The sequence below is a fragment of the Streptomyces sp. NPDC051315 genome (assembly GCF_044455165.1).
GTDB lineage: Bacteria > Actinomycetota > Actinomycetes > Streptomycetales > Streptomycetaceae > Streptomyces.
Window position 1 is genome coordinate 56,902 of sequence record NZ_JBITEN010000015.1, and the last position, 92,236, is coordinate 149,137.

83 protein-coding genes, 1 tRNA gene and 1 riboswitch (1 of these 85 cut by a window edge) are annotated in these 92,236 nt (G+C 73.0%); of the genes, 39 read left to right on the forward strand and 45 right to left on the reverse strand.

The window, feature by feature from the left end:
* On the reverse strand, nt 1-846 hold the 5' portion of the coding sequence (locus ACIBBD_RS26585) for a WD40 repeat domain-containing protein (protein WP_399422071.1). It extends 135 nt beyond the left edge of the window; only the first 846 of its 981 coding nucleotides appear in the window; the start codon lies at nt 844-846; its stop codon lies beyond the left edge, outside the window.
* An 88-nt stretch (nt 847-934) separates the two neighbouring features.
* Between ACIBBD_RS26585 and ACIBBD_RS26590 the strand changes: the two genes are divergently transcribed.
* The 3 genes from ACIBBD_RS26590 (at nt 935) to ACIBBD_RS26600 (ending at nt 3,358) form a co-directional block, all read left to right on the forward strand.
* Entirely contained in the window at nt 935-1,612 is a 678-nt protein-coding gene (locus ACIBBD_RS26590; protein WP_399422072.1) for an SGNH/GDSL hydrolase family protein, read from the forward strand.
* 120 nt (nt 1,613-1,732) lie between these two features.
* Nucleotides 1,733-2,320 (forward strand): Uma2 family endonuclease, encoded by a 588-nt coding sequence (locus tag ACIBBD_RS26595; RefSeq protein ID WP_399422073.1) that lies wholly within the window; start codon nt 1,733-1,735, stop codon nt 2,318-2,320.
* Nucleotides 2,321-2,368: 48 nt separating this feature from the next.
* Nucleotides 2,369-3,358, forward strand: coding sequence for an aldo/keto reductase (locus ACIBBD_RS26600; RefSeq protein WP_399422074.1), 990 nt, complete (start codon nt 2,369-2,371; stop codon nt 3,356-3,358).
* A 300-nt stretch (nt 3,359-3,658) separates the two neighbouring features.
* On the opposite strand, the gene thpR is transcribed toward ACIBBD_RS26600, so the two are convergent.
* The 3 genes from thpR to ACIBBD_RS26615 form a co-directional block, all read right to left on the reverse strand.
* Nucleotides 3,659-4,231 carry an RNA 2',3'-cyclic phosphodiesterase gene (gene thpR / locus ACIBBD_RS26605; protein WP_399422075.1) on the reverse strand — a complete coding sequence of 191 codons (573 nt, stop codon included), beginning with the start codon at nt 4,229-4,231 and terminating at the stop codon, nt 3,659-3,661.
* Between the two features lie 163 nt (nt 4,232-4,394).
* A complete protein-coding gene (locus tag ACIBBD_RS26610; protein WP_399422076.1) occupies nt 4,395-5,759 on the reverse strand; it encodes an MFS transporter in 1,365 nt (454 codons plus the stop codon).
* Nucleotides 5,760-5,784: 25 nt separating this feature from the next.
* Nucleotides 5,785-6,222 carry a MarR family winged helix-turn-helix transcriptional regulator gene (locus ACIBBD_RS26615; RefSeq protein WP_399422077.1) on the reverse strand — a complete coding sequence of 146 codons (438 nt, stop codon included), beginning with the start codon at nt 6,220-6,222 and terminating at the stop codon, nt 5,785-5,787.
* A 166-nt stretch (nt 6,223-6,388) separates the two neighbouring features.
* On the opposite strand from ACIBBD_RS26615, the gene ACIBBD_RS26620 reads away from it, so the two are divergent.
* Nucleotides 6,389-6,571, forward strand: a complete 183-nt coding sequence (locus tag ACIBBD_RS26620; RefSeq protein ID WP_399422078.1) for a ribbon-helix-helix protein, CopG family — start codon at nt 6,389-6,391, stop codon at nt 6,569-6,571.
* Between the two features lie 71 nt (nt 6,572-6,642).
* Here the strand turns inward: ACIBBD_RS26620 and ACIBBD_RS26625 are convergent, their stop codons facing one another.
* A complete protein-coding gene (locus ACIBBD_RS26625; protein WP_399422079.1) occupies nt 6,643-8,094 on the reverse strand; it encodes an NCS2 family permease in 1,452 nt (483 codons plus the stop codon).
* A 113-nt stretch (nt 8,095-8,207) separates the two neighbouring features.
* On the opposite strand from ACIBBD_RS26625, the gene ACIBBD_RS26630 reads away from it, so the two are divergent.
* The gene (locus ACIBBD_RS26630) at nt 8,208-8,477 is read left to right on the forward strand and encodes a DUF2530 domain-containing protein (RefSeq protein ID WP_399422080.1); all 270 of its coding nucleotides are present in this window, start codon (nt 8,208-8,210) and stop codon (nt 8,475-8,477) included.
* Nucleotides 8,478-8,686: 209 nt separating this feature from the next.
* Nucleotides 8,687-11,059, forward strand: coding sequence for an HAD-IC family P-type ATPase (locus ACIBBD_RS26635; protein ID WP_399422081.1), 2,373 nt, complete (start codon nt 8,687-8,689; stop codon nt 11,057-11,059).
* Nucleotides 11,060-11,175: 116 nt separating this feature from the next.
* On the opposite strand, the gene ACIBBD_RS26640 is transcribed toward ACIBBD_RS26635, so the two are convergent.
* From ACIBBD_RS26640 to ACIBBD_RS26650, 3 genes are all read right to left on the reverse strand, one after another.
* Nucleotides 11,176-12,108, reverse strand: coding sequence for a hypothetical protein (locus ACIBBD_RS26640; RefSeq protein ID WP_399422082.1), 933 nt, complete (start codon nt 12,106-12,108; stop codon nt 11,176-11,178).
* Between the two features lie 497 nt (nt 12,109-12,605).
* Nucleotides 12,606-15,728: a sacsin N-terminal ATP-binding-like domain-containing protein gene (locus tag ACIBBD_RS26645; protein ID WP_399422083.1), complete on the reverse strand. Its 3,123-nt coding sequence runs from the start codon at nt 15,726-15,728 to the stop codon at nt 12,606-12,608.
* Nucleotides 15,729-15,910: 182 nt separating this feature from the next.
* A complete protein-coding gene (locus ACIBBD_RS26650; RefSeq protein ID WP_399422085.1) occupies nt 15,911-16,837 on the reverse strand; it encodes a DUF3027 domain-containing protein in 927 nt (308 codons plus the stop codon).
* A 343-nt stretch (nt 16,838-17,180) separates the two neighbouring features.
* On the opposite strand from ACIBBD_RS26650, the gene ACIBBD_RS26655 reads away from it, so the two are divergent.
* From ACIBBD_RS26655 to ACIBBD_RS26670, 4 genes are all read left to right on the forward strand, one after another.
* On the forward strand, nt 17,181-18,614 hold the full coding sequence (locus ACIBBD_RS26655) for an MFS transporter (RefSeq protein WP_399422086.1): 1,434 nt from the start codon (nt 17,181-17,183) through the stop codon (nt 18,612-18,614).
* Between the two features lie 225 nt (nt 18,615-18,839).
* Nucleotides 18,840-19,307, forward strand: coding sequence for a DUF2771 domain-containing protein (locus tag ACIBBD_RS26660; RefSeq protein ID WP_399422239.1), 468 nt, complete (start codon nt 18,840-18,842; stop codon nt 19,305-19,307).
* Nucleotides 19,277-20,059: a futalosine hydrolase gene (locus ACIBBD_RS26665; protein WP_399422088.1), complete on the forward strand. Its 783-nt coding sequence runs from the start codon at nt 19,277-19,279 to the stop codon at nt 20,057-20,059. Before ACIBBD_RS26660 ends, ACIBBD_RS26665 begins: the two co-directional genes overlap by 31 nt.
* A complete protein-coding gene (locus tag ACIBBD_RS26670; RefSeq protein WP_399422089.1) occupies nt 20,046-20,897 on the forward strand; it encodes a 1,4-dihydroxy-6-naphthoate synthase in 852 nt (283 codons plus the stop codon). Before ACIBBD_RS26665 ends, ACIBBD_RS26670 begins: the two co-directional genes overlap by 14 nt.
* Before the next feature lie 86 nt (nt 20,898-20,983).
* Here ACIBBD_RS26670 and ACIBBD_RS26675 read toward each other — a convergent pair whose 3' ends face one another.
* Nucleotides 20,984-21,367, reverse strand: coding sequence for a cold-shock protein (locus tag ACIBBD_RS26675; protein ID WP_392002629.1), 384 nt, complete (start codon nt 21,365-21,367; stop codon nt 20,984-20,986).
* 165 nt (nt 21,368-21,532) lie between these two features.
* Between ACIBBD_RS26675 and ACIBBD_RS26680 the strand changes: the two genes are divergently transcribed.
* Nucleotides 21,533-21,784, forward strand: a complete 252-nt coding sequence (locus ACIBBD_RS26680) for a hypothetical protein (protein ID WP_399422091.1) — start codon at nt 21,533-21,535, stop codon at nt 21,782-21,784.
* Between the two features lie 16 nt (nt 21,785-21,800).
* Here the strand turns inward: ACIBBD_RS26680 and ACIBBD_RS26685 are convergent, their stop codons facing one another.
* Nucleotides 21,801-22,433 carry an HAD family hydrolase gene (locus ACIBBD_RS26685; RefSeq protein ID WP_399422092.1) on the reverse strand — a complete coding sequence of 211 codons (633 nt, stop codon included), beginning with the start codon at nt 22,431-22,433 and terminating at the stop codon, nt 21,801-21,803.
* A 37-nt stretch (nt 22,434-22,470) separates the two neighbouring features.
* Nucleotides 22,471-23,457, reverse strand: coding sequence for a hypothetical protein (locus ACIBBD_RS26690; protein WP_399422094.1), 987 nt, complete (start codon nt 23,455-23,457; stop codon nt 22,471-22,473).
* A gap of 293 nt (nt 23,458-23,750) precedes the next feature.
* Here ACIBBD_RS26690 and ACIBBD_RS26695 point away from each other — a divergent pair, with 293 nt between their 5' ends.
* Nucleotides 23,751-26,309, forward strand: a complete 2,559-nt coding sequence (locus ACIBBD_RS26695) for a helicase C-terminal domain-containing protein (RefSeq protein WP_399422095.1) — start codon at nt 23,751-23,753, stop codon at nt 26,307-26,309.
* Between the two features lie 196 nt (nt 26,310-26,505).
* Here ACIBBD_RS26695 and ACIBBD_RS26700 read toward each other — a convergent pair whose 3' ends face one another.
* A complete protein-coding gene (locus ACIBBD_RS26700; RefSeq protein WP_399422096.1) occupies nt 26,506-27,048 on the reverse strand; it encodes a hypothetical protein in 543 nt (180 codons plus the stop codon).
* 229 nt (nt 27,049-27,277) lie between these two features.
* Here ACIBBD_RS26700 and ACIBBD_RS26705 point away from each other — a divergent pair, with 229 nt between their 5' ends.
* Complete coding sequence (locus ACIBBD_RS26705) at nt 27,278-28,924, forward strand: DNA repair helicase XPB (protein WP_399422097.1); 1,647 nt, start codon at nt 27,278-27,280, stop codon at nt 28,922-28,924.
* A 31-nt stretch (nt 28,925-28,955) separates the two neighbouring features.
* On the opposite strand, the gene ACIBBD_RS26710 is transcribed toward ACIBBD_RS26705, so the two are convergent.
* Nucleotides 28,956-29,135 carry a hypothetical protein gene (locus tag ACIBBD_RS26710; RefSeq protein WP_399422098.1) on the reverse strand — a complete coding sequence of 60 codons (180 nt, stop codon included), beginning with the start codon at nt 29,133-29,135 and terminating at the stop codon, nt 28,956-28,958.
* 323 nt (nt 29,136-29,458) lie between these two features.
* Between ACIBBD_RS26710 and ACIBBD_RS26715 the strand changes: the two genes are divergently transcribed.
* Nucleotides 29,459-31,510 (forward strand): HelD family protein, encoded by a 2,052-nt coding sequence (locus ACIBBD_RS26715; RefSeq protein WP_399422099.1) that lies wholly within the window; start codon nt 29,459-29,461, stop codon nt 31,508-31,510.
* Between the two features lie 129 nt (nt 31,511-31,639).
* Here ACIBBD_RS26715 and ACIBBD_RS26720 read toward each other — a convergent pair whose 3' ends face one another.
* Nucleotides 31,640-32,332, reverse strand: coding sequence for a copper homeostasis protein CutC (locus tag ACIBBD_RS26720; protein ID WP_399422100.1), 693 nt, complete (start codon nt 32,330-32,332; stop codon nt 31,640-31,642).
* A gap of 127 nt (nt 32,333-32,459) precedes the next feature.
* Here ACIBBD_RS26720 and ACIBBD_RS26725 point away from each other — a divergent pair, with 127 nt between their 5' ends.
* The gene (locus ACIBBD_RS26725; protein WP_399422101.1) at nt 32,460-33,116 is read left to right on the forward strand and encodes a hypothetical protein; all 657 of its coding nucleotides are present in this window, start codon (nt 32,460-32,462) and stop codon (nt 33,114-33,116) included.
* A gap of 219 nt (nt 33,117-33,335) precedes the next feature.
* Nucleotides 33,336-34,184 (forward strand): hypothetical protein, encoded by an 849-nt coding sequence (locus ACIBBD_RS26730; protein WP_399422102.1) that lies wholly within the window; start codon nt 33,336-33,338, stop codon nt 34,182-34,184.
* Here the strand turns inward: ACIBBD_RS26730 and ACIBBD_RS26735 are convergent.
* Together ACIBBD_RS26735 and ACIBBD_RS26740 are read right to left on the reverse strand one after the other, a co-directional pair.
* A complete protein-coding gene (locus tag ACIBBD_RS26735) occupies nt 34,174-34,494 on the reverse strand; it encodes a DUF4031 domain-containing protein (RefSeq protein ID WP_399422103.1) in 321 nt (106 codons plus the stop codon). The two genes, ACIBBD_RS26730 and ACIBBD_RS26735, sit on opposite strands and share 11 nt — an antisense overlap.
* A gap of 7 nt (nt 34,495-34,501) precedes the next feature.
* Entirely contained in the window at nt 34,502-34,897 is a 396-nt protein-coding gene (locus ACIBBD_RS26740) for a hypothetical protein (protein ID WP_399422104.1), read from the reverse strand.
* A 55-nt stretch (nt 34,898-34,952) separates the two neighbouring features.
* Between ACIBBD_RS26740 and ACIBBD_RS26745 the strand changes: the two genes are divergently transcribed.
* From ACIBBD_RS26745 to ACIBBD_RS26760, 4 genes are all read left to right on the forward strand, one after another.
* Nucleotides 34,953-35,849, forward strand: coding sequence for a MurR/RpiR family transcriptional regulator (locus tag ACIBBD_RS26745; RefSeq protein ID WP_399422105.1), 897 nt, complete (start codon nt 34,953-34,955; stop codon nt 35,847-35,849).
* A 131-nt stretch (nt 35,850-35,980) separates the two neighbouring features.
* On the forward strand, nt 35,981-36,919 hold the full coding sequence (gene murQ, locus ACIBBD_RS26750; protein WP_399422106.1) for an N-acetylmuramic acid 6-phosphate etherase: 939 nt from the start codon (nt 35,981-35,983) through the stop codon (nt 36,917-36,919).
* Between the two features lie 16 nt (nt 36,920-36,935).
* The gene (locus ACIBBD_RS26755) at nt 36,936-38,369 is read left to right on the forward strand and encodes a PTS transporter subunit EIIC (RefSeq protein WP_399422107.1); all 1,434 of its coding nucleotides are present in this window, start codon (nt 36,936-36,938) and stop codon (nt 38,367-38,369) included.
* 187 nt (nt 38,370-38,556) lie between these two features.
* Nucleotides 38,557-39,123 carry a hypothetical protein gene (locus tag ACIBBD_RS26760; RefSeq protein ID WP_399422108.1) on the forward strand — a complete coding sequence of 189 codons (567 nt, stop codon included), beginning with the start codon at nt 38,557-38,559 and terminating at the stop codon, nt 39,121-39,123.
* On the opposite strand, the gene ACIBBD_RS26765 is transcribed toward ACIBBD_RS26760, so the two are convergent.
* The 5 genes from ACIBBD_RS26765 to ACIBBD_RS26785 form a co-directional block, all read right to left on the reverse strand.
* Complete coding sequence (locus tag ACIBBD_RS26765) at nt 39,120-40,652, reverse strand: carboxylesterase/lipase family protein (RefSeq protein ID WP_399422109.1); 1,533 nt, start codon at nt 40,650-40,652, stop codon at nt 39,120-39,122. The two genes, ACIBBD_RS26760 and ACIBBD_RS26765, sit on opposite strands and share 4 nt — an antisense overlap.
* Nucleotides 40,653-40,759: 107 nt before the next feature.
* Nucleotides 40,760-42,232: an MFS transporter gene (locus ACIBBD_RS26770; protein ID WP_399422110.1), complete on the reverse strand. Its 1,473-nt coding sequence runs from the start codon at nt 42,230-42,232 to the stop codon at nt 40,760-40,762.
* Nucleotides 42,233-42,370: 138 nt separating this feature from the next.
* Complete coding sequence (locus ACIBBD_RS26775) at nt 42,371-43,237, reverse strand: metallophosphoesterase (RefSeq protein WP_399422111.1); 867 nt, start codon at nt 43,235-43,237, stop codon at nt 42,371-42,373.
* A gap of 201 nt (nt 43,238-43,438) precedes the next feature.
* Nucleotides 43,439-44,566, reverse strand: coding sequence for an NADH:flavin oxidoreductase (locus ACIBBD_RS26780; protein WP_399422113.1), 1,128 nt, complete (start codon nt 44,564-44,566; stop codon nt 43,439-43,441).
* A gap of 127 nt (nt 44,567-44,693) precedes the next feature.
* On the reverse strand, nt 44,694-44,855 hold the full coding sequence (locus tag ACIBBD_RS26785) for a hypothetical protein (protein ID WP_399422114.1): 162 nt from the start codon (nt 44,853-44,855) through the stop codon (nt 44,694-44,696).
* A gap of 191 nt (nt 44,856-45,046) precedes the next feature.
* On the opposite strand from ACIBBD_RS26785, the gene ACIBBD_RS26790 reads away from it, so the two are divergent.
* Entirely contained in the window at nt 45,047-47,374 is a 2,328-nt protein-coding gene (locus tag ACIBBD_RS26790; protein WP_399422115.1) for an ATP/GTP-binding protein, read from the forward strand.
* A 103-nt stretch (nt 47,375-47,477) separates the two neighbouring features.
* Here the strand turns inward: ACIBBD_RS26790 and groL are convergent, their stop codons facing one another.
* The 4 genes from groL to thrC all read right to left on the reverse strand — a co-directional run bounded on the left by groL (nt 47,478) and on the right by thrC (nt 51,723).
* Nucleotides 47,478-49,100 carry a chaperonin GroEL gene (gene groL, locus ACIBBD_RS26795; protein WP_399422116.1) on the reverse strand — a complete coding sequence of 541 codons (1,623 nt, stop codon included), beginning with the start codon at nt 49,098-49,100 and terminating at the stop codon, nt 47,478-47,480.
* Nucleotides 49,101-49,493: 393 nt separating this feature from the next.
* Nucleotides 49,494-49,697 carry a cold-shock protein gene (locus tag ACIBBD_RS26800; protein ID WP_004986573.1) on the reverse strand — a complete coding sequence of 68 codons (204 nt, stop codon included), beginning with the start codon at nt 49,695-49,697 and terminating at the stop codon, nt 49,494-49,496.
* 452 nt (nt 49,698-50,149) lie between these two features.
* Entirely contained in the window at nt 50,150-50,425 is a 276-nt protein-coding gene (locus ACIBBD_RS26805) for a MoaD/ThiS family protein (RefSeq protein WP_399422118.1), read from the reverse strand.
* Nucleotides 50,422-51,723 carry a threonine synthase gene (thrC, locus tag ACIBBD_RS26810; protein ID WP_399422119.1) on the reverse strand — a complete coding sequence of 434 codons (1,302 nt, stop codon included), beginning with the start codon at nt 51,721-51,723 and terminating at the stop codon, nt 50,422-50,424. The genes ACIBBD_RS26805 and thrC overlap by 4 nt, the downstream gene beginning before the upstream one ends.
* Nucleotides 51,724-51,741: 18 nt before the next feature.
* Nucleotides 51,742-51,898: riboswitch (SAM riboswitch) on the reverse strand.
* Nucleotides 51,899-52,067: 169 nt separating this feature from the next.
* Here thrC and ACIBBD_RS26815 point away from each other — a divergent pair.
* Complete coding sequence (locus ACIBBD_RS26815; RefSeq protein ID WP_399422120.1) at nt 52,068-53,012, forward strand: glucosyl-3-phosphoglycerate synthase; 945 nt, start codon at nt 52,068-52,070, stop codon at nt 53,010-53,012.
* 94 nt (nt 53,013-53,106) lie between these two features.
* Nucleotides 53,107-54,534: a trehalose-6-phosphate synthase gene (locus ACIBBD_RS26820; protein WP_399422122.1), complete on the forward strand. Its 1,428-nt coding sequence runs from the start codon at nt 53,107-53,109 to the stop codon at nt 54,532-54,534.
* Here the strand turns inward: ACIBBD_RS26820 and otsB are convergent.
* The 3 genes from otsB to ACIBBD_RS26835 all read right to left on the reverse strand — a co-directional run bounded on the left by otsB (nt 54,522) and on the right by ACIBBD_RS26835 (nt 57,110).
* A complete protein-coding gene (otsB, locus tag ACIBBD_RS26825; RefSeq protein ID WP_399422124.1) occupies nt 54,522-55,382 on the reverse strand; it encodes a trehalose-phosphatase in 861 nt (286 codons plus the stop codon). The genes ACIBBD_RS26820 and otsB overlap by 13 nt on opposite strands.
* Nucleotides 55,383-55,587: 205 nt before the next feature.
* Complete coding sequence (locus ACIBBD_RS26830; RefSeq protein ID WP_399422125.1) at nt 55,588-55,827, reverse strand: DUF3263 domain-containing protein; 240 nt, start codon at nt 55,825-55,827, stop codon at nt 55,588-55,590.
* A gap of 59 nt (nt 55,828-55,886) precedes the next feature.
* Nucleotides 55,887-57,110: an extracellular solute-binding protein gene (locus tag ACIBBD_RS26835; protein ID WP_399422240.1), complete on the reverse strand. Its 1,224-nt coding sequence runs from the start codon at nt 57,108-57,110 to the stop codon at nt 55,887-55,889.
* Between the two features lie 218 nt (nt 57,111-57,328).
* Here ACIBBD_RS26835 and ACIBBD_RS26840 point away from each other — a divergent pair, with 218 nt between their 5' ends.
* From ACIBBD_RS26840 to ACIBBD_RS26850, 3 genes are all read left to right on the forward strand, one after another.
* Nucleotides 57,329-58,273, forward strand: coding sequence for an ROK family protein (locus tag ACIBBD_RS26840; protein WP_399422126.1), 945 nt, complete (start codon nt 57,329-57,331; stop codon nt 58,271-58,273).
* Nucleotides 58,274-58,395: 122 nt separating this feature from the next.
* Entirely contained in the window at nt 58,396-59,505 is a 1,110-nt protein-coding gene (gene nagA / locus ACIBBD_RS26845; protein ID WP_399422241.1) for an N-acetylglucosamine-6-phosphate deacetylase, read from the forward strand.
* A gap of 176 nt (nt 59,506-59,681) precedes the next feature.
* Nucleotides 59,682-60,602 (forward strand): 1-phosphofructokinase family hexose kinase, encoded by a 921-nt coding sequence (locus ACIBBD_RS26850; protein WP_399422127.1) that lies wholly within the window; start codon nt 59,682-59,684, stop codon nt 60,600-60,602.
* A 12-nt stretch (nt 60,603-60,614) separates the two neighbouring features.
* Here the strand turns inward: ACIBBD_RS26850 and ACIBBD_RS26855 are convergent, their stop codons facing one another.
* A complete protein-coding gene (locus tag ACIBBD_RS26855; protein ID WP_399422128.1) occupies nt 60,615-61,565 on the reverse strand; it encodes a carbohydrate-binding protein in 951 nt (316 codons plus the stop codon).
* A gap of 143 nt (nt 61,566-61,708) precedes the next feature.
* Nucleotides 61,709-63,376: a diguanylate cyclase CdgB gene (cdgB, locus tag ACIBBD_RS26860; protein ID WP_399422129.1), complete on the reverse strand. Its 1,668-nt coding sequence runs from the start codon at nt 63,374-63,376 to the stop codon at nt 61,709-61,711.
* Between the two features lie 381 nt (nt 63,377-63,757).
* Here cdgB and ACIBBD_RS26865 point away from each other — a divergent pair, with 381 nt between their 5' ends.
* Together ACIBBD_RS26865 and ACIBBD_RS26870 are read left to right on the forward strand one after the other, a co-directional pair.
* Nucleotides 63,758-64,345 carry a flavin reductase family protein gene (locus tag ACIBBD_RS26865; protein WP_399422130.1) on the forward strand — a complete coding sequence of 196 codons (588 nt, stop codon included), beginning with the start codon at nt 63,758-63,760 and terminating at the stop codon, nt 64,343-64,345.
* Nucleotides 64,346-64,425: 80 nt separating this feature from the next.
* Nucleotides 64,426-64,905 carry a GNAT family N-acetyltransferase gene (locus ACIBBD_RS26870; protein ID WP_399422131.1) on the forward strand — a complete coding sequence of 160 codons (480 nt, stop codon included), beginning with the start codon at nt 64,426-64,428 and terminating at the stop codon, nt 64,903-64,905.
* A 166-nt stretch (nt 64,906-65,071) separates the two neighbouring features.
* Here the strand turns inward: ACIBBD_RS26870 and ACIBBD_RS26875 are convergent, their stop codons facing one another.
* Nucleotides 65,072-65,440: a hypothetical protein gene (locus ACIBBD_RS26875; RefSeq protein WP_399422132.1), complete on the reverse strand. Its 369-nt coding sequence runs from the start codon at nt 65,438-65,440 to the stop codon at nt 65,072-65,074.
* A gap of 236 nt (nt 65,441-65,676) precedes the next feature.
* The gene (arfB, locus tag ACIBBD_RS26880) at nt 65,677-66,114 is read right to left on the reverse strand and encodes an alternative ribosome rescue aminoacyl-tRNA hydrolase ArfB (RefSeq protein WP_399422133.1); all 438 of its coding nucleotides are present in this window, start codon (nt 66,112-66,114) and stop codon (nt 65,677-65,679) included.
* Nucleotides 66,115-66,283: 169 nt separating this feature from the next.
* On the opposite strand from arfB, the gene ACIBBD_RS26885 reads away from it, so the two are divergent.
* Nucleotides 66,284-66,859, forward strand: a complete 576-nt coding sequence (locus tag ACIBBD_RS26885) for a TerD family protein (RefSeq protein ID WP_399422134.1) — start codon at nt 66,284-66,286, stop codon at nt 66,857-66,859.
* A gap of 239 nt (nt 66,860-67,098) precedes the next feature.
* Nucleotides 67,099-67,674, forward strand: a complete 576-nt coding sequence (locus tag ACIBBD_RS26890) for a GNAT family N-acetyltransferase (RefSeq protein WP_399422135.1) — start codon at nt 67,099-67,101, stop codon at nt 67,672-67,674.
* Between the two features lie 192 nt (nt 67,675-67,866).
* Here the strand turns inward: ACIBBD_RS26890 and ACIBBD_RS26895 are convergent, their stop codons facing one another.
* Nucleotides 67,867-69,273 (reverse strand): M1 family metallopeptidase, encoded by a 1,407-nt coding sequence (locus ACIBBD_RS26895; RefSeq protein WP_399422136.1) that lies wholly within the window; start codon nt 69,271-69,273, stop codon nt 67,867-67,869.
* A 221-nt stretch (nt 69,274-69,494) separates the two neighbouring features.
* Here ACIBBD_RS26895 and ACIBBD_RS26900 point away from each other — a divergent pair, with 221 nt between their 5' ends.
* A complete protein-coding gene (locus tag ACIBBD_RS26900) occupies nt 69,495-69,995 on the forward strand; it encodes a hypothetical protein (protein WP_399422242.1) in 501 nt (166 codons plus the stop codon).
* Between the two features lie 196 nt (nt 69,996-70,191).
* On the opposite strand, the gene ACIBBD_RS26905 is transcribed toward ACIBBD_RS26900, so the two are convergent.
* Nucleotides 70,192-70,869 (reverse strand): pentapeptide repeat-containing protein, encoded by a 678-nt coding sequence (locus tag ACIBBD_RS26905; protein ID WP_399422137.1) that lies wholly within the window; start codon nt 70,867-70,869, stop codon nt 70,192-70,194.
* Nucleotides 70,870-70,991: 122 nt separating this feature from the next.
* On the opposite strand from ACIBBD_RS26905, the gene ACIBBD_RS26910 reads away from it, so the two are divergent.
* The 3 genes from ACIBBD_RS26910 (at nt 70,992) to ACIBBD_RS26920 (ending at nt 74,901) form a co-directional block, all read left to right on the forward strand.
* Nucleotides 70,992-72,152 (forward strand): FAD-dependent oxidoreductase, encoded by a 1,161-nt coding sequence (locus ACIBBD_RS26910; RefSeq protein WP_399422138.1) that lies wholly within the window; start codon nt 70,992-70,994, stop codon nt 72,150-72,152.
* A 207-nt stretch (nt 72,153-72,359) separates the two neighbouring features.
* The gene (locus ACIBBD_RS26915; protein ID WP_399422139.1) at nt 72,360-73,340 is read left to right on the forward strand and encodes a zinc-binding dehydrogenase; all 981 of its coding nucleotides are present in this window, start codon (nt 72,360-72,362) and stop codon (nt 73,338-73,340) included.
* Between the two features lie 151 nt (nt 73,341-73,491).
* Nucleotides 73,492-74,901 (forward strand): MFS transporter, encoded by a 1,410-nt coding sequence (locus ACIBBD_RS26920; RefSeq protein WP_399422243.1) that lies wholly within the window; start codon nt 73,492-73,494, stop codon nt 74,899-74,901.
* Between the two features lies 1 nt (nt 74,902).
* On the opposite strand, the gene ACIBBD_RS26925 is transcribed toward ACIBBD_RS26920, so the two are convergent.
* Nucleotides 74,903-76,309 (reverse strand): NAD(P)/FAD-dependent oxidoreductase, encoded by a 1,407-nt coding sequence (locus ACIBBD_RS26925; RefSeq protein ID WP_399422140.1) that lies wholly within the window; start codon nt 76,307-76,309, stop codon nt 74,903-74,905.
* A gap of 84 nt (nt 76,310-76,393) precedes the next feature.
* Between ACIBBD_RS26925 and ACIBBD_RS26930 the strand changes: the two genes are divergently transcribed.
* A complete protein-coding gene (locus ACIBBD_RS26930; protein ID WP_399422141.1) occupies nt 76,394-77,317 on the forward strand; it encodes an aminoglycoside phosphotransferase family protein in 924 nt (307 codons plus the stop codon).
* A gap of 9 nt (nt 77,318-77,326) precedes the next feature.
* On the opposite strand, the gene ACIBBD_RS26935 is transcribed toward ACIBBD_RS26930, so the two are convergent.
* The 4 genes from ACIBBD_RS26935 to ACIBBD_RS26950 form a co-directional block, all read right to left on the reverse strand.
* Nucleotides 77,327-78,370, reverse strand: coding sequence for a ferritin-like domain-containing protein (locus ACIBBD_RS26935; protein WP_399422142.1), 1,044 nt, complete (start codon nt 78,368-78,370; stop codon nt 77,327-77,329).
* Nucleotides 78,367-80,358: a GMC oxidoreductase gene (locus ACIBBD_RS26940; RefSeq protein WP_399422143.1), complete on the reverse strand. Its 1,992-nt coding sequence runs from the start codon at nt 80,356-80,358 to the stop codon at nt 78,367-78,369. Before ACIBBD_RS26940 ends, ACIBBD_RS26935 begins: the two co-directional genes overlap by 4 nt.
* A 14-nt stretch (nt 80,359-80,372) precedes the next feature.
* Complete coding sequence (locus tag ACIBBD_RS26945; protein WP_399422144.1) at nt 80,373-80,870, reverse strand: hypothetical protein; 498 nt, start codon at nt 80,868-80,870, stop codon at nt 80,373-80,375.
* 454 nt (nt 80,871-81,324) lie between these two features.
* Nucleotides 81,325-81,397, reverse strand: a tRNA-Thr gene (locus ACIBBD_RS26950).
* A 206-nt stretch (nt 81,398-81,603) separates the two neighbouring features.
* Between ACIBBD_RS26950 and ACIBBD_RS26955 the strand changes: the two genes are divergently transcribed.
* From ACIBBD_RS26955 to ACIBBD_RS26965, 3 genes are all read left to right on the forward strand, one after another.
* Nucleotides 81,604-82,692 carry an ABC transporter ATP-binding protein gene (locus tag ACIBBD_RS26955; protein ID WP_399422145.1) on the forward strand — a complete coding sequence of 363 codons (1,089 nt, stop codon included), beginning with the start codon at nt 81,604-81,606 and terminating at the stop codon, nt 82,690-82,692.
* 219 nt (nt 82,693-82,911) lie between these two features.
* Nucleotides 82,912-83,370, forward strand: coding sequence for a hypothetical protein (locus tag ACIBBD_RS26960; RefSeq protein WP_399422244.1), 459 nt, complete (start codon nt 82,912-82,914; stop codon nt 83,368-83,370).
* A 65-nt stretch (nt 83,371-83,435) separates the two neighbouring features.
* Nucleotides 83,436-84,167, forward strand: coding sequence for an NDP-sugar synthase (locus ACIBBD_RS26965; protein WP_399422146.1), 732 nt, complete (start codon nt 83,436-83,438; stop codon nt 84,165-84,167).
* A gap of 106 nt (nt 84,168-84,273) precedes the next feature.
* Here ACIBBD_RS26965 and ACIBBD_RS26970 read toward each other — a convergent pair whose 3' ends face one another.
* The 6 genes from ACIBBD_RS26970 to ACIBBD_RS26995 form a co-directional block, all read right to left on the reverse strand.
* A complete protein-coding gene (locus tag ACIBBD_RS26970; protein WP_399422147.1) occupies nt 84,274-85,980 on the reverse strand; it encodes a DoxX family membrane protein in 1,707 nt (568 codons plus the stop codon).
* A 118-nt stretch (nt 85,981-86,098) separates the two neighbouring features.
* On the reverse strand, nt 86,099-87,040 hold the full coding sequence (gene rlmB / locus ACIBBD_RS26975) for a 23S rRNA (guanosine(2251)-2'-O)-methyltransferase RlmB (RefSeq protein ID WP_399422148.1): 942 nt from the start codon (nt 87,038-87,040) through the stop codon (nt 86,099-86,101).
* A 99-nt stretch (nt 87,041-87,139) separates the two neighbouring features.
* A complete protein-coding gene (cysS, locus tag ACIBBD_RS26980; protein ID WP_399422149.1) occupies nt 87,140-88,540 on the reverse strand; it encodes a cysteine--tRNA ligase in 1,401 nt (466 codons plus the stop codon).
* 188 nt (nt 88,541-88,728) lie between these two features.
* A complete protein-coding gene (gene ispF, locus ACIBBD_RS26985; protein ID WP_399422150.1) occupies nt 88,729-89,229 on the reverse strand; it encodes a 2-C-methyl-D-erythritol 2,4-cyclodiphosphate synthase in 501 nt (166 codons plus the stop codon).
* On the reverse strand, nt 89,219-89,971 hold the full coding sequence (gene ispD / locus ACIBBD_RS26990) for a 2-C-methyl-D-erythritol 4-phosphate cytidylyltransferase (RefSeq protein ID WP_399422151.1): 753 nt from the start codon (nt 89,969-89,971) through the stop codon (nt 89,219-89,221). Before ispD ends, ispF begins: the two co-directional genes overlap by 11 nt.
* A gap of 325 nt (nt 89,972-90,296) precedes the next feature.
* The gene (locus tag ACIBBD_RS26995; RefSeq protein WP_003953493.1) at nt 90,297-90,779 is read right to left on the reverse strand and encodes a CarD family transcriptional regulator; all 483 of its coding nucleotides are present in this window, start codon (nt 90,777-90,779) and stop codon (nt 90,297-90,299) included.
* 662 nt (nt 90,780-91,441) lie between these two features.
* Between ACIBBD_RS26995 and ACIBBD_RS27000 the strand changes: the two genes are divergently transcribed.
* Complete coding sequence (locus ACIBBD_RS27000) at nt 91,442-92,116, forward strand: DUF461 domain-containing protein (RefSeq protein ID WP_399422152.1); 675 nt, start codon at nt 91,442-91,444, stop codon at nt 92,114-92,116.
* Nucleotides 92,117-92,236: the final 120 nt, after the last annotated feature.

Below are 92,236 nucleotides of genomic sequence, written 5' to 3' on the forward strand. Positions count from 1 at the left end.
CCCCGCAGGCGAATCGGCGGAGTCCGAGGCCCCGGGCGCGTCCTCCGCCCGCACCCCGCTGCCGGTGCCCTCGGTGCCGTACATCAGCTTCGTGCCGTCGGCCGAGTACGTCACGGACTCGCCCTGCTGCTGCAGCGGCACGTCGAGCCGCTCCAGCCGCTCGGGCCTGCCGTCGTTCCAGTCGTAGAGGATGCCGCCGAAGTAACCCCGGACGGCGAGCCGCCGGCCGTCGGGGGAGAACGCGGCGTCGGTGGCCCACAGGTCGATGGGGGCGACGGGCCGGAAGACGTTCGTGCCGGAGGAGGAGAGTGTGGCCGGGCCCTCGTACAGGTGGCCGCCGTCCTCCTGCTTGTCGATGAGGTAGACGCGCCCGGTCGTGGGGTGCACGACGAGCGACTCGGCGTCGCGGGAACCGTCCGAGTACGTCACCACGTACTGGGTGGCCCGGACCGCCTGGTCCTTGAGCGTCTTGGGCTCGGGCAGCCGGTAGACCCACACGTGGGGCCACTGGACGCCGTCGTTGTCGCCGATGTCGCCGACGTAGAGCTGGTTGTCCGGGCCGATGGCGATCGCCTCGACGTCGCGCGGGGTGCCCACGCCGGTCAGGGTGATCGTGGCGACCGTCCTGCCGGTGGCGCTGTCGACGGCGTAGAGGTAGGCGCCGGTGTCCTGGTCGTTGTGGGTCCAGTAGACGCCGGGGTGCTGGCGGGAGGCGGCCAGGCCGCTGGACTCGGTGATGCGGGAGTCCTCGATCGTGAAGCTCTTGTCCCCGTCGGCGGCGGAGGCGGGCGCCGCGAGGGCGGCCACGAGCAGGGCCCCGGCAAGGAGGGCGAACGGTCGGCGCATGCCCCAAGCCTGCCACCCCGGCCGCGTTTTCCGGCGTGGTGGCAGGCCTCACACCCCACGCGTCACCGTGATCCCTCATGATGAGCGGATGCTCAGGTTCATGCCCGTCGGTGACTCCATGACGATCGGCAGTGCCGGTGAACACACCTGGCGTTACCGGATGTGGCAGCACCTGTGCGCGACGTACGCGGGCCCGTTCACGCTGGTCGGCCCCCGCGAGACGCTGTACGACAAGGCGACGGACGCCCCCACGTCGTACGCGTACGCCGAGCCCCGTTTCCCCCGTCACCACCTGGCCGGCTGGGGCGAGGGCTGGCAGCACATGGCCCCGCTGATCGGCGAGGCGGTGCGCGGGTGCCGGGCGGACGTCCTGCTGGTCTCCCTCGGCCTGATCGACCTGGGCTTCTACACGAACGCCGAGCAGACGGCGGAGAACGTCCGCGCCTTCATCGCCGAAGCCCGGGCGGCCAACCCGCGGCTGGGCATCGTCCTCCTCCCCGTCATCCCCAACATCCGCGCCACCGCCGACGCGCCCTTCGCCGCCCAGGTCGCCCGCTTCAACGAGCTCCTGGCGAAGACGGCCGCCGACCTCGACGAACCGGCCTCCCCGCTCCTGACGGCCTCGGTCCCGGAGTCGTACGACATCCACACCGACACCTACGACGGCACCCACCCGAACGCGAGCGGCGAGCACAAGCTGGCGGCCGCCTTCGCGGAGGCGATGCACCAGGCGTGGGGAGTGGGCGGGCCGTACGGGCCGGCCTGAGCGGCCCTGGGCGCACAACGGGGGCGCGCGCGGGAGTGCGCCGTGTGACCTCGTCACCGTGCGTATCGTTGCACCGCGCGGCTGCGCTCGTCCGTGAGGCAGCCGAGGAGGAGCGCCACGATGACCGTCCTTGAAGACAGGATCGCGATGGCCGAGAGCGCCAGCACGAGCACGCTCGACGAGATGTTCGAGCGGCTCGAGAAGATGCCCGTCCCCGAGGGGTACAAGGTCGAGATCGTCGAGGGGACCGTCTACATGGCGCCGCAGCTGGACACCCACTGGGAGATCATCCTGGACTTCGTCGAGCAGCTGCGGACCAAGTACCCGCGCACGCGCGTGAGGTCCGACGTGCGCGTCGACTACCCGGGGCACCTCAACGGGTTCGCGACCGATGTGACCGTGATGACCGAGGGCGCCGCCAAGACGGAGGACGGACGCTGGCGCCACCAGGACGTCGAGTGCGTCGCCGAGGTGATCTCCAAGGGGGCCGCCGCCAACGACTACGGGCCGAAGAAGACCGCGTACGCCACCGCCGAGGTCCCCGTGTACGTCATCGCCGACCCCTACCAGGGACGGTGCCACGTCTACACCGACCCCAAGAAAGGCGACTACCAGATCGAGACCACGGTCACCTTCGGCAGGGATCTGGACCTCACCGGCACCGTCGTCGGCCTGCCCCTCACCACCGGCGAGTTCCCCCGCGGCTGACCGGAACCGCTTGCGTGGAGCGCACTCCAAGCCGTTGGCTTGGCAGTCATGAAGTACACGCAGCTCGGACGCACCGGCCTCAAGGTCAGCCGACTGGTCCTCGGGACCATGAACTTCGGACCGCAGACGGACGAAGCGGACAGTCACGCGATCATGGACGCGGCGCTGGACGCCGGCATCAACTTCTTCGACACCGCGAACGTGTACGGCTGGGGCGAGAACAAGGGCCGTACCGAGAAGATCATCGGCAACTGGTTCGCGAAGGGCGGCGAGCGCCGCGACAAGGTGGTCCTCGCCACCAAGGTGTACGCGAACATGGCGGCGGACGGCGACGCCTGGCCCAACCACGACAAGCTGTCCGCCCTCAACATCCGGCGGGCGGTCGACGCGTCGCTCAAGCGGCTGCGGACCGACTACATCGACCTCTACCAGTTCCACCACATCGACCGCAGCACCCCGTTCGACGAGATCTGGCAGGCCATCGACGTCCTCGTCCAGCAGGGCAAGATCCTCTACGCCGGCTCCTCCAACTTCCCCGGCTACAAGATCGCCCAGGCCAACGAGGTCGCCGCCCGGCGCGGATCGTACGGCCTGGTCAGCGAGCAGTGCCTGTACAACCTGGCCGAGCGGCGCGCCGAGATGGAGGTCATCCCGGCCGCACAGGACTACGGCCTCGGGGTGATCCCCTGGTCGCCGCTGCACGGCGGGCTGCTCGGCGGCGTGCTCAAGAAGGAGACCGAGGGCGGGCGCCGCGCCTCCGGACGGGCCGCCGACTCCCTCGCCGACCCCGCCGTCCGCGCCCAGGTGCAGGCCTACGAGGACCTCCTCGACAAGCACGGGCTGGAGCCCGGTGAGGCCGCGCTGGCCTGGCTGCTCACCCGGCCCGGCGTGACCGGCCCCATCGTCGGCCCGCGCACCGCCGAACAGCTCGCGTCCGCCCTGCGCGCCGTCGAGCTGGAGCTGAGCGGGGACCTGCTGGCCGGCCTCGACGAGATCTTCCCGGGTCCGGGCCCCTCCCCGGAGGCCTTCGCCTGGTAGCACCGGCGACCTGAGGGCAGCGCTCCCGAGGCGCGCGGGGCCGTGCCCGAGGTGCGGCCCCGCCGCGCACCCGGCCCTGCCGGGCGGCCGCCGACCCCGTGGGCCGGCCGCCCGTGCCGTCGGGGTGGGGCGTGGTCCGCCGCCGTCGGCCCGCGGCCGGGAACCCGCCGCGGTTCCCGGCTCTCCCGCGGCGCGCTTCCCCTACTTTCCGAGCGCGGACGCCACCGCCACGACGACGAACATCAGCACGAGCACGACGGCCATGATCAGGTTCCGGGTTTTCGGGTCCACGCCCCGAGCCTAACCGGCCCCGCCGAGCGCCCACCGGGCGACCGCTTCGTAACGGGGCTGCTCCCCCGGCACCCCGGACCGCGGCAGGTTGCTGCGCACCAGCACCAGCTCGCCCACCGTCCACGTCCGGCCGGCGAAGGCGTCCAGCGCCTCGACGTACGGCCGCGCGTCCACCGCGTCCCGGCTGCGCGCCAGGGTCAGGTGGGCCTTGTAGCGGCGGTGCTCCCCCATGTCCAGGCCCGCCTTGCGCGCCGCCGCCTCGGCCCGGTCGGCCAGCAGCCGCAGCGCCGCCACCTCCCCGGCCGCCCCGGCCCACAGCGCCCGCCCGTGCCCGAACTGCCCTCCGCCGCGCAGCGCCAGCTCGAAGGGCGCGCTGCGGCGCGCGGCCCGCTCCAGCCGCGCCGACAGCTCCGGTACGAGGTCCTCGTCGACCTCCCCGTAGAAGGCGAGCGTGAAGTGCCAGCCGGGGCGGCCGGTCCAGCGCAGCGCGTCCGCGCCGGGCAGCTTCTTCAACTGGGCCACCTCTGCGCCGAGTTCGTCGGTGACGTCCTCCGGGGGCAGGACGGCTGCGAAGAGTCTCATGACGCCGATTCTCCCGTGCCCGGGGGCGGGCGCGCCGGGCATGACGGCCGGCATGGAGATCACGGTCAGAGCGCCCCGGCTTCACGCCCACGCAGACGTGCACCGTCGGGGAGCACGCGTGGCCGGGCCAGCTGCCGGCCCGGCGGGTGTGAGACCCCGCCGGTCAGGCCGCCGCGGCCAGCTCCTCCCGCCGCTCCCGCGGTACGAACCGCACCGTCGGATGCCCGTGCCGCCAGCCCACCGACAGCCGCAGGCCGCCGACGCGGGCCAGGAGCAGGCCGATCGTGGCGGCCGCGACGGCGGCGACGGCGCCGCCCACCGCGAGTCCGGCCCGGACGCCGTACGCGTCCGTGATCCAGCCCGCGATCGGCGCGCCCACCGGGGAGCCGCCCAGGAAGACCATCATGTACAGGGCCATGACACGGCCGCGCATGGCCGGGTCGGTGCCCATCTGGATGCTGGTGTTGGCGGTGACGTTGACCGTCATGCCGAACATCCCGATCGGGGCCATCAGCAGGGCGAACAGCCACAGCGAGGGCGCCGCCGCAGCCACCAGCTCCACCACGCCGAACGCCACCGCCGCCGCGATCAGCACCCGCATCCGGGCGGTGCCGCGCCGGGCCGCCAGCAGCGCGCCGACCAGTGAGCCCACCGCCATCAGCGTGTTGAAGAGGCTGTAGGAGCCCGCGCCCGCGTGGAAGACGTCGTCGGCGAAGGCGGAGAGGTAGACGGGGAAGTTGAAGCCGAAGGTGCCGACGAACCCGACCAGGACGATCGGCCAGATCAGGTCGGGACGCCCGGCCACGTACCGCAGTCCTTCCCGCAGCTGGCCCTTGCCGCGCGGGGCGCGCTCGACGACGTGCAGCTCACGCGCCCGCATCAGCAGCAGGCCGGCGATGGGCGCGACGAAGGACAGGCCGTTGAAGAGGAACGCCCATCCGGTGCCCACGCCGGTGATCATGAGACCGGCGACGGCGGGGCCGACCAGGCGGGCGGACTGGAAGTTCGCGGAGTTCAGGCTGACCGCGTTCTGCAGCTGGTCGGGGCCGACCATCTCGGAGACGAAGGACTGACGGGCCGGGTTGTCGACGACGGTCGCCAGGCCGACGGCGAAGGCGGCGACGTAGACGTGCCAGACCTCGACGTGTCCGGAGAGGGTGAGCAGCGCGAGCACGATGCCGGTGACGGCCATCGACGTCTGGGTGACGAGCAGCGCGCGGCGCTTGGACAGCCGGTCGACGAGGACGCCGCCGTACAGGCCGAACAGCAGCATGGGCAGGAACTGCAGGGCCGTCGTGACGCCGACGGCGGTGGCGGAGCCGGTGAGGCTGAGCACCAGCCAGTCCTGGGCGATGCGCTGCATCCAGGTGCCGATGTTGGAGACGACCTGGCCGGCGAAGAACAGGCGGTAGTTCCTGACCTTCAGCGAGCTGAACATCGAGGACCTGCGGGTGTCCCCGGAGGGGCCGGGGGAAGAGTCGTGGGTGGTCGGTGCGGGGGCGGAGTCTGCTCCGGGTCCCGTACTCAAAAGGGTTCGCCTCCTCGTGAACTGCCTACAGGTGTGCGAGCTTCTCCAGCACGGGGGCGGCGGCGCGCAGGGTGGCCCACTCGTCCTCGTCGAGACCGTCGACCAGGGAGGCCAGGAACGCGTTCCGCTTGCGGCGGCTCTCCTCGAGCATGGTCTCGGCCTGCTCGGTCTTGGTGACGACCTTCTGGCGCCGGTCCTCCGGGTGCGGCTCCAGCCGGACCAGGCCCTTGCCCTCCAGCAGCGCGACGATGCGGGTCATCGAGGGCGGCTGCACGTGCTCCTTGCGGGCGAGCTCACCCGGGGTGGCACTGCCGCAGAGGGAGAGGGTGCCGAGCACCGACATCTCGGTCGGGCTCAGCGACTCGTCGACCCGCTGGTGCTTGAGCCGACGGGACAACCGCATCACAGCGGATCGCAGCGAGTTCACGGCGGCAGCGTCGTCGCCATGGGTAAGGTCCGGCATGTTCTTTAGCGTAACTCATTACCCTCGCTAAGGACCACCGCTGGGCGCCCTTGGGGCCCGTGACGATCGCCACTGCACCGCGACGGCCGCCCAATATCACTCATACGGGTGATACGCCCGGGGAACGCCACCCACCACCCCGAACCGTGCCGCGACCCTCGTACCCATGGGGACCAGCGTGCTCAGCCTGCGCATAGACCACGAGCTGCTCGAACGGCTCCGGGACCATGCCGCCAGAAGAGGAATGAGCGTCCAGGACTATGTCGTCCGGACGCTCATGCGCGATGACTTCGACGAGCGGTTCCAGACCGCCGTCGAGGAGACGGAGAAGTTCTACGGGCTCACCTGAGGCGCCCGCGGGGAGCCTCGGACGAGGCGGGCCCGCGGGGCTCGGGCGCGTCCCCCCCCCCCCCCCCCGGATCAGGTGAGGCCCAGGGCAGGCATCAGGTAGTAGAAGGCGAACACGGCGGAGACCACGTACATCGGCACCGGGACCTCCCGGCCGCGCCCGGCCGCCAGGCGCAGCACCGCGAAGGTGATGAAGCCCATGCCGATGCCGTTGGTGATCGAGTAGGTGAACGGCATCATCACCATCGTGACGAAGGCCGGGATGGCGATGGTGTAGTCGGCCCAGTCGATGTCCTTGACCGAGTTCGCCAGGATCAGGAAGCCGACCGCGAGCAGGGCCGGGGTGGCCGCCTGGGACGGCACCATCGTGGCGACGGGGGTCAGGAAGAGGGCGACGGTGAAGAGGCCGCCGGTGACGAGGTTCGCGAAGCCGGTGCGGGCGCCCTCGCCGACACCGGCCGTGGACTCCACGAAGGCGGTGGTGGCGGAGGAGGAGCTGGCGCCACCCGCGGCGACGGCGATGCCGTCGACGAAGAGGACCTTGTTGATGCCGGGCATCTGCCCCTGCGCGTCGGTCAGCTTGGCCTCGTCGCTGACGCCCATGATCGTGCCCATCGCGTCGAAGAAGCACGACAGCAGGACCGTGAAGACGAAGAGGACGCCGGTCAGCACGCCCACCTTGCCGAAGCCGCCGAACAGGCTGACCTCGCCGATCAGCCCGAAGTCGGGGGTGGCGAGGGGGTTGCCGGGCCACTTCGGGGTGGTGAGTCCCCAGGACGGAACCTGGGCGACGGCGTTGATGAGCAGCGCGAGCACGGTCATCGCGACGATCGAGATCAGGATCGCGCCGGGGACCTTGCGCACGATCAGCGCCAGCGTCAGCAGCGCGCCCAGGATGAAGACGAGCACCGGCCAGCCGTTGAGGTGACCGTCACCGCCGAGCTGGAGCGGGACGGTGGTCTGGGCGGCGTCCGGCATCCGGGTGACGAACCCGGAGTCCACCAGCCCGATCAGCATGATGAACAGGCCGATACCGATGGAGATGGCCTTGCGCAGCCCGAACGGCACCGCGTTCATGACGCGCTCCCGCAGGCCGGTGGCGACCAGCAGCATGACCACGAAGCCGGCCAGCACCACCATGCCCATCGCGTCCGCCCAGGACATGCGGGGCGCGAGCTGGAGCGCGACGACGGAGTTCACCCCGAGACCGGCGGCCAGCGCGATCGGCACGTTGCCGATGACGCCCATCAGCAGCGTCGTGAAGGCCGCGGTCACACAGGTCGCGGTGACCAGCTGGCCGTTGTCGAGCTGGTGGCCGTACATGTCCTTCGCGCTGCCCAGGATGATCGGGTTCAGCACGATGATGTACGCCATCGCGAAGAAGGTGGCGAAACCGCCGCGGACCTCACGGGCCAGGGTGCTACCCCGCTCGGAGATGCGGAAGTAGCGGTCGAGAGCGCCGTACGCGGGCGCGTCGCCCGGCCCTTCGGGCGCGGGAACCTTGGCGGGGGCCGAGGTGGACATTGGCGATTCCTACGAACAGAAATGGTCAAAGACAAACGGTTTCAGTATGAACACATAAATGGACGAGGCACCATCTCCGCGCGTAGACCCGTTCGCCTCGTAGGCTGTCCTCCATGGCGAAGTGGACCCCAACGCACGAGGCGCCGGAGCCCCTGGAGGGCCCCGTGGTCGCCACCATCACCGGCGGCACGATCCTGTGGTTCGTCCTCTTCCTGGTACAGCTCCCCTTCTACGGCTGGTTCGACGACCACGGCCACCTGTGGTGGCTGTGGACCTGCCTGGCGGGCGGCGGCCTCGGACTGATCGGCGTCTGGTACGTCCGCCGGAGGGACGCGGCACTCAAGCGGGCCGCGGCCGCCGAGGAGGCGGGCGCGCCTCAGTAGGGGGCACGGCCCGGTCCCCCGAGCCCTCGGGGGGGGGGCGGTGCGCGGCAACGCCGGGCGGCACGCAGTACCGGCGGGAGGCGCGTAGCACCGGCGGGAGGCGCGCGTAGTACCACCGCACGACGTCCGTCCCGGCTCCGTCCTCCCCAGGTCGGATCTTCCGGGCATCCGGCGGGTGAACCCCCCAATCCGCACGTACCGTCGATTCCATGACCCACACCGACGCCGCCGCCCCCGCCCCGGCCACCACGGCGACCGGGCTCACCACCGCCGAGGTCGCGGAGCGTGTCGCGCGCGGTCAGGTCAACGACGTACCCGTACGCAGCAGTCGCAGCGTCGGCGAGATCGTCCGGGCCAACGTCTTCACCCGGTTCAACGCGATCATCGGCGTGCTCTGGCTGATCATGCTGGTGGTGGCGCCGATCCAGGACAGCCTCTTCGGGTTCGTCATCCTCGCCAACACCGGCATCGGCATCATCCAGGAGTGGCGGGCGAAGAAGACCCTGGACTCCCTGGCCGTGATCGGCGAGGCCCGGCCCACCGTCCGCCGGGACGGGATCGCCGTCGAGGTCAGCACCTCCGCCCTCGTCCTGGACGACCTGATGGAGATCGGGCCCGGCGACAAGATCGTGGTGGACGGCGTCTGCGTCGAGGCCGACAGCCTCGAAATCGACGAGTCACTGCTGACCGGCGAGTCCGACCCCGTCGTCAAACGCCCCGGCGACGAGGTCATGTCCGGCAGCTTCGTCGTCGCCGGCGGCGGCGCCTTCCGGGCCACGAAGGTCGGCCGCGAGGCCTACGCCGCCCAGCTCGCCGAGGAGGCCTCCCGCTTCACCCTCGTCCACTCCGAACTGCGCTCCGGCATCTCCACCATCCTCAAGTACGTGACGTGGATGATGATCCCGGCCGCGATCGGCCTGGTCGTCACCCAGCTCATCGTCAAGGAGAACGACCTCGGGGACTCCGTCGCCCGCACGGTCGGCGGCATCGTCCCGATGGTCCCGGAGGGCCTCGTCCTGCTCACCTCCGTCGCCTTCGCCATCGGCGTCATCCGCCTCGGCCGCAAGCAGTGCCTCGTCCAGGAACTCCCGGCCATCGAGGGCCTCGCCCGCGTCGACACCGTCTGCCTGGACAAGACCGGCACCCTCACCGAGGGCGGCATGAACGTCACCGAGGTGCGCTCCCTCGACAGCGTCGACGACACCTACGTACGGCGGGTCCTCGGCGCGCTCGGCGAGTCCGACCCGCGCCCCAACGCCTCCCTCCAGGCGATCATCGACGCCTTTGCCGACGCCCTGGACTGGCGCTGCACCGAGTCGCTGCCCTTCTCCTCCGCCCGCAAGTACAGCGGCGCCACCTTCAGCGAGGGCGACGGCGAGACCAGCACCTGGCTGCTCGGCGCCCCCGACGTCCTGCTGGCCGCCGACGACCCCGCCCTCGCCGAGACCGAGCGGCTCAACGAGCAGGGCCTGCGGGTGCTGCTGCTCGCCCGTGCCGCCCGTGACCTCGACGACCCCGAGGTCGCCCGCGGCGCCCGCGCCACCGCCCTCGTCGTCCTGGAGCAGCGGCTGCGCCCGGACGCCGCCGACACCCTGCGCTACTTCGCCGAGCAGAACGTCCAGGCCAAGGTCATCTCCGGCGACAACGCGGTGTCGGTCGGCGCCGTGGCCGCCCAGCTCGGCCTGGACGCCCGTACGGTCGACGCGCGCCGGCTGCCCGCCGAACGGGACGACATGGGCCGGGCCCTCGACGAGGCCACCGTGTTCGGCCGGGTCACCCCGCAGCAGAAGCGGGACATGGTCGGCGCCCTCCAGACCCGCGGACACACGGTGGCGATGACCGGGGACGGCGTCAACGACGTGCTCGCGCTGAAGGACGCGGACATCGGTGTGGCGATGGGGTCGGGCTCCGAGGCGACCCGGGCGGTCGCCCAGATCGTGCTGCTGAACAACAGCTTCGCCACCCTGCCCTCGGTGGTCGCGGAGGGCCGGCGGGTCATCGGCAACATCACGCGCGTGGCGACCCTCTTCCTGGTGAAGACGGTCTACTCGGTGCTGCTGGCGCTGCTCGTGGTGTGCTGGCAGGTGGAGTACCCCTTCCTGCCCCGCCACCTGACCCTGCTGTCCACCCTCACCATCGGCGTCCCCGCCTTCTTCCTCGCCCTCGCCCCCAACAGGGAGCGGGCCCGGCCCCACTTCGTATGCCGTGTGATGCGGTACTCGATACCCGGCGGGGTGCTGGCGGGCGTGGCGACCTTCGCGACGTATCTGGCCGCCCGCCACCACTACACGGGCGCGGGCGCGCTGGACGCCGAGACGAGCGCCGCGACCCTCACCCTGTTCCTGATCTCGATGTGGGTGCTGGCGATCATCGCCCGCCCGTACACCTGGTGGCGGATCTCGCTGGTGGCGTCGATGGGTGCGGGCTTCCTGCTCGTGCTGGTGGTGCCGTGGCTGCAGGACTTCTTCGCGCTGAGGCTGGTCGGGATGACGATGCCGTGGATCGCGGTGGGCATCGCGGTGGTGGCGGCCGCCGCCCTGGAGTTGCTGTGGAAGTGGGTCGACCGCCGCTTCCCCGTCTGACGGCACCGGGCCGTCCGCGGCGGTCCAGGGGAAAAGGCCCGCTCCCCGCTGGCTGCGGGGCCGGGCCTCTTTCATGGGAGTCCTTCCGGACTCCGTCACCTCAGGACGCGGTCGCGTCAGCGCACGTCGACGAAGTCACCCGCGGCCTTGACCGCCGGGCTGGTCGTGGTGCCGACGAAGCTGTAGCGGTAGTAGCCGTCCGCGCTCGCCTTGACGGTGGTGCTCAGACCGCCGGTCGAGGTGGTCTTGACGCTCTTCACCGTGGTGTAGGTGGTGGCGCCCTTCTTGCGGAACTGGAGCTGCGCGTACACGCCGGCGTAGCCGGTGTACGTGTTGGTGTCCCAGTTGGCGCGCGTCAGCTTGCCCGTGACGGTGATGGTCTTGCCCTTGGTCACCGGCTCCGGGGAGGCGTTGACGGTGAGCTTCGACAGGCGCTGGAGGCGGGTGGTGGCCAGGGCGTCGCCCTCGGTGTAGCCGACCTTGCTCCAGTCGACGTCGTCGGCCATCGGGTCGACGTCGTTCCAGTCGATGATGTAGCCGAGCGCCTTGAAGGTGGTGGCGTCGGCGTTGGACAGCTCCTCGGTCGGGTAGATGTCGACGGTGCCCTTGCAGTTGGACACGGTCGCCGAGGCGGAGGTGCAGGCCGGCCAGTCGTCGCCGAGCAGGAAGTTGGCCGGGGCGTCGTACGAGCCGCGGTAGATGACGACGTCCAGCTCGGTGTCGTCCGCGTTGAGGTCGACGTCCGCGGCGTGCGTGACGGTGAAGGTGACCGGGACGGTGACCTTGCCGGTGGTGCCGACGACGATCGGCTTGCCGTTGTTGATCTTCACGCCGGAGAACGTGGCGTCCAGCGCGTAGGGGGTGCCGGTGTCGGCGGCGTCCTCACCGGTGAACGCGGTCTTGCCGGAGGCCGCCTGGTGCGCGGCCTGGGCGGCCTTGAAGGAGTCCGCCTTGCCCGGGGTGGTGTCGACGGCCTGGGCGGCCGGCACGGCGAGGGCGGAGAGGGCCAGGGCGCCGGTGACGGCGGCCACAGTGGCTCGTATGCGCATGAATGTCCCAAGTGAAGAAAGGGGCTCTCCGGGCGGGTGCCTCCAGTGAGCCCGAGTGGGCGCGAGCCTGTCGGCTCACAGGGTCAGATTCCCGACGAGGGGGAATGGTTGTACGGTGCCGGGCCCCGCCGCACGTCACGTCCCGTCGACGACGTCGCTCGCGGCCGTGACCGCCGCCGTGCCGGACAACGCGGCCCGCGGGCAAGGGCGTTCATCCCGGGGTGCCGGGCGCCTCGGGCCCGGTGGCCTGCGCGGGGGGAACGGCCGGGCCGGGCGGGGCCGGGACGCCGCGGGAGACGGCGGCGGTGGCGCGGACGCGCATAGGCTTTCCCCCATCGGCCCCGCGAGACGCGCTGTCCCGGCGAGGCCCGAGTGTTCGACGAGTCGGGCGAGCCCGCAGCGGCTGCTGCGCTTGCGGACTCGCCCAGTGAGACTCGTACTCCCGCCCGACGGTTGCACGTTGGACGAAGAAATCGTGGGGACGGTGTGAACGGCCGTCAGTCGAACCAGCGGTCGCGCGCCAACTCCTGGGTCCGCGAGGGGTCCTCCAGCAGCGCCGCCACCTCGAAGCGCCGCGGCCACTGCCCGGCCGCCCAGGCCAGTCCGGCGGCGACGCCCTCCAGGGTGGAGGCGTGCAGGACACCGTCGTGGGTGAGCCGCCAGTCGATCTCCACGCCGTCGACGACGAGTTCCTCGTGCTCCAGGTACGTGTCCGGGGTCCGCGCCCCGAGCAGCACCCGCACCGGCTCCGGTACGTCGTGCTCGGTGCCCTCGGAGTCCACCTCGCCCGTCACGGACTCGCTCAGCCGCCGCACCTGGAACAGCTCGGCCAACTCGGCGGCCCGCGACGGCCGTACGGGCAGCAGCGGGACGCCCTCGGTGAACGGCAGCAGGTCGGGCGAGTCGACGACGACCGCGTCGGCCGCGTCCACGACCTCCACCCGCCCGTCGACGACGGCCCGCACCTCGTCCGGCAGGGTCACCTGCTCCGGATCCAGCTCGGCCAGCGCGCCGTAGAGACCGTGCAGTTGGGCCGCGGTGACGGGCCGGTCCGGGTCGGCGAGCCGGTCCAGCAGCTCGGCCGCCCCGCCCGGCTCGTCGAGGAGCGCGGCCACGGACGTCCGTACGCCCAGCGCCCGCAGCACCTGCTCGTCGTCGAAGCCGGTGGCGTCCGCCTCGTCGTACAGCCCGCGCAGCAGCGGGTCCCCGCCGGCGGCGAGCAGCCCGGCCGGGCGCCGCCCGTCGAGCACCGGGTGCCCGCGCAGCCACCAGGCCGTGTAGGGCCGTACGACCTCGTGCGTGCCGTCGGGGAGCAGGATGCGCACCGGCTGGGTGAGGGCGTCGCGCAGCGGCGGCCGGGCGAGCAGGGCGAGGGCCTGCGGCCAGTGGTCGTCGTCGACGAGCTCGAGGTCCCGCACGGCGACCAGCTCGGTGGCGACCGGCGGCACCGGGCTGTCGGGGAAGCGGTCGAGGATGTCCTCGCACCACACGTCCACCGCGTCGAGCAGACCGGCGTCGTCGGGCTCGGCGAAGTCGCCCTCGCGCGGCTCCAGTTCGTCCGGGTCGAGGACGACGTCGGTGGCGCGGACGAGCGCGAAGTCGGCGAGGACCCCGCAGGCGGCGAGGGGCTGCTCGCCCCACTTCTCGGCCAGCTCGGCGTCCACGGCGGCCAATTCACCGTCCCGGATGACCTGCGCGAACGGGCTGCCGGGGAGGACGAGTTCACCGGCCGGGGCCGGCTCGCCCTCCTCGTCCGGCAGGGCGAGGGCCCCCAGCCAGGGCTCGTCGCCCGGCTCCAGACCGGCTTCGCGGACCAGCGCGAGAACGGTGTCGGCGAGCTCCTCGGCGTCCGGGGTGTCCTCGTCCCAGGCACCGCCGTCGTCGTCCAGGGAGGCGGCGACGGCGGCCCGCACCTGCGGGGTGGTCAGCACGGCACGCGGGGTCGCGGGCAGCGCACCGAGCTTCTCCAGGAGCGGATGCGCGGCATCGGTGTGGGCGACCTTGAGCCCGAGCCGGCCGAGGACGTCGGCGTCGACGCCCGCCGTGTCCGGCAGGGGGAGCAGCACCTGGCGGGGCCCGATCGTCGTGCGGCCGTCGGCGAGCGGCACGGGCAGCCCGGACAGCCGGTCCGGGTCGACGCCGGCCAGGCTGTCGTAGAGCCGGTACCACCACTCGGGGTCCTTCTCCAGCCCCGCCAGCCGGTCGACGGCGTCGGCGAGCGGGATGCGGGCCACCCCGAGCGTCCGCAGCTCCACGCGCCGCTCCAGCCCCGCGGGCAGCAGGGTCGGCAGCACCTCCGCGAGCACCCGTACGGTCTCGGCGCCGGCCCCCTCGACGACCTCGGCGTCGCGCGGCCGCAGGGCCTCCGGCAGCTCGCTGTCGCCCTCGGCGGGCGGCACGGCGGGCGGCAGGAAGGAGGTGCGCGGCAACCGCTCGAGGATGGCCTGCCGCAGGGCCCCGTCCAGCTCGCCCTTGCCCAGCGGACCCGGCACCAGGTCGATGATCCCGGCGGTCACCGGCCGCCAGTCGGCGAGCAGATCGGCGTACCCGTCCGCCGCCCGCTGCACGAGGAAGTCGGTGAGCGGCCCGGGCGCGGCGTGCCGCCGGGTGGTGTCGAGGGGGAAGGAGGCGATGAGCAGGGCGGGCACGCCGAGGGGCTCGTCGCTGGGCGTCGGCGCGTGGACGACGGCGGTGGTGCGGGGCCGGGCGGGCGCGCCGTCGGAGTCGACGGGCACGGCCCACGTCACCGACCAGTGGGGCCGCAGCCGCTCCTCCACCGGCCGGCCGGCCAGCAGGTCGGCGGTGAGGGGCCCGTGCGCGGCGGCGATCCGCCACCGGGTCGTCCCGTCCCGCGAGTCCTCCACGACGGTGAGGGCGCCTTCGGTGGACCGGCGCAGGGTGCGGGGAGCGGCGTCGCCGACCTCCACCACGACCTCTTCCAGTCCCGGCAGGGCGAGCAGCAGGGCGTCGTCGACGGCGGTGAGGAGCCGTTCGGCGAGATCGGCGGCGGCGGCGTCGCGCAACGGCAGGATGACCGCCGTGTCGTACGGCTCCGGAGCGGTGCCCTCGGCCGCGAAGGGCAGCCGCAGCAGGGGCACGTGCCCGTCCCGGCGGCGGATCTCGTCGCCCAGCCCGGGGCTGTGCCGGGCGGTCTCGGAGGCCAGCACGCGGGCCTCCGCGAGGGACCAGCGGACCCCTCCGTGCCGGCCGACGACGGCGGGCTCGTCGGTGACGGCGAGTACGGCGGCGAACCCGACGCCGAACCGGCCGACCGACACCTGCTGCGCGTCCCGCTTGGCGGAGGCCCGCAGGGTGGCGAGCGACTCGACACCGGCGGCGTCCAACGGCGCCCCGGTGTTCGCGGCGACGAGCACCTGCTCCCGCAGGGTCAGCCGCAGCCGGCCCGGCACCCCGGCCCTGGCCGCCGCGTCGGCGGCGTTCTGAGCGAGCTCGACGACGAGCCGGTCCCGGTAACCGCCGAGCGCGAGGTCCTCCTCGGCGTTGGCGTCCTCACGGAATCGAGCGGGGCTGGTGGCCCAGGCGTCCAGCACTCCACGACGCAGACGCGCCGTACCGAAAGGGTCCGCGCCCTCAGCTGCCGGCCGCACGAACTTGCTCACGTCGGTTCACTCTCCTCATCGGCGTGAGCTCGAAGGTACCGCGCTCCGGCCACCCCGAACGGCCGGGCCACCCGCGCACCCGGATCGGCCGGCGGAAAGACGGCGGGAGGAATCCCGGCTCTCCGCCCCGCACACCCGGCCGCCGCGTACGGGCGGCCGCGCACCCCGTGGGCGCCTGCCGCCTACGAGTGCCCCAGCTCCGCCGACTCCTCGTCCGCGACCGCCGGAACCGACCCCGAATCCGGCGACGGCCGCAGCGGGAACGGATCCACGCGCGTCTCGTCGATCACCGGCGCGGCCGGCCGCGGCGGCTTCGGCATGACCGCGGCCTCGGAGTGGCCGCCGCAGCCGTACGCCAGCGACACCACCCGGCCGTCGGCGGGGGAGAACTCGTTGGCGCAGACCCCGAAGGCCTGCCCGAGGGAGCCCCCGATGGGGGTCAGGAAGCCGCAGGTGACACAGGAGGCGGGCGCGGCCTGGGCCATGGGGGTCTTGGGCCCGTAGGCCTCCTCCCAGCGGTCGGCGGCGGTGTGCAGCCCGTACCGCGACAGGACCCGGGCCCGGCGCATGCCGAGCTCCTCGGCGACCGCCGCGATCGACCCCCTCGAGGGCACCGTCGGAAGCTTCGCCGGCGGCCCCGCCGTCACGTCCGCGTCCTCGGCCTCCGCCAGCTCGGCCATCTCCTCCGAGACGGCGGAGTTCGGCGGGGTCACGTCCTCACCGGTGTACCCGGGCTCCAGACGCAGATCCTCCGCGTCCGTCGGCAGCAGGTCCCCGGGCCCCATGTCCCCCGGGCGCAGCCGCTCGCTCCACGGCACCCACTCGGGAGCCAGCACCGCGTCCGGCCCCGGCAGCAGCACCACCTCGTCGAGCGTCACGACCTTCGCGCGCGACGCCCGCGCCACCGTCACCGCCCAGCGCCAGCCCCGGTAGCCGAGCTCCCGGCACTCGAAGAAGTGCGTCACCACGCGGTCGCCCTCGGACAGGACGCCGGCGTGCTCCCCGACCACGCCGGGCGCGGCGGCCTCCTCTGCCGCGGTGCGGGCGAGGTCGACGGCCTCGGCGCACAGGCGGTCGGGGGTGCGGCTTCGCGTGGTCGCTGCGCTCACAGGTATCGCTTCTCTCCTACGCCGTCTCTCGGGTGCGGTTGCCACCGGCGGCGGCGCGGACGGAGCGGACCTGGGGGCCGCGTCGACGTCCGCGTCCGATCGCGCTCGGGCGCACCTGTGCCATCCATTGTGGGGGATGGCTGAGATACGCACGCTACCTGTTCGCGAGCTCTCAGCCCACACCGACGGTGCTTCTGCGGAACTCCGCGCCGTGTTTCCCCACCGCGCCCCCACACGTTCCCCCGCCCACGGCGGCCGCCCGTCCCCGCCGCCGACCGTGCCGTACGCGGCCATACGCGCGGTAACCGCACTACACACGGCCTTCTCGGGGCACTATGACGGGGTGGCAACCGCGAAGACACCCCAGGGCGCCACCGGGACCGGTGGGGCGAAGGGGCACAAGGGGAGGAACAGGGTGAGCGGTTCGGGCCGGACGCGCGGGCCCGTCCGCGCGGTCGGCCGTGCCCTGCACCTGCCGTTCACGGGCACCGCCCGCGGTATCCGCAAGGCCACGCACGCGCACGGCGCCGGCGAGTCCGGTCTCGGCAAGCTGATCGAGCTGCACGGGGTGAACGGCGCCGGCGACGTGATGATCACCGTGGCCCTCGCCTCCACCGTCTTCTTCTCCGTCCCGACGGACGAGGCCCGCGGCCGCGTGGCGCTCTACCTGGCGATCACGATGGCGCCGTTCACGATCCTGGCCCCGGTGATCGGCCCGCTCCTCGACAAAGTGCCGCACGGCCGCCGGGCGGCCATGGCGGGCGCGATGCTCGCCCGCGCCCTGCTCGCCCTGGTCCTGTCCGGCGCGGTCGTCACCGGCAGCATCGAGATGTACCCGGCGGCCCTCGGCGTCCTGGTCGCGTCGAAGGCGTACGGCGTGGTCAGAAGCGCCGTCGTACCGCGTCTCCTGCCACCCCGCTTCTCCCTGGTGAAGGCGAACTCCCGGGTCACGCTCGGCGGCCTGCTGGCCACCGGTGTCGCCGCGCCCGCGGCGGCGGGCCTGCAGGTCCTCGGCCCGCGCTATCCGCTCTACGGCGCCTTCGTGATCTTCGTCGCGGGTACGTTCCTGTCCTTCTCGCTGCCCGGGAAGGTCGACTCGGCGAAGGGCGAGGACACCGCGCTGCTCGCGGCGGACGAGCAGCACCTGCACGGCCCGCACCGGCAGCCGGTGAAGCGGCCGGGCCTGCGGACGGTCGGCATCGCCGTGACGCACGCCCTGGGGGCGAACGCCTCCCTGCGCTGGCTGTCCGGATTCCTGACCTTCTTCCTGGCGTTCCTGCTGCGCGAGCACCCGCTGACCGGCCAGAGCGCGGCGGTGTCGCTGGGCATGGTGGCCGTGGCGGCGGGCACGGGCAACGCGCTCGGCACGGCGGTGGGGGCGTGGCTGCGCTCCAGGGCGCCGGAGCTGATCATCGTGACGGTGGTGGCGGTGGTCCTGGGCGCGGTGGTCACGACGGCCGTGTTCTTCGGGGCGTTCCTGGTGGCCTGCCTGGCGGCGGTCGCCGGCTTCTCGCAGGCGCTGTCCAAGCTGTCCCTGGACGCGCTGATCCAGCGGGACGTGCCGGAGCTGGTGCGGACGTCGGCGTTCGCGCGCTCGGAGACGCTGCTGCAGATGTCCTGGGTGTTCGGCGGAGCGGTCGGTATCGCGATGCCGCTGAACGGTGCTCTGGGCCTGTCGGTGGCCGCGGTGGTCGTGGCGGCCGGCTGGGTCACCACCGCCCGCGGCCTGCTCGGCACGGCCCGGCACAGCGGCCACCCACGGACGGACCTGGCGTGACGGGAGGGGGCACGACCGGACCGGCGTGACGGGACCGGCGTGACTGACCGCGCGACCTGACCGGGGCGTGACCGAGCGGGCGTGACCGGACGGGACCAGCCGGCCGTGCTCCCGGGTCCGCGCGGGCGTCCCGCGTGGCGTAACCCACAGCGACGCCGCCCCCCGCGTAGGGAGGCCGCTGGACGTGCCCGATAGCCTTCGGCCATGACCACGCTGCAATCCGCTGTGCGACGCCGCCGCGCCGTCGCCGCCGCCGGCGCCGTTTCCGCCGGACTGCTCGTCCTGTCGGCCTGCGACAAGCCGACGCCCCTGTCCACGATCACCGTCGGCAGCTCCTCGGTCAGCGCCGAGGCCACCTGCGGCGGCGAGGGCGGCGCCCTCAAGCCCGCGGACATCACGAAGTGCCTGAAGGACGAGGACATCAAGTCGATCAGCGTCGACCCGGACGAGACCGTCCGCTTCGGCGTCGACCCCGAGGTCGCCGACGAGCGCTGGACGATCCTCATGAACGGCCAGCCGCTGACCGAGGACAGCAACAAGACGTACCGCACGATCCCGGGCAGCGTGTTCTTCAACGCCCAGTACGGCGCCCAGGGCGACTCCACCCTGGTCTCCATCAAGGCGGGCGACGGCAAGAAGGACAGCCAGGCGGTCACCGGCCTGTGGTCCTTCAAGCTCAAGAAGGACGACTGACCACGTCCCCCGCAGAGTCCACCCCACGCGTCCTCGTGACCACCGCGGTCCCCGTCGAACGGGACGCGGTGGCACGAGCCTTCCCGGGGCCGGCCCACGAGGTGCGCCTCCCCGGCGTGACCCTGCACCGCACCACAGCCGCCACACCCGCCGCACGGCCGTACGACCTGCTGGCCGCGGGCGTGGGCCCCGCCCTCGCCGCCGCCTCCGTCGCCACCGCCCTCACCGCGGCCGCCCTCGCCGACGCCCCCTACGACCTGGTCGTCTCGACCGGCATCGCCGGCGGTTTCGCCCCCGGGGCGCCCCTCGGCTCACTGGTCGTCGCCGACGAGATCACCGCCGCCGACCTGGGCGCGGAGACCGCCGACGGCTTCCTGCCGGTCACCGAGCTGGGCTTCGGCACGGTCACCCACCGCCCGCCCGCGTTCCTCGTCCGGCAGGCCGCGACCGCCACCGGAGCACGCCCCGGCACGGTCCTCACCGTCTCCACCGTCACCGGCACCGCGGCCCGCGCGGCCGCCCTGCGCGCACGCCACCCGCGGGCCCTCGCCGAGGCCATGGAGGGCTTCGGGGTCGCCGAGGCGGCCGCCGCGCACGGCACGTCCGTGCTGGAGATCCGCGCGGTCTCCAACCCCGTGGGCCCGCGCGACCGGGCCGCCTGGCGCGTCGCGGACGCCCTGGCCGCCCTGACCGAGGCCTTCGGGAAGCTCGCCCCCGTCCTGGAGAGTTGGACCCCACATGACGACCAGTGACCCGCTGCGCATCGCGTACTCGCCCTGCCCGAACGACACCTTCGTCTTCGACGCCCTCGCCCACGGCCGCGTCCCCGGGGCGCCGGCGCTCGACGTGACGTTCGCGGACATCGACGTCACCAACGCCATGGCGGAGCGCGGGGAGTACGACGTGCTGAAGGTGTCGTACGCCGTGCTGCCGTACGTCCTCGACACGTACGCGCTGCTGCCGTGCGGGGGCGCGCTGGGGCGGGGCTGCGGCCCGCTGGTGCTGACGCGGGAGGCGGGCACGGACCTCACCGGCCGTACGGTCGCCGTGCCGAGCGAGAGGTCGACGGCGTATCTCCTGTTCCGCCTCTGGGCGGCGGACACCGTCCCCGGCGGGGTGGGCGAGATCGTCGTGATGCCGTTCCACGAGATCATGCCGGCCGTGCGGGACGGGAAGGTCGACGCGGGGCTGGTCATCCACGAGGCGCGCTTCACGTACCGGAACTACGGCCTGCACCGGCTCGCGGACATGGGCGAGCACTGGGAGTCCACGACCGGCCTGCCGATCCCGCTGGGCGCGATCATCGCGAAGCGGTCGCTGGGACCGGAGCGGCTGGGCCGGCTCGCCGCGTCGATCCGCGCCTCCGTCCGCGCGGCCTGGGACGCCCCCGAAGTCTCCCGCCCGTACGTCATGGAACACGCCCAGGAGATGGACCCGTCGGTCGCCGACCAGCACATCGGCCTGTACGTCAACGAGTTCACCGCCGACCTGGGCGAGGACGGCTACGCGGCCGTGCGCGGCCTGCTGACCCGCGCGGCGGCCGAGGGGCTGCTGCCGGCGCTGAGGCCCGAAGCGCTCTCGTTCCCCTGAATTCCGGCAGAAGAAGGCGCCCGGGCCGAGGGGCTGGTGCCACCCCCCGGCCCGGGCGCGCTCGGCTTTCCGTGACCGGGCGGGTCCTAGACGTCCAACTGGTCGGCGACCGCGCGCAGCAGGCCCGCGATCTTCTTGCCGGAGGTCTTGTCGGGGTAGCGGCCCTTCTCGAGCATCGGGGTGATGTTCTCGAGGAGGGTCGTCAGGTCCTGGACGATGGAGGCCAGTTCGTCCGGCTTCTTGCGCTGGGCCGCCGCGACCGAGGGGGTCGGGTCGAGGATGACGACGGACAGGGCCTGGTCGCCGCGCTGTCCGGCCACGACGCCGAACTCCACGCGCTGTCCCGGCTTCAGTGTCTCGACTCCGGCGGGGAGGACCGAGGAATGGACGAAGACGTCACCGCCGTCGTCGCGGGAGAGAAAGCCGAAGCCCTTCTCGCTGTTGAACCACTTGACCTTGCCGGTAGGCACGTCTGTCCTCGTCCTCGTACTCGTCGGAAAACTGCTTCGGAAAACGGCTCTTGATAGCACTACAGCGGGTCGACCATGACCCGCCGGTACCAAGGCTAATGCTCTTCGGGCGGGTGACAAGACGTCGCCCGGTTGTTCCTTCGCGCAGGGAACTACCCTGGTCCGGTGCGTGACAAAACCCAAACGAATTCCGCCGCGCCCGGTGACCGACTGATCCGTGCCGGTGCCATCGTGTTCTTCATCGGTGCCGTGGCCACTCTCGTCACCGTCGCCCCGCTGTTCCTCGGGACGACGCCTTTCCCGACGTACATGTTCGGATTGAGCATGCTCATGGGCGTCGGGTTCCTCATCGCGGGGGCGGGCGTCCTGCGGTCGGTCGCGGCAGGACGCCGGCAGGCGCGAACGGCCGGAAGGTGACGGTCGCCGCGGGCGCCTAGGCGGCCACCGCGAGATGCCCGGCGAGCCACCCGGGGAACTCCGTGAGGTCGCCGAGCACGACGTCCGCCCCGGCACCGGTCAGCTCCTCGGCGCTGCACGGGCCGGTCGCCACGGACACCGCCAGCGTGCCCGCGGTGCGGGCGCCGCGTATGTCGCCGACGTGGTCGCCGACGTAGACGCTCGCGCCGTGCTCGCGCAGCGCCGCCGCCTTCTGCTCCGCCCACAGGTTGCCGATGACCGCGTCGGCGTCGATGCCGAGGTGCTTCAGGTGGAGCTTGGCGTTGGGCTCCCACTTGGCGGTCACCACGACCGCCCGTCCCCCGGCGGCCCGTACGGCCTCGACCGCCTCACGGGCGCCGGACATCGCGAGCGTGCGGGTGATCGCGTAGGAGGGGTACAGCTCACGGTAGAAGTCCGCCATGGCCGCGACCCGCTCCGCCGGGAACCAGTTCGCGATCTCCTCCTCCAGCGGCGGCCCCAGCCGCGTGACCACCAGGTCGGCGTCGATGTACGCCCCCGTGCGCTCCGCCAGCTCCGTGTACACCGCGTGGATGCCCGGGCGGGAGTCGATCAGGGTCATGTCGAGGTCGAAGCCGACGGTCAGCGCGGGGGAACTCGTGGAGGCCATGGGGGTCATTGTGCCGGGGCGGCAGGGACGCAAGGTCCTACCTCGGCCGTTGCGACCGCCACACCAGGAACAGCGCCGACGCCACGGCCGCGCCCCGCACCACCCACGGCAGGGTCTCGCCGACGGCGGCGTTCATCTGCCCCTCGGCGATGGGGGCGCCCCAGCGGCCGTCGGTCCGCCCCCACAGCCACAGGAAGCCGGCCGCCACCGAGAGCCCCGGCAGGACCATGACCGCCCACTTCGTCTCCCGCTCGGTGAGCCGGCGGGACAGGTAGGCGATGAGCCAGCCCACGATCATCACCGGCCACTTCCACATCACCGCGCCGGCGACGAGGCAGCCCGCGGCGATCAGCAGGAGGGGGTTGCTCCAGCGGCCTGCGCGCAGGGAGGGCACGAGACGCCGGCGCCGGGCCGGTGCCGCCTCCGCGTCCGCGTCCGCCGCGCTCGCCGCCTGCGCCGGCTCCGCCGCCCGCTCCGCCTCGTCCGGGTCGTCGGGGCGCGGCGGCTTCAGCATGGCCGGGATCTCGATGCCGCCGACGAACCCCGGCACCTCGTCACCGAACCCGGCCGGACCGGGCTCGCGCCGCCACCAGTCGGGGGTCTCCACGGCGTCGCCGAGTTCGTGCGCGCCGGCCAGGTGCGGCGGCGACGGGACGTCCGAGGGAGCGGGCGGGGGCGCGTCAGACCGGCGGGGGCGCGGCACGACCCGCCGTATGCCCCTCGGTCGTTCCCTCTCCCCCGTGCCGTCCCGCTGCGTGGGCACGGAGGGCGCCGGCGTCTCGGGCACGCCCGGGCCCTCACCGGCCGCGGCGGCGACGATCTCGTCCGGGGTGCCGAGGCGGGCGAGGATACGGCGGACGGCCGCGGGACTGTCGACGGGCGCCCTGGCCCGGCGCCGGTCGATCTCGTTCCGCAGCTCCGAGACGAGCCGCATGCGCGTGGCCGACGACAACTGCCGCTGCTGCGCCACGTCTCCGACACGGCTCAGAAACTCGTACACGACCTGGTCGCTTTCGATCCCCACGGGGAGACGCTATCGCGCGCTCCCCGGCGAACCGGCCCGTCCGGCACGTCGCGGTCGGGGGGTGAGTGCCACCAGCCCGTCCGGCACCGTGAGGCGGGAGCCGGGGTCGTCAGCCCGTCCGGCACCGTGACGGCTCGGCGGCGGGGGCCGGGGTCGTCAGCCCGTCCGGCGTTCGAGGACGAGGCCCGTGCAGGGCCGAAGCGGCGGGCGGGGGCGGCAACCCCCGGGGGACGGCCACCCCCACCCGCCCACGTCGGCGAAACCGCCGGAGGTGACCCGCTACCGTGGGTCAGATGAGCACCGAGGACCTCCCGGCCCCCCGGTCCCTCGCGGAAGCGCTCCGCGCCAGGGACGACGCCTCCCTGGCCGCCCTCCTGCGCCGTCGCCCCGATCTCATCACCCCGGTCCCCACCGACCTCACCCAGCTCGCCACCCGCGCCGGCACCCGTGCCTCCGTCGTACGGGCGCTGGAGCGGCTGGACCGGTTCGCGTTGCAGACGGCGGAGGCGCTGGCCGTGGCCGGGGACCCGGCGACGTACGACGAGCTGCTGGGGCTGATGGCGGGGGACACGGCCGACGAGGCCGTCGTTCACGCGCTGCCCGGCGCCGTGGCCGCCCTCCGTGAACAGGCCCTCGTCTGGGGCGCCGACGACCGGCTGCGGCTGGTCCGCACCGCCCGTGAGCTGCTGGCGCCGTCCCCGCAGCACCCCTCCCCGACGGGTCTGGGCCCGTCCGTGCAGGAGGCCACCGCGGGTATGTCACCGGGCCGGATCCAGGAGATCGTGTCGACGGCCGGGCTGCCGTCGACCCACGACTCGGTGTCCGCGGTCGCCGCGCTGACCGCCCTCTTCACCGACCGCAGGAAGATGAGGGCCCTGCTGGCCAAGGCCCCCGCCGACTCCCTCGAGGTGCTCGACCGGCTCGTCTGGGGGCCGCCGTACGGGCAGGTCACCGCCGATCCCGCGGCCCGGCTGCGCTGGCTGCTCGACCGGGGTCTGCTGCTGCCGACCGCGCCCGGCACCGTGGTGCTGCCCCGCGAGGTCGCCCTCCACCTGCGGGCCGGCCGCGCGCACCGGACGCCCGAGCCCGTCCCGCCCCCCGTCGAGCCGGCCGCCACCCACCGTCCCCAGGTGGTGGACGCCACCGCGGCCGGCCAGGCGTACACGGCGCTGGCGACCGTCGAGGAGCTGCTGAAGGACTGGGACGAGGGCGGCCCCGCGGTGCTGCGGGCGGGCGGACTCAGCGTGCGCGACCTCAAGCGGACCGCCGTCGCCCTGGACGTGTCGGAGCCGGCCGCCGCCTTCTGGGTCGAGCTGGCGTACGCGGCCGGACTGCTCGCCTCCGACGGGGAGGCCGACGAGCGGTACGCGGCGACCCCGGCGTACGACGAGTGGCGGGAGCGTCCGGCCGCCGAGCGGTGGGCGCGGCTCGCCGAGGCGTGGCTGGCGGCGACACGGACGTCGGGGCTGGTCGGCGGCCGGGACGGCAAGGACCGGACGCTGTCGGCGCTGGGACCGGGGCTGGACCGTTCGGCGGCGCCGGAGGTGCGCCACCGGGTGCTGACGCTGCTGGCCGCGCTGCCGGAGGGCGGCGCGCCGGACGCGGAGGCGGTGCTCGGCCGGCTGCGCTGGGAGCGTCCGTTGCGGGGACCGCAAGGGACTCAGGGCGAGGACGACCTGCGCTCCCGGCTCGCCCGCTGGACACTCACCGAGGCCGAGCTGCTGGGCGTGACCGGCCGGGGCGCGCTGTCGGCGCACGGCCGTGCCCTGCTGGGCGCACCGACCGCCCACCGGCCGGCCCCGTCCGGGGCCCCGGACGCCCCGGAGGGCCCGGCCGGGGCGGGTGACAAGCTGCCCGTCCACCACCGCCCGGCCGCCGCCCCGGCCCCGCTCTCCCCGCCCGAGCAGGCCGTGGCCACCGCGGCCGCCGCCCGCCTGCTCGCCCCGCTCCTGCCGGAACCCTTGGACCACGTCCTCCTCCAGGCCGACCTGACGGCGGTGGCCCCCGGCCCGCTGCGACGCCCGCTCGCCGACGTGCTGGGCGTCCTCGCGGACGTCGAGTCGAAGGGCGGCGCGACGGTCTACCGCTTCACCCCCGCCTCCGTACGGCGCTCCCTGGACGCCGGCCGCACCGCCTCCGACCTGCACGCCTTCCTCGCCGAGCACTCCCGCACGCCGGTGCCGCAGCCGCTGACGTACCTGATCGACGACGTGGCGCGCCGACACGGCCATCTCCGGGTGGGCGCGGCCTCCGCGTACGTCCGCTGCGACGACGACGCCCTCCTGAACGAGATCCTCGCCGACAAGCGCGCCGCCGCCCTGCGGCTGCGCCGCCTCGCGCCGACCGTGCTGGCGGCGCAGACCGACCCGGCGACCCTCCTCGACGGCCTGCGCGCCATGGGTTACGCGCCCGCCGCCGAGTCCGCCGAGGGCGACGTGCTGATCGCCCGCGCCCACGCCCACCGCACCCCGCCCCGCACGGCCCCCGAACCGGTCCCCGACGGCCCTCCCGTCCCCGACGCCACCCTCCTCGCGGCGGCGATCCGCGCGATCCGGGCGGGCGACCTCGCCTCCACGACCCCCCGCAAGCCCACCGACACCGCCCCGCTCGCCCCCGGCGAACTCCCCCGCACCAGCTCCGCCGAGACCCTCGCCACCATGCAGGCCGCCGTCCTCACCGGCGAGAGCCTGTGGATCGGTTACGTCAACGCCGAGGGCAGCGCCAGCCAGCGCGTCATCGCCCCGGTCCGGGTCGAGGGCGGCTTCGTGACGGCGTACGACCACACGGCGGACGAGGTGCGGACGTATCCGCTGCACCGGATCACGGGAGTGGCGGAGCTGGCGGACGACTGACTCGGCGGCCGGTCCGGGGCGCGGCCGGGCGGGGTGGCGGCCGGTCCGGGCGGGCAGCCCGAGTGATCAGCCGGAGCGGCGCGATCAGCCCGGGCACCATGACCAGCCCGGACGATGTGACCGACCCGGGCGGCACGACCGTCCCCGGCGAGGTGACCGGCCCCCGTGAGTGACCGGCCCTCGTGAGGTGTCCGGCTCAGCAGTCCCCGACCGGTGTCCCGGCGGGGATCCGGAAGTGCTCGCGGGCGGCGCTCTCCAGGGCGCCGGGCGACTCGGGCTCGCCGAGACGGGACTCGGCGAAGTAGCTGAAGTGGGTCTCCTCCCACTCCGCGTTCCCCGCGCCGTCCGGCGCCTGCTCCCGCGCCACGACGCGGTAGCCGTCGCCGTCCGTGTCCCGCTCCAGCCGCACCACCTGCGGGACGTGGGCGCCGCTGCACTCCACCAGGGCGCCGTCGCGCACCCCGTACTCCATGCAGAGCGTGTCGACGCCCGCCCGCACCCGGCCCGCGCGCTCCTCCAGGTCCAGCGCCTCCGCCCGGCAGAACCACCTCGCCCGCAGGGCGGGCGTGCTCTCCCCGAGCCCGCTGCCCCGGGACTCCGCCACCAGCCGGGCCTCGATCACCGGCCGCACCTCGGCCCACAGCCGTGCGTCGACGGGCGCGGGCCGCAGCACCCACGCCCCCGTCCCGACCAGGACCACGACGGCTCCCACGCCGGTGCCCCACCTGCCTGCCGACATACCGCGAGCTCCTCACCGCGCCGCGCGCACCGCGCCGCTCCCGCCGGTCAAGACTCCCCGACGGGGTGCGGGGTTGCACGGCCCCCCACACCGGCCCCGCACACCGGTCCTGGCACACCGCCGCCCGGCCCCCCGGCGCCCCCCGTGAACGGTGTGAGCCACGCCCCGACCGGATCGGCCGTCCGTGCGGCACACTGGACGTTTGGCCCGCGCGGAAGGATGCACGTACGTGAACGGTCCTCTCATCGTCCAGTCCGACAAGACCCTGCTCCTGGAGGTCGACCACGAGCAGGCCGACGACTGCCGTCGGGTCATCGCGCCGTTCGCCGAGCTGGAGCGGGCGCCGGAGCACATCCACACCTACCGGGTGACCCCGCTGGGCCTGTGGAACGCGCGGGCGGCCGGGCACGACGCCGAGCAGGTCGTGGACGCGCTGGTGCAGTACAGCCGCTACCCGGTGCCGCACGCGCTGCTGGTCGACATCGCGGAGACGATGGACCGCTACGGCCGGCTGACCCTGAGCAAGCACCCGGCCCACGGCCTGGTCCTGACGACCACCGACCGGCCGGTCCTGGAGGAGATCCTCCGGTCCAAGCGGATCACCCCGCTCGTCGGTGCCCGCATCGACCCGGACACGGTCGCCGTGCACCCCTCCGAGCGCGGGCAGATCAAGCAGGTGCTGCTGAAGCTGGGCTGGCCGGCCGAGGACCTCGCCGGGTACGTCGACGGCGAGGCGCACCCGATCGAGCTGGCCGAGGACGGATGGGCGCTGCGGCCGTACCAGAAGCAGGCCGTGGAGAACTTCTGGCACGGCGGGTCCGGGGTCGTCGTCCTGCCCTGCGGCGCGGGCAAGACGCTGGTCGGCGCCGGGTCGATGGCGCAGGCGAAGGCGACGACGCTCATCCTCGTCACGAACACCGTCTCCGCCCGGCAGTGGAAGCACGAGCTGGTGAAGCGGACGTCGCTGACGGAGGAGGAGATCGGCGAGTACAGCGGGACGCGCAAGGAGATCCGGCCCGTCACGATCGCCACGTACCAGGTGCTGACGACGAAGCGGAAGGGTGTCTACCCGCACCTGGAGCTGTTCGACTCCCGGGACTGGGGCCTGATCGTCTACGACGAGGTGCATCTGCTGCCGGCGCCGGTCTTCAAGTTCACGGCGGACCTCCAGGCGCGCCGCCGTCTCGGCCTGACCGCGACGCTCGTCCGCGAGGACGGGCGGGAGTCGGACGTGTTCTCCCTCATCGGGCCCAAACGGTTCGACGCGCCCTGGAAGGAGATCGAGGCGCAGGGCTACATCGCGCCGGCCGACTGTGTCGAGGTCCGGGTCAACCTCACCGACTCCGAGCGGCTGGCGTACGCCACCGCCGAGACGGAGGAGAAGTACCGCTTCTGCGCGACGACGGCTACGAAGCGGAAGGTGACGGAGGCGATCGTCCGCCGCTTCGCGGGCCAGCAGATCCTCGTCATCGGCCAGTACATCGACCAGCTCGACGAGCTGGGCGAGCACCTGAACGCGCCGGTCATCAAGGGCGAGACCTCCAACGCCCAGCGCGAGAAGCTCTTCGACGCCTTCCGGGAGGGCGAGATCAGCGTGCTGGTGGTCTCGAAGGTCGCGAACTTCTCGATCGACCTGCCGGAGGCCACGGTCGCCATCCAGGTGTCGGGGACCTTCGGATCACGCCAGGAGGAGGCACAGCGCCTGGGCCGGGTGCTGCGGCCCAAGGCCGACGGCCACCAGGCGCACTTCTACTCGGTGGTCGCCCGCGACACCATCGACCAGGACTTCGCCGCGCACCGCCAGCGGTTCCTGGCGGAACAGGGGTACGCCTACCGGATCATGGACGCCGACGAGCTGCTGGCGGAGGGGACCTGAGGCAGGGACCGCGCGCGGGGCCGACGGGGCGTCACCTGCGGCGGACGCCCGCCTCCTCCGCGTACTCACCGAGGACGATCACCTCGAAGGCGGCGCCGGCGAAGACCCTGACGGCGCGCAGGGCGCCGCCGAGACGGTGGCGGTGGATGCCGGAGACGGAGGTCGCGCGGGACGGGCGACCGGGGGCGGGGTGGATGGTCGCTGCACTCATGTCTCCATGATGGATTCCGGTGCACCAGGCCCACATCGGTCTGCGGTGCGAGCCGAGTGCCCCGTCCGTACGCCCCCGGAGGGAGCGCCTACCCCGGGGGTGGGGGCGGGGATCCCCTAGGGGGCGCCTCGTGGATCTTGCCGTAGGTCGCGGACGGCCGTGGAAGCGACTGCCGGTCCCCGGGAAATCCGTTGGCCTGTGCCGTTGGCCCTCCCCTAGAATCTCCGCTCTTGCCCGCCTCCCTCTCGGAGAGCCGCCGTCCGGACGGAAACCGGACGGTATCCCGCAGCGCCCTTCCCGCAGGTCCCTCCGGAGGCACCCCCTTGTCCACGCCCGCCCACGACTCCCCCGCCGACCCCCTCGCCCGCGAGCGCGCCCACCTGAGCGCCTCCCGCTCCGCGTTGCGCGCCATGCGTGAGGACGTCGAGGCCCTCGACATCAGCGACGTCACCGCGAACTGGGTCAACGCCCAGATCCTGGAGCGGCAAATCGCGGACCGCATCAAGGCGCTCGCCGACCTCAGCGACACCCCGCTGTTCTTCGGCCGGCTCGACTACCTGCGCGCTCCCGGCGCCGAGCGGGCGGAGGGCGCCGACGGGGAACGCTTCTACATCGGGCGCCGGCACGTGCACGACGCCGACGGCGACCCGATGGTCATCGACTGGCGTGCGCCGGTGTCGCAGCCGTTCTACCGGGCGTCCAAGAAGGACCCGATGGACATCGCGCTGCGCCGCCGCTTCGGGTACACGGGCGGCGACCTCACCGCGTACGAGGACGAGCACCTCTCCGACCCGGGCGAGGCGGCGACCACCAGCAAGCTGCTCCAGCAGGAGATCGAGCGCCCGCGTGTCGGCCCGATGCGCGACATCGTGGCGACCATCCAGCCCGAGCAGGACGAGATCGTACGGTCGGGTCTGTCGGGCAGCGTGTGTGTGCAGGGAGGCCCGGGGACCGGGAAGACGGCCGTCGGCCTGCACCGGGTCGCGTACCTGCTCTACGCCCACCGCGAGCGGCTGGCCCGCACCGGGACCCTGGTCATCGGGCCGAACCGGTCCTTCCTGCACTACATCGAGCAGGTGCTGCCGGCGCTCGGCGAACTGACGGTGCGCCAGGCCACCGTCGACGATCTGGTCGCGCACGTGGAGGTGCGGGGCACGGACGACGCGGCGGCCGCCGTCGTCAAGGGTGACGCCCGGATGGCGCAGGTGCTGCGCCGGGCCGTGTACTCCCACGTCACGCCGCCCACCGAGCCGGTCGTGGTCGTGCGCGGCTCCCGCCGCTGGCGTGTCCCGGTGTACGAACTGGAGGAGATCGTCCGGGAGTTGCTCGACCGGGGCATCCGCTACGGCGCCGCCCGCGAGGCCCTGCCGCAGCGCATCGCGCACGCCGTGCTGGTGCAGATGGAGCGGGCCGGGGAGGCGCCGGACGACCGGGTGCAGGACGCCGTCGCCCGCAACAGCGCGGTGAAGGCGGCGGTCAAGGCGGTCTGGCCGCCCGTCGACCCGGCGAAGCTGGTGCTGCGCCTGCTCACCGACGCGGACTTCCTCGCCCTGCACGCGGAGGGGATCCTCACCGAGGACGAGCAGAAGACGGTCCTGTGGGCGAGGCAGGTGCGGTCGGTGAAATCCGCCAGGTGGTCGGCCGCGGACGCGGTGCTGATCGACGAGGCGGCGGACCTGGTGGAGCGCACGCACTCGCTGGGCCATGTGGTGCTGGACGAGGCGCAGGACCTGTCCCCCATGCAGTACCGGGCCGTCGGCCGCCGCTGCTCCACCGGCAGCGCGACCGTCCTCGGCGACCTGGCGCAGGGCACGACGCCGTGGGCGACCCGGAGTTGGGAGGAGGCCCTGGCCCACCTCGGCAAGCCCGACGCGGCGGTCGAGGAGCTGACGGCCGGTTTCCGCGTCCCCACGGACGTCATCACCTACGCCTCCCGTCTGCTCCCGCACATCGCCCCGGGGCTGACCCCGGTCGCGTCGGTCCGTGAGAACCCGGGCTTCTTCGACCTGCGCCCGGTCGGGAGCACCGAAGAAGTCGTCGCCGCCTGCGCGGAGTTGCTGCGCCACGAGGGCTCGACGGGTCTGATCGCGGCCGACGCCCGCGTCCCGGCACTGGCCGAGGCCCTGACGGCGGCCGGACTCCCCCATCTCGCCCCCGGCGAGGAGACGACCCGGGAAACCCGCCTGACCCTGGTCCCGGCGTCGCTGGCCAAGGGTCTGGAGTACGACTACGTGGTCCTCGACGAACCCCGGGCCGTGGTCGACGGCGAACCGGACGAGCGAACGGGACTGCGCCGGCTGTACGTCGCCCTGACCCGAGCCGTCTCGGGCCTGATCGTCACCCACGCGGCACCCCTGCCGGCGCAGCTCACCTAGGGTCTGCCCGTCTCCGCCGGTCCCCCTCGGCGGGGAGCCGGGAGGACCGGCGAGTCCCCCCGGGGCCGGCGCCCCTGCCCGGCGCCGGTCAGTCGCCGTCCACTGCCCGCCCCCACTCCCCGGCGCCCGTCAGTCGCCGTCCACTGCCCGCCGCCACTCCCCGACGGCCTCCGCCGAGACCGGGCCCGCCCAGCCGCCGGGCCGGGCCGCCCCACCGATGTGGAAGGCGTCGATGCCGCCCGCCCTCAGGGCCGGCACGTGGTCCAGCCGCAGCCCGCCGCCCACCAGGATCCGCGGCTCGTACCCCGGCTCCCCGCCCCGCCCGGCCTCGGTCAGCAGGGTGGGGAGGCCGTCGTCGACGCCGGTGGGGGAGCCCGCCGTGAGGTAGGCGTCGAGGCCGGGCAGGTCGGCGAGCTGCTTGCGCAGGGCGTCCCGGTCGGCCGCGTGGTCGATGGCCCGGTGGAAGGTCCACCGGCAGCCGTCCAGCGCACCGACCACACGCTCCACGGCGTCCAGGTCGACCCCGCCCTGCGCGTCGAGGAATCCCAGCACGAACTCCTCGGCCCCGGCCTCCCGCAGCTCCCGCGCGACCCGGACCAGCCGCCGCGGGTCCCCCGCGCCGAACCCGTCCGTCAGCCGCAGCATCACGCGCAGGTCGATGTCGACGGCGGCACGGATCCCGGCGAAGGTCGTCACGGGCGGGGTGAGCCCGTCGGCGGCCATGTCGGTGACCAGCTCGAGGCGGTCCGCGCCTCCGGCCCGGGCGGCGAGCGCGTCCTCAACGTCGAGGGCGATCACCTCCAGGACTGCACGCTTGCTCATGGATCCCCATTCGTCCGTCGGTGACGTCTGCCGTTCACACTTCCCAACAGGTCTAGTCCAATCCAGCCTACGCCTGTCGGGCGCGGGACTCACCCACCTCCCCGCCCCGCCGCGCGAAAATGCACCCATGGCCGACACCCCCGACGCCCTCGCCGCCCTCCGCGCCCGCTTCACCCGGGCCCTCGAAGCGGCCCGCGCCCCCGTCACCGCCCCCGACCCCCGCCCCTACGCCGACGACCTCCTCGCCCGCTGGCGGGAACCGCAGCGCCGCTACCACACGCTCACCCACCTCACCGCGGTCCTGGACCACATCGACACCCTCGCCGCGTACGCCGACGACCCGGACGTGGTCCGGCTGGCGGCCTGGTTCCACGACGCGGTCTACCTGCCCGACCGCTCCGAGAACGAGGAGCGCTCGGCCCGCGTCGCCGAACGCGCCCTGCCCGAGGCCGGCCTCCCCGACACCAAGACCGCCGAGGTCGCCCGTCTGGTCCGCCTCACCGTCACCCACGACCCGGCCGACGACGACCGCGACGGCCAGGTCCTGTGCGACGCCGACCTCGCGATCCTGGCCGCGCCGCCGTCGTCGTACGCCGCGTACACGGCCGCGGTCCGCGAGGAGTACCACTTCGTGCCGAACGAGGCCTTCCGCGAGGGCCGCGCGGAGATCCTGCGCCAACTCCTCGCCCTGCCCCGCCTGTTCCGCACCCCGCACGGCGCGCGGGAGTGGGAGGCGACGGCGCGCTACAACCTGCGGGGCGAGCTGGAGCTGCTGACGCAGTGACACCTGCGCGGCGCACGCGGAGCGCGCCAGCCTCGCACCGGCGGCCGGTGCGGGCGAGAGGATCTACGCGTATGAGCTGCGCGGACGGCCACGACCTGGCGTAGGCGGAGCCCGTCCTCGCGCTTTCGCCTCCCGCGGCCCCCTCCCGGTTCCGATAATTCGGTACGGCGGTGCCGGCGCGCGCGGTCCGGGTACGCCGGGGGAAGCGGGGGAGCGTCCATGAGTCACCACGGCCCGTCCACGCCACCGGAGCCACCCGGCCGCCCGCACCCGGACCCCGACCACCACCGGCTGGCCCGGCGGAGCGTGCGCTGGACCATCGTCGGCGTGGTGATCAGCACCGCCCTCGCGCTGATCGGGCTGTACGTCGACGCCGCGCGCTCCGACCACGGCGGTTCCGGCCCGGGCACCACCACGGGCGGCACCACGACGAGCGGGGGCCCGTCCGCGGACCCGGGCGGCACGGACGGCGGCGGGAGCACGGTCGCAGGCGGCACCGACTCCGCAGGCGCCGACGGCGGGGGCACGTCCCGCTCGGGCGGCACCTCGGACGGCGGCACCGCGTCCGAGGGCGGCACGTCAGGCTCCGGTGCCGCCTCCGGCACCTCCCGCCCGGACGGTCCGACCGCCGCCGAGCACGACCTGCGCGACTCCCTCAACAGCGACCAGTGGTCGCGCGACAGTTGCACGCGTGCCCTGTGGCCCGGCTCGGACGCCGCCCTGTTCTGCACGGTGACCACCACGGACGCGTACGGCACCGCGTACACCGGCAAGGCGAGCGTCGTGACGTACGCGACGAAGAGCGCCCGGGACGCCGTCTTCCAGCGGTACGCCTCCCGCGTGCAGATGGGCGACTGCGAGACGCAGACCGACGTGTACGGCAGCTGGGCCGAGAACGACAGCCCGGACCGGGCCGCCGGCGACGTGGTCTGCTACCTGGCCACCTCCGGGCAGTACGTCTTCCTCTGCAGCTACTACGACCGCCCCGCGCTCGTGCAGATCACCGGCCCCGACCGGGCGGGCCTCACCGCCTGGTGGCACACGATGGAGCCGGTGTTCAGCGACTGACGCCGCCCGCCCGGCCGCCTTCGCCCTCGCGACCGCCCCCGTCCGCCCGGCCGCCGCCCTTGCGCCGGCGCAGCCCCGCCCCGCGCAGCAGCCGCACCACCTCCCGGCTGCTGACCTCCACCGCGCCGGCCGCCACCGCGTCCGCGTACCGGTGCGAGGGAAGGTCGTAGTGGTCGCGCTCGAACGCCCGTCTGGGGACGCCCAACCGCTCCGCGAAGTCGTGCAGTTCGTCGTAGGAGACGTCGCTGACGAGGTGGGACCACATGCGCCCGTGCCCCGGCCAGCTCGGCGGGTCGATGTAGACGGTCACGTGTGCCTCACGAGGACGGCTTCCCGCCGGTCGCCGAGCCGAGCGCCCCCACCGCCGCGACCTTCACCCCCGCCTTGTGGCACACCCAGTGCGGGTCGGGCCCGAGTTCCGGCTCGACGTCGAGGGCGTGCGGATCGCCGGAGCCGCAGACCGGGCACAGCGGCCAGCGCCCGTACCGCTCCAGCAGCGCGTCCTGCACGTCCTGCGCCACCAGCCCGGCGACGAAGTCCATGCCGTCCGGCCACTGCGCGACCCACCACCGCCGCTGCACGACGGACTCCTCGACCATGGACACCACGTCCGCCGCGGCCACCTCGCCCGCGGCGAGGTCGGCGAGGACGAGGGCACGGGCCGCGTGCAACGCCTGTTCCAGGGGGCTGACGGGGTTGCCGGAGGGATCCATGTCCCCATTGTGCGCACTCTTGACCCCCGCGCCGAACCGAAAATACCTTTCCTGGGTGACCCGGGACCTGGAGGAGACCTTCGGCGGCACCGCGGCCTCCGCCCTGGCCTCGAAGGTCCGCACGCTCACCCCGTCCATGACCCGCTCCATGCAGCGCGTCGCCGAGGCCATCGCCGGCGACCCGGCCGGCTGTGCCGCGCTCACGGTCACCGGCCTCGCCGAACGGACCGGCACCAGCGAGGCCACCGTCGTCCGCACCGCCCGCCTCCTCGGCTACCCCGGCTACCGCGACCTGCGGCTCGCCCTCGCCGGCCTCGCGGCGCGCCAGCGGTCCGGCCGCGCGCCCGCCCTCACCACCGACATCGCCGTCGACGACCCCCTGGCCGACGTCGTCGCCAAACTCGCCCACGACGAGCGGCAGACCCTCGCCGACACCGCCGCCGGTCTCGACACCGGCCAACTCGGCGCGGCGGTCGACGCGGTGGCCGCCGCCCGCCGGACCGACGTCTACGGCATCGGCGCGTCCGGGCTGGTCGCCCAGGACCTCGTCCAGAAACTGCTGCGGATCGGGCTCATCGCCCACGCCCACGGCGATCCGCACCTCGCCGTGACCAACGCCGTGCAGCTGCGGGCGGGTGACGTCGCCGTGGCGATCACGCACTCCGGGACGACGGGTGACGTGATCGAGCCGTTGCGGGTGGCGTTCGAGCGGGGCGCGACGACCGTCGCCATCACCGGGCGGCCGGGCGGGGCGGTCACGCAGTACGCGGACCACGTGCTGACGACGTCCACCGCGCGGGAGAGCGAGCTGCGGCCCGCGGCGATGTCGTCCCGTACGGGGCAGTTGCTGGTGGTGGACTGTCTGTTCGTGGGGGTGGCCCAGCGAACCTACGAGACGGCCGCGCCTTCGCTGGCCGCGAGCTACGAGGCGTTGGCCCACCGGCACCGGTGAGCCGTGGACCGTAGGAGTGACCGTCCGGGGCGTCCGCGGGTTCGTCGTGGCCTGTCGCGCGGTTCCCCGCGCCCTTCGAGGCACGCTGCACCACCCCCCTGATCACGATGCACCGGAGAGAACCGCTTCCCATGAACTCCTCCGCCTCCCACCCCCACGGCCTCCTCGCCCAACTCGACTCCCTCACCACCGAGGCCTTCCGGCCCGACCTCGCCGAGATCGACCGGCTGCCCACCCTCGAGATCGCCCGGCTCATGAACGGCGAGGACACGGCCGTGCCCGTCGCCGTGGCGGACCGGTTGCCGGCCGTCGCCGCCGCCATCGACGCCATCGCCGAGCGGATGGCTCGGGGCGGGCGGCTGATCTACGCCGGCGCGGGCACCGCCGGCCGGCTGGGCGTCCTGGACGCCTCCGAGTGCCCGCCCACCTTCAACACGGCCCCGGGACAGGTCGTCGGCCTCGTCGCCGGCGGCCCGCGGGCCCTGGTCACCTCGGTCGAGGGGGCCGAGGACTCCCGGGAGCTGGCGGAGGCCGACCTGGCCGCGCTCGCGCTGACCCCCGAGGACACGGTGGTCGGCGTCTCGGCGTCCGGGCGGACGCCGTACGCGCTCGGGGCGGTGGCGTACGCCCGCGCGCGGGGTGCGCTGACCGTCGGGCTGGCCTGCAACGCGGGCAGTGCGCTGGCGGCGGCCGCCGAGCACGGCATCGAGGTCGTGGTCGGGCCGGAGCTGCTCACCGGGTCGACCCGCCTGAAGGCGGGCACGGCGCAGAAGCTGGTGCTGAACATGCTGTCGACGATCACGATGATCCGGCTGGGCAAGACGTACGGGAACCTGATGGTCGACGTCCGCGCCTCGAACGAGAAGCTGCGGGCCCGTTCGCGGCGGATCGTGTCGCTGGCGACGGGGGCGGGTGACGACGAGGTCGAGAGCGCCCTCGCGGCCACCGACGGCGAGGTGAAGGACGCGATCCTGGTCCTGCTCGCCGGGGTGGACGGGCGGACGGCCGCCCGCCTTCTGGAGGAGTCCGGCGGTCATCTGCGTGCCGCGCTCGCCGCGGCGCGGCCCTGAGCCGCACGCTCGGGGCATGCCCATCGATCCCCTTGTCACGGCCACCGCGATCCTCCCCCTGGTCGGCGGCCCCGCGAACGTCGCCTCCGTCGCCCACTGCATGACCCGGCTGCGGCTGCGCCTGGCCGATCCGTCCCGGGTGGACGTGGAGGCGCTGCGGGCGCTGCCCGGGGTGCTCGGGGTCGTCGTGGCCGACGGCACGTACCAGGTGGTGCTGGGTCCGGGTGCGGTCACGAAGGTGACGGCCGCGTTCGAGGGGCTGGTGGGCGGGCCGACGACCGCCGGGGAACTGGCCGCGCGGGGTGCCGCGTTGCGGGCGGAGCGCAGGCGGCGCAACGCCACCCCCGTCAAGACCGCCCTGCGCCGGGTCGCCGCCGTCTTCGTCCCGCTCATCCCGGCCCTCATCGGCTGCGGGATCCTCGCCGGCGTGAACGGCCTGCTGGTCAACGCCGGCCTGCTGCCGTGGCTGACGCCCGCGCTGGCCGCCGTCGCCTCCGGCTTCATGGCGCTGATCGCCGTCTTCGTCGGGCACAACACGGCGAAGGAGTTCGGCGGCACGCCGGTGCTCGGCGGCGCGGTCGCGGCGATCGTCGTGTATCCGGGGGTCGCGAAGGTCACCGCGTTCGGGGTGACGCTCGCCCCGGGCCAGGGCGGCGTCCTCGGCGCGCTGGCGGCCGCGCTGCTGGCGACGTACGTGGAGAAGGCGTGCCGCGGCCGGATCCCGGACACGCTGGACGTGCTCCTCACCCCGACCCTGACCGTCCTCGTCGCGGGCCTCGCCACCCTGTACGGCCTCATGTACGCGGCCGGCGCGGTGTCCACGGCCATCGGCACGGCCGCGAACTGGCTGCTCGTGACGACGGGGGCCTTCGCCGGTCTGGTCCTGGGCGGTCTGTTCCTGCCGCTGGTGATGCTGGGCCTGCACCAGGCCCTGATCCCCATCCACACCACCCTCATCGAACAGCAGGGCTACACCGTGCTGCTCCCGATCCTGGCGATGGCGGGCGCGGGCCAGGTCGGCGCGTCGCTCGCGGTCTACGTCCGGCTGCGTCACGACACGTCGATGCGTACGACGATCAGGTCGGCGCTCCCGGCGGGTCTGCTGGGCGTCGGCGAACCCCTGATCTACGGCGTGTCCCTGCCGCTGGGCCGGCCCTTCCTCACGGCCTGCGTGGGCGGGGCGGCCGGCGGGGCCTTCGTCGGGTTCTTCGCGATGCTCGGCGACGAGGTGGGCACCACCGCGATCGGCCCGTCCGGCTGGGCCCTGTTCCCCCTGCTCGCCGGGAACCAGGGCTGGGGGACCCTGCTCGCGGTCTACGCGGGCGGGCTGCTGACGGGTTACGCGGTCGGCTTCGCCGTGACGTACGTCCTCGGCGTCCCCGGCCGCGCGGCGCCGTCGGCGGCCCCCGGTGACTCTTCCGGCGGCCCGGCACCGTCACGGTCCAGGTGATGACGCCACCCGGGTCCCGGCCGCCGCTTGCGTACCGCGGAACCGGTGTGATCGTGCCCACGGCCGACGCCGGCTGCCCCTGCGCCGGCCGCCGGCGTCGGCGGACTGTCGGTGGCATGTGCGACGGTTGGTGTCGTCGGAGTCCGGCGCACGACCGCGGAAAGCGGCAGGAACGGAGACGCTCGCCATGAACCACGCCCAGCTCACCCACCTGGGCCGTGCCCTCCGCCTCCTCGGTGAGCACGGGGAGGCCCTCACCGCGGACACCCCGGACGCCAAGCTGCACGAGGTCAAGGCCGACCTGCGGCGGGCCCTGGAGCTGCTGGAGGAGAGCGTCGACGGCGCCGCGCCCGCGACCCGCTGCGCCGAGCATCCGAACGGGCCCGTCGACGAGGGCGCCCCCGACCGGTGCCTGCTGTGCGAGACGCGCCGGCGAGCTGCCCGCCGGGCCGAGTTCAACGGCCCCGCCCCGCAGCCCGCGCCCCGCACCGCCCCCTCCCGCTACGGCACCCGCGGCGACCGCCCCCAGCCCCAGCAGCGCTGGCTGCCGGAGCTGTGGAACGGACAGGAGTGGCAGCTGTGCGGCACGCCCCGCCGCGACCGCCGTGAGGCCGAGCTGTACCTCGCCGCCCTGCGGCGCGGCTCCCGCCCCGCCATGGCCTACCGCCTGGTGCACGAGTTCACCGACTACGAGGTCCTGCGCGTCTGGGGCACCCCGGTGAAGGTCGACATCGAGCCCCTCGGCAACCTCTAGGCCTCCAGCAGGGGCAGCGGCGGGAAGTCGTGTCCGTCCCACAGGCGGCGGGCCGTCTCCTCCGGGTACGGGCGGACCTCCGGCCGGGCGTCGAGCACCTGCACCAGCCGCCGTGTGTCGTACGCCGGCCAGCCCGGGTCGCCCGTCCTCGCGAACGCCGTCCAGGCCTCGCGCATACGGGACGACAGCGCCCTCGCCTCCTCCGTCACCTCCCCGTCCGCGAACAGCAGGTTGCCCAGGTCCGCGCGGTAGGTGCCGAACAGCAGCGGGATGTCCAGACCGTGGCACGCGCCCAGGACGCCGCCCATGCCGGGGGCCGGCCAGGTCAGCTCGTACACATGGGCCCGGCCGCCGCCCGCGACCTGTGCCTCGGCCAAGTGCAGGGACGGCATGTGGAACAGCCAGTCGGACTGCACCCGCTCGAACAGCTCGCCAGGACCGGCCTGCGGATAGGCCGCCCGGTACGCGCGCTCCCCCGCCTCCCCGCCGCCCGGCCCGAACAGACGCAGCGCTCCCGTCGCCTGCTCCTCGGTCACCTTGCCCATGAGCCCGGCCAGGGCCACGAACAGCCGGTACTCCTGGGCGTTGTGCCCGACGACCAGCTCCACGTCCCGGCCGGCACCCGCCGCCAGCGCCCGCCAGGGGGTGACCGGCAGGACCTCGCCGTCGACGACGGGGGAGAACGGGGTGACGGTGGGCGCGACCCTCCCCCACCGGTCCACCCGCTCCGCCATCTTCGCCCCCAGGGCCGCCCCGGCCTCGGTCAGCTCGCGCGGGTCGACGGTGGCCAGGTCCGCGGCCGTCGGGCGCAGTCCGGCCTCGGCGGCGATGGCGGCGGCGAGGTCACGGGCCAGCTCGTCGGAGAAGTACGTGCCGGGCACGCTCTGCGCGATCGCCCGCCCGAACAGACCCCGCGTGCCGGGCATGGCCAGCAGCGCGGCGACCGAACCGGCGCCGGCCGACTCACCGAAGACGGTCACCCGGCCCGGGTCCCCGCCGAACGCCGCGATGTTGTCCCGCACCCACTCCAGCGCGGCGACCTGGTCGAGCAGCCCCCGGTTGGCGGGCGCGCCCTCGATCCGGGCGAAGCCCTCGACGCCGACGCGGTAGTTGAGGGTGACGACGAGCAGGTCACCGGCGCGGGCGAGGTGCTGGGCGTCGTAGCCCGGGCTGCCGGCGTGGCCGAGCTTGTAGGCGCCGCCGTAGATCCAGACCATCACCGGGCGGGGGGTGGTGGACGGCGCCTCCGGCGTCCAGACGTTCACCGTCAGCCAGTCGTCGCCGGCGGGGGCGGTCACGGCACCGGTGCGGCCGACGATGCCGGCTTCCTGCGGCGGCGGCGGTCCGAAGGCGTACGCCTCCCGGACGCCCTCCCAGGGCACGGGCGGGCGCGGTGCCTGGAAACGGGCCGCTCCGACCGGGGGCGCGGCGAAGGGTATGCCGCGGAACACGGTCAGGTCGTCCTCCCGGCGTCCCCGGACGGCTCCGGCGGCGGTGCGCACCACGGGCCCGGCGTCGGCTGGCGTCATCGATCACTCCTCGTCAGGTGGGCTGCCGGTGGAACGGGCGGTGGAGGGGGAAAGTGCCGGGGCGGCCGGCCCCGCGGAGGCGGTGACGGCCGCCGTCGACGGGTCGGTTAGGCCTTGAGCGGGGTCGTCTCCTCGGCGTCCTCGGTGGCCGTGGGCCGCACCGCGGCCGTGCGGCCGGGGATGAAGGCGGCGAGCACGAAGGCGAGGAGGGCCGCTCCCGCGCCGATGGCCATGACGACCTTGAAGCCGTTCTCCGAGGGGAGGGCGTAGCCGCCGAAGTCGGTGGTCATCTGGGCGAGGATCACCCCGGCGAGGGCGCTCGCGAACGAGGTGCCCAGGGAGCGCATCAGCGTGTTGAGGCTGTTGGCGGCACCGGTCTGGGAGGGGTCGACCGCGCCCATGATCAGGGCGGGCATGGCGCCGTAGGTGAAGCCGACGCCGCCGCCGATGACACAGGACACCAGGATCAGGTGCCAGAGCTCGGACATGAGGACGATGTTCAGGCCGTAGCCGGCGGCGACGATCAGCGCGCCGGTCATCAGCGTGACCTTCGGTCCCCTGGTCTTGGTGATCCCGGCGGAGACGGCGGACATGGCCATCATCACCAGGCCCTGCGGGGCGAGCACGAGGCCGACGGTCAGCATCGACCTGCCCAGGCCGTAGCCGGTCTGCTCGGGCAGCTGCAGCAGCTGGGGCAGGACCAGGGACATCGCGAACATCGAGAAGCCGAGGGCGACGGAGGCGAGGTTGGTGAACAGCACCTGCGTCCTCGCGGTGGTGCGCAGGTCGACCAGCGGCTGAGCCGCCCGTAGCTCCCACCGGCCCCAGGCCGCCAGGATCACCACGGCGGCGGCGCCCAGGCCGAGCGTGGTGCCGGACGTCCAGCCCCAGTCGCCGCCCTTGGACACGGCGAGCAGCAGGGTGACCAGTCCGGCGGACAGACCGAGGGCGCCGACGAGGTCGAAGCGGCCGCCGGCGCGGTTCGCGGACTCCGGCACGACCAGCAGGACCAGCAGGAAGGCGAGGGCGCCGAGCACGGCGGAGGTCCAGAACAGGAGGTGCCAGTCCCAGTTGTCCGCGATGAACGCGGCGGCGGGCAGGCCGAGCGCGCCGCCGACGCCGAGGGAGGCGCTCATCAGGGCGGTGGACCCGGCGAGCCGCTCGGCGGGCAGCGCGTCCCGCATGATGCTGATGCCCAGCGGCACCACGGCGGCGGCGAGGCCCTGCAGGGCGCGGCCGGCGATCATCGGGGTGAGGGAGTCGGCGAGGGCGCACACCACCGAGCCGCTGACCAGCAGGACGATGCTGGTCAGCAGCATCCGCCGCTTGCCGATCATGTCGCCGAGCCGGCCGACGACCGGGGTGGCCACGGCGGCCGCCAGCAGGGTGGCGGTGACCGCCCAGGCGGTGTCGGACGCGGGTGCGTCCAGCAGCTTCGGCAGTTGCGGGACGATCGGGATGACCAGGGTCTGCATCAGCGAGACGACGATCCCGGCGAGGGCCAGTACCGCCACCACGGCGTTCGACCTCGGCGGCGCGGTCGGTCCCGCCGCGGGGGGCCGGGCAAGGGCGTCGGACATGGCTGGGCCTCCGTCGGCAGCAGAAAAGAAGTGCTTGACTCAAGCAACCATAAGTGGCGTTAATTGAGTTAAGCAAGCTAACTCGGCCGGACGTCGGCGCCGGCCGGCTGGAACGCACCGCCCGGAACCCCTCACCGCTCAGCCCTCCCGTTCGACGAACGCCCGGGTCCGCTCCTCGTCCCGTTCGTAGACCGTCTCGTGCGCCCGCGGGTCGCGGGCGTGGAAGGTGTGGAACACCGGACCCGTCGGTCCGCCCAGATCCACCAGGGACGCGGACGCCCCGCGCACCGCGCGCTCCGTCCCGGGCGCGGCGGTCAGATCGACGCGGTTGACGACGCCCGGCGTCACCCAGACCGGCACCGACGCCAGGAAACCGCACAGCTGGAGGTGGAAGTGCCCGGTCAGCAGGACTCGTACGTCACTCCCCCGGATCACCGCCGCCAGTTCCTCGGGGTCGCGCAGCCCGAAGACCGGCTGGGTCGCCGAGAGGCCGAGGTGGATCGGGGGGTGGTGGAAGGCCAGGACGGTGCCGTGCTCGGCGGGCACGCTCAGCACCTCGCGCAGCCATTCCAGTTGGGCCGCGCCCAGCCGGCCGTACACCTTCCCCGGCACCAGTGAGTCCAGGGTGACGAACCGCCGGCCGCCGACCGTGCTCACGGCGGCGCACCCGTCACCGACTGCCTCCGCCCGGTCGGTGCCGTCCGCCGCGAGGTGCCCGCTGCCCAGCACCTCGGCGAAGGCGGACCGCTCGTCGTGGTTGCCGGTGGTGTAGAAGACGGGGGCGTCCACGGCCCGGGCGAAGTCGCCGACCAGCTCCCGTACGGCCCGGTACGCCTCCACCGCGCCGTCGTCGGCGAGGTCGCCGGTGACGACGACCGCGTCCACGTCCCGCACCGGGCGGAGTTCCGCGAGCATCCGGCGCAGGGAGTCGGTGGCGTCGACGCCGTGGGGGTGGGGCGCGTCGGAGCGCCGCAGATGGGTGTCCGAGAGATGAATGATCCTCATCTCCCGGACGCTACCCAGTACTTGGGGAGCCTGGGCTCCTTTTTCCCAGCTCAGCCCGTGAAGCTCAGCCTTGCGACTCAGCCTTTTCGGCTCGGCCTTGCTCAGCTCGGCCTCGCGGCTCACCCCTCGCGACCCAGCCTTGCTCGGCTCACCCTTTTCGGCTGACCCTTTTCGGCTCCACCTTGCTCAGCTCGGCCTTTCTCAGCTGAGCGTGCGCAGCGACGCCGCGTCGTACGGCTTCAGCTCGTCGAAGCGGCCGGCGAGGACCTTGGCCGCCCACTCCGGGTCCTGGAGGAGGGCGCGGCCGACGGCCACCAGGTCGAACTCGTCGCGCTCCAGGCGGTCGAGGAGGTCGTCGATGCCCTTGATCTCGGAGCCCTCACCCTGGAAGGCCTTGATGAAGTCGCCGTTGAGGCCGACCGAGCCGACGGTGATGGCGGGCCTGCCGGTGAGCTTCTTCGTCCAGCCCGCGAGGTTGAGGTCGGAGCCGTCGAACTCGGGCAGCCAGTAGCGGCGGGTGGAGGCGTGGAAGGCGTCGGCACCGGCCGCGGCGAGCGGGGCGAGGATGGCCTCCAGCTCCTCCGGGGTCTCGGCGAGCCTCGCGTCGTAGGCCTCCTGCTTCCACTGCGAGTAGCGGAAGATGACCGGGAAGTCGGCCGAGACCGTCGCGCGGACCGCCGCGACGATCTCCGCCGCGAACTTCGTACGGGCCACCGGGTCGCCGCCGTAGGCGTCCGTGCGGCGGTTGGTGCCCGCCCACAGGAACTGGTCGATGAGGTAGCCGTGGGCGCCGTGGATCTCCACGCCGTCGAAGCCGATGCGCTCGGCGGCCGCGGCGGCCTCGGCGAACGCGCCGATGACGTCGTCCAGGTCGCGCTGGGTCATCGCCTTGCCGGTGCCCTCGGTGCCGTCGACGCGCAGTCCGGACGGGCCGACGGCGGGGGCCTGCGGGAAGGGCGGCTCGCCCTGCTTGCGGACCATGCCGATGTGCCACAGCTGCGGCACGATCGTCCCGCCCGCCGCGTGCACCGCCTCGGCGACCTTCGCCCAGCCCGCCAGTTGCTCGTCGCCGTGGAAGCGCGGCACCCGGTCGCTCTGCCCGGCCGACTCGTGGCCGACGTACGTGCCCTCGGTGACGATCAGGCCCACCCCGGCCGCGGCGCGGCGGGCGTAGTACGACACGACGTCCTCACCGGGGATGCCTCCCGGCGAGAACATGCGCGTCATCGGCGCCATCGCGATGCGGTTCGGGACGGTCAGGCCGTTGAGGGATACCGGGCGGGAGAGGATCTCGGCGGCGCGGGATGCGGAGGACTCGGTGACGGTCACGTGGGGGGCTCCTCGTCAGGGGACCAGATGGTATGTGCATGCGCATGAACGCTGTCCGTGCCAACCACTCGGCCCGCCCCCGGCATCCCGCTCCGCCCTGTGATGCCGGACACAACGGGCTCGCGTCTCAGGCCGGCCAGTGGTCGCGCAGCCACCAGAGCAACAGGCTGACCACCCCGGAGCCCGCGGCGCCGGCGGCGCCGAGAGCCGCCTGGCGGACGAGCCGGCGTCCGAACGTCCGCCGGGGCGCGGACGGTCGCTCGGCCTTGGCCTCATCGGACACGGTCATGGTGTTCCTCCCCATCACGATCGGGCGGCTGCCCCGCCCGGGACCGATCGTGGCCGATCCGGACCGGCCACCGGCCGCCGAAGACCGTTTCCGGCGTTGCCGTTCACAGTGGCAGCACCGCCGGTGTTGCCGTTCGAAGCGGCAACACCTCTTTGCCCACAGCGGGGTTGGGGCGCCGCGATACTGGCCGAATGCATCACGCACAGGGATCAGCCGGCCGGGTGGCGGTCGTGGCCACACCGGCTCGCTCCGGCCGTCTGGAGCCGCTGAAGGACGACCTGACGCCCGAGAAGCGGGCACTGGCGGAGGACCTCCGCCGGGTCTTCCTCACCCTGGGGATCAGCGTCCGGCGTTACGCCGCCCGCCGGCACCTCGACGCGAGTACGGTCACCCGCTATCTCAGCGGCCGGGTGCCGCCGTGGGACTTCGTCGCCCGCCTCGTCGCGGACGTGCAGGAAGCCCAGGCGCCCCTCACGCCCGAGGCGGAGGCCGGCCTGCGGGAGCTGCACCGGGCGGCGCAGAGGTCCCACCAGCCCAGCAGCGAGATGCAGCAGCTCCAGGACAGGCTGGCCGAGGCCGACGAGGAGGTGCGGCGCATCACGACCCGGGAGCAGGCCCTGGCGGAGACGCTGCTCGACCGGGAGGGCCGCCTGGCACAGGTGCGCGGCTGGTGCCGGAACCTGGAGACGCAGATCGAGGAGCAGCGGCTCACCCATCACGCCGACGTGGAGCTGTGGCGCGGTGAGCAGGTACGGCTCGAAGAAGAGTGCGGTGACCTGCAGGACCAGGTCATCTACCTCCAGGAGGCGCTGGCGGTCACCCGCGCCGAGCTGATCGCCGCCGAGGACCGCTGCCACCGGCTGGAGGTGCGCCTCGACACCCTCGAGGAGCTGAGCGCGAGCGGTTCGGAGGACGGCGAGGTCCCGTCCCTCATGGCGATGCTGGAGGAGGCGGACCGCAGGTCCTCGGTGCCCGAACTGGTACGGGCCGTGGGCGACCTGGAACTGCGTACCCGGCAGGCCATGGCGAGCGAGCTGGTGAGACAGGCCAGCCAGTCGCGGACCGTCGAGGAAGTGGCCGGTCTCCTGGCCGGGCTGCGGCAGGCGGGGTTCGACGCCCATGCCGAGACCGCCCTGCCGGCCATGGTCGTGGCGCGCTCCGTCGACGACACCAGCGCCCTGGCCCGGGAGCTGATGCGCGAGGGTCTGGAGGAGTACGTGCTGATCCTGGTGCAGGCCTCGGTGCAGTTCCACGATCCGCGGGACGTGGCCGCCCTGGCGTCCGCCCTGGACCTGGCCGGTCTGCCCGACCACGCGCGAAGCCTCCTGGCGGCCGTGGCCGTGATCCGCCCGGTGGCCGACGTGGTGTCGATGACCGCGCTGCTGTCGGACACGGAACTCGACGTCGTCGTCGTCGCGGCCGTGTCCGCCGCCGCCGCCCAGCGCCCGGTCGCCGACCTGGTGACGCTCAGCGTCGCGCTGCGCGAGGCGTGCCTGGACCGGCACGCCGACGCCCTCCAGCTGACCGCCGCCGCCGACCGGACCGCCTCGGACGTGGCGGAGTTCATCCGCTCCCTGCTCCTGTACGGCCTGGACCGGGACGCCGAGACCGTCTTCGACACCACGCAGAACCGCAGCGTCGGCCATCTGATCCCCCTCGTCCACGCCCTCCGGGACGGCCGCGAACGCTCCGTGCTGTCACGCGCCGCCGCCTCCCGACCGGGCGAGGACATCGCGGTCCTGATCAGCGAGCTGTACATCACCGGACGCCATCAACTGGCGACGGAGCTGCTGGTCCTGACCGTGCACACCAGGCCCGCCGCGCAGATCCGGGAGCTGGTCGGGACGCTGGAGGGCATGACGCCCGGCGCGGAGGCCGTCCTGCGGGCCACGGCCAGGACACTCACCCCGGAGGACGCCGCCTGGCTCCTCACCTGCCTGGAGGGCTACGGCCTCCACGCCCAGGCCGAGACCGTCTTCCGCTGCACCGTCCACGACGAACTGGTCGGACACGCGGGCCTCTTCCTCACGGCGCTCGCGCGGACGGACTCTCGCTGGGCCCGCCAGGACGCCCTGTGCGAGTACGCCGCCGACATGGCCGTGGCCACCCTCGCGCCCCTGCTGCTGGCCCTCGAGTCGGCCTCACTCACCGGGCATCTGGACGCGGTCGTCCGACGGTGCTGTGTCGCCTGCCCGGTGCTCGACATCACGTTGCTGGCGAAGAGGTTCGACGCCGAGAGCGCCCTCGCCCTGCGGGCCGACAGCGTGATGCGACGCGTCCTGCACCACGTCGTACGCGCTCGTTCCCTCCCCGATCTCGCCGCGCTGGTCGGCGCTCTCCAGTCGGCCGGGCTGCACCGGTACGCCGAGCGGCTCACGTCCCAGGCGCTGGAGGCGTACGGACGGCGTTTCCGGGAGCGGCTGACGATGGAACAGACCAAGCACGAGCAGAAGGTCATGTCCAAGGCGTTCTGGACGCCCCTGCCGGACCGCCCGCGCGGGCGTGGCCGCCACGCGTGAGGTGCGGCGCGGCGGGCCGGACACGCCCGAGGGCGGCACCCCCTGTCTGCGGGAGGTGCCGCCCTCGGTCGCGTTCAGCGATGACCGCCGATCCCCGGGAGGATCAGAAGTCCATGTCACCGCCCGGCATGCCGCCGCCGGCCGGGGCCGCGGACTTCTCCGGCTTGTCGGCGATGACGGCCTCGGTGGTGAGGAACAGCGCGGCGATCGACGCGGCGTTCTGCAGCGCGGAGCGCGTCACCTTCGCCGGGTCGATGATGCCCTCGGCGACCAGGTCGACGTACTCGCCGGTCGCGGCGTTCAGGCCGTGGCCCGGGGTCAGGTTGCGCACCTTCTCCACCACGACGCCGCCCTCGAGGCCGGCGTTGACCGCGATCTGCTTCAGCGGGGCCTCGAGCGCCAGCTTGACGGCGGCGGCACCGGTGGCCTCGTCGCCCTCCAGCTCCAGCTTCTCGAAGACCTGGGAGGCCTGCAGCAGGGCCACGCCACCACCGGCGACGATGCCCTCCTCGACGGCCGCCTTCGCGTTGCGGACGGCGTCCTCGATGCGGTGCTTGCGCTCCTTGAGCTCGACCTCGGTGGCGGCACCGGCCTTGATGACGGCCACGCCGCCCGCGAGCTTGGCCAGGCGCTCCTGGAGCTTCTCGCGGTCGTAGTCGGAGTCGCTGTTCTCGATCTCGGCGCGGATCTGGTTGACGCGGCCCGCGACCTGGTCGGAGGAGCCGGCGCCGTCGACGATGGTGGTCTCGTCCTTGGTGATCACGACCTTGCGGGCCTTGCCCAGCAGGTCGAGGGTCGTGTTCTCGAGCTTGAGACCGACCTCCTCGGAGATGACCTCGCCGCCGGTGAGGATGGCGATGTCGTTCAGCATGGCCTTGCGGCGGTCGCCGAAGCCCGGGGCCTTGACGGCGACGGACTTGAAGGTGCCGCGGATCTTGTTGACCACCAGGGTCGACAGGGCCTCGCCCTCGACGTCCTCGGCGATGATCAGCAGCGGCTTGCCCGACTGCATGACCTTCTCCAGGAGCGGGAGCAGGTCCTTGACGTTGGAGATCTTGGAGTTCGCGATCAGGATGTACGGGTCGTCGAGGACGGCCTCCATACGCTCCATGTCGGTGGCGAAGTACGCCGAGATGTAGCCCTTGTCGAAGCGCATACCCTCGGTGAGCTCCAGCTCCAGACCGAAGGTCTGGGACTCCTCGACGGTGATGACGCCTTCCTTGCCGACCTTGTCCATGGCCTCGGCGATGAGCTCGCCGATCTGGGTGTCGGCGGCGGAGATGGAGGCCGTGGAGGCGATCTGCTCCTTGGTCTCGACGTCCTTCGCCTGCTCCAGCAGGGCGGCGGAGACGGCCTCGACGGCCTTCTCGATACCGCGCTTCAGGGCCATCGGGTTGGCGCCGGCGGCTACGTTGCGCAGACCCTCGCGGACCAGCGCCTGGGCGAGAACGGTCGCGGTGGTCGTACCGTCACCGGCGACGTCGTCCGTCTTCTTGGCGACTTCCTTGACCAGCTCGGCGCCGATCTTCTCGTACGGGTCCTCGAGCTCGATCTCCTTGGCGATGGAGACACCGTCGTTGGTGATCGTGGGGGCGCCCCACTTCTTCTCGAGGACGACGTTGCGGCCCTTGGGGCCGAGGGTCACCTTGACGGCGTCCGCGAGCTGGTTCATGCCGCGCTCGAGGCCGCGCCGCGCCTCCTCGTCGAACGCGATGATCTTGGCCATGTGAAGTGGTCCCTCCAGGACTGGGGGTGATTCCTTCGGACCGCGCCCGCGCCCGCGACGGACGGCTCCCGACCGGTGGTTCCTTGCCCCACCCGGCCTGCGAGCCTCACCGACCCGGTCCTTCGTTGTCACTCTCACCTTCAGAGTGCTAACGCCAATGATTAGCACTCGCCCCTGCCGAGTGCAAGCGGCTCGGGGGAAGCCGGGCGGTGCTCAGCCGCCCGCGAACACCCCTGGGGGAACGGGCCGCCGCCACCGAGCCCCGCCGGATCACACCCGGCCGGCGCCCCGGAGCCGCAGCCCAGGCGGCACCGGGGCGGCCGACGGTGCGCACCCGGACAGCACGAAGGGCCCGCATCCCCGTCGGGACGCGGGCCCATTCGTTGAAAATGTTCAGGCGGTGACGCGAACCATGTCGGCCTGCGGGCCCTTCTGACCCTGCGAGATCTCGAACTCGACCCGCTGGCCCTCTTCCAGGGTGCGGTAGCCGTCCATCTGAATCGCGCTGTAGTGGACGAAGACGTCCGCACCACCGTCGACCGCGATGAAGCCGTACCCCTTCTCCGCGTTGAACCACTTGACGGTGCCCTGAGCCATGCCTAACTCCCCTATTACTGGCCCTTGCACAGATCCACACTTCGCGGACCCGGGTCAGACCTCACCCCCCAGTTGGTTGGGGGCGTGCGCCGGAACGCGTCGACCGCGGCCGAATGTATCTGTCCAACTGCCGTCTGCAACAGGTCAATCGGACGAGAATTCTGGACGCGCACGGTCCGGAAAGTGGCGAGAATTCGCCAGAATTCAGGGCAAGTCGGGCCCCACAAAGCACACAAAAGCCTCAAAAGAGATGCACACTTTGGCTACTTCTCGTCGGGCTTGCGGCAGAAATCAAAGGTTCCGGATCAGTGGATCGGGACCGGGTTCCCCAACTGTACCGCGCTCAACCACACTGAATTGCCCCCTCCGCTTCTCTCACGGAGGGGGCAATTCGATGAACGCTCGGTAATCGCTATTACCGACGGTTACTACCGGTGGGTACGGAACGGGAATCAGCCGCCGGCGACGGCCGGGATGATCGAAACGCCGGCGCCGTCCGGGGTCACCGTCTCCAGCCCCTGCTCGAAGCGGACGTCGTCGTCGTTGACGTACACGTTGACGAACCGGCGGAGCTTGCCCTGGTCGTCCAGCACGCGTGCGGCGATGCCCGTGTGGTTCTTCTCCAGATCGGCGATGACCTCGGCGAGGGTCGCGCCCTCCGCCTGGACCTCGGCCTGGCCGCCCGTGTAGGTGCGGAGGATGGTGGGGATGCGGACGGTGACGCTCATGATGCGAGGCCAGCCTCTCGGAAGGAGTCGAGGTTCGGGCGGATGGTCGCGGTCAGGCCGGTGCCGGCCACCGCGTCCAGGGTCTTCAGGCCGTCACCCGTATTGAGGACGACCGTCGTCTTGGTCGGGTCGAGGAGACCGTTCTCGATCAGCTTGCGGGTCACACCGACCGTCACGCCACCCGCCGTCTCGGCGAAAATGCCCTCGGTCCGGGCGAGCAGCTTGATCGCGTCCACGACCTGCTCGTCGTTCACGTCCTCCACCGCGCCGCCCGTGCGGCGCGCGATGTCGAGGACGTAGGGACCGTCGGCCGGGTTGCCGATGGCGAGGGACTTGGCGATGGTGTTCGGCTTCTGCGGGCGGACGACGTCGTGGCCGGCCTTGAAGGCGACGGACACCGGCGAGCAGCCCTCGGCCTGCGCACCGAAGATCTTGTACGGCTTGTCCTCGACGAGCCCGAGCCGGATCAGCTCCTGCAGACCCTTGTCGATCTTCGTGAGCTGCGAGCCGGAGGCGATCGGCACGACGAGCTGGTCCGGCAACCGCCAGCCGAGCTGCTCGCAGATCTCGTACGCCAGCGTCTTGGAGCCCTCGGCGTAGTACGGCCGCAGGTTCACGTTGACGAAGCCCCAGCCCTCGCCCGCCGGGTCGCCGATGAGTTCGGAGCAGAAGCGGTTGACGTCGTCGTAGTTGCCCTCGATGCCGACGAGCTCGCCGCCGTAGATCGCCGCCATGACGACCTTGCCCTGCTCCAGGTCGTGCGGGATGAACACGCAGGAGCGGAAGCCGGCGCGGGCGGCGGCGGCGCCGACGGCACCGGCGAGGTTGCCGGTGGAGGAGCAGGAGAGGGTGGTGAAGCCGAAGGCGCGGGCGGCCTCCAGGGCCTGGGCGACCACGCGGTCCTTGAAGGAGTGCGTCGGGTTGCCGGAGTCGTCCTTGACGAAGAGCCTGCCGGGGTCGACGCCCAGCTCGCGCGCGAGGTTGTCGGCCTGGACGAGCTTGGTCCAGCCCGGGTTGATGTTGGGCTTGTCCGCCACGTCGGCCGGGACGGGCAGCAGCGGCGCGTAGCGCCAGATGTTCGCGGGACCCGCCTCGATGCGCTTGCGGAGCTCCTCCGTCTCGTAGGCGGAGAAGTCGTACGCGATCTCGAGCGGGCCGAAACACTCCTCGCAGGCGAAGACCGGGCCGAGGGCCACGCGGTGGCCGCACTCACGGCAGCTCAGCGCGGCGGCCGGGCCGAGGTCGACGGGGGAGGCGGTGGTGCTGTCCGTGGTGCTTGCAACTGTCTGCGCAGCCATGTGAGGCGAGGCCCTTTCTCCTCATCTTCCTCACGACGCATCTCGCCGTGAGACGGATTTGGCACCTTCCCTAGCCGGGAGCCTCGCGAAGCGATCAACACTGATCGGTACGAGACCGGCTGGAGGGTTGCCGGGGCTTCATCGGGCCGTGTCCCTCTGCCCCTCTGGATGAGCGGTATGTGGTTGTGAACGCCGACGACCCCGGACATGCGATGGTCATCCGCGTTGTTCAAGACTGTAACCGAAGGCCAGGACAGTTGAGATAGTCGTCCGTACCGCGAGATGGATCACACGGTGACCCCTCGTGCACCTGGTGTGATCACGACAGTGAGGAGTCGCAGACCGTGCTGGAAGAAGTCGAGCGCTGGCTGGCCACCCGCTCCTGGTCCGTGACCGATCGCCCGCTCCACGGGATCCTGGCCGCCAAACGCGCGTCGGGCCGGTCGGTGTCCGTCGTGCTGCCCGCGCTGAACGAGGAGGAGACGGTCGGCGACATCGTCGCGGTCATCCGTCACGACCTCATGCAGCAGGTCCCGCTCGTCGACGAGATCGTCGTCGTCGACTCGGGGTCGACCGACCGTACGTCGGAGGTCGCGGCAGCGGCCGGGGCGCGTGTCGTCCACCGGGACGCGATCCTCCCCCGCATCCCGGCCGTGCCCGGCAAGGGCGAGGTCCTGTGGCGCTCGCTGCTGGTCACCACCGGGGACATCGTCTGTTTCGTCGACGCCGACCTGAAGGAGTTCTCCTCCGACTTCGTCTCCGGGATCGTGGGCCCGTTGCTCACCGACCCGGACGTCGACCTGGTCAAGGCCATGTACGACCGTCCGCTGGGCGGCGCGGCCGGCCAGGGCGGCCGGGTCACCGAGCTGATGGCCCGCCCGCTGCTGAACATGCACTGGCCGCAGCTGGCCGGTTTCGTGCAGCCGCTGGGTGGCGAGTACGCGGCCCGCCGCAGCCTGCTGGAACAGCTGCCCTTCCCCGTCGGCTACGGCGTGGAGCTGGGCATGCTGGTCGACGCCCTGCACCTGGTGGGGCTCGACGCGCTGGCCCAGGTGGACGTCGGGGTGCGCAAGCACCGCCACCAGGACGGGCAGGCGCTCGGCCGGATGGCGGCGGCGATCTACCGCACGGCCCAGCTGCGGCTGGCCCGCGGTCACCTCATCCGTCCCTCCCTCACCCAGTTCGAACGGGGCACGGACGGCTTCGAGCCGCGCACCTACTCGGTGGACACGGAGGAACGCCCGCCGATGGCGGAGATCGCGGAGTACGCGGCGCGCAAGGTCGCGTGACACGGCGCGGCGGGCCGTATACGGCTGGATACGCCCCGTCCGTGCGGCCCCTCCGTACGTTTGAGCGGATCGGGACCGGGCTAGGTTGAGGCGTATGGCTTTCACGGACGGTGCTGCTGCTCAGGGTGCTCAGGTGCTGGTCGCGTCCAACCGCGGCCCGGTCTCGTACACGGTCGGCGAGGACGGCTCGCTGCACGCCAGGCGGGGCGGCGGCGGGCTGGTCTCCGGCCTCTCGGCGATCGGCCCCGACGCCGGTGCCCTCTGGGTCTGCTCGGCGCTGTCCGACGGCGACCGGGAGGCGGTCCGGCGCGGGGTCGGCGAGGCGGGCGTGCGGATGCTGGACATCCCGGCGGACGTGCACGCCGACGCCTACAACGGCATCGCCAACTCCGTGCTGTGGTTCGTCCACCACCTGCTGTACCTGACCCCGCTCGAGCCGGTCTTCGACGCGGAGTTCCGGCGCCAGTGGGCCTCGTACGAGACGTACAACCGCGCCTTCGCCGAGGCGTTGGCGCAGGAGGCGGCCGAGGGCGCGGCGGTGCTGGTGCAGGACTACCACCTGTGTCTCGTGCCCGGCATGCTCCGCGAGCTGCGTCCGGACCTGCGCATCGGCCACTTCTCGCACACGCCGTGGGCACCGGTGGACTACTTCGGCCTGCTCCCCGGCGACATCCGCAGCCAGCTGCTGCGGGGCATGCTCGGCGCGGACCGGCTGGGCTTCCTGACCCGCCGCTGGGCGGACGCGTTCACCGCGTGCTGCGAGGAGTTCACGGGCGGCCTCGGAGGCACGGAGGTCGGTGTCCACGGCCTCGGCGCCGACGCCGACTTCCTGCGCGCCCGCTCCCACGAGCCGGACGTCGAGGAACGCCTTCCGGTCCTGCGCGAGGAGATCGGCACGGCCCCCGACGGCAGCGCCCGCAGGACCATCGTCCGGGTCGACCGGACGGAGCTGTCGAAGAACATCGTGCGCGGCCTGCTGGCCTACCGGCAGCTCCTCGACGACCACCCCGAGTGGCGTGAGCGGGTCGTGCACGTCGCCTTCGCCTACCCCTCCCGCCAGGACCTCGCCGTCTACCGCGAGTACACGGCCGAGGTGCAGCGGGTGGCCGACGAGATCAACGAGCGCTACGGCACCCCCGGCTGGACCCCGGTCGTCCTGCACGTCAAGGACGACTTCGCCCGCTCCCTGGCCGCGTACCGCCTCGCCGACGTGGCCCTGGTCAACCCCATCCGGGACGGCATGAACCTCGTCGCGAAGGAGGTGCCGGTCGTCTCCGACCGGGGCTGCGCGCTGGTGCTGTCCCGGGAGGCGGGCGCCTACTGGGAACTGCGCGACGACGCGCTCGTGGTGAACCCCTACGACGTGCTGGAGACCGCCCGCGCCCTGCACGAGGCGCTGTCCATGGGGCCGGAGGAGCGGGCCGAGCGCACCAAGCGTCTGGTGGCGGCCGCGACCGCGCTGCCCCCGGCCCAGTGGTTCCTGCAGCAGTTGCGGGCGCTGAGGGAGATTCAGCCGAGCTGATCCGACAGCGTCCGCAGCAGGCGTACGACGCCGGCGGGACCGTCGACGACGAGGTCGGCGCGCTCGGCGAGCTCCGTCACCTCCGCGCTGCCGCTGGCGACGAGCAGGCCCGGGACGCCGTCGGAGCGGAGTTTCTCGACGGCGGCGAACGCGGGGAGGTCCCCGAGGTCGTCGCCGGCGTAGAGGACCGCCTCGGCGCCGGTCTCGCGCATGTGCTCCAGCAGCGCCACGCCCTTGTCCACACCGGGCGGCCGCAGTTCGAGGACCATCCGGCCCGGTTCGACGAGCAGCCCGTGGCGGGCGGCGAGGTCGGTCAGGGGCTGCCGCAGCGCCTCGAAGGCGGCCTGCGGGTCCCGTGCCTGGCGGGTGTGCACGGCGACGGCCCGCCCCTTCTCCTCCACCCAGGTCCCCTCCGGGGCACCGGCCGCGTCCAGCACCGCCGGCAGTTCGGCGCGGGCGGCGGCGACACCGGGGTGCGGGGCGGGGGCGCTGACCGTGCCGGTCCGGGCGTCCCACCGCTCGGCGCCGTAGTGCCCGAGCACGGCGAGGTGCTCCAGCCCCGGCACACCGGCGAAGCCGCCGTTGCGCACGGCCACGGCGGCCGGCCGGCCCGTGATCACGGCGACGGAGGCGATCTTCGGGGCGAGGTCCGCGAGGACCGGGACGGCGTCGGGGTGCGCACGGGCGTCGTCCGGGTTCTCGACGATCGGCGCGAGGGTGCCGTCGAAGTCGAGGGCGACGAGGGTGGTGCGGGGACGGGCGAGGATCGCGCGGAGCGCGTCCCGGCCCGGTGCGGTCGTGGGGGTGGGGAGTCCGGGGTCCGTGGAGTGCGTCTCTTGCGTGCCCATGAGCTGACGATAACCGGTGCGAGGAACCGCCCCGTCCGCCCGTCCGCCCACGCGGACGAGGCCCGTTCGGGGCCGGAGCGGGAATCCGGGGGCGCGGCCCCCGGGGGACGGGAAGGGCAGGGGCGGCGGGCACGTAAGGGGAGGGGCAGCCGGCGCGGAAGGGGAGGGGCGGCGGGGCCAGGACCCGGCCGGCCCCGCCCGGCCCTCAGCGCTCCGACCGGCGGGCCTCCCGCACCCGGCGCAGCCGGTTCACCGTCACCGGGTCGTGGGCCAGCGCCCTGGGGTCGTCCAGGAGGGCGTTCAGCAGCTGGTAGTAGCGGACCGGGGACAGGTCCAGTTCCTCGCGGATCGCCCGCTCCTTCGCCCCGGGCCCGGAGAACCCGCGCCGCTCCAGGGCGAGGATGTCCCGCTCCCTCGCCCCCAGTTCCGCCTCTGGCCGCTCCATGCCCCGCACCGTAACCCACGGCGTGACCGGCGGGGTGACCCGAGGCGCGCCCCGACGGTTCATCCGGCGGAGCCGCTCTCCGCGGTCATCGCCGTGGCCTGGAGCTGGCCGAGGACGCCGGACGGGCTGCCGTCGGCGGTCACGGCCTGGCCGATCCGCTTCTTGATCTCCGCGCTGACCGTCGCCCAGGAGGTGCGCCCCACCGGATACAGCTCGGACACCGGCAGCTCCTCCAGGAACGGCCGCAGGTCCGCGTCCTCCGGGGCCGTGCTCATGGCCTGGGACGCGGAGGTGGTGACCGGCAGCAGGTCGTACTCGCGGGAGAAGGCGAGGACGTTCTCCTCGCTGTAGACGAAGTTCAGGAACTCCTTGATCTGCTCGGCGTGCCCGTTCTGCTTGAAGGCGGTCATCCAGTCGGCGACGCCCATGGAGACCTTGGTGGGGCCGTCGAGGCCGGGCATCGGCACCATGCCGAACTTCACGCCCTTCTTCTCGGCCATCTTCATCAGCGAGGGGTGCCCGTTGAGCATGCCGACCTGCCCGGCGGCGAACGCCGCGAACGCGTCGGCCCGGTTGAGCTTGCCCGGCGCGACCGGCCCGGTCAGGCCCTTGCCGACCAGCTCGTTCTTCAGCCAGGAGAAGGTCTCGACGTTCTCGGTGGAGTCGAGGCTGTAGCCGGTGGCGGTCGCGGTGTAGCCGCCCCCGCCGCTGAGCAGCCACTGCATGGTCTCGGCCTGCGCCTCCTCGGGCCCGAGGGGCAGCGCGTACGGGTACTTCACGCCCTCGTCCTTGAGCGCCTCGGCGTCCTCGGCGAGCTCGGCCCAGGTGGTGGGCGGGGTGATGCCGGCCTTGTCGAAGAGGGTCTTGTTGTAGAACAGCAGCCGCGTCGAGGAGGCGAACGGCATGCCGTACTGCACCCCGCGCACCTCGCCCGCGTCGGCGAGCTGCGGCACGAAGTCGGCCTGGACGGGGATGGAGAGCACGTCGCCCGCCTTGTAGAGCAGGTCCTCGGCGGCGTAGTCGGCGTACGCGCCGATCTGCGCCATGTCGGGCGCCTCGCCCGCGTCGACCATCTCCTTGACCTCGCGGTCGACGTCGTTCCAGGAGTGGACGGTGACCTCGACGGTGACGCCGGGGTGCTCCTTCTCGTACGCCTCGACCAGCGCGTCCCAGTACTTCTCGGAGCTGTTGGCGCTGCTGTCGCCGTAGTCGGCCGCGACGAGCCGGAGGGTGACGTCGTCGGAGCCTCCGGTGACTCCGCATCCGGCGAGGACCGCCGTCATGCCCAGGGCGGAGACCGCCGCGATGGTTCCTGACCTGACTGCCCGCCGCTGCACTGCGTTTCTCCCGCTCCCCTGAGGGCCATACGCCACTGAAGGCCGTAAGCCACTGAACGCCCGACCGATGATTGCTCCGACCAATTAAACCGCTATTCGAACTGAGGTCTAATCCAGGCAAGTGGACTAGACCTCTTGAGGGTACTCGGTCCACACTGTCCCCCGTGAGACATGTCATCGCCCTCGACGTGGGCGGCACCGGGATGAAGGCCGCTCTGGTCGGGGCGGACGGCGCCCTGCTGCACCGGGCCCGCCGGGCCACCGGACGCGAGCACGGCCCCGACGCGGTCGTCGCCGGCGTCCTCGACTTCGCCGCGGAACTGCACGCCCACGGCGCCGAGCATCTCGGCGAGCCCGCGGCCGCCGCCGGTGTCGCCGTCCCCGGCCTCGTCGACGAGGCCCGCGGCGTCGCCGTCTACGCGGCCAACCTGGGCTGGCGCGACGTCCCCCTGCGCGAGCTGCTCCGGACCAAGCTGGGCATCCCGGTCGCCCTCGGCCACGACGTGCGCACCGGCGGCCTCGCGGAGGGCCGCGTCGGCGCGGGCCGGGGCGCCGACCGCTTCCTGTTCGTGGCGCTGGGCACCGGCATAGCGGGCGCGATCGGCGTCGAGGGCCGGGTGGAGGCGGGCGCGCACGGCTTCGCGGGCGAGATCGGCCATGTCGTCGTACGGCCCGGCGGAACCCCCTGCCCCTGCGGGCAGCGCGGCTGTCTGGAGCGGTTCGCGTCCGCGGCGGCGGTCAGCGAGGCATGGGCGCGGGCCTGCGGCGACCCGACGGCGGACGCGGCGGACTGCGCGCGTGCCGTCACGTCCGGCGACCCGAACGCCGTCCGGGTCTGGCAGCGGGCGGTGGACGCGCTCGCGGACGGCCTGGTCACCGCGCTCACCCTGCTGGACCCGCGCACGCTCGTCATCGGTGGCGGGCTCGCCGAGGCGGGGGAAACCTTGTTCACACCGCTGCGGGACGCGGTCCGCCGGCGGATCACCTTCCAGACACCGCCGGAGATCGTCCCCGCGGCCCTCGGAGACACGGCCGGTTGCCTCGGCGCCGGCCTCCTGGCCTGGGACCTGCTCGACACCACACCTACGACGCCGGAGGAACCCACGTGACCGCAACCCCCCTCGGGGCGCGGGACGCGACATCATGCGGCTCCGCCGCGTGTGCGCGACCAGCCACACCCACCCCGCAGCCCGCGACCGGCAGGGCGCCCGTCGTCCTCTCCGGCGCCCACGTGGTTCTCCCGACCGGAACCGTCGACAACGGCCAGGTGGTCGTCGAGGGCACCCGCATCACCCGCACAGCCACGGAGAACGCCCAGGTCATCGACGTCAGCAACCACTGGCTGGTCCCCGGCTTCGTCGACCTCCACAACCACGGCGGAGGCGGAGCCTCCTTCTCCGGCCCCATGGACGACGTGCTCCGGGCCATCGACACCCACCGCCGTCACGGCACCACCACCGTCGTCGCCTCCACCGTCACCGACGACCTGGACCTGCTGGGCCGGCAGGCCGGGCTGCTGTCCGAGCTGGCCGAGCAGGGCGACCTCGCCGGGATCCACTTCGAGGGCCCGTTCATCTCCCCGTGCCGCAAGGGCGCGCACTCCGAGAAGCTGCTGCGCGACCCGGACCCGACGGACGTGCGCAAGCTGATCGACGCGGCGCGCGGGCAGGCGCGGATGGTCACGCTGGCCACGGAACTGCCCGGCGGCCTCGACTCCGTACGGCTGCTCGCCGAGCACGGGGTGATCGCGGCCGTCGGTCACACGGACGCCACCTACGAGCAGACGGTCGAGGCCATCGAGGCGGGCGCCACGGTCGCCACCCATCTCTTCAACGCGATGCCCGCCCTCGGCCACCGCGCCCCCGGCCCGATCGCCGCCCTCCTGGAGGACGAGCGGGTCACGGTCGAGCTGATCAACGACGGTGTCCATCTCCACCCGGCCGCCCTGGAACTGGCGTTCCGTCACGCGGGCCCGGGCCGGGTGGCGTTCATCACGGACGCGATGGACGCGGCCGGCACCGGCGACGGCCGCTACATGCTCGGCCCGCTCGAGGTCGAGGTCAGCGAGGGCGTGGCGCGTCTGGTGGAGGGCGGCTCGATCGCCGGTTCCACCCTCACCCTGGACCGCGCCTTCAAGCGGGCGGTGACGATCGACCGCCTCCCCGTGGAGGACGTGGTCGCGGCGCTGTCCGCCACCCCGGCCCGCCTGCTCGGGATGGACGACCGTGTGGGCTCCCTGGAGCCGGGCAAGGACGCCGACCTGGTCCTGCTGGACGAGAACTACGACCTCAAGGGCGTGATGCGGCGCGGGGAATGGGTGGTCGATCCCCAACTGGCCTGATCTGTCCGCCCGGAGAGAGACGGTGGCCGACCCGAGGGCTGGGCCGACCGCCGTCTCTTTGGCATGATCGACCCTCCGGACACCCGGAAACCCGGGAGTCCGCATCCCGGGACCACAGGATTCCGGGCACACGGAAACAGAAGGCGAACGCCGGTTGTCGGGGGAGGTCGGCCCAGGTGATCCTCACGGTCACGCTGAACACCGCTCTCGACATCACCTACCGCGTCCCGGCGCTGCGCCCGCACACCTCGCACCGGGTGACCGACGTGACGGAACGCCCCGGCGGCAAGGGGCTGAACGTGGCGCGCGTCCTGGCCGCCCTCGGCCACGAGGTCACGGTCACCGGCTTCGCGGGCGGTGCCACCGGCCGGCAGGTCCGGGACCGCCTCACCGGCGTGACCGACGCCCTGGTCCCCGTCGCCGGCGCCACCCGCCGCACGGTCGCCGTCGTGGACGAACGCACCGGCGAAACCACCCAGTTGAACGAACCGGGCCCGTTCATCACACCCGCCGAGTGGTCCGCCTTCCAGGAGGCGTACGAGGGTCTGCTGCCCGGCGCGCAGGCGGTGGCCCTGTGCGGCAGCCTGCCGCCGGGGGTGCCGGTGGGCGCGTACGCGGGCCTGGTCCGCACCGCTCGTGCCGCGGGGATACCCGTCCTGCTGGACACCAGCGGTGAGCCGCTGCGCCGGGCGGTCGCCGCCCGCCCGGACCTGATCAAGCCGAACGCCGACGAACTGGCCGAGCTGACCGGCTCCCACGAGCCGTTGCGCGCCACCCAGGACGCCCGACGGCGCGGCGCTCGCGCCGTGGTGGCGTCCCTGGGGCCGGAGGGCCTGGTGGCGGCGACCCCGGAGGGCCGCTGGCGGGCCACCCCGCCCGCCCGGTTGCGCGGCAATCCGACCGGCGCCGGCGACTCGGTCTCGGCCGGTCTGCTGTCCGGCCTGGTCGAGCGTCTCCCCTGGCCGCGGACCCTGGCCCGCGCGGTCGCCCTGTCCGCGGCGACGGTCCTGTCCCCGACGGCCGGCGAGTTCGACCGGGCCGCGTACGAGGAACTGGTGGGGAGGGTGGCGGTGACCGGGGAGGTCACCGCTGCCTGAGCGGTCCGCGGGCTAGTCCTTGACCTGGCCCTTCTTCAGCCACAGCTGGTCGAGCAGGACGTTGCACTTGTCGCCGCCCTGGCAGGAGAGGTTGATGGTGTTGGTGCCCTTGGTGAGGCTCGGCCAGGCGAAGGTGGTCGTCCAGCCCTTGGCGAAGTCGCCGTCGGCGGCCTTCGCGTAGTTCTTCATGCTCAGCTTGGACCCGAAGGTCTTGCCGTTGATCGTCAGCGTCATCGACTGGTCCTCGCCCGCCGCGCTGTAGTGCGCGAAGAGGGTGTAGGTGCCGTCCTTGGGGATGCCGTTGACGGTCCAGGTGACGGAGCTGCCGGGCTGGTTGAGGTTGGCGACGTAGATCCCGCCGTCGGCCTGCGCGCCCTGGACGTCCGAGGCCAGGGAGGCGCCGCCGTCGAGGCGCAGGGCCTTCGCGTCGATGGTCGGCAGCTCGGCCTCCTCGCTCGTGTCGCCGCCGCCGGACTCGCTGGGCGAGGCGCTCGCGGAGGCGCTGGGCGTGGTGGAGCTCTGGCCGCCGGCCGTGTCCCCGTCGTCGGTGTCGCCGTTGGCCATCGCCACGGCGATGCCGACGACGACCGCGGCGACCACCGCGACCGCGCCGATCAGCAGGCCCTTGGTGTTGGGGCCGCGACCGCGGCCGCCGCCGGGCGCCTGCTGACGGTTGCCGGTGGGCGTGCCGCCGCCCGGGAACGTCTCGGGCGCGGCGTAGTGGGTGTTGGGCTGGCCGTACACACCCTGCTGCGGAGCCGTCGGCTGCCCGTACTGCGCGGTCGGCTGCTGCGGCTGCTGTCCGTACCGGCGCTCGCCGACGGTGCGCACGCGGCTGACCGAGTTCGGGTAGCCGTAGCCGCCGGAGGGCGGCTGTGCTCCGTTGGCCTGGCCGTCGGCGTAGAGGTAGCCGAACGGGTCGTCGTCCTCGGGCGTGCTCGCGCCGTTGTTGCCGGGCGTCATCCCTTCGTACTCCTCAACAGGTGCGGGGCGGATGCGTACGTGTCTGAATACGTGTGGAGAAGAGCGAGCCTACCCGGTCCACAGGGCCCGAACGGGTGACTCGGATCGCACACGCTCGATCAACAAGTCCCTGACCTGCGGGATCAGCCCGCCCGTCTGTGTTGTTTGGGACGAGATCGTTTCTCGACGTACATCCGCTCGTCAGCGGACTTCAGGACCTCGTCGGCGGTCATCCCGCAGTGTGCCCAGCCGATGCCGAAGCTGGCGCCCACGCGCACGGCGCGGCCCTCGGCGCGGATCGGCTGGATGATCTCGTTGCGCAGCCGGACGGCGAGGTCCTGGGCGTCGGCGCGGCCGAGGCCGTCGGCGAGGATCACGAACTCGTCGCCGCCGAGCCGGGCCACGGTGTCGCCGTCGCGGACGCCGTGCGAGAGACGTCGGGCGACCTCGATGAGGACCGCGTCACCCGCGTTGTGCCCGAACCGGTCGTTGATCGACTTGAAGCCGTCCAGGTCGCAGAAGAGGACCGCGAGCCCCTTGGTGCCGTCGTCGCGGCCGCCCTCCTCGGGGGCGACGGTGTGCACGTGGTGGTCGTAGGCGTCGTACGCCTCGCCGCCGCCGGGCCGGTAGTCGAAGCCGTGGCCGTTGGCGTCGAAGGCGGGGTGGCCGTAGGCCGCGTCCATCGCGTCGACGGCGGCCGGGTGGGTGGACTGCGGGCGCTGACAGAGCCGGGAGGAGAGGCGGGAGCGCAGCTCGGCGGAGTTCGGCAGGCCGGTGAGGGAGTCGTGGGAGGCGCGGTGGGCGAGCTGGAGCTCGCGACGCTTGCGCTCTTCGATGTCCTCGACGTGGGTGAGGAGGAAGCGCGGGCCGTCGGCGGCGTCGGCGACCACGGAGTTGCGCAGGGACACCCAGACGTAGGTGCCGTCGCGGCGGCCGAGGCGGAGCTCGGCGCGTCCGCCCTCGGCGGAGGTCCGGAGCAGGGTGCCTATGTCCTCGGGGTGGACGAGGTCGGAGAAGGAGTAGCGGCGCATCGCGGAGGCGGGGCGGCCCAGCAGGCGGCACAGGGCGTCGTTGGTGCGCAGGATGCGGCCGTGCTGGTCGCCGCCCATCTCGGCGATGGCCATGCCGGAGGGGGCGTACTCGAAGGCCTGACGGAAGCTTTCCTCGCTGGCGCGCAGGGCCTGCTGCTCGCGCTCCAGGCGGACCAGGGCGCGCTGCATGTTGGCGCGCAGACGCGCGTTGCTGATCGCGATGGCGGCCTGGAAGGCGTACATCTGGAGCGCCTCGCGGCCCCAGGCGCCGGGCCGCCGGCCGTTGCGCGGCCGGTCCACGGACAGGACCCCGATCAGCTCGCCGCAGGAGCCGCCGCCGGGCGCGGCCGGGGTGTACATCGGCGCGAAGAGGCGGTCGGAGGGGTGCCACTCGTCCTCGAAGCGGGGCGCGGGCCCGTCGGTGTACCACTGCGGGACGTCGTCGTCGTCGAGGATCCAGCCCTCGGTGTGCGGTATGAAGACCAGGTCGCCCCAGTTCTCGCCCATGCTCAGGCGCCGCTCCCAGGACTCGCGGGAGCCGACCCGGCCGGTGATGAGCGCTTCGGCGGCGGGGTTGCCGGAGAAGGCGGCGACGACCAGGTCGCCGTCGGGGCGTACGAGGTTGACGCACGCCAGCTCGTAGCCGAGTGCGGTGACCACGCCGTCGGCGACGGTCTGCAGTGTGTCGGCCAGGCTGCGGGCCGTGTTCATGTCGGCCATGACCTGGTGCAGCTGTCGCAGGGACGCAAGACGGACGTAAGGCTCCGACTCGGTCTCCATGCTCGCCCTCCCCCCGAGACTTCGCAGCGAATCAAGGGTTGTCTTCGGCGTGACGTCGTTTCTCTTCGTCGTGTCTGCCGTTGTTCCGTCGTCGGATCAGAACCGGTGACTCTTCCGTCTCGGGTCTGAACCAGTGACGCCTCCGCCACTGAATCACAGCGCGCTGCCCACTCGGTACACAGGGTCAACAATTCCCCGCTCTTGTGACTCAAGTCACAGGAGAACGTGAACAATTGAGTGGTGTTTCTGCGTTTTTCCTGTGTGTTTACTGAGCGTATGGCAGCGCACACCCGAGCGTACGGGAATCCGCCCGCAGACCTACGACCGTACTCGGGCGGAGGTCCGATGCGGGGCGGCCCGCACGGACACTAGCGTGCGGGCGTGCCTCCAGACGTGCTGAAGTCCCTCCCCGCCCCCGTCACCTCCCCCGCCTCCGGGCATGCTGAGGGGGTGAGCAACGACGAGTTCCGCGCCGCGCTGTCCCGACTCGCCGGCGGTGTGGTCCTGCTGACCGCGCAGGAGCCGCCGCTGGACCCTGACGACCCGCGCGCACCGGAGGGCGAGTACGCCGGCATGACGGCCACGGCGTTCCTGTCCGTCTCCCTCGAACCGCCGCTGGTGCTGGTCAGCCTGCGCACGGGTTCCCGCATGGACGACCTGCTGGACGAGCAGCCGCTGTGGGGTGTGTCGATGCTGGCCGAGAGCCAGCGCCACATCGCCGGCCGCTTCGCGATGAAGGGCCGCCTCAGCGACCGCCTCCTGTTCGAGGACATCCCGTACACGCGCGGCGAGGCCACCGGCGCACCCCTGGTCGGCGGCGCGCTCGCCACCCTTGAGTGCCGCACCGAACAGCGGGTGGAGGCGGGCGACCACACGCTGGTGATCGGCCGCGTGCTGCGCGCCCGGGTGCCCAGCGCCGAGGGCGGCCCGCTGGTCTATTTCAAGGGCCGTTACCGGCAGTTGGGCTGAACGGACCGACAGAACCGGGTGCCGGGCAACTGAACGGGAATTCAGTGGCCCGGTATTGGTCCGCTCTCTACCGTGCCCCCATGACGACAACCGCAACGGGCACTTTCCTCAGGCTCGAAGAAATCACCGCCGCAAATATCGAGACCGCACTCGCCATTCGCGTGCGTCCCGAGCAGGAATTCGCGGTCTCCCCCGTGGTGAAGTCCCTCGCCGAGGCGTACGTCCATCCCGGTGTCGCCTGGCCGCGCCTGATCGTCGACGGCGACCGGCCCGTGGGTTTCCTGATGGCCTTCTTCGACATCGACTGGAACCTCGACGGCAGCCTCGTCCGCTCCGGCCTGTGGCGCCTGAACATCGCCGCGGGGGAACAGGGCCGCGGCTACGGCCGTTTCGCCGTCGAGTCCGTCGCCGCGGAGATCCGCCGCCGCGGCGGCAAGGAGCTGTACGTCACCTGGCACCCCGGCGAGCACGGCCCGGAGGGCTTCTACCGCGGCCTGGGCTTCCGGGACACCGGGGAGCGGAGCGAGGGGGAGACGGTGGGGGTGCTGGAACTGGGGTAGGGGCGTGGGGCCCGGCGATCGGAGCGGCTCGGCACCGGACCGGAGCCGGGACAGAGCCGGACCCGAGCCGGACAGAGCCGGACAGAGTCGGACCGAAGCCGGACAGAGGCGAGGCAGAGGCGAACCGAAGCCGCACGGAGCCGGACCGGGGTCGGTCCATGCCGCACTAGAGCAGCTCGACGTCCATCGCGGCCAGCCGGTCCGGGTCCGTCGCGATGTCGATCACGACGATCCGGTCGTGTACGACCGTGAAGGACAGCGCCCGCTCCACCCGCCCGTCGGCGAGGACGACGAGGCCGGTCGCGCCGTCGACCACAGCGGCGCGGGCGACCCGGGCGAGGTGGGCGTAGCCGCTCGCGCCGGCCGTCACCGCCGACGCGCCCGCGGTGACCCAGGCCTCGCCGCGGGCCATCACGTCCGGGTCGAGGACGTCCAGCAGCCCGTCGAGGTCTCCCTCCCGGGCGGCGGCCAGGAAGGCGTCCACGACGGCCCGCTGCCGGGCGCGGTCGGTGTCGGCTTCCTCGGCGCCGCGCACCCGGCGCCGGGCCCGGCTGGCGAGTTGCCGTACGGCGGCCGGGGTCGGTGACCCTCGTCAGTGATCTGACGGATCCGGGGCCGGTGAGGCGACAGGTACGGATCTCGGGCCGGTGAGGTGGCCGGTGAGGTGACGGCGGCGGGCCGCAGAGCGGGGCGGCACACCGCTCGGCAGGACGGCATACCGCGAGGCGGGACGGGGCGGCGTACCGCGGGAGGGGCGAGGGCCGGCGGCGGTCAGGACCAGTCCCGCCCGGTCCTCCCCCGCTTGGTCTCCGACCGCTGCTTCTTCTCCCGCAGCCGGCGCTCGTTGATCCCGCGCGGGATGCGGGTGGGCCTGCGGGGCTTCGGCGGGGGTGCCGTGGCCTCCGCGAGGAGGGCGGTGAGACGTACGGCGGCGGCCTCGCGGTTGCGCCACTGGGAGCGGTGCTCGGAGGCGCGGACGGTGACGACGCCGTCGACGAGGCGTCCGGCGAGCCGCTCCAGCGCCCGTGCCTTCCACACCTCGGGCAGCGCCTCGGTGCGTGCCAGGTCGAAGCGGAGCTCCACCTGCGAGTCACTGGTGTTGACGTGCTGCCCGCCGGGCCCCGACGACCGCGAGAAACGCCACATGAGCTCGGCCTCGGGGAGCGAGACGGAGCCGCGGATGACATGGGGACCGGACATGCCGTACATGTTCCCGCCTCTGACCCGTCCACGTCATCCCAATATCCGGTGGGGCCGTCCGAGGGTAAAGAGAGTAAAGACACGGGGAACCTTGGGCACCCTTCGCCGCGTTCATAGGGGTAGCTGTAGCTTCGTGGCGCACGAAGCCTCTACGCACCTAGGGAAAGGACTCCCAACCATGGCTGTAAGCCTGTCCAAGGGTGGCAACGTCTCGCTCACCAAGGAGGCTCCGGGCCTGACCGCCGTCACCGTGGGCCTCGGCTGGGACGTCCGCACCACCACCGGCACGGACTTCGACCTCGACGCCTCCGCGATCGCGGTGAACGCCCAGGGCAAGGTCTTCTCGGACGCCCACTTCGTCTTCTTCAACAACAAGCAGACGCCGGACAACACCATCGTCCACACCGGCGACAACCGCACCGGCGAGGGTGCGGGCGACGACGAGGCGATCAACGTCAACCTGGCGGCCCTCCCGGCCGACATCGACAAGATCGTCTTCCCGGTCTCCATCTACGACGCGGAGAACCGCTCGCAGAACTTCGGCCAGGTCCGCAACGCCTACATCCGCATCATCAACCAGGCCGGCGGCGCCGAGATCGCCCGCTACGACCTGTCGGAGGACGCGGCCACGGAGACCGCCATGGTCTTCGGCGAGCTCTACCGCAACGGCGCGGAGTGGAAGTTCCGCGCGGTCGGCCAGGGCTACGCCTCGGGCCTGGTGGGCATCGCGCAGGACTTCGGCGTGAACGTCTGAGCGAGCTCACGCCTCCCCGGAGCCCCCGGCCGCCGCGCGGCCGGGGGCTCCGCGCATGAACGGCCGACCGCGGGAGCGGTTGCGGTTGCGGTTGCGGTTGCGGCGCTCGGCGGTCCGGCGGTCGCGGCGGTCGCGGCGGTCCGACCATCACGCCGGTCCGACTCTCCCGGCCCTTCGACGTTCACGCCGCCTCGACGGTCACGCCGTGCGGTGGGCCCCGGGCACATAGTCTGCGCCGCATGCTTCTCGCCCCTCTCCCCCTCACCCCCGGCCACGACATCCCCGCCTCCCTCCTCGCCGAACTCACCGCCCTGTACGCCTCCCAGCGCGCGTTCCACGCCGCCGGCGGTGAGTTCCCCGACCCGGACGACATCCGCCCGGAGCAGGTCGCCGAAGCGCTGGCGGGGGAGGTGGCCCACCCGGACGCGGAGGTGCTGCTCGCCCGCGTGGACGGCGCGCTCGTCGGGATCGTCGTCACCCTCGCCCGCCACCCCGACCCGGCCGACCCGGACCCGTGGATCGGGCTGCTGATGGTCGACGCGGCCCGGCAGGGGCGGGGGTACGGGCGGCGGATAGCCGAGACCGTCGAGGCCCGCTTCCGCGCGGCCGGCCGCAGTGCCGTACGGCTCGCCGTGCTCGACACCAACCCCGGGGGCCTCGCCTTCTGGACGGCCCTCGGATACGAGGTCGTCGACCACCGCCGGGATCGTCGGCACGGCCGCCCGTGCACCGTGCTGCGCAAGCCGCTGCCCACACCCCCGCGCACGCCGCCGGCTCCCTCCTCACCTGGCGCCGGTGGCCCCGGGAGGCGCTGACGGAGGAGCGGGAGCCGGTGTGGCCGCCCGGGCCCGCCCGTCCGCTGGACGCCTGGGCAGCGGCCTGATCGGTCCGAGACGGGGCGGGTGTGACGAACGGCGGCCCGCGTGCACGCGGTGGCCTCGGCCTGGAACGCGGTCGACGTCAACCCGAGCCGTCCCGGGGACGGTTCGCCGAACCCCCGCTCCTCCTCACAGACGGTCCGGCTTCCCCTCCCCGTACAGCCAGTCCTCCCAGATCGCGTCGAAGTCCTTTCCCGGGGCCTGTTCCTCGACGTACGCCGTGAAGTCACCGGTGCCGGCGGTGCCGTGGCGGTGGGCGGCGGTCCAGCCCCGGACGAGGTCGTGGAAGGCCTCGTCGCCGACGGTCTGACGGACCTTGTGGATCACCATCGCGCCGCGCTGGTAGACGGGGGCGCCGGAGACGTGCGCGGCCCCCGGCTGCCGCGCGGGCGGGAAGGACCAGAGGTCCTCGTAGGTGTCCTCGCCGTGACTGTAGAGCGCCTTGAAGGTCTGCTCGGCGGTGGCGCCGCCCTGGTCCTCTGTCCACAGCCACTCGGCGTAGGTGGCGAAGCCCTCGCTGAGCCACAGGTCCTGCCATGTCCTCGGGGTGACGGAGTTGCCGAACCACTGGTGGGCGATCTCGTGGACGAGCAGCCCGGTGTCGGGGGCGCCGGGGAAGACGGGGCGGTTCTGGGTCTCCAGGGCGTAACCGGAGTCGTCCGGGCGCTCGACGATCGCTCCCGTGGAGGAGAAGGGGTACGGGCCGAAGGTGTCCGCCGCCCACCGCGTCACCTCGGGGATCCTGGCCAGCACCGTGCGGCTCGCGGCGCCCTGGTCGGGGTCGACGGCGACGTACACGGGCAGGCCGCTCCCGGTGGTGGACCGGGTGACGTCGTAGCGGCCGATGGCCAGGGTGGCGACATGGCTCGCCATGGGTTCGCCGGTGTGCCAGGCGAAGGTGGTCCGCCCTCCGGTGGTCCGTTCGCTCCTCAACTCCCCGTTGGAGACCACCGTCAGGCCCCGCGGCACGGTGACGGTGATGTCGTAGGACGCCTTGTCGGAGGGGTGGTGGCTGCCGGGGAACCACGCCATGGAGCCGGTCGGCTGGCCGAGGGCCAGGGCGCCGTCGGCGGTGGGCAGCCAGCCCTCCTGCGAGCCGTCCGGGTCGGTGACCGTCTGCGGGCGGCCCGCGTACCGCACGGTCACCTCGAAGGTCTCGCCCCGGTCGAGGCGTGTCCGCGGGCGGACGGTCAGCTCCTGCCCCTCGCGCCCGAAGGGGGCCGCCGCGCCGTCGACGGTGACGTCCTCGACCTCCATGCCCCGCAGATCGAGGTCGAAGGCGGTCAGGGCCTGGGTGGCGCGGGCGGTGACGCGGGCGGTGCCGGACAGACGGCGGGTTCCCGGGTCGTAGGCGAGGTCCAGGGCGTAGTGGCGGACGTCGTACCCGCCGTTGCCGGCCTTCGGGAAGTACGGGTCGCCGACGCCCGCGCCGCCGGCGCCGTCCGGCCCGCCCGTGCCGCATGCGGTGAGGGCTGCGGGGAGGGCGAGCGCCACGAGGGCGGCGGCCGACCGGACAAGGCGCGCGGACCGGGACATGCCAGGGATCCTAGGGTCGGCGGGCCCGGGTCCGGCGGAGGCCCGAGTCCGCCGGTCGTCAGTTCGGCGACCGTCCGAGCCCCGAGGTCGTGGGTCCGGTGGCCGTCCGAGCCGCGGGCCGTCGCCCCGGCGGCCGCCGCCCGAGCCCCCAGGTCGTCGCCCCGGCGGAGGCCCGAGTCCGCCGGTCGTCGGTCCGGCGGCGGCGTGACACCATCGCCTACGTGCTCGACATCGGCTACGCCCTCTCCAACCGCTTCCCCGACCCCCCGCAGACCGACTACCGCCGCGCGGACGTCCACGCGCTGCGGCACGACCTGTTCTGCGGGGACGTCTACCTGGCCGACACCAAGGCGGACCGGGAGGTGTCCACAGCCTGGGGATGGGTGCCGGTGCTCGACTTCGCGTGGGCGCTGTGCGACATCGTGGAGCGCCTCGACCAGGACCCGGCGGGCTCCCGCGCCTCCCGCCCCCAGTACGCGGAGCTGGACTTCACCGAGTCCACCGACCGCATGCTCTTCGAGCGCCGCTTCGGCTGGGTGGACATCGAGGCCGACTGGATGCCGGCCGAGGAGCCTCCGCTGACCTTCTCGCACTCCGAACTGCGCCGCGAGGCCCGCGACTTCCTGCACGACCTGATCGCCGACCTGGTCGACCTGCACGAGGACCTGGGCGAGAACCCGGCGATCTGGACCCTGCAGGCGCGCTTCCCCCGGGTGAGCTGACCGGCCCCGCCACCGGCCCCCACCACCGGCCTCAGCCCCCCAGCTCTCAGGCCCCAGGCCCCCAGATCGCAGGCCCCCACCACCGGGCCCCAGCCCTCAGCTCGCAGGACCCAGGTCCCCAGATCGCAGGCCCTCAGGCCGCAATCCCACAGCGCGCGGCCCCCGGCTCGCAGCCCTTCCTCCCCTTCCTCCCCTTTCATCCCTCCACCCTGATCCCCAGCTCCGCCGCCAACACCGGTGCCAGGTCCAGGAGTTGCGGCGCGCTGATCACCGCGCCCGACAGTCGGTCCAGGCCGCCCGCGATGTCCAGTTCCGTCGCGCCGCGCAGGTCCACGTCCGTCAGGGTCGCCGCGGTGAAGTCGGCCGATCTCAGGGCGCAGTCCACGAACTCGACCCGCTCCAGCCTGGCACCTGCGAAGTCGGGCTCGACCAGGACGCAGCCCTCGAAGACGACGTCCCGCAGCCGGGCCTGACGCAGGTTGAGGCAGTCGATCTTGCCGCCGCGCACCAGGACGCGCTCCAGGACCGCGCCGTGCACCTGGGTGCCGCCCAGGCGGGCGTCGACGATCTCGACGTCCCGCAGGGTCGCGTCGGCCAGATTCGTGCCGACGCCCCGGATGCCGGTCAGGACCGAGTCGAGGAGGCGGGCGTGGGGCAGCCGCGTCCCGTCCAGCGCGCAGCCCGTCAACGCGCAGTCCATGAAACGCGCCCCCGCGCCGTCCTGCCCGGTGAGGTCCGTCCCCGCGAACTCCACCCCGTCGTAGTCCCCGTCGGGCTCCACCTCCCCGCCCGCGTACGCCTCCAGCGCCGGCAGCCGCACCTCCGGCCGCCGCGCGCTCTTCACCCTGCTCCCGCCCGCACCCGTCCTCGCCATGCCCCCATGCTGCACCCCGCCACTGACAATCCCGCTGACCTGCGCGAAGCCGCCCGATGTCACGAACCGGGGGCCGTCGGCGGTCTACCCGGCACAGGCGGCCCCGACCAGAAGGAGATCCCATGCACCACCTCACCGTCATCGGCGGCGGCTTCGCCGGCCTGACCGCCGCCATCGCCGCCGCCGAGGCGGGCGCCAAGGTCACCCTGCACGAGGCCCACCACACCCTCGGCGGCCGTGCCCGGACCGCGCCGGAGCCGTACCGGACGAACGAAGGCCCGCACGCCCTCTACAACGGCGGCCCGCACTGGACCTGGCTGAAGCAGCGCGACCTGATCGGCCCGCTCGCCCCCCTTCCGCCCCTGGAGGGCGCCCGTCTCCGGCTGCGTCACCGGGGCGTCCTGCGCCGCACCCCGCCGTTCGCGATGCTCAAGCTGCTGCGCCCCGGCGCCCGCCGCGCGCCCGTCGACGTCGACTTCCTCACCTGGGCGACCGAGCTGGCCGGCGAGGAAGGCGCCCGCGCCGCCGCCCACTACTCCGCCGTCGCCCTCTTCCACCACGACCCCGGCGCCCTGTCCGCCGCCTTCGTGCAGGAGCGCCTGCGCCGCGCCACCAAGCTGCCGCCCGAGGCGCACTACCCGCGCGGCGGCTGGGGCGCCCTCGTCGACCGGATGGCGGCCCGGGCATGGAACCTGGGGGTCCGGATGGAGACCCTGTCCCGTGTCGACACGCTCCCCACCGGATCCCCCGTCATCGTCGCCACCTCCCTCGACGCCGCCCGCGGCCTCCTGGGGGACGCCTCGCTGACCTGGCCGAGCGGCCGTACGACGCTGATCGACCTCGCCGTCCGCAGCCGCCGCGGCGACGCCTTCGCCGTCTCCGACCTGGACGCTCCCGGCTGGATCGAGCGGTTCACCGCCCAGGACCGCACCCTCGCCCCGGCCGGCGAGCAGCTGATCCAGGGGCAGATCCCGATCGCCCCGCAGGAGTCGAAGCACGAGGGCGTCGCCCGTGCCGAGCACCTCCTGGACCTGGGGTTCCCCGGCTGGCGGGAGCGCGTCACCTGGCGCCGCGAGGCCGTGGCGGCGGGCCGTACCGGCGCGGTCGACCTGCCCGGCACCAGCTGGCGCGACCGCCCGGCCGTCGACCGCGGCGACGGCGTGTACCTGGCCGGCGACCAGGTGGCGGCCCCCGGCGTGCTCTCGGAGGTCTCCTTCAACAGCGCCCTGACCGCCGTCTCCCTCGCCCTCGGCCGGGACTCCCTTGACCTCAAGCGTGCTTGAGGTCAAAGAGTGGGTCCGCACCACCGCACCACCGCATTACGGCACAACGGCACAGGCCCCACGGGCCGCACCGGCCCGTGGAGCCGAACACGCCGCGAGGCCGCACACGCCACGCCACATCAGGCCGCACTCGCCACACGAGACTGCGGCCGCACCAGCCGCACACGCCGCCAAGCCGCACAGGCGGCCGTACGACAGGGGGACCCCATGCGCGCCATCCGTCTGCACACCTTCGGCCCCGCCGAGAACCTCACCCTCGAGGAGGTCGAGGACCCGCGCCCGGGTCCCGGCCGGCTCCGTGTCGCCGTGGCGGCGGCCGGGGTGCACCTGCTGGACACCGCCCTGCGCGAGGGCATCAAGGGCCCGGCGCCCGAGCTGCCCGCCCTGCCGACCGTCCCGGGCCGTGAGGTCGCCGGAGTGGTCGATTCCCTCGGCGAGGGCGTCGACGAGACGTGGCTCGGCAAGCGGGTCGTGGTCCACCTCGGCTTCGTACCGGGCGGCTACGCCGAACTGGCCGTCGCCGAAGCCGCCCGCGTCCACGAGATCCCGCCGGGCCTGGACGCCGCCCAGGCCGTCGCCATGATCGGCACGGGCCGTACGGCGATGGGGATCGTGCAGTTCGCCGACCTGGGCCCCGACTCGGTGGTCCTCGTCCCGGCCGCCGCGGGCGGCATCGGCACGCTGCTCGTGCAGTACGCCAAGAACGCGGGCGCCACCGTCGTCGGTCTGGCGGGCGGTCCGGAGAAGGCCGCCCGGGTGCGGGCGAACGGCGCCGACCTCGCCGTCGACTACACGGACCCGGCCTGGCCGGAGAAGCTCCGCGCCCATCTGGGGGGCCGCCCGGCCACCGTCGTCTTCGACGGCGTCGGCGGCGACGTCGCCCGCGAGACCACCGCCCTGCTCGGCCCCGGCGGCCGGCACCTCGTCTTCGGCTGGTCGGGCAAGGGCCTGCACGACGGCACGCCCCACCTCGTCGACGGGGTCTCGGAGCAGGTCCTGGGCCCGGTGATGATGGCGAGGGCGGGCGGTCCCGACCCGCTGCGCACCCTCGAACTGCGTGCCCTCGCCGAGGCCGCCGCGGGCCGCCTCACCCCCGCCGTGCAGCGCTTCCCGCTGGCCGAGGCGGCCGCCGCGCACCGCGCCCTGGAGAACCGCGCGACGACCGGCAAGGTGGTGCTGGAGCCGTGACGCGGCGTGACGGTTCGTGAGCGCCCCGGATGCGGGCCGGTCCGTTCCGTGATCTGCTGACCGCGTGAGTGTCTCCGGGGCAGACGAACCCACGGCGGGGCCGGACCCCCGCCGCTGGTGGGGCCTGTGGACGATCGCCCTCGCCCAGCTCATGGTGGTCCTGGACGCGACGATCGTGAACATCGCGCTGCCTTCCGCGCAGCGCGACCTGGGCATGACGGACGGCAACCGCCAGTGGGTGATCACCGCCTACACGCTGGCCTTCGGCGGGCTGCTCCTGCTGGGGGGCCGGATCGCCGACCTGGTGGGCCGCAGACGCACCTTCGTCATCGGCCTGATCGGCTTCGCCGCCGCCTCCGCGCTCGGCGGCGCGGCCACCGCACCGGGCATGCTGTTCGGCGCCCGCGCCCTCCAGGGCGTCTTCGCCGCCGTCCTGGCCCCGTCCGCGCTCAGCCTGCTGACCACGACCTTCACCGATCCCAGGGAACGCGCCAGGGCGTTCGGCCTCTACGGCACGCTCTCCGCCAGCGGCGCGGCGATCGGCTTCGTCGTCGGCGGGCTGGTCACCGAGTACCTGAACTGGCGCTGGTGCCTGTACGTCAACGTGCCCATCGCGATCGTCGCCGTTATCGGCGCCCTCACCCTCCTGCGCGACCGCTCCGAGCGCACCGCGGCCCGGCTCGACGTGCCCGGCGTCGTGCTGGGCTGCGGCGGCCTCATCGCCATCGTCTACGGCTTCGGCGAGGCCGAGCCACGCGGCTGGACCCACCCACTGGTACCGGCCGCGCTCGTGACCGGGACGGTGCTGCTCGCGGGGTTCGTGTGGTGGCAGAAGAGGGCGCCGGTGCCGCTGCTGCCCCTGCACATCCTGCGCAACCGCAACCGCATGGGCTGCTTCCTGACCATGGCCCTCGCGGTCGTCGGCATGTTCGGGATGTTCCTGTTCATGACCTACTACCTCCAGGTCGTCCTGGGCTATTCGCCCGTGCGGACGGGGCTCGCCTTCCTCCCCATGACCGCGTCGATCCTCACCGGCTCCACCCAGATCTCGGCCCGTCTGATCCACCGGGTGCCGCCGCGTCTGCTGATGGCCCCCGGCATGCTCCTCGCGGCCACCGGCATGCTGATCCTCACGCGGATGACGGTGCACAGCACGTACGCCACCGACATCCTGCCCGCCCTGGTGCTGATGGGTCTCGGCATGGGCCTGACCTTCATGCCGGTCTTCTCCACGGCCACCGCGGGCGTCGACCCGCAGGACGCCGGTGTCACCTCGGCCACCGTCAACACCTCCCAGCAGGTGGGCGGTTCCATCGGCACGGCCCTGCTCAACACGATCGCCACCACCAGCGGCGCCGCCTACGTCGGCGCGCACCTCACCGACCCGGCCCGCCGGGCCGAGGTCACCGCGGCGGGCACCGTGCACGGCTACACGGTCGCCATCGGCTGGGCCGCCGCCGTCATGCTGACCGCGGCCCTGACCGCGGCCCTGCTGGCCACGGCGAAGCCGACCCGGTACGACGCCGAGGTCGAGGACGCCGTACCCGCGCCCGTCGCCTGACTCAGTGCCGGCCCGCCACCCGGTCCGCGACCCGGGCCAGCCGCGACGACCCCGCGCTGTGCCGTTCGGTCTCCCGCCGGTCCGCGGCCCGGTAGGTCGCGTACATGCCCTGCACGCCCAGCCAGCGCAGCGGCTCCGGCTCCCACTTGCGCACCCGGTGCCCCACCCACGGCAGGTCGGTCAATCCGGTGCGGCCGTCCTGGCCGGAGTCGAGCCGGACCAGATCGCGCAGGGTGCGGCCGGCGAGGTTGGCGGTGGCGACGCCCGAGCCGACGTAACCGCCCGCCCAGCCGAGGCCGGTCGACCGGTCCAGGGTGACGGTGGCGCACCAGTCGCGGGGCACGCCCAGCACCCCGGACCAGGCGTGCGCGACCCGCACCCCGGCGAGGGCGGGGAAGAAGCCGGCCAGGATCTCCCGCAGCGCCTCCACGGTCGCCTCCTGCGTACGCCCGTCGTGGTCGGTCCGCGAGCCGAAGCGGTACGGCACCCCGCGCCCGCCCAGCGCGATCCGCCCGTCGGCCGTGCGCTGCGCGTACATGTAGGCGTGCGCCAGGTCGCCCAGGGTCTGCAGACCCGTCCAGCCCACCGTCTCCCACTGCTCGGCGGTCAGCGGCTCGGTGGCGATCATCGACGAGTTCATGGGCAGCCAGGTGCGCCTGTGGCCCTTCAGCGCCGCCGTGAACCCCTCGGTGCAGCGCAGCACGTACGGGGCGCGCACGGTTCCGTACGGCGTCACCGCGTGCTTCGGCCGGATCTCGGTCACCGGGGTCGCCTCGTGGATCGTCACCCCGAGCGCCTCGACGGTCGCCGCCAGCCCCTTCACCAGCTTCACCGGGTGCACCCGCGCCCCGTGCGGGGTCCAGGTCGAACCGACCGCGCCGGCCACCCGGATCCGCTCGGCGGTCTCCCGCGCCCCGTACAGCTCGCGGTCGTTCTCCCCGAACGCCAGCTCGTGCGCGTGGAACTCCTTCAACCGGGCCAACTGCGCCGGCGTACGGGCCACTTCGAGGACCCCGCCCAGGTGGACGTCGGCCTCGATGCCCTCCTCACCGACGACCCGGACCACCTCGTGGACCGTGTCGTTCATCGCCCGCTGGAGCCGTACGGCGGCCTCCCGGCCGTGCAGCTTCGCGTACCGGTCGCGGCCCGCGATGCCGTTGTACAGCCAGCCGCCGTTGCGCCCGGAGGCGCCGTAACCGCAGAACCGCTGCTCCAGGACGGTGATCCGCAGGAAGGGCGCCGCCTTCTTCAGGTAGTACGCGGTCCACAGGCCCGTGTAGCCGCCCCCGACGATCACCACGTCCGCGGAGGCGTCACCGGTGAGCGGCTCCCGCACCGCCGGGAGGCCGTCGTCCGCGTACCAGAACGAGATCCCGCCGTTCACGACATCGCTTGCCGAGCTGCTCATGGCCGGACGGTAACGCGCCCGGACAGCGGCTGTCTCCTTCGGATTCCGTGGTTCTCCACGCCTCCGGCCGGCCGACGACGGGAAATGCGCGGGAGCCGGTCCGCGCACGTCGGTATCGTCCCCCGCGTGATCGACGTACCGGACGGGCTGGCGCGGGCGCAGGCGAAGGCCAACGGGGAGGCGGGGCGGGCGTTCGTCGCCGCGCTGCCGGGGCTGGCCGCGGAGTTCCTGGACCGCTGGCGGCTGCGGATCGACGGGCCGTCGATGCACGGCGTGACCGCGCTCGTCCTGCCGGTCACCGGCGCCGACGGGACGCGGGCCGTGCTCAAGCTCCAGCTGCTGGACGAGGAGAGCGAGGGCGAGCCGGTCGCCCTGCGGGTGTGGGACGGTGACCGGGCCGTACGGCTGCTGCGGCACGACGCGACGACCGGCACCATGCTGCTCGAACGCCTCGACGCGGGCCGCATGCTCTCCCGCGTCCCGGACGACCACGAGGCTGTCCTGGTCATCGCCCGTCTGCTGGCCCGCCTGACGTCCGTCCCGGCCCCTCCGCAGCTGCGGCGCCTGGACGACATCGCGCGGGAGATGCTGGCGGAGACCCCCCGGGCGCTGGAGCGCGTCACGGAAGCGGCCGACCGCCGTCTGCTCGCCGACTGCGCGGCCGCCGTGCGCGAGGTCGCCGGCGAGAGCGGCGACCGGCTGCTGCACTGGGACCTGCACGACGAGAACGTCCTCGCCGCGGACCGCGCGCCCTGGCTGGCCATCGACCCCAAGCCGCTCGCCGGCGACCCCGGCTTCGAGCTCTGGCCCGCGCTGAACAACCGCTTCGACCCCGGCGACGTCCGGTGGCGCTTCGACGCGATGACCGACGTCATGGGGCTGGACCGGGGGCGCGCCCTCGCCTGGACGCTGGGCCGGGTGCTGCAGAACGCACTGTGGGAGATCGAGGACGGCGACCCGCCGCCGGCGGACGACCTGGAGCTCGCCCGCCGCCTGCGGGACCGCTGATCCGCCGGTCTACCGGCTGCCGCGCTCCCTCAGCTCCCCGGCCTGCCGGGCCGCTTTCTCGCGGTCGCCCGGCGGCAGGTAGGAGAAGCGGGGGCACAGGGTGTGCGCCGGGTCCGCCGGGAGCGGTGTGCGCATCAGGGCCACGGCCCGGTGCCGCAGCGCGTACATGCCGTGGACGGCCGTCGCCAGGGCCGTCCGTTCGCCGCAGAAGGCGGCGTACAGAACGTCGACGAGCCGCGAGTACGCCAGGTCGAACTCGATCAGCGCGGCCGTCTCAGGCCCCTCCGCCGGGTCGCCGTCGCGCGGGACGAACAGCGCCGGATGGACGGCACCGTAGTCGACCGGCAGCAGGTCTCCCCGGGGTTCCTCGTCCGCGGACTGACCGGTGCGGAAGCGGTGGCCGGTCCGCAGCTCGCGGAAGCGGGCGTAGGGGGACGAGGAGGGGGAGCACATCCGGACGGCCCTGAGCGCGGAGGCGCGGTCCCCCACCTCGACCACCTGGCCCGCGCCGCCGTAGTACTGACTGTCCGGCACCTGGTGGCGGTGCCGGAACACCGTGTCGGGGCAGATCGCCGGGTCCGCCAGGGCGGTGGCGATCGCGTCGTGGAACTCGCCGGCGGTGCGGTAGCCGCACGCGCCGGCCTCGATCTCGCGCACGTCGGCCGCGCCGTGCAGCGGGTGCCGAATCCGGACGAAGCAGTCCACGGCCTGCGGGGAGAGGGGCAGCAGCCTCAGTGTCCCGATGCCGGCGATCAGCGGGTTGTCCACCGGGTAGTCCGACAGGGGGCTCAGGTGCTCGTGGCCCCGGAACGCGACCGGTGCGGGGCTCGGCGTCTCCCCCAGCGCGTTGAGGACGTTCGCGGTGAGCGTCAGGTGGAGCATCTCCTCCATGACCACGCCGCGGATCGTCCGCGCCGCCCCGGTGTTGCGGCCCTCCTCGATGGACCAGAGGGCGGCGAGGTGGACGGGGATGATGCTGAGCCTCACGCCGATGGCCAGCTGAAGGACGGCCTTCAACTCGGTGAGCCCGCCCAGGGGGGTCGGCCGGGTCACCGGCCCGCCCCCTTCAGCTCCCCGGCGATCCGGTCGCCGGTGCGGATGGCCAGGGCGGTCAGGGTGAGGGTCGGGTCGGAGGTGCCCAGCGTCGGCATGCTGCCGCCGCCCACGATGTAGAGGTTGTCCAGGTCGTGGCTGTGCTGGTGGCTGTCGACCACGGAGGACCGCGGGTCGTCGCCCATCCGGTGGGTGCCCGCGGCGTGCCCCGCGCCGCGCACCCAGTACGTCACGCCCTCGTACTCCACGGCCGAGGCGTCGTTCGGGTCGTAGTGGGTGTAGTCGCCCGCCCCGTAGAGGGGGCGCCGCTGGGTCTCCGCGATGCCGAGCTGCCGGAACAGCTGCCGGCCGGCCTCCGCCGCCCAGGGCAGGGAGGCGCGCACGTATTCGGACAGGTCGTAGTGGATGACCGGGCGGTGCCTGCCCAGCGCGTCCCGGTGACGGTCGTCCACCAGGACCCGGTTGGTGGGCTGCGGGTCCTGTTCCAGCTCCCAGGCGAGGCGGAACTGACGGGGCAGGATCTCACCGAGCCTGCGGCGCAGCTCCCTGCCGTAGAGCCGCGCCCTGCCGTCCCGGCCGCCCCCGACCAGGTCGTGGACGGTGCCGTGGGGGGCGTTCTCCGGGACGTTCCAGCCCCAGTTGCCGATCTCCGCGCCGAAGGCGGTGCGTTCCCCGCGGAAGGGGCCGTCGCGGAAGGCCGGGATGTTGGAGGTGGACGCCGGACCGCGGAAGGCGCCGGCGTTCTCCTGGAGCAGACCCCAGGTCAGCAGCAGCGGATGGTCCATCAGGTTGCGGCCGACCTGGTCGCTGTTGTTGGCGGCGCCCGAGGCGAGGAGCAGGGTGGCGTTCTCGATGGCGTTGGCGGCCAGGACGTAGGTGCCGGCGGTCACCGTGTGGTCCGTCGGCGGCGTGCCGTTGTCGTAGTACGTCGTGTAGACGAGCCCGGTGACCGTGCCGGTCTCGCCGGGCTTCTGGGTGTGCCGCACCCGCGTGACGACGCACTGGCTGCGCACGGCGACCCGCGCCCGTGCCTGCTCCCCCGGCCCCGGCTTCCGGTCGGGGTAGCGCACGATCAGCTCGTGCAGCGTCTTGAGCGCGCTGTACCTGGCCTGCGAGGGACAGATCGGGACGCAGCTGGAGTTGCCCTCGCAGCGCTGCCCCCGGCCGGTGTCACCGACGGCGCCGACGACCTCGTACGCCGGTGTCGCCGGGGTGGAGTTGCGGGCGACGGGCGTGTTGCTGATCCGTACCGTGAACTCGTGGACGGTGTCGTCCCTGCCCCTGAGGGCGACCGTCATGCCGTCGGTCAGCTTGGCCAGGTACTGGTCGAGGTAGCTGGAGGGGATGCGCTCCATGGGGAAGCGGTAGGTCCCGTCCGGGAACCGCTTGGTGTCGGCGGCCTCGAAGAACTCCGCGGGGTTCGCGGCGAATCCCGGGTAGTGCTGGTCGGCGACGTGCGCGGCGACGCCGATGACGTCCCACTCGGCACGCTCGTAGTACGGCTTCAGCTCCTCGTAGGTCAGCGGCCAGTCGACGCCCCGCCGGTACGTCGAGTACATCCGGAAGTCGTGGGGCAGCATCCGCAGGCAGGTGCCCTGCCAGCGCAGGGTGGAGCCGCCGAGCGAGCGGACGTAGTCACTGCCGAAGGGCAGCGGGCCCATCTGGACGAAGTACCCGCGGTCGGCGGGCGTTGTGGTCCGCGTGCCGTCCATGACCGGCCGGCGGATGTCCCGCACGTCCGGCTGCGGCGCCGAAGCGCTCGCGGGGTAGGGCGAGTTGGGGGTCCTGACCAGCGCCTTCTGGTAGGCCTCCACGTAGGTGTCGTACTTGTCGGCGCTCATGGCCGTGGCCCGGCCGGCCTCCAGGATCAGGATGCGGGGGTGCCGGGCCGGGGTCCCGGCGGCGGCCTTCTCGACGACCGTCTTGGCGACCGTGGCCGCCGCGACACCGCCGCCGACGATCACCAGGTCGAAGTGCTCGGTGCTCATGCGGGTCCTCGGGCTCAGAGGGTCGGGTGCAGATAGGGGGGCTCGGCCCACGAGCCGAAACCGGGCGGCTTGGCGCCCATCGGGTGGGTGCCGGCGGCGGCCCAGACGAGGCCCTCGCGGTAGCCCCGGGCGGACACGACGTGCTCGACGTCGTCGGCGGTGGAGCCGCTGACGTCGCGGTGACCGCCGCCGGGCGGGTACCAGGTGCCGAGGTACCAGAGCTTGATCAGGCTGACGACGACCGGCCCGAAGCGGGGACTGTCGATCACGTCCGCCTCCAGCGCCGCCCGGTCGTGGTTCTCCCGGTCCGTCTCCAGCGCCTCGGCGGCCGCCCGCAGCAGCTGCCCGGCCTCCCGCTCGCCGATGATCCGCAGCAGGGTGTCGTAGTACGTCTCGATCATGCCGGTGCCCGCGAGTTCGGCCCGGTCGAAGCCGGTGAGGGCGCAGGAGAGGTCGGTGAAGATCTGCTGGGGTGTGGGGTGTGCGGTGCCGCGGAACCCTTGACTGGTCATAACCCCCTCATTCGCCCCCCGAGGGGCTCACGTAACAGTGGCGGAGTCCCGGCCCCCGGCTTAAGGGGAAGTGAAGAAGCCTTCACGACGTGCACATATGTGCCACACCGGCGGGGTGACGCCCACCATGAACACTTCACCCGCCCGGAGCAGGGACCCCACGCCGAACCCGTCGTCCGGCCGGAACCCGACGAACAGGTGACCGGTCACGAAACCGCCCGTCGCACAGACACCCGACGGGCTGAACACACGGCAGGCCCGGGCGGGTTCCGTCGGGGCGGAAGGCGATCGGCCGCCGGAGACGCCCACGGAGACCCGGGACGGCGGGGGAACGACTGCTCACGCGGACCGGCTGCTCGTCCGGCACCGCGGAGACCCGGGACCACCGTCACCCGACACGGCCGACGCCCCCACGATCCAAGATCGCGGGGGCGTTGTCCCTGGTCGGGCACGGAGCCCCCTGTCGGACTCGAACCGACGACCTTCGCTTTACAAGAGCGGTGCTCTACCAGCTGAGCTAAGGAGGCCTGCACACAGATGCTCGTGCAGTGTACCCAGCCCCGAGGGGTGCCCTGTCGAAAATTTCCTCGAAGTTCACATGGCCTCGGGTACTGACAGACCAGGCGAACGCCAGGTACCGTCCTGAGCCAGTTCACCCGTGTGGACTACACCAACCACCTTCCTACAACGGATCGTCCGGCACGTTCCTGCCGGTAGAAGGGGGCCCATCACCATGGCCACAGTCACGTTCGACAAGGCGACCCGGATCTACCCGGGTTCCACCAAGCCCGCCGTCGACGCACTCGACATCGAGATCGCGGACGGCGAGTTCCTCGTCCTGGTCGGCCCGTCGGGTTGCGGCAAGTCCACCTCGCTCCGGATGCTCGCGGGGCTCGAGGACGTCAACGGCGGCGCCATCCGCATCGGTGACCGCGACGTCACGCACCTGCCGCCCAAGGACCGGGACATCGCCATGGTGTTCCAGAACTACGCGCTCTACCCGCACATGACCGTCGCCGACAACATGGGCTTCGCGCTCAAGATCGCCGGCGTCAACAAGGCGGAGATCCGGCAGAAGGTCGAGGAGGCCGCGAAGATCCTCGACCTCACCGAGTACCTCGACCGCAAGCCGAAGGCGCTCTCCGGTGGTCAGCGCCAGCGTGTCGCGATGGGCCGCGCGATCGTGCGTGAGCCGCAGGTCTTCCTCATGGACGAGCCGCTGTCCAACCTCGACGCCAAGCTCCGTGTGTCGACGCGTACGCAGATCGCCTCGCTCCAGCGCCGCCTGGGCATCACCACCGTGTACGTCACCCACGACCAGGTCGAGGCCCTGACGATGGGTGACCGCGTGGCGGTCCTCAAGGACGGCCTGCTCCAGCAGGTCGACACCCCGCGCAACATGTACGACCGCCCGGCGAACCTCTTCGTGGCCGGCTTCATCGGCTCCCCGGCGATGAACCTCGTCGAGGTCCCGATCACCGACGGCGGCGTGAAGTTCGGCAACTCGGTCGTGCCGGTCCAGCGTGACGCGCTCTCCGCCGCCACCGACAAGACGGTCACCGTCGGCGTCCGCCCCGAGCACTTCGACGTGGCCGGCCCCGACTCCGACCTCGGCGTCGCGGTCACCGTCAACGTGGTCGAGGAGCTCGGCTCCGACGCGTACGTCTACGGCACCGCCAAGGTCGGCGGCGAGTCGAAGGACCTCGTCGTCCGCGTCGGCGGCCGTGACGTCCCGGAGAAGGGCAGCACGCTGCACGTCGTCCCGCGCGCCGGCGAGACCCACGTGTTCTCCACCTCCACGGGCGCGCGCCTCTCCGACTGAGCGGCGCGCACCGGGACGGATCACCCGGCTCGACGAGAAGGGCCCCGCAGCTGCTGCGGGGCCCTTCCCGCTGTCCCCGTACGCCCCGGCACACCGGGCCTTCCGAGCAGTGCGCGTCAACCCCTTACCCAAAAAGAAGCACCACATCATCCCCCGACCGAGTGACTGAAGGTCGCTGCGCCATTACGCCGCGCTACCCTCACACGCGTGAAGCACTCCGTGAAGCACTCCAGCACCCCACAGACGCGACGCGGCCGGGGCCCCGCCCGGCGGATCGGCCGCTCCCTCGCCCTCGTCCTGCCCGTCGTCATGGTGCTCTCGGGAACCCTCGCGGTCACCCGGGTCAACTGGACGGGGAACCCCTCCTCCGAGTCGGTGCTCACCGCCGCCGACGTCTCCACAGCGCACCGCGACGCGCGGGGCGCCGCCCAGGCCCCGCAGGACGTCCTGCGCGACCAGCTCCTGACCGAGCTCCAGGAGAAGGACCCGGGCGTCGCGCTGACCCACCTCCAGGCCGCGGTGAACGGCAAGCCGTCCCTGGCGAAGCACTGCGCCTCCATCGCCCGCGCCCTCGGCCGCGCCGCCGTCCGCGTGTACGGCCCCTCACGCGCCCAGTCCTACTCCCGCCCGGTCTGCGACACGTCCTTCGCCTCGGGCGTCCTGACAGCGCACAGCTGAGCCCCGCGTGGCTTCCCTCCGGGGGAGCCACGCGACCGTGGAAGGGCGCCGCGTACAGTGCGGGCATGACCCATCCGCACGCCGCGTCCCGCCCCACACAAGCCGTCGTCCTGGCCGGTGGCCAGGGATCCCGGCTGCGCCCCTACACCGACGACCGGCCCAAGCCGATGGTCGAGATCCCCGGGACGGGGACGCCGATCATCGGCCACCAGCTCGGCTGGCTCGCCGAGGAGGGCGTGACGGACGTCGTCGTCTCCTGCGGCCATCTCGCCGATGTCCTCCAGCAGTGGCTGGACTCCGCCGACCTCCCCGTGAAGGTCACCACGGTCGTCGAGTCCGAGCCCCTCGGCCGCGGCGGCGGCCTCAAGTACGCGGCCGCCCACCTGCCCCACCCCGACCGCCCCTGGTACGCGACCAACGGCGACATCTGGACCCGCTTCTCGCTGCGCGACATGGCGGACTTCCACACCGAGCGCGACGCCGTCGCGACCCTCGCGCTGGCGCGCCCGCGCATCCCCTGGGGGGCGGTGCAGACGGACGGGTTCGGCCACATCACCGACTTCATCGAGGCCCCGCCGTCGACGTTCGAGATCAACGCGGGGGTCTACGTCTTCTCCCCCGAGTTCGCCGGCCTGCTCCCCGAGCGCGGCGACCACGAGCGCACCACGTTCCCGCGCCTGGCCCGCGAACACCGCCTGGCCGGCTTCCCGATCCCGCAGGGCGCCTACTGGCGCGCCATCGACACCGCCAAGGACCTCACGGAGGCGGCGAGGGAACTGGCCGCCCTGGGCCGCTGAGAGAGGCCTTCACAGCCGTACGACGACGGGGTCCCGCACGTTCTCAAGCGCGGGACCCCGTCGTCGTAGGGTGAACCCGGTCCCGGGGCCGGCCAGGAGGGGGCCCCTAGCCCAGGAGCCCGCCCACCAGGCCCGGCCGGCCGGAGGAGGACGAACCGCCGCCGTCGGAGCCGCCGGTGGAGCCACCGGAGCCGCCGGAGCCGCCGGAGCCGCCGGAGGTGGGCCCGGAGCTGGTGCTGGGCGCCTGCTGCTCGTCGGGGGTGGACTGCTGCGGCGGCGCCTCGCCGCCGGTGCCCTGGGTCTGGCTGGGCGCGCCGGTGGTGGCGCTCTCGGTGTCCCGGGTGGCGCCCGGGGCGCTCTCCTCGTCCTGCGTCGGCGCCTGCGAGGTCGCGCCCTGGGTGGGCGAGGTGGACGCGGACGGCTTCTCGCTGGGCCGGTGCCTGCCGGACTCCTCGGGCAGCGGGGCGCCGGGCAGTTCGTTGCGCGGGGCCTCTCCCGGGCCGGGCACGACGACCCGGTCGGCGTCGCGGACCGCACCGCCGAGCAGGGAGCCGACGAGCAGGGTGAGTCCGACGACGACCGCGGTGACGAGGGCGCCGCGGCGCAGGACGTAGCGGCGCAGCTCCCACAGGTCGGAGCGCGGGCCGAGCCGGCGCCAGGCACCGGCGGCGAGCCGGCCGTCGATGGAGTAGACGGGGGCGCCGGCGATGATCAGCGGCGACCAGGCGGCGAGGTAGATGATGTCGGGGGTCTCGTAGACCGGGACGGTCTTCCAGCTGACGGTGACGAGGAGCGCGGCGGAGAGCATCGCACCGCCCGCGGCGGCGACCCGCTGCCAGCAGCCCAGGACCGTGAGGACGCCCACGACGACCTGGAGGAAGGCGATGACGAGCCCGGAGCCGACGGGGTGGTGCAGGGCGAACTGGCGCAGCGGCTCGGCGACTTCCCAGGGGTGCAGGGTGTTGAGCCACTTCACCATGGAACCGCGCTCGCCGCCGTCGAAGTAGACGGGGTCGCACAGCTTGCCCATGCCGGCGTAGATGGAGATGAAGCCGAGCAGGAGGCGCAACGGCAGCAGGACCCCGCCGAGGTTCATCCGGCGGCCCGGGAAGTAGGCGTGCCGGGCGGGGTCGTCGCCGTGCCGCCTGCCGCGCGGGGTGGTCTCCGCCGCGAGGGCTTCGCCGAAGTCCTCGAACCGGCTGTCGTCGTGGGCGGGCCGGTCGTAGCCGGGTTCGTCGTAGCCGGGTTCGTCGTAGGCGCTTCCGACGGTGCGCATCTGCGGCAGGAGCCGCTGCTCGCCGGCGCCGGGGTCACGCGGGTGGCCGACGAACGGGGTTTCGATGGTCTGCGTGGTGAGGTCGCCGTCGTAGCCCTCGTAGCCGTGGCCGTCCCCGACGCGGGGGATGACCTGGGTGGCGCCGGCGTCGGCGGTGGGCGCGTCGCCGTGGCTGACGCTGCCCGCCCGCACGGCCTGGAGCAGGCGGTGGGCGCCGGTGTCGTCCGGGGCCGACCTGCCGCTCCAGACGACGGGCCGACGACGGGCCCCGGCGGCCGTGCCGGCCGCGCCCGCGCTGCCCGCCGCCGCGACGACGGGGATACGCGTGGTGTCCTGGGTGGCGCTCAAGTGCCGGGCGACGCGCGGGGATTGGTTACGCCGGGTCGACGCGCCCAACTGCACGCGGAAGCTCGCGTGCGTGACGATGACCTGCGCCGGATCGCTCGGCACCTTCACCATGCTCAGCGCGGGAGCGTCGTCGAAGCCCGACGAGCGGTCCCCCGTGGGTGTGCGGGGTGTTCTGGTGTCCACACTCATCTAACCGAGTGACGTGTGGTTAGGACACTGCTCTGACCCGCCGGATCTGTCCGGACCGCGTCAAGGTTGCCCTACACGCCGGAATTAACCCGTTCAGGTGAGAACGGCGAACACGCGTTCAGCCCCGTCGGCGCGCCGCCTCGTACAGCACGATCCCCGCCGCCACACCGGCGTTGAGCGACTCCGCGCCACCCGGCATGGGAATCCGCACGCGGAAGTCGCAGGTCTCGCCGACCAGTCGGGACAGGCCCTTGCCCTCGCTGCCGACGACGATGACGACCGGGCCTTGCAGGGCCTCGAGTTCGCCGATCTCGGACTCACCGTCGGCGGCGAGGCCGACGACCACGATGCCGGCCTTCTTGTACGCCTCCAGGGCGCGGGTGAGGTTGGTGGCTCGGGCGACCGGCGTGCGGGCGGCCGTGCCGGCGGAGGTCTTCCAGGCGCCGGCGGTCATACCGGCCGCGCGGCGCTCCGGGACGACCACGCCGTGACCGCCGAAGGCGGAGACGGACCGGACGACGGCACCGAGGTTGCGCGGGTCGGTCACGCCGTCGAGGGCGACGATCAGCGGGTCCTCGCCCTCGTCGTGGGCGGCGGCGGCGAGGTCCTCGGGGTGGGCGTACTCGTAGGGCGGGACCTGCAGCACCAGGCCCTGGTGGTTGAGGCCGTTGGTCATCCGGTCCAGCTCGGGGCGCGGCGCCTCCATGAGGTTGATCCCGCCGCGCTCGGCCGCGAGTTGCAGCGCCTCGCGCACCCGCTCGTCGTTGTCGATGAACTGCTGGACGTAGAGCGTGGAGGCCGGCACGCCCTCACGCAGCGCCTCGACGACCGGGTTGCGGCCGACGACCAGTTCGGACGCCGACCTGCCGCCGCGGCCGCGCGGCGCCGGACGGCGTGCCGCCTGCTTCGCCTTGGCGGTGGCGAGGCGGTTCTTCTTGTGGCCCTTGCGCATCTCGGCGGGCGGGGTCGGGCCCCTGCCTTCCAGGCCCTTGCGCCGCTGGCCGCCGCTGCCGACCTGCGCGCCCTTCTTGCCGGACATGCGGCGGTTGTTGGCTGCCATGACCTACCCGTCTGTCGTGATGCGTGTGTGCGTACGTAATGCAGTGTGCCGCCCGGACGGCCGGGCGGCACAATCGATCAAGGATCGATCAGGGAGCGCTCAGCGCGTGCCGAGTGTCCAGCGCGGCCCCTGCGGGCTGTCCTCGATGACGAGCCCCGACTGGTTGAGCTGGTCGCGGATGGCGTCCGCGGTCGCCCAGTCCTTGCGGGCGCGCGCCGCCTCCCGCTGGTCGAGGACGAGTCGTACGAGGCTGTCGACGACGCCGTGCAGGTCCTCGCCCCGGTCGTTCTCCCCGGCCCAGTGCGGGTCGAGGGGGTCGAGGCCGAGGACGCCGAGCATGGCACGGACCTCGGCGAGGCGGGCCACGGCGGCTTCCTTGTCGTCGGCGGCCAGCGCGCTGTTGCCCTGCCGGACGGTGGTGTGCACGACGGCGAGGGCCTGCGGCACGCCCAGGTCGTCGTCCATCGCCTCGGCGAAGGCGGGCGGCACCTCGGCGGCGGGCTCGACGGCTCCCCCGGCCAGTTCGACGACCCGCTGCACGAAGCCCTCGATCCGCGCGAACGCCGACTCGGCCTCGCGCAGGGCCTCCTCGCTGTACTCGATCATCGAGCGGTAGTGCGGGGTGCCGAGGTAGTAGCGCAGGACGATGGGCCGCCACTGCTTGACCATCTCGGACACCAGCACCGAGTTGCCCAGCGACTTGGACATCTTCTCGCCGCTCATGGTGACCCAGGCGTTGTGCACCCAGTACCGCGCGAACTCGTCGCCGTAGGCCTTGGCCTGGGCGATCTCGTTCTCGTGGTGCGGGAAGATCAGGTCGAGGCCGCCGCCGTGGATGTCGAAGGCGCTGCCCAGGTATTTGTGGGCCATCGCCGAGCACTCCAGGTGCCAGCCGGGCCGGCCCCGGCCCCACGGCGTCTCCCAGCTCGGCTCGCCGGGCTTGGCCGCCTTCCACATCGCGAAGTCGCGGGAGTCCCGCTTGCCCGTCTCGCCGTCACCCGACGGCTGGAGCAGGTTGTCCAGCTCCTGGTTGGACAGCTGGAGGTACTCCGGGAAGGAGCGCACGTCGAAGTAGACGTTGCCGTCGGCCTCGTAGGCGTGACCGCGCTCGATGAGCCCGCGCATCATCTCGATCATCTCGGGGACGTGCCCGGTGGCGCGCGGCTCGTACGTCGGCGGCAGGCAGCCGAGGGCCCGGTAACCGTCGTTGAACGCCCGCTCGTTCTCGTACCCGATGGACCACCAGGGGCGGCCCTGGTCGTGGGACTTGGTGATGATCTTGTCGTCGATGTCGGTGACGTTGCGGACGAACGTGACGTCGTAGCCGCGGTGGGTGAACCAGCGGCGCATGATGTCGAAGTTCAGGCCCGAGCGGATGTGCCCGATGTGCGGGGCCGCCTGCACGGTGGCACCACACAGGTAGATCGAGACACAACCCGGCTGGAGCGGGGTGAAGTCACGAATCTGCCGGGCGCTGGTGTCGTACAGGCGAATAGTCACCTCTCCAGGGTAGTGGGCGTGGGGCGATGCCCCGCGCCCATCCACTCCAGGGCCACACATTCGTGATGATTGCCCGCGGCGCCCCAGCCGGAGGGTGGCGGTCCGCGCCGCGCCGCCTTCGGAAGCCGCGCCGCCGGGCACCGGTCGGCCCGAACGGCCTCCTCCTCAGGCGCCGGACCGGCCGGTCCTCACTCCGCCGTCCGGATCACCAGGGCCGTGGCCACCGCCATCAGCCCCTCCTCACGGCCCGGGAAGCCGAGGCCGTCCGTCGTCGCGCCGGACACCGACACCGGCGCTCCGGCCGCCTCCGACAGCAGCTTCTGCGCCTCGTCGCGCCGCTTGCCGATCTTGGGACGGGGGCCGACGACCTGGACGGCCACGTTGCCGATGGTGAAGCCGGCCTCGCGCACGATCCGGGCGGCCTCGGTGAGGAGGGTGACGCCGGAGGCGCCGGACCACTCGGGGCGGCCGGTGCCGAAGTGCTGCCCCAGGTCACCGAGTCCGGCGGCGGAGAAGAGGGCGTTGCACGCGGCGTGCGCGACGACGTCCGCGTCGGAGTGTCCGGCCAGCCCCGGACCCTCCCCTTCCCACTTCAGGCCCGCGCACCACAGCTCGCGGCCCTCCTCGAAGGCGTGGATGTCGGTGCCGATGCCGACCCGCGGCAGGACGGGAGGCGTCTCAGAAGCCATCGTTGAGCCTCCTGCGCGCCAGGACCGCCTCCGCGAGGACGAGGTCGAGCGGGCGGGTGACCTTGAAGGCCTCCTCGTGGCCGGGGACGACCACGACCGTCAGCCCTATCCGCTCGACCATGCCGGCGTCGTCGGTGACGTCGTCGGCCACCGTCTCGTGGGCGCGGACCAGCGTGGCGCGGTCGAAGCCCTGGGGCGTCTGGACCGCACGGAGGCGAGCACGCGCGGGGGTGGCGACGACCGGCTCGGGCTCGCCCGGGGTCGCGGCCGGCTCGACCTCCTTGACGGTGTCGGCGAGCGGCAGCGCCGGGACGACGGCCGGGGCGCCCTCGCGGACCGCCTCGATCACCGCGTCGACGGTGTCGACGGGCACCAGCGGGCGGGCGGCGTCGTGCACGAGGACGATGTCGTAGCCGGGCGGCAGCGCGTCCAGGCCGAGCTTGACGGACTCCTGCCGGCTCTCGCCGCCGGGGACGACGAGGAAGTCGGTGCGCTCGGGCAGCGCGTGCGAGTCGAGCAGCGACTTGACCTCGGCGGTGCCCTCCGGCGGGGCCACGACGACCACGAGGGAGACGGCGCGGGAGGCGGCGAGGGCGCGCACCGCGTGGATCAGCATGGGGGTCCCGCCCAGCGTGCGGAGCGCCTTGGGGGCGCCCGGGCCGAGACGTACGCCCCGGCCGGCGGCCGGAATCACCGCGGCCGTGCGGGCGGGTGCGGGGGCGGGAAGCGAATCGTCAGACATCGGTTCCTGTCAGGTGTGTGTGCTTCCGGCGGCGCCGCGGGCGTGCGTGCCGGGCGTTGCCCGGCAGAACGCCGGTTTGACGGCCGGGCCTAGGTGGGTACGGAGACAGCGTGCCGGGCGCGACGCCTTGACCGGACCCTTCCGTGACGCGCCGGTCGAGCCAGCTGCCCGGGCCCGGCACGCCAGGACCGGGGGGACGTCCCTCCGGGAGGAACAGGCGTACGGCGTCGGGAACGCGACATGCCGCAGCGCCCGGCGACAGGAGTTACGTCATCGGGCACCGCGGCATTTCACTGTGCTGAGCCGAGGCCGGCTTGCGTCGGCGTCAGGACGCGAGGACCTCGTCGAGGAGCGCCTCGGCCTTGTCCTCGTTCGTGTTCTCCGCGAGCGCGAGCTCGCTCACCAGGATCTGGCGGGCCTTGGCGAGCATGCGCTTCTCACCGGCGGAGAGTCCGCGCTCGCGCTCACGACGCCACAGGTCACGCACGACTTCCGCGACCTTGATGACATCGCCGGAGGCGAGCTTCTCCAGATTTGCCTTGTAACGACGCGACCAGTTCGTGGGCTCCTCGGCGTACGGCGCGCGCAGCACCTCGAAGACCCGGTCCAGTCCGTCCTGACCGACCACATCACGCACGCCGACGAACTCCGCATTGTCCGCTGGCACACGTACCGTCAGGTCACCCTGGGCGACCTTCAGCACCAAGTAGGTCTTGTCCACGCCTTTGATCTGGCGAGTTTCGATGGCCTCGATCAGCGCGGCCCCGTGATGGGGATAGACCACGGTGTCGCCAACCTTGAACGTCATGTGACAGGTACCCCTTCCGTGGCTATCCAGGGTAACACGGATACGGCGTCTTCTGAATGGCGTTTTCGCAGGTCAGGGCATATCTCGGGGCTTGACAACAGCGACAGGAACGTGCTGCGGACCGTCTCCGGAAGCAGGTATTCGCAGGTCGGAGCGGCTCTCCGAGGGGGGTGAAACGCGTACGTTACACGCATCCGGAGCCCTCTCCGGATGGCCGAACATCCCCATATGTCCGGTTCCGGACGTGCGACTTCCGCTACTCCGTTCGGCGTCCGGAGTCGGATCCACGCCGTTTCCGGAATTGATCACACCGGCGGTCGAACAGGCGATGATCAATTCCCGGGACGGCCTCGCATTCCTTCACGGAAAATCCGCGAGCCCCCGTGAGCGGCGCTTATGTGAATGCGGGACGACGCACGGGCGATCACCGAGATGCCAAAGTGACTGGTGGGTCACTTGTGACTGTTGTGACAGCGGTGACACGCGTGACTGAGTGTGACGAACGTCCCCGTACGGCGCCCGCCGGGGCGCCGGAGCGCGCTAGAGGCGGGTCGGGTGCGGCGGCGCGGGAACGGCTCGGTAACCTAAGGCCCGCTGACAGACCCTTAGGGCGGCTTTATCCAAGGAGAGCTGCCCCTGCGTTCCAAGGAGTTGCCGCCGCCGTGAGCAGCAGCCTTCGACGCGGCGCCCTCGCCGCCTCCGCCCTCGCGTTCTCGATCGCCACGCTCGCCGCCTGCGGCGCCGGCAACGACGCCCAGACGCTGGAGATCAAGCCGGACAACGCCGCCGCCACCGTCGGCGACATCAAGCTGCAGAACGTCGTGATCATCACCCAGCCCGACCCAGAGTCCACGGGCCCGGCCGTGATCTCGGCGACCGTCTTCAACAGCGGCCGGACCGCGCAGACGCTGGAGTCGATCTCCGTGGACGGCGCCGGCAAGACCGCCGAGCTCAAGCCCGCCAAGGGCAGCGGCAAGCTGACCGTCCCGGCCGGCGGCTCGGTCGTCATCGGCGGCAAGAACAACGCCAGTGCCGTCCTGCCCAGCAGCCGTGAGGCCGTCGAGGACGGCGACGCCCAGAAGATCACCTTCACCTTCAGCGAGACCGGCGACGTCACCCTGCGCGCCTTCGTCGTCCCCGCCGAGAGCTACTTCACCGAGTGGGGCCCGACGGAGGTCGCGACCTCCCCGGCGCAGTCCGCGTCCCCGTCCGTGAGCGAGTCGGCCTCCGGGACGCCTGGCACGGCGGGCTCCGAGGAAGAGGGCACGGCCGAGAGCGGCGCCCCGTCCGACACCGCCTCGGCGACCGCGTCGGAGTCGGCGGAGGCCGGCCACTGAGCGTCTGAGGCAGGGAGCCCCGGACGTAGGAGGCTCCAGCGCGGTGGGGGGGGTGGGGGGGGGGGGCCCGGGGGGGGGCCCCCCGGAGCGGCCGACCAGCCGCCGGGGGGGGGTGTAGGG

Coding starts and splice junctions, on each gene's coding strand:
- ACIBBD_RS26590 (WP_399422072.1), top strand. CDS start 935: ATGCTCAGGTTCATGCCCGTCGGTGACTCCATGACGATCGGCAGTGCC.
- ACIBBD_RS26595 (WP_399422073.1), top strand. CDS start 1,733: ATGACCGTCCTTGAAGACAGGATCGCGATGGCCGAGAGCGCCAGCACG.
- ACIBBD_RS26600 (WP_399422074.1), top strand. CDS start 2,369: ATGAAGTACACGCAGCTCGGACGCACCGGCCTCAAGGTCAGCCGACTG.
- thpR (WP_399422075.1), bottom strand. CDS start 4,231: ATGAGACTCTTCGCAGCCGTCCTGCCCCCGGAGGACGTCACCGACGAA.
- ACIBBD_RS26615 (WP_399422077.1), bottom strand. CDS start 6,222: ATGCCGGACCTTACCCATGGCGACGACGCTGCCGCCGTGAACTCGCTG.
- ACIBBD_RS26620 (WP_399422078.1), top strand. CDS start 6,389: ATGGGGACCAGCGTGCTCAGCCTGCGCATAGACCACGAGCTGCTCGAA.
- ACIBBD_RS26625 (WP_399422079.1), bottom strand. CDS start 8,094: ATGTCCACCTCGGCCCCCGCCAAGGTTCCCGCGCCCGAAGGGCCGGGC.
- ACIBBD_RS26630 (WP_399422080.1), top strand. CDS start 8,208: ATGGCGAAGTGGACCCCAACGCACGAGGCGCCGGAGCCCCTGGAGGGC.
- ACIBBD_RS26635 (WP_399422081.1), top strand. CDS start 8,687: ATGACCCACACCGACGCCGCCGCCCCCGCCCCGGCCACCACGGCGACC.
- ACIBBD_RS26640 (WP_399422082.1), bottom strand. CDS start 12,108: ATGCGCATACGAGCCACTGTGGCCGCCGTCACCGGCGCCCTGGCCCTC.
- ACIBBD_RS26670 (WP_399422089.1), top strand. CDS start 20,046: ATGACGACCAGTGACCCGCTGCGCATCGCGTACTCGCCCTGCCCGAAC.
- ACIBBD_RS26685 (WP_399422092.1), bottom strand. CDS start 22,433: ATGGCCTCCACGAGTTCCCCCGCGCTGACCGTCGGCTTCGACCTCGAC.
- ACIBBD_RS26695 (WP_399422095.1), top strand. CDS start 23,751: ATGAGCACCGAGGACCTCCCGGCCCCCCGGTCCCTCGCGGAAGCGCTC.
- ACIBBD_RS26700 (WP_399422096.1), bottom strand. CDS start 27,048: ATGTCGGCAGGCAGGTGGGGCACCGGCGTGGGAGCCGTCGTGGTCCTG.
- ACIBBD_RS26710 (WP_399422098.1), bottom strand. CDS start 29,135: ATGAGTGCAGCGACCATCCACCCCGCCCCCGGTCGCCCGTCCCGCGCG.
- ACIBBD_RS26720 (WP_399422100.1), bottom strand. CDS start 32,332: ATGAGCAAGCGTGCAGTCCTGGAGGTGATCGCCCTCGACGTTGAGGAC.
- ACIBBD_RS26725 (WP_399422101.1), top strand. CDS start 32,460: ATGGCCGACACCCCCGACGCCCTCGCCGCCCTCCGCGCCCGCTTCACC.
- ACIBBD_RS26730 (WP_399422102.1), top strand. CDS start 33,336: ATGAGTCACCACGGCCCGTCCACGCCACCGGAGCCACCCGGCCGCCCG.
- ACIBBD_RS26740 (WP_399422104.1), bottom strand. CDS start 34,897: ATGGATCCCTCCGGCAACCCCGTCAGCCCCCTGGAACAGGCGTTGCAC.
- murQ (WP_399422106.1), top strand. CDS start 35,981: ATGAACTCCTCCGCCTCCCACCCCCACGGCCTCCTCGCCCAACTCGAC.
- ACIBBD_RS26755 (WP_399422107.1), top strand. CDS start 36,936: ATGCCCATCGATCCCCTTGTCACGGCCACCGCGATCCTCCCCCTGGTC.
- ACIBBD_RS26760 (WP_399422108.1), top strand. CDS start 38,557: ATGAACCACGCCCAGCTCACCCACCTGGGCCGTGCCCTCCGCCTCCTC.
- ACIBBD_RS26765 (WP_399422109.1), bottom strand. CDS start 40,652: ATGACGCCAGCCGACGCCGGGCCCGTGGTGCGCACCGCCGCCGGAGCC.
- ACIBBD_RS26770 (WP_399422110.1), bottom strand. CDS start 42,232: ATGTCCGACGCCCTTGCCCGGCCCCCCGCGGCGGGACCGACCGCGCCG.
- ACIBBD_RS26775 (WP_399422111.1), bottom strand. CDS start 43,237: ATGAGGATCATTCATCTCTCGGACACCCATCTGCGGCGCTCCGACGCG.
- ACIBBD_RS26785 (WP_399422114.1), bottom strand. CDS start 44,855: ATGACCGTGTCCGATGAGGCCAAGGCCGAGCGACCGTCCGCGCCCCGG.
- ACIBBD_RS26790 (WP_399422115.1), top strand. CDS start 45,047: ATGCATCACGCACAGGGATCAGCCGGCCGGGTGGCGGTCGTGGCCACA.
- groL (WP_399422116.1), bottom strand. CDS start 49,100: ATGGCCAAGATCATCGCGTTCGACGAGGAGGCGCGGCGCGGCCTCGAG.
- ACIBBD_RS26800 (WP_004986573.1), bottom strand. CDS start 49,697: ATGGCTCAGGGCACCGTCAAGTGGTTCAACGCGGAGAAGGGGTACGGC.
- ACIBBD_RS26805 (WP_399422118.1), bottom strand. CDS start 50,425: ATGAGCGTCACCGTCCGCATCCCCACCATCCTCCGCACCTACACGGGC.
- thrC (WP_399422119.1), bottom strand. CDS start 51,723: ATGGCTGCGCAGACAGTTGCAAGCACCACGGACAGCACCACCGCCTCC.
- ACIBBD_RS26820 (WP_399422122.1), top strand. CDS start 53,107: ATGGCTTTCACGGACGGTGCTGCTGCTCAGGGTGCTCAGGTGCTGGTC.
- otsB (WP_399422124.1), bottom strand. CDS start 55,382: ATGGGCACGCAAGAGACGCACTCCACGGACCCCGGACTCCCCACCCCC.
- ACIBBD_RS26830 (WP_399422125.1), bottom strand. CDS start 55,827: ATGGAGCGGCCAGAGGCGGAACTGGGGGCGAGGGAGCGGGACATCCTC.
- ACIBBD_RS26835 (WP_399422240.1), bottom strand. CDS start 57,110: ATGACGGCGGTCCTCGCCGGATGCGGAGTCACCGGAGGCTCCGACGAC.
- ACIBBD_RS26855 (WP_399422128.1), bottom strand. CDS start 61,565: ATGACGCCCGGCAACAACGGCGCGAGCACGCCCGAGGACGACGACCCG.
- cdgB (WP_399422129.1), bottom strand. CDS start 63,376: ATGGAGACCGAGTCGGAGCCTTACGTCCGTCTTGCGTCCCTGCGACAG.
- ACIBBD_RS26870 (WP_399422131.1), top strand. CDS start 64,426: ATGACGACAACCGCAACGGGCACTTTCCTCAGGCTCGAAGAAATCACC.
- arfB (WP_399422133.1), bottom strand. CDS start 66,114: ATGTACGGCATGTCCGGTCCCCATGTCATCCGCGGCTCCGTCTCGCTC.
- ACIBBD_RS26885 (WP_399422134.1), top strand. CDS start 66,284: ATGGCTGTAAGCCTGTCCAAGGGTGGCAACGTCTCGCTCACCAAGGAG.
- ACIBBD_RS26890 (WP_399422135.1), top strand. CDS start 67,099: ATGCTTCTCGCCCCTCTCCCCCTCACCCCCGGCCACGACATCCCCGCC.
- ACIBBD_RS26895 (WP_399422136.1), bottom strand. CDS start 69,273: ATGTCCCGGTCCGCGCGCCTTGTCCGGTCGGCCGCCGCCCTCGTGGCG.
- ACIBBD_RS26905 (WP_399422137.1), bottom strand. CDS start 70,869: ATGGCGAGGACGGGTGCGGGCGGGAGCAGGGTGAAGAGCGCGCGGCGG.
- ACIBBD_RS26910 (WP_399422138.1), top strand. CDS start 70,992: ATGCACCACCTCACCGTCATCGGCGGCGGCTTCGCCGGCCTGACCGCC.
- ACIBBD_RS26915 (WP_399422139.1), top strand. CDS start 72,360: ATGCGCGCCATCCGTCTGCACACCTTCGGCCCCGCCGAGAACCTCACC.
- ACIBBD_RS26920 (WP_399422243.1), top strand. CDS start 73,492: ATGGTGGTCCTGGACGCGACGATCGTGAACATCGCGCTGCCTTCCGCG.
- ACIBBD_RS26925 (WP_399422140.1), bottom strand. CDS start 76,309: ATGAGCAGCTCGGCAAGCGATGTCGTGAACGGCGGGATCTCGTTCTGG.
- ACIBBD_RS26930 (WP_399422141.1), top strand. CDS start 76,394: ATGCGCGGGAGCCGGTCCGCGCACGTCGGTATCGTCCCCCGCGTGATC.
- ACIBBD_RS26940 (WP_399422143.1), bottom strand. CDS start 80,358: ATGAGCACCGAGCACTTCGACCTGGTGATCGTCGGCGGCGGTGTCGCG.
- ACIBBD_RS26945 (WP_399422144.1), bottom strand. CDS start 80,870: ATGACCAGTCAAGGGTTCCGCGGCACCGCACACCCCACACCCCAGCAG.
- ACIBBD_RS26955 (WP_399422145.1), top strand. CDS start 81,604: ATGGCCACAGTCACGTTCGACAAGGCGACCCGGATCTACCCGGGTTCC.
- ACIBBD_RS26965 (WP_399422146.1), top strand. CDS start 83,436: ATGACCCATCCGCACGCCGCGTCCCGCCCCACACAAGCCGTCGTCCTG.
- ACIBBD_RS26970 (WP_399422147.1), bottom strand. CDS start 85,980: ATGAGTGTGGACACCAGAACACCCCGCACACCCACGGGGGACCGCTCG.
- rlmB (WP_399422148.1), bottom strand. CDS start 87,040: ATGGCAGCCAACAACCGCCGCATGTCCGGCAAGAAGGGCGCGCAGGTC.
- ispF (WP_399422150.1), bottom strand. CDS start 89,229: ATGGCTTCTGAGACGCCTCCCGTCCTGCCGCGGGTCGGCATCGGCACC.
- ispD (WP_399422151.1), bottom strand. CDS start 89,971: ATGTCTGACGATTCGCTTCCCGCCCCCGCACCCGCCCGCACGGCCGCG.
- ACIBBD_RS26995 (WP_003953493.1), bottom strand. CDS start 90,779: ATGACGTTCAAGGTTGGCGACACCGTGGTCTATCCCCATCACGGGGCC.